Origin of the sequence: Mesorhizobium sp. M0019, from assembly GCF_040323975.1 — a bacterium.
In the GTDB taxonomy this organism is placed as follows: domain Bacteria; phylum Pseudomonadota; class Alphaproteobacteria; order Rhizobiales; family Rhizobiaceae; genus Mesorhizobium.
Genome location: NZ_JAMYVK010000026.1, coordinates 1 through 95,185 on the forward strand (window position 1 = coordinate 1; position 95,185 = coordinate 95,185).

The window sequence follows — 95,185 nt, forward strand, 5'->3', positions numbered from 1 at the left end:
CTGACGAGGTTCGCGGAAAAGCGCCCAACAGCGGCCACATCGCCGCTTCAGGCCGCCAAAACCTCATCGCCGTGCATCAAGGCGGCTAGGCACTTGCGGTACCCGGAGCGCAGCGTCCTTCTCGACATCTTCACAGCGGTAGCGGTTACTCCGCTATGGCACCCTCGGCGGTATTGCTGGCTGCGGATTCCACTAGATCTATGACATCGGCACCTGTGCAGACCCAAAAGATCTCTGCGTCCGCATCACCGTTAACAAGGCAGACGTGGCCCATGGTGCTGTCGAAATAGGCGCTATCTCCCGCTTCCAATATGATCGGTGCATAGAACTCGGTTTGGAGGACGATTGAACCGCTCAGCACAATCAGCACTTCCTCACCGTTGTGACGGATGAGCTGCCCAAAGTCACGGACTTCCCGGGCTTTGACACGAGTTCTGATCGGGATCATCTTCTTGCCGATTAGATCGGTGCAAAGCATTTCATAGTCATAATTCTTCGTTCGAAACTGGATACCCTGACCAGACTTGGTTATCGAACGACGCCCCGAAGGCAGCTCTTTCTTGCCATCGTAGAAAAGATCGGAAATATCTACGTCGAGCCCGCGCGCAAGACGGATGATACTTTCGTAGGTGGGCGAAAGTAGATTGTTTTCAATCTTCGAAATTGTCGAAGCGGAAAGACCCGAGCCGCCAGCTACATCCTTGATGGTCAGATTCGCTGCGGCGCGAAGCGCACGCACACGTTCTCCAAGGTTGGCATCCGATAGTTCTTTCGCGATATCTGCCGACCTCATGATGCTTGTCATTGGCTCTTTCCCATGAGTTTCGTTTCGTCAATTAACATAGCCTATAGGAACATGGTTGGGAATCGTTATAATCGTTGTAAAAGATGCAAGACGGTTTCAATCCCGAGGACATCAGCAGGCCGACGTGTGGCTCTGAACTATGATAAGGAACACCAATGCGAAGCTCGCAGTCCATTCATATCGTTGGATGCCACGCAGAGGGAGAGGTGGGCGATGTCATCGTCGGCGGCGTCGCGCCTCCGCCTGGAAAGACGATCTGGGAACAATCGCGTTTCATTGCCAAGGATCAGGTCTTGCGAAATTTTGTTCTCAACGAACCGCGTGGCGGCATTTTTCGTCACGTGAACCTGCTTGTTCCTCCCGTTGACCCCAAGGCCGCTATGGGCTGGATCATCATGGAACCGAACGACACGCCACCAATGTCGGGTTCGAACTCGATTTGCGTGGCGACGGTTCTGCTCGACACGGGCATCTTACCGATGCAGGAGCCGGAAACGCGCTTCATTCTCGAAGCGCCAGGCGGGCTTGTCGAAATCACGGCCTCGTGCAAGGGCGGCAAGGCTGAGAAGATCAAGGTTCGCAACCTTCCATCCTTTGCCGACAAACTGGATGTGAGACTGGAAGTGGCGGGGCTGGGGACGCTGACGGTGGATACAGCTTTCGGCGGCGACAGCTTTGTCGTTGTCGATGCGAAGTCGCTCGGCTTCGCCATCGAGCCGGACGAGGCCCGCGACATCGCCGAGGCGGCAATGAAGATTACAACTGCCGCCAATGAGCAGATCGGCTTCAAACATCCGACCAACGCCTGGGATCACATTTCCTTTTGCCAGTTCACCAATCCGGTGGAAATCGAGGCCGGCATCCTGACCGGAAAGAACACCGTCGTGTGCAGCCCGGGCAAGTTGGATCGATCGCCGACGGGCACCGGCTGCTCGGCGCGCATGGCTCTGCTTCACACCAGGGGTCAAATGAAAGCTGGTGACCGCTTCATCGGCCGGTCGATCATTGGAACGGAGTTTGAATGCAGCATCGAGGCGGAATGCATCGTCGGCGACCGAGCCGGGATCATTCCAACCATCGCCGGCCGAGCCTGGGTGACCGGAACCATGCAGCACATGCTTGATCCGGACGATCCATTTCCGGGCGGCTACAGGCTCTCCGACACCTGGCCAAAACTCATCTGAGCCGAGCCTCAAGACCCGCGAAGTGAGCCAGCACATCGACTAAGGCACTCTTGACCAGCCGCACGCGCGGCAGGACGGTTGCGTGTTCGTGGACCAGCATCCAGAGGTCTGGCATTAGCTTCGGTGCGTCTTGCAGCACCGCAAGCAGACCAATCGTCTCGGCGGCGAAACTGGGCAGCACGGCCATGCCCAGACCGTGCTTCACCGCCGCCATCTGCGCGTTCAACGAGGACAGGCGCAGGGCTGGTTGCAGGCCGGGGCATAGCACCTCCAGCCAGGTCGCCATGGTCAGGTAGCGCAGGTCCTCGGTCCAGCCGATCACCCGATGGCGGTGCAGGTCGGCCGGGCTGGCGGGGGTGCCGTGGCAAGCGATGTAACTCGATGAGGCGTAGATACCGAAAGCGACCCGTCCCAGCTTGCGCTGCCGGTAGCTGCCGCGTTCAGGCCGGATCAGGCGCAGGACGATGTCGGCCTCTTCTCCGGTCAGTCGCACCGGGCGAACACTGGAGTGCATCTCGATCCGGATATCCGGATGGCTTTGCAGGAATCCTGCGAGCCCGGGCAGCAGAATCTCTTGCCCAAGAAGCTCCGGCACGTCGAGGCGAACGGGGCCGGACAGATCGTTGTCTTTCTCACGCGCCGTACGCTCGAAGACGCGCATCTGCGCCTCGGCCCTTTCGCCTGGTGCCAGCAGATCTCGCCCGGCCGCTGTCAGGTCATAGCCGTCACGGTGAGGGCGGAACAGCTTGACCTGCAACGACGCCTCCAGCGCCTCGATCCGGCGGGAGACGGTGGAGGGGCTGACGCCAAGCTGGCTGGAAGCCGCACTGAGAGTGCGCGCGTTGGCCACAGCGAGGAAGAATTTCAGATCGTTCCAATCCATGCGGCTTTTCATTTTCGGAAGATCGGATTGCGGAAAGGTTTCTCGACTGCAGCGAAAAAGCAAGGCAATTCGTGCCGAAACCTTGCGAGGCAGGATCATGACAGCCGAAACCGAAGCCTTCCGATTTTCCGAATTTGGCGCACCCGATGTGTTAAGGTGGCAGCCCCACACGCTGCCCGATCCCGCTGCGGGAGAGATCCAGATCCGCCATTTGGCCATCGGCGTGAACTACATCGACGTCTATCACCGCCGGGGTGTTTTCGCCGCGCCGCTGGCGCTGCCAAGCGGCCTTGGAGTCGAAGGCGTCGGCACGATCACCGCCTTGGGCGAGGGCGTCACGGGCTTTGCCATCGGCCAGCGTGTTGCCTATGTCGGCGGCCCACCTGGCGCCTATGCCACCTTCCGCAACTTGCCCGCCGGCCGCGCCCTTGCGGTGCCCGCGTCACTGGACAGCACCGAGGTCGCGGCAATGGCCTTCAAGGGGCTGACGGTCGAATACCTGATCCACCGTTGCGTGCCAGTGGCCAGCAGCGACACCGTGCTGTTCCACGCGGCGGCGGGCGGGGTCGGCTCCATCGCCTGCCAATGGCTGCGCCAGATCGGCGCGACGGTCATCGGCACGGTCAGCTCGGCCAAGAAGGCGCAAGTGGCACTGGCTAACGGTTGCAAACATGTGATCATCTATACGGAGGAAGATTTTCAGGCCCGGGTGGCCGAGATTACCGGCGGCAAGGGAGTGGATGTCGCCTATGACTCGGTCGGGGCCGAGACCTTCACGAAGTCGCTCGACTGCCTGCGGCCGCGCGGCACATTGGTCAGCTTCGGTGAATCCTCAGGCCCGATTCCGCCGCTGAGTGTAGCCTCGTTGGGGGCAAAAGGATCGCTCTACGTCACCCGGCCTTCGATCGCGCATTACACTGCCAATCGCGCGGAATACGAGGCTGCGGCGCGGAACCTGTTCGCGGCGATGGAGGCCGGAGTGTTGCGGGCATCCGGTGTCACGACTTATGCCCTGTCCGATGCCCGCAAGGCGCACGAGGATCTCGAGGCGCGGCGCACGACGGGCTCGGTGGTTCTGGTTCCCTGACGGGAGTCAGAATCCCCAGGAAGGTCCGCGCTTCCCGGAGAACTCAAGCTACTGGTTTGCGCCGGCGAACGCCCTGATCGACACGCCACTTTCTTCCAGCATGGCTCGAACGCGCGCGGCGATGGTGACGGCCGCCGGCGTGTCGCTATGCACGCAGATCGAATCGATTGGTGTCTGCAGCATCTGCCCGGAAATCGTCTCGATGGCGCCTTGCTTGACCATCCGGACGACCCGCTCCGCCGCCTTCTCGGCATCGTGGATGACCGCTCCGTCCAGTTTGCGCGAGACAAGAAAGCCTTCCTCCGTGTAAGCGCGGTCAGCGAAGATCTCGGATCTGACCGTCAGGCCCGCGTCGCGCGCACCCCTGTCCTGAAACCCCAATGCAATGACCAGGCAGATCAGGCCGGGATCGACGGCCTTGACCGCGCGCGTCACGGCTTCGGCAACACCGCGGTCGGTCTGGGTAAGGTTGCCAAGCGCTCCATGCGCCTTCACGTACCGGATTGGGTGGCCGGCATAGGTGGAAAGCGCCTGCGCCGCGCCGATCTGGTAGGCGACCAGCCTTTCGATCTCGCTTGGGGAATGCGGGATGATACGGCGTCCGAATCCCCACAGGTCGGCGAAGCTCGGATGTGCGCCAACGGCGACGCCCTTGTCGCGCGCCATCGAGAACGTGGCCGCCATGATCTCGGGGTCGCCGGCATGAAAGCCGCAGGCCACATTGGCGGAACTGACAATATCGAGGATCGCCGCATCGTCGCCGAGCCTGTAGGCTCCAAAACCCTCGCCCATGTCGGAATTGATATCGACCTGCAATCCCTTGGCCGCCATGGCGCTTTCCTCAGTGGTTTGAACCATCGCCTTGCCTTCACATCAGCTCGTAGAGTGGCGTGCCGTAACCGACGACCGCTCCGTCCTCGGCCAGCGCCGCGCCCAGCACGCCGTCTGCCGGCGCGAGGACGGCCTTGAGGCATGGCCCGACCTGCAGGACACCGATCGTCTCGCCCTTGCAGACCGTCTGGCCAGGTTCGGCAACCGGGCGGCCGGTGGTTGGGTGATCGAGACGGAACACGCCGACGCCGGGCGCGCGCACACCCTTGAAAACCGTTCCGGCCTTCGGCACTTCGGCCGCAGCCACGGGTATCGAGGCAATAACGGACTGCATATGCAGGCGCAGCGAAAAGCCGGCCTCCGCCAGTTCGATCTCGGCGATACCGGCGCTTGCGCACCAGGCGGCCAGCCTTTCGATCTCCTCAATCGTCATCGCCGCCTCGTCGCTTGAGCAGACCGCCTTCAATGAGACGTTCGAGGTGATGGATATCGAAGCCTCCGGCGGCGAAGCCGGGCTCCTCCATCAGGATGCCGTGCAGCGGCGCGTTGGTGGCGATGCCGACAGCTTCCATCTCAGCCAATGCACCGCGCATGCGCCGGATCGCCTCTGCCCGCGTCGCGCCATGCGCCAGCAGCTTGGCCACCAGCGAATCGTAGTGCGGCGGCACGGTGTAGCCGGAGTAGAGATGCGATTCGACGCGGATACCGGGACCACCGGGCGGCGTCCAGCGCTCGACCCGGCCCGGATGCGGCCGAAAGCTGTAGGGATCTTCAGCGTTGATGCGGCATTCGACGGCGTGGCCTTGAATGCGGATGTCTTCCTGGCTGAACGACAGCGGTTCGCCGCGAGCGATGCGGATCTGCTCTCGCACGATATCGATGCCGGTGACGAGTTCGGTGACCGGATGCTCCACCTGCACGCGGGTGTTCATCTCGATGAAAGAGAAGCGCCCGTCCTCGTAGAGGAACTCGAACGTACCGGCACCGGTATAGCCGATGGTCAGGCATGCGCGGGCGCAGAGCTCGCCGATCTCGGCGATCGCCGCGCGGGCGATGCCCGGCGCGGGAGCTTCCTCGATGACCTTCTGGTGGCGGCGCTGCATGGAGCAATCGCGCTCACCGAGCCAGACCGCTGTACCGTGCTTGTCCGCCAGAATCTGGATCTCGATATGGCGCGGCTGCTCGAGGAATTTCTCCAGATAGACTTGCGGGTTGCTGAAGGCCCGGCCGGCTTCCTCTCGCGCCATCGACACGGCCTCTATCAACGAGCGCTCATCGCGCACGATACGCATGCCGCGCCCGCCGCCGCCACCCGCCGCCTTGACGATGACCGGATAGCCGATGGCCTCGGCGATGGCGCGCACCGCCTCCTCGTCCTGAGGCAGCGCCCCCTCCGAGCCCGAGACACAGGGAACGCCAGCAGCGATCATCGTCCGCTTGGCGGAGACCTTGTCGCCCATGGTGCGGATCGCCGCCGCGGACGGCCCTATGAAGATAAGGCCGGCGTTTTCGACCGCCTCGGCGAAGGCGGCGTTTTCCGAGAGGAAACCATAGCCCGGATGGATCGCGCCCGCGCCGGTGAGTTGCGCAGCCGCGATGATCTCGGCGATGTTGAGATAGCTCTCCGTCGCGGCAGCCGGTCCGATGCAGATTGCCTTGTCCGCCAGCGCGACATGGCGAAGGCTCGCATCCGCTTCCGAATGCGCCGCCACCGTCTTCAATCCGAGATCGCGGCAGGCTCGCAGGATGCGCAGCGCAATTTCACCGCGGTTGGCGATAAGGACGGTATCGAACATCGCCCTCAGCCCAAATCTTCGAGAACGAACAGCACGTCGCCGGACTGCACGGCGGCATGGTCGTCGAACGCGATCTGGACGATCCGCCCAGCGCGATCGGATTCCACGACGTTGAAGGTCTTCATGGCTTCGAGGACGCCGATCTTCTGCCCTTCCTCGATCACATCGCCAACCGAAACCAGCGGCGGTTCGCCTTCGGTGCCAGAACGGTAGAACACGCCCGAGAGCGGTGCGCGGATCGTATGCCGCGCGATAGACGGAGCTGTCGAAGCCGAATTTGAGGAGGCGGCGGTACCTGCGGCTGGCTGCGGCGAAGGCTGCGCCTGCGACGTGGATTGCGCGGGCGCCGCCTGCCTGGACATGCGGATGCGAACGCCGTCGCGCTCCATCTCCAGTTCGGCAATGGGCGAACGCGAGACAAATTCGATCAGCTTGTGGACGAAGTCGAGATCCATCGCCGGCCCTATCGCAGCGCTTCGACAGCCTCGGCGATGCGCCCGATCGCTTCTTCGATCAGGTCCATCGACGTGGCTATGGAAATGCGGAAATGCGGCGACAGGCCGTAGGCTGAGCCCTGCACCACCGCGACCCGCGCCTGATCGAGGAGGTAAAGCGAGAAGTCGTCGTCGCTGCCGATGGGAATGCCATCCGGGCGGCGACGGCCGATCAGGGCTGAGCAATTGGGATAGAGATAGAAGGCGCCCTCGGGCGTCTGGCAGGTGAGGCCGGGAACCTTGCGCAGCAGCTCCAGAGCGCGGTCGCGCCGCGCCTGGAATTCGAGCGCCCGCGGGCGAAGAAAGTCCTGAGGACCTTCAAGTGCGGCTATGGTCGCGGCCTGCGAGATGGATGACGGGTTCGACGTGCTTTGGCTCTGCACGGTCGCCATGGCGCGGATCAGCGGTTCCGGCCCGCCTGCATAGCCGATCCGCCAGCCGGTTATGGCATAGGCTTTCGACACGCCGTTGACCGTCAGTGTGCGATCCTTCAGCCGCGGCTCGACGCCGGCGATGGTATGGAAGGTGCGTCCGTCGAACAGGATGTGCTCGTAGATGTCGTCGGTCAGCACGTGGACATGTGGGTGGTCGAGGAGCACGACGGCCAGTCCGGCGAGTTCGTCACGGCTGTAGACGGCGCCTGTCGGATTGGAGGGCGTGTTGAGGAGCAGCCATTTCGTGCGCCCGGTGATGGCGGCTCGCAAGGCCTGCGGTGTCAGCTTGAAGCCTTCGGCCTCCGTGCACGGAACGACCACGGGCTTGCCTTGCCCGAGCAGAACGATGTCTGTGTAGGAGACCCAATAAGGCGCGGGAACAACCACCTCGTCACCCGGGGCGAGCGTTGCCAGCAAGGCATTGTAGATGATCTGCTTCGCGCCGCCCGCGACAGTGATCTGCGACGGCTTGAAGTCGAGGCCGTTTTCGCGCCTGAATTTCTCGGCCACCGCGTTCTTCAGCGCAGGCGTGCCGTCCACCGCCGTATAGCGCGTCTCGCCCCGGAGCATGGCCTGATAGGCAGCCTCGATGATGTGCGGCGGCGTCGGAAAGTCCGGCTCGCCGGCGCTCAGGCTGACAACGTCGATGCCGGGCGAACGCATTTCAATTGCCCGCGCGGTGACCGCCATGCTGGGGCTTGGCTTGACGACGTCGAGACGGGGAGCAATGAGGCCCACGGAACAATCCTCAGCATGTCAGATATTTGGCACAGATTGGATAATGTATTCTGATTTTCGCGTCAAACCCCTTTTTCTGCGTCGAAGTCCGGGTTATGTGTCGTTCTGGAGGTGGCCCGACAGAGGAAAGTATCCAATCATTCGTCGCCACGAATAACATCGAGATAAGGAACACGGTCAGAATGGGCACAAACTATGATGTGGTGATCGTCGGCGGAGGTGTTGTCGGCAGCTCGATCGCCTATTTCCTGTCAGCCAATCCGGATTTCGGTGGCAGGGTCGCGGTGATCGAGCGGGATCCCTACTACACGGCCTCCTCGTCCTCATTGTCGACCAGCGCCATACGCCAGCAATTCGGCACTGCGCCGAACATCGCCATGTCGCAATTCAGCATTGACTTCCTGCGCCAGGCAAAGACGCGACTTGCCATTGGCGACGAGTTGGCGGACATCGGACTACATGAGCCAGGTTACCTCATACTGGCGACGCCCGAGCGGGCAGACGCGCAACGGGCCAAGAACCGCGTTCAGCGCGGCATGGGCGTTGATGCGGAATTGATCGAGCAGGTCGATCTGGCGCGACGCTTCCCCTGGCTCAACACCGACGATCTCGCCCTCGGCTCACTCGGCCTCGGCAGCGAAGGCTGGTTCGATGGCCCTGGCCTGATGCAGGCATTCCGGCGAAAGGCGCGCGCACAGGGCGTGGACTATCTTGCCGCGACCGTAACGGGACTGACCATGGCTTCTCCCCGAAAGGTTGGTGAGGTGGTGCTGGACAATGGCGAACGGCTTGCCGCCGGCACGGTGATCAACGCGGCCGGACCCTGGAGCGCGGGCATCGCCAAGATGGCCGGCGCCGACCTGCCCGTCGTCCCGAGCAAGCGTTGCGTCTTCGTCTTCGAAACACCGGCAAGGATCGAGAACTGCCCCTTCGTTTTCGACACCAGCGGCTTCTGGCTGCGGCCGGAAGGCCAGCTGTTCCTGTGCGGCGTTCCGCCGGTGCGCGAGAACGAGCCAGACGATTTTGGACTGGATGTGGACTACGAACTGTTCGACGAGGTGATCTGGCCAGCGCTGGCCCATCGAGTGCCTGGGTTCGAACAACTGCGGATGCTGCGCGCCTGGGCAGGGCTCTACGAGTACAATACGTTCGATCACAGTGGCATCATCGGTCGCCATCCCGAGATCTCGAACTTTGTATTCGCCACCGGCTTTAGCGGCCACGGCATGATGCACGCGGCGGCGACCGGGTCGGGCGTCAGTGACCTGATCGCCTATGGCGAGTATCGCTCTATCGACCTGTCGGCGTTTCGCTATGATCGGATCGCCGCCAACCAGCCCATCGAAGAACATGTCTACTGACGCGAAACGGACGGCATGGCATCGGAAGGGCAAGGGTGCTATGCGTCCGCTTCTTCCATCAAACGGCGCCGCATTCAGTATACAAGGCGGCCGCTCCCCAGGCTCATTCATGCTCGTACAGAAAAAGACCATCTCGACCCAGGTAGCCGATGCCATCAGGCAGAAGATTCTGATCGGCGAATACGAAGCCAACTTCCAGTTGCGACAGGAGCATCTGGCCACAGAGTTCGGCGTCAGCCGAATTCCGGTACGAGAGGCGCTCCATCAGCTTCACTCGGAAGGTTTCGTCACCCTGGTTTCCCATAAGGGAGCTGTCGTCACCTCCATCTCCCTTGACGAGATCCTCGAGCTCTACGAATTGCGGGCCCGGATTGAAACATGGCTACTTGCGCTTGCCATTCCAAGGATGACGGACGCCGACCTCGCGCTGGCCCGCGAACGTGCGAAACAGCATCAGGAACAGGGCAAGACAGGTGAGTACTCGAACCAGCTGAACTGGAACTTCCACGCCGCGCTCTATGCGCCGTCCGGTCGCAAGGCGACGATCGAACTGGTCGGGCGCATCTACCAGCAACTGGAACGCTACACGCGCATGATGGTGACGCTCACCGAGATACAGGCCCAGTCCGACCGCGACCACTGGCAGCTCATAGACCTGTGCGAAGCCAAGGACACACTGCGCTCCGTTGGCCTTTTGGAAATGCATATCATCACCAGCGGCAAATTCCTGGTAGACCGGCTTCAGGAACTTCGGGGCAGTTGATCGCAAGCGGACGGGGAACGAGGCGATGGCAAATTGGTCTGGAGTGTTCCCCGCGGTGACGACCAAGCTCACTCGGGATGGCAGCGTAGACCTCGAGGCTACGGCGAACAGTATCGATAGGCTCGTGAGAAACGGCGTGTCTGGTGTGATCGTCCTTCCAATGCTGGGTGAAAACGCCTCGATGACCCTTGTCGAACGTGAAGCCGTCATTCGTCGTGCCGTGGAAGTGGTGGCAGGTCGCGTGCCCGTTCTCTCGGGCCTTGCCGAGATCACCCTCGGCAGTGCAACGGCAAATGCGAGGCTTTACAAATCTCTGGGCGCCCAAGGCCTGATGGTCTTTCCGAGCCTCGCCTACAAGACCGACCCGCGTGAGACAGTGGAGTGGTATAAGGAAATCGCAGGCGCATCGCAACTGCCGATTATGATCTACAACAACCCCATCGCGTACGGGGTCGACGTGACCGTCGAAGTTCTCAGGGAACTTGTCGACACACCGCAGATCGTCTGCATTAAGGAAGAGTCGGGTGACATTCGACGAGTCACTGATTTGCATGTCGCGTTCGATGACCGCTTCAGTATTTTTTGTGGCGTGGACGATCTGATCGTCGAAAGCTCGGCCCTCGGCGTGGCTGGCTGGGTTTCGGGTATGACCAATGTCTGGCCGGCAGAATGCGTCGAGCTCTTCAACTTTTGCGCACAGGACAGATTTCCGGAGGCGCGCTCGCTTTATCGCATTCTGACGCCGTCATTCCATCTCGATACTCACGTCAAGCTGGTCCAATACATCAAGCTTGCCGAAAACCTCGTCTATGGAGCGCCGGAATGGACCCGGGCCCCACGCTTGCCGCTCATCGGGAAGGAGCGCGACCACGTCGTCTCAATTATACAGCAAGCAATCAATGCCTTGGCGGATCGCGCCAGAAAAACAGCTTGATCGATCTCCTGATTTGATTCCGCGAAGGCGATCGTGGCGCGACCGAGTCACCTGCCAGTTGGTACGACTCGAGCGCCGCTATTTAGCTGGAGGTGTGGAGCGGGTAAGCAACACGACGCCCCCACTATCGGCTGTGTCGTAATAGGTGAAGCCGGTGCGGTTTTCCCGCCGCCCGCGCATCAGCACGGAAAGTCCGTCAGTTTGCGCCTTGGTTTCGGCTGCGTCCGCGTCACGGACTTCAAAGCCGATATGGAAGACGCCCTCGCCCTTGGTGTCGAGTTGAATGCGCTGTGGTGAAGGGTCATGGCTTGGCTGGCAGAGTTGCAGCTGAATGTTCGGCAGGTTGCAAATCCGGTATTGCATCGCCCTGAAACCGTCGGGGCTCGGCACCTGGAGTTCTTCGTATTCGGCCAGCGGTGGATAAGCCTCCCACGGCCCGATGCCGATGGAGTCATAGTAGGCTTGCGCCTTGTCGATATCGTGCACGACGATGCAGATGTGATGCAGCTTGTCGAAGTTGCCCATGTGCTCACTCCCCATTCTTCTCACTCCTTGACCGGGACCGTATAGTTCAGCACGCGGCGCCCTCCGTCGGGATAGATCGTCTCGCCGGTGATATAGGAAGCGTCGTCGCTGGCCAGGAACGCTACGACGGCGGCGATCTCTGCGGGGGTGCCTAGACGCCCAAGCGGTGTGCGCGAAAGGATCGCTCGTCGCATTTCCTCCGAGTCGATGAAGGCCCCGTCCATGACCATCTCCGTCGCGATTGTGCCCGGCCCGACGCCGACCACGCGGATGCCATGCGGAGCAAAGGCGACCGCCGCGGTGCTGGTGACCTGGTTCATGCCGCCCTTGGAGATCGCGTAGGTGGCGACGCGCGGGTTGGCGAGGCCTGAATTGATCGAGGACATGTTGATGATGACACCGCCTCCACCTTGCGCGATCATCTGGCGGGCTGCGGCCTGGGTGCCCATAAACGCGCCCTTCAGATTGACGGCGAGAACCCTGTCGTAGTCCGCCTCTGTGATGTCGAGAAAGTCCTGGACCGGAGCGATGCCGGCATTGTTGACCATGATGTCGACACGGCCGAATTTCGCCACCGCCGCCGCAACCAGCCCATCGACCTGATCCTTCTTGCTGACATCCGTAACGACCGCCAGGACGCTGTCGGGGGTGCCGATTTCGGCGGCACATTTTCTCAGTTCCGTCGCATCGATGTCGCCGAGCACGAGCTTCGCGCCTTCGGCCAGAAAGCGTTCCGCGCAAGCGCGTCCGATGCCGCGCGCCGCGCCTGTGACAACCGCCACCTTGCCTGCCTGTCTCATGTCCAGTCCTTCGATCATTGTAAGTCGGCCACCATCTCAGGGAGCGATGGGCCGAGCTTGGCCACGGATAGGGATAATTCTCCCACCGAAGCCTAGCCTAGCGGATAACGAAGGGATTGGCGGTCTTGCCAGCGGTGTCTATCCACACCGTCTTGGTCTGCAGATAGGAATTGATGGCCTCCTGCCCACTTTCACGCCCGATACCGCTCCTCTTGTAGCCGCCGAAGGGCGCCATGTAGGAGACGGCACGGTATGAATTGATCCAGACCATCCCCGCTTCCATCGCGGCCGCGCCGCGCAGCGCCCGGCCCATGTCGCTGGTCCATATCCCGGCCGCCAGCCCATAGGGGCTGTCATTGGCAATGGCGAAGGCCTCGTCCTCGTCGTCAAAGGGGATGACGGACAGGATCGGCCCGAACACCTCCTCACGCGCGATCCGCATGGTGTTGTTCACGCCGGTGAAGATGGTCGGCTCGACGAACCAGCCCTCGGCCAGTTCACTGGACGCAGGCTTGCCGCCACCGAGCACGCATAGCGCGCCCTCGCGGCGCGCTATGCCGAGATAGGACAGCACCTTCTCGCGCTGGGCTTGTGTGGTGATCGGCCCAACCTGCGTCTCGGCCAGCGCCGGATTGCCCAATCGAGCACTGGCCGCCAGCGTTATGACGCCCTCCACGAACCGGTCATGGATCTTGCGATGCACCAGCAGGCGCGAACCCGCGATGCAGGTCTGGCCGCTGGCCGCGAAAATGCCTGAGATCGCGCCGTTGACCGCGCTCTCGATATCGGCGTCGTCAAAGACGATGTTGGCCGATTTGCCGCCGAGCTCCAGCGTCACGGTCTTGAGCTGCTCGGCAGCGGCTCGATAGACGGCGACCCCACCAGGCTCGCCGCCGGTGAAGGCGATCTTGGCGACGTCGGGGTGGGAGACGAGCGGTACGCCGACATCCTGCGGCATGCCGGTAACGGTGTTGACCACGCCGGGCGGGAAGCCTGCCTGCGCAAACAGTTTCACGAACTCCAGCGTCGAGGCGGAGGCGTGTTCCGACGGTTTGATGACGACGGTGTTGCCGGCCGCCAGCAGCGGAGCGAGCTTCCAGGTCAGAAGCAAAAGCGGCGAATTCCAGGGCACGATGGCCGCAATGACACCCAGCGGCTCGTGGCGGGTAAAGGCGAACATGCCAGCCTTGTCGATCGGCAGAACCGACCCTTCGATCTTGTCGGCAAGACCGCCGAAATAGCGGAACCATTCCGGGATATAGCGCAGTTGCGCGGTCATTTCGGTGATCAGCTTGCCGTTGTCGCGCGTCTCGATGGCGGCAATGCGATCCGCGTTGTCGGCGATCAGCTCAGCCAGCCGCACAAGCAGCTTGCCGCGGGCGGTGGGCGTGATGCCAGCCCATTCCTTCGATCGGAAAGCCGCCTTGGCCGACGCCACAGCGGCGTCCACCTCGGCCTCGCCACCGCGCGGGATCAGCGCCCAGGGTCTGCCGGTAAAAGGATCATGGCTCTCGAATGTATCAGCGATCGATTGGAGCCGACCGCCGACCGTGTTCTGGAAACTGACCAACGCCATATCGGCCCTCAACAGGTTGCGAAGCCCAAATGGGCGCGAAAGCGGTTCTTGACCTCGACGGCGTCGCGCGGCGGCAGCGAGCGCGGCAGATTTTCGGCAGTGATTTTCAGCACGAAAAGGCGTGGACCGTCGGCCGGGCGACGAAGCTTTTCACAGAGTGCGTCGACCTCCTCCAGCGTGCGCAGCTCGGCGGTTTTCGAAAAACCGCAGGCGGCTGCGACCTTGTCGAAACCAATGCCCTTGCCGGTATGGCTGGACTGCATGCCGGTCTCGCCGAAATGCTGGTTGTCGAGCACGATCAGGTCGAGATTTTTCGGCCGCGCCACCGAGATCGTCGCCAACGAACCGAACGCCATGAGCTGTTCGCCATCTCCGGTAATCACCATGACCCGCTTGTCGGGCTGGGCCTGGGCAAGCCCGAGGCCGATCAGTGCCGCGCCGCCCATGGCACCCCACAGATAGTAGTTGTCGTTGCGGGCACCGGCGGCATGCACGTCGTAGCTCGGCGAGCCGAGACCGGTCACGACCAAGGCGCCGTCGCGGGCGTCAAGCAGCTTCTTCACCGCAACCCGGCGGTCCATCGTCGGTAAATTCATGTCACTCACCACTTCTTCTTGCCGAGCAGCCGCTGCCCGATCAGCACGGCGATCTGCTGGTCGGCATCGAAAGCCATCAGGGCTGCCTGCGCCACCGTCTCCACGAGGTCGGGGCCGGTCTCGGCGCGCAGCACCCTGAGGCCGATCGCCTTCAGCGAGGCCTCAGTCGCCTGCCCCATCGGCACCTGCCACGGGTTGAACTCGGCCCATTCGCCGCGCATCGTCACCAGGACGAGCAAGGGAAAGCGTGCCTGCACGGGAAGCGACAACATGTTTATGCAATTGCCGACGCCTGAGGATTGCATGAGCACCACGCTCCGCTTGCCGCCGAGCCAGGAGCCGGCGGCGATGGCGATGCCTTCCTCCTCCGTCGTCAGCACATTGGTGACGACCTCGGGATCCTCACTGAAGCGTTGGATCAATGTGGTATGGCCGGCATCGGGCACATAGGACATGTGGCTGATGCCGGCAGCCTTGAGCACGTCATAGACCTGATCCGGCCACTGCTTTTCAGGTGCCGTCGCAGCGGCCGCAAGTGCTGCTGCTTCCGGAGGTTTTGCTTGTACGCTCGCCGTCACCTTGGATCTCCGAGATATTGGACTGGCATCAGGTTACAGCGGTTGGCCGATCCAATCTTCGTCTCTTTCTCGTGATCAGATATAATGATATTCGATAGCTCATGGAGTTATCACAGCTACGGACCCTGATCCACGTCGCCGAACTCGGCAGCCTCAGCAAGGCTGCCGACCGGCTGCGCATTGCGCAGCCGGCGCTCAGCCGGCAGGTGCGCATGCTGGAGGAGGAGCTGGGTTTTGCCCTTTTCCTGCGCCACGGACGCGGCATGGTGCTGTCCGAGCAAGGCAAGGAGGTGCTGACGCACGCCATGCGCGTGATGGCCGAGATCGACGAGATCCGCGCCACAGCCACGCCCGCCGACGCGCCGCTGACCGGCGAGGTGGCCATCGGCCTGCCACCCACCGTTGCCGACATTATTTCGATGCCACTGGCTGCCGCCTTCGGCAAGGCTCACCCCAAGGCCAAGCTCAGACTTGTCAGCGCCTACACAGGCTATTTGCTGGACTGGCTGCACCGGGGCGAAGTGGACGTCGCGGTGCTCTACGACCCGCGCATGGCACGTTCGCTGCGCTCGCGCCCGCTGCTTTTGGAAAACCTCTTCCTGATCGGACCGCCGGACGCGGGGTTTTCAACCGTGCGCGCCGTATCGTTCGCCTCGCTCGCCGGCAAGCGCCTGCTGTTGCCCAGCATCAAGCATGGACTGCGCATCATCGTCGAACGCTGCGCCACGGATGCCGGCATCACGCTCGATGTCGGCATCGAAGCGGACTCGTATTCGGCGCTGAAGGACCTGGTGCGCAACGGCCATGGCTGGACGATCCTACCGCTCGCTCCCATCCATGCCGACGTGGCTGCGGGGCTGCTCACCGCCGCGCCGCTGATTGATCCCGTGCCCGTGCGCCGCTTGGTCCTTGCCTACCCGGCGGACCGGCCTGCCTCGCGGCTGGCGCGGTTTGCCGGACAGACGATAGAGGACATTGCCAAGGACCTTGTCGGGCGGGCCGTCTGGGTTGGCCAGCTTCTCGGTCCTCCGCCATAAGCATTTGAATTTCGTTATATCTGCTCACGCCTGCCTTGCATTGCGGATGGGACGTGGAGGCGCGATAGTTAGGCCGCAGCAAGACGAAAAGCCGGACCGACCTCATGGAACACTACCAGGACATTCGGGATGCCGTCGCCAAGCTGTGCGCCCGCTTCCCCGGAGACTACTGGCGCGTCCTCGACAGGGACATGGCCTATCCCCGTGAATTCGTGGAAGCGTTGACGGAGGCCGGCTGGCTCTCGATCCTGATCCCGGAGGCCTATGGTGGCTCTGGACTGCCGCTTTCGGCTGCCGCTGCCGTGCTGGAGGAAATCCAGCGCGCCGGCTGCAATGGCGGTGCCTGCCATGCCCAGATGTACACGATGGGCACGCTCCTTCGCCACGGCTCGGAAGCGCAGAAGCAGGGATACCTGCCGAAGATCGCCGAAGGAGAATTGCGCCTGCAAGCCTTTGGCGTCACCGAACCGACCAGCGGTACCGACACGGGGGCGCTGAAGACCACCGCGCGGCTCGATGGCGATCATTTCGTGGTCAAGGGCCAGAAAATCTGGACCAGCCGCGCCGAGCATTCTGATCTGATGCTGCTTCTGGCGCGGACCACGCCGCTCAAGGACGGCATGAAGAAGACCGACGGCCTCTCCGTCCTTATCGTCGACATGCGCGAAGCCGTTGGCAACGGCCTCACCATCCGGCCGATCCGCACCATGATGAACCATGCCACAACGGAAGTCTTCTTCGACGATCTGCGCGTGCCCGCCGAAAACCTGATCGGCGAAGAGGGAAAGGGCTTCCGCTACATCCTCTCGGGCATGAACGCCGAGCGGATCCTGATTGCCGCCGAATGCGTCGGCGATTCGAAATGGTTCATCGACAAGGCAAGCACCTATGCCAAGGAACGGCATGTATTTGGTCGGGCGATCGGCCAGAACCAGGGCATCCAGTTTCCGATCGCCAGGGCCTACGCCAACATGCGGGCAGCCGAATTGATGGTGCGCGAGGCGGTGAACCTCTACGAGGCCGGCAAGAACCCCGGCGCCGAAGCGAACATGGCCAAGATGCTGGCGGCAGATGCTTCGAACGAGGCCGCCAATGTCTGCATCCAGACGCATGGCGGGTTCGGTTTCGCGGAAGAGTACGACATCGAGCGCAAGTTCCGCGAGACGCGTCTCTATCAGGTGGCGCCGATCTCGACCAACCTCATCCTGTCATACCTTTCCGAGCACGTGCTTGGCCTACCGCGTTCCTACTAGGAGTGGTCGCCGTGAATATCCTCATCGTCTACGCCCACCCGGAACCCAGATCCTTCAACGGCGCCATGAAGGATCTCGCCGTGGAGACCTTGATCCGCGCAGGCCACGACGTCGTCGTCAGCGATCTCTATGCGATGGGCTTCAATCCTGTCGCCGGGCCGGGCGACATATCAGGCGAGCGCAGCGATCGGGATTTCTTCAGCCTGCCGCGCGAGCAGACCGCCGCCTACGAGGCCGGCGCACTCTCGGCCGACATCAACGCCGAGATCGAAAAACTGAAGCGGGCGGACTTCGTGCTGTTCCAGTTCCCGGTCTGGTGGTTTGGAATGCCCGCAATCCTCAAGGGTTGGGCCGAGCGTGTCCTCGCGCGCGGTTTCGCCTACCTGCCGGGCCGCAAATACGACACCGGCATGTTCAGGGGAAAGCTCGCCATGGTGGCCGCCACCACCGGCACATCGGCCGACACCTACGCCCCCGATGGCATTGATGGCGACATCCTCACCGTGCTGTGGCCAATCCATAATGGAGTGCTGCGCTATTCCGGCTTCGACGTGCTGCCGCCCTTCGTCGCCTATATGCCGGGCCGTGTCGGCGAGGATGGCCGCAAGGCCTATCTGGAAACCTACCGCAAGAGGCTCGAGGGCATCGACGGCACACCGCGCCTGTTCTTCCACCCAGCCGAGGATTACGGCAGGAACGAGCGACTGAAGCCCGGTGTGCTCGCCCGCTCCGGGGTGCAGCGCAATGTCTGACAGCGCCCGCCCGCTGGAGGGCCTGTTTGTCGTCGCCATCGAGCAGGCGGTCGCCGCACCGCTCTGCACGGTCCGTCTTGCCGACGCCGGCGCGCGCGTCGTGAAGATCGAGCGCCCGGAAGGTGAAACTGCACGTCACTACGATTCCACCGTGGAAGGTATGTCGGCTTATTTCGTCTGGCTCAACCGCGGCAAGGAGAGCGCGGTGCTCGATCTGAAAGCCGAGCAGGACTTGGCTCTACTGCACCGTATGGTGGCGCGCGCGGATGTTCTCGTACAGAATCTCGCGCCGGGCGCCATCGCCAGGCTCGGCCTCTCCGCCGATGCGATTGCGAAGAAATTCCCTCGGCTGATTGCCGTCAACATCGTCGGGTATGGGCAGGACACGCCTTACGCGGCAATGCGCGCTTACGACATGCTTGTGCAGGCCGAAAGCGGCATCTGCGCCGTCACCGGAACGCCGGACACGGCCTGCAAGATCGGGGTTTCCGCCGCCGACATCGCCACCGGAATGAACGCCCATGCGGCGATCCTCGAAGCACTGTTGGCTCGCGAGAGGACCGGACGTGGTCGCAGTGTCGAGATCGCAATGTTCGACGGGATGGCCGACTGGATGGCCGTGCCGCTGCTGCACTACGAACATGCGGGCCGAGAGACCCGACGATATGGCCTAGCGCACGCCTCTATCTACCCCTACCGACCCTATGCCTGCAGCGATGGCGCCGTGGTCGTGTCCATTCAGCAGAGCAGTGAATGGAAGCGCTTCTGCGGCATCGTGTTGCAAAGACAGGATCTGTTCGCTGACGAACGTTTTGCCACCAATGCCTGGCGGGTGGCCAATCGCACGGCACTCGACGCCGAGATCGAACCGATCTTCGCGGCAATCGGCTGCGAAGAAGCCATAGACCGTCTCAACGAAGCGCGGATCGCCTGGGGCCGGGTGAGCGAACTGCGCGACCTGCCGCACCACAACGCGCTGCGCCGGGCAGAGGTGGCGCTACCGGACGGCAGGCGCATCGCGGTGCCGGTACCGGCTGGCCGATCGGAGGGGTTCGCTTCAATCCCCAGCGTTCCCGCTCTCGGCGCCGACACGGATCGAATCCGGTCGGAATTCGCCGCCTGAGGAGGAAGCTCATGAGACCGGACACAAGCACCACGCTGCAGGAATGGATCGGGCGCACGCATCAGGTCGAGGATATTGTGACCCCGCGCCTGCTGGCGAGCTTCGACGCCATGCTCGGTCCTCACGCGGTGCGAGGCACCGTGGCCCCGCCCGGCCTGCACTGGTGCCTGGCGCCCGACATTGCCGACATGCGCGAACTTGGGCCCGACGGACACCCGACCAAGGGCAGCTTCCTGCCACCGGTGCCACTTCCGCGTCGCATGTGGGCGGGCAGCGACGTACGCTTCATAGCGCCGATCCGCGGCGGCGACACCATTCGCCGTCGCTCGACACTGGCCGCTATCGAGCAGAAGCGGGGTCGCACCGGCCAGCTCACCTTCGTCACCGTCCGGCACGAAATCGTCAACGACGCTGGTCCCGTGATCGAGGAGGACCAAACGCTTGTCTATCGAGCGGCCGACACCGCTGCGGCGCCCCCAGCCGCGCCGGCAAGCCCGGCAACGGCCGTATCGCACCAGCGGACGGTCGACGTGGATCCGGTGCTGCTTTTTCGCTATTCGGCGCTGACCTTTAATGGTCATCGCATCCACTACGACGCGCCATACGCCACAACAGTCGAGCGTTATCGCGGGCTCGTCATCCACGGCCCGCTCCAGGCGACATTGCTCATGAATTTCGCCGCCGCCATTGCCGGCCGGGCACCGCGTCGCTTTTCATTCCGGGGCATGCGTCCGGCAGCCGGTCCACAAAGCCTGCTTCTGGGCGCGACGACCCAAGGGCAGGACGGCATGGAGTTGGACGTGCGATCCGTGAACGGGCAGATCACGATGACGGCCATCGCACAATGGTGAGCTTCACCACACCTGTCGTGCCGCTCTTCGTGCCAGGATCGCGGCCGGAGAGGTTTGCCAAGGCCGACGACAGCGACGCGGATGCGGTCATTCTTGACCTCGAGGACGCCGTTGCCCCTGGCGACAAGGGGCTCGCCAGGGAAGCGGTTGTCGGTCATGCCGCGGCGCTGAGATCTCCGGTCATCGTCCGTATCAACGCCGCGGCCACGCCTTGGCACGATGCGGACGTCGGCGCTTTGCGACGTCTCGCAAGCGCCGCTGTCATGCTGCCCAAGACCGAGCATCCAGAAGACATCGGCAATTTGACAAGGCAAGTGGCGCGCGATGTTTCCGTCATCGCTCTGATCGAGAGTGCCCGCGGCCTGGCTAACCTGCCAGACATACTGGCTTCACCCGGTGTTGTTGCCGTTGCCTTCGGATCGATCGATTTTTCGCTCGATCTCGGTTGCGCGCACGATCGACTGATCCTGCTTGCGGCGCGCAACGAAATCGTATGGCGCTCGCGCGCGGCCAACCGTGCCGCGCCAATCGATGGGGTAACGACCGACCTCAGCCACCCTGAAATCACCGAGGACGATGCACGCCACGCAATGAAGATGGGCTTCGGCGGCAAAATGGCGATCCATCCGAAGCAAATACAGCCTATTGGACGTGCCTTTCGCCCGAGCGAGAACGAAATCATCTGGGCGCGCGAAATCGTCGGTGTTGCCTCGTCTGGCGAAGCTGTTCAGATAAACGGCGAGATGGTGGATCGGCCGGTCCTCGAGCGAGCGAGGCGGATCCTGCGCCGGACCGCCTCGCTCTAAAGTCCGCGTACAGAGGAAGAGCAACTGATGAGCCCGGACACCGCCGATTGGCCGACCGCCAAGCTTTGCGCTTTCGTCGCCGAACTCAACTTCGAGCAGATTCCGCCACGCGTCGTTCATTTCGCGCAGGGACTGGTGATCGACTGGCTGGGCTCGACCCTCGCCGGCAAGGGGGCGCATCAGGTCGAAATCATCGATGGCTTTGCTCGTACGATGGGGCCTCCAGCAGGCCCAAGCACAGTCATCGCGACCAGGCGGCGCACCAGCCCCTATTTCGCGGCGATGATCAATGCCGCGGCCTCCCATGTCGTGGAGCAGGACGACGTTCACAACGGCTCGGTCTTTCACCCGGCGGCGGTGATCTTTCCGGCCGTCCTGGCGGTTGCCGAGGCGGAGAACAAATCCGGCCGTGACATCCTGACTGCCTGCATAGCCGGTTACGAGGTGGGCATCCGGGTCGGAGAATTCCTGGGACGTTCACATTACGAGATCTTCCACACCACCGGCACGGCTGGCGCTGTCGCCGCGGCCGCGGCGGTCGGCAAGTTGATCGGGCTGGACGCAGCCGGCCTCAACCATGCGCTCGGCTCGGCCGGCACGCAGGCGGCAGGGCTGTGGGAATTCCTGCGTGATGCCGCTGATTCCAAGCAGCTTCATACGGCGCGCGCGGCCGCCAACGGGCTGTTTTCTGCCTATCTCGCGCGCGATGGCTTCAAGGGGGCCGTGCGGATTCTCGAAGGCAAGCAAGGAATGGCTGCCGGCATGTCCAGCGACGCCGATCCGACCCGCCTGACGGACCGCCTCGGCAGCCGTTGGGCAACCGAGGAAACGTCCTTCAAATGGCACGCCGCCTGCCGGCATACCCATCCGGCCGCCGATGCGCTGCAGCTTCTCATGCGCCGCGAAGGGCTCGGCCCGGACGACATCACGGAGGTAGTGACCCATGTCCATCAGGGAGCCATCGATGTCCTGGGCGCGGTGGACGTTCCGCAAACCGTCCACCAGGCGAAGTTCTCCATGGGTACGGTTTTGGGGCTGATCGCCGTCCATGGCGTCGCCGACCTCGACGCGTTTGAACACCACGCACTTGCCGACACACGCGTCGCCCGTTTCCGCGCGAAGGTGCGTATGGAACTCGACGCCGAGGTCGACACCCTTTACCCCCGGCAATGGGTCGGCAAGGTAAGCGTCACCACCGCTGACGGCCGCAAACTCGATGCCCGCGTCGACGAGCCCAAGGGCGACCCCGGCAACACGCTTGCGCAACAAGAATTGGAAGCCAAGGCCATACGCCTTGCCGAATTTCGAGGAGGCGCCACTGCTAACGAGATGCGCGCCTGCATTTCCCAAATCTGGAATCTCGAACGACCATGGAGCACGGCGAGTATTGTCTGCGAACACCTGATCTGCAATTAGCTCCGAGCACCGGCGCGATCGATGAACTGTCTCTCGCGCTGGTGGCGCAGGCGCTCATGGTCGGTCGACTATGGCCGGGTTCGGCGTCCGCGTGAACTGCATCTGCCCGGACCGACGGCCACCGAGATGATGTCCGGCGTCATGGAAGACTTCGACGAACCAGCAGCTGCAATTGCCACAGCCCCGCCGCCGACGGGGTCAGAGGCTTCGATGCCCAATCGCGCGTGCCAGCCCATCCGGCCAGTGCGGCGGCGGGCAGATAGCCAAGCAGGTAACCGCCTGTCGGCCCCAGTATGTAGGCCAGGCCGATGCCTATCTCAGATATGCGGCTAACACCGGCAGGCCGAAGCACCTTCGGCCAAGTAAAGCAACACGGCCGCTGCCGCCCGCCAGGGGCCGAGCACGAAGCCGAGACCTATGACGGCAAAGGTCTGCAGCGTCATCGGCACGGGATATGACGGCCCTGAGACCCTCGCTGACAGCGCGACAAGCAGCGTCGCCGCAGCAATCAGCGCGGCATCAACGAAATTGCTAGCGGCGCCCCGTTGGGCAAAGGCTGTGATGAACGGCATTGGTCTCCCCGACTTCAATTCGTCAAAGGTTTAGCCGGCGGCTACGGATGAGAAAACGGTCGAAGAGGCGCAAAAGCGTAATTTATGTTTGCATACTGCGATTGCAAACTTGCGAATTCAACAAAGCCCTTGGCTTCGAAGGATTTATGCACCTGCCGCAGGCCAACAGCTGCTCCAGGCCGCCTGTCAGTGCGCTCTAGGGTCGGTTATGAAGCGGTGGTTGGCGCCTGGGACGGAGCCTCAGCGTTGGCCTATGGCGTGCTGAGCCAACTAAATTCCCGCCATGCAGAGATACTTCATCTCGAGATAGTCTTCCAGGCCATGGCGAGAGCCTTCGCGGCCGAGGCCAGATTGCTTGATGCCGCCAAAGGGGCGGCCTCGGAAGACATGCGGCCGGTGTTGATGCCCACCATGCCATATTCCAGCGCCTCGGCCACGCGCCACAAGCGTTTTAGATCCGAAGCGTAGAAACCATAAATGGTATCGTTGGCATCGCGCACCACTTGCTCAGGGTCATCGAAACGAATGATCGGTGCCAGCGGTCCGAATGTCTCTTCTTGGGCGACGAGCATCAAGCCGGGAATGCCGCTCAGCACCGTAGGCTGGAAAAACGTGCCGGCGTTGCCGATGCGCTTGCCGCCGCAACTGATTGCTCTGCCCTTCTCGAGAGCGTCGGCGATGTGGTTTTCGATCTTGATGAGGGCGCGGGCGTCGATGAGTGGGCCGATGGCGACATCTGGTTCGAAGCCACCGCCGACCGCAAGCGCTCGAACCCGCGCGGTGAATTGCGCGACAAACTCGTCGTGGACGCCGGCCTGCACGTAAAGCCTGTTGGCCGAGACGTAAGTTTGGCCGGCATTGCGAAACTTCGCCTGGATGGCGCCGTCGACAGCGGCACTCACATCGGCTCGTCGAAGAGGATGAATGGCGCATTGCCGCCAAGCTCCAGACTGACCTTCTTGATCTGGTCCGAACACTGCCGGATCAGCAGTCTGCCGACTTCCGTCGAACCGGGGAAGCTGATTTTGCGAACCTTGGGGTTTGAGCAGAGTTCGCGACAGACCGCTTCACCCTGCGAGGCATAAATGAGATTGACCACGCCTTCTGGAAAACCGGCTTCATGGGCAAGCGCGAACATCGCGCCCGCAATCATGGGAGTCTGCTCGGCCGGTTTGAGGACTATTGTGCAGCCTGCGGCCAAGGCCGGAAAAATTTTGCGAGCGACCATGGAAGCTGGAAAATTCCAGGGGGTGATCATGCCGACGACGCCAATCGGCTGCTTTATCACGAGCATGCGCCGATCCGCGGATGGCGCTGCAATCGTCGAGATGCACGATCCGGTGAAGTCCGAAATGCATGTCGCTGCTCGGCCCATTTCTCCGTTCGCCCTCTGATCGATCAGACGAACCCAATGGGATTTGAGCCCCCGCCATTCAAAACGGACGCAACACGTTGCAAGCCAGCCTCAAGGCGGTCGCCAGAGACGTTACCCAGGCCGATGCGAACCGCCGCCAAAGTCACAGGATCGCTTTGCGCGAAACTATAGGCGGAAGAGACCAACACCTGTCGATCTGCGAGTTCGGTCACGAACCGGTCCATTGCGCGGCCGGGTGGCAGCGTTAGCCAGCCATGGTAGGATGGCTTCGGTCCCTTGGGACCGTCGTCGCCGATGACGATGGCAGATCCGAGGATCGACCGGGCTATCCGGGCCCGCGCCAGAGCCTCGCTTCTTTGCGCCGCTACTGCCCTTTGGGCCAACCCGTCGAAAATGAGTTTTTGCGAAAGCGCGCTGTAGAGGGCCGACGACGTCCACCCCAACTCTCCCAGGGCTCTCTCAGCAGCGGCAATCAGGTTGGCGGGAACAAGTATGTGGCCGACCCTGACACCGGCTGAGATGCATTTTGACATGCTCGTCACCAGTATCGAACGTTCTGGCGCGAGCGACGTCAGCGTCGGCTCACCGTCCGATGCCAGGTGCCCGAATATGTCGTCCTCAATCAGAAACATGCCCGTTTCGCGCGCGGTCGCGACGATTTCATGCCTGGCTGGGCCTGACAAGGTCGTGCTCGTGGGCATTTGCGTCTCGGGCGTCAGCACCGCAGCTCGCGGCGAAAACTCTCTGGCGAGCCGGTGGAAGGCCTCGACGTCGAGGCCTCGGTGATCGATGGGAACGGCCAATAGCTGAAGACCCAGCAAGTCGGCAATCTGACGTACGCCTGAGTAATGCAGGGCCTCGCAGAGCACCTTGTCTCCGGGTTGGGTCACCATTCGCAGCGCAGCGATAAGGCCTTGATGGGTGCCGTCCGTCAGAAATACCTGATCGGCAGCCGGGTTAAGGCCGCGCAGGCGCAGCCACTCCACCCCGGCCTGTCTCGCGCCGGCCGAGCCGCCCATTGGTTCTGCTTGGAAAACGTCTGCGTTGCCTTGAACTGCCGCAAGCAGCTCTCGGAGAATGTCTGCGACAGGTTCGAGCGGCGGCACGTTGAACCGAAAATCGAAACGCCCTTCGGCGACCGGTTCCTTGTGCGGCAGAATTCCTTGCGCGATCGTTGTTCCCGAACCCCGCCTCGTGATCAACAGGCCGCGCCGGGTAAGGTCGGACACGGCCCGCGTCAACGTCGAAATCGTGACGTTAAGTTCAGCCGCCATAGTTCTGTGAGGCGGAAGTTTGGCACCCGGCCCAAGTTTCGCGCAGAGCGCCTCGATCGCGTCGACCACAAGTCGATATTTGCCGCGGTCGCCTCCAGTTATGGGTTGCAAGGACGGGATTTGATCCAACTTCTTTTCGACTTTTGTTCTAGTATGATCGCGTTCAGTTGCTGGTAAAATCCAGTTCAAGTCAATATGACCGATCGGCGGCGGCGCCGAAGCGCGGACCGCTCCGGCAGTCAGCCTGACGAGCCTCCCAAAACGACGGATTGTTCGAGTTTCCACGCGACCGTCGCCGCGGCCCCGGGTCCGGAACTGAAATCCAAGGCCGAGGACGTGCTGTTCATTCTGATTTCCTGCCCGGACCGCGTCTTGAAGTGATGACGCGTCACCGCGCCGAGAAATGTCTGGCCCTCCCGGGAAACCTCGATGATGTTCGCGCCGGCCGCCGATTCCCCTTCGCTAAGCAGTTGCATCTGCTCTGGCCTGACGAGGATCGTGACGTCCTGGCCAACCGACAGGTTCGAAGTTGACGGCGCCCGGATAACTTCTCCGCTCTCCAGGCGAACGGACAGTTCGCCCTGGTTTCCAAGGACCGTGCCGCAGAAGAGGTTGGACTCGCCGAGAAACCTCGCCGCGAAGGCTGTTTGGGGACGATGGTAGAGCTCGGCGGGGGTCGCGGCCTGTTCGATCCTGCCTTGCTGCATGAGCACGACCCTGTCGGACATCGCCATGGCCTCCTGTTGGTCATGGGTCACATAGATGATGGTCACGCCGAGTTCACGGTGCAGTTTGGAAATCTCCTCTTGGAGTTGGTCGCGCAGATTCTTGTCCAAAGCCCCCAACGGCTCGTCCATCAGGACCAGCGATGGGTTGTAGACCAGGGCGCGTGCGATCGCCACGCGTTGTTGTTGCCCGCCGCTCAACTGCCGCGGCTTCCGGTCGGCGAACTGGTCGAGCCGCACGGATGAGAGTGCCTTTTTGACCTTGTCTTGAATTTCGGCCGCCGAATGCCTGCGGATTTTCAACGGAAACGCGATGTTGTCGAACACGCTCATGTGCGGGACAAGGGCGTAGTTTTGAAAAACCATTGCCAGCTGGCGATCACGCGAATGAAGCCGCGTGGCGTCCACGCCGCCGATTTCGATTGTGCCGTTGGTCGGCTCGATGATCCCGGCAATGATCTGCAACAGCGTGGTCTTGCCCGAACCACTCGGCCCCAGAAGCGTGATGAACTCTCCCTGGCTTACGGTCAGGTCGGTAGGAGACACAACTTCCAGCAGTCCGTAAGACTTGGAAATCCCAAGAAGTCTAAGGCTCGACACTCGTATTTCCTCTCTATTCGTTTATTTCGGCTCGGCGACATTCGGTTGGATAAAAGCCACCGCGATGCAAATTGCCGTCGTCAACACGACCAGGATCGACGAGATCGCCGCCAGGACCGGGGAGATTTCCCACTGGATGGAACTGTACATCTTCACCGGAAGCGTGGGATTGGATCCCTTGCCGATAAACCAGGCCACCACGACTTCGTCGAATGACAGCAGAAACGCGAAGAACGCGCTGGAAACAATTGCTGTCCGAAGTCCGGGCAGTACCACCTGCAGGAAGATGCGCAATGTCCCGGCGCCGAGCACGCTGGACGCCACTTCGACATTCTGGTCCAACTGGTTCAATGCAGCCCCCACGGTCAGAAGCACGAACGGGCCGACCAAGACCGCGTGAGCGAGGATCAATCCCATCTTCGTGCCGTTGATGCCAAGCCACAGGAAGTAGAGATAGAGCCCCAGGGCGAGCACGATGGTGGGAATGAAGATCGGACTCAAGGCCAGGAACCGCGTGAGCCCGATCAAAGGTTTGCGGCGCGCCAGCGCATAACTTGCCGGCACACCGAGCAGGATGGCCAGTGTCGTAGCGCCGAGCGCTATCTGCAGGCTGTTCCAGCTGGCCGCGAGCCATCCTTTTGTCGGATCCAGCATCTCGCGGTATAGGCTCAAACCCCATTGCCGCGGCGGGAACATAAGCTCGCTGCCCTGTCCGAACGACATCGGAATGACGATGAGTGTCGGGAGCACCAGGAAAGCGTAGATGACCCACGCCACCGCAGAAGAAATGGTAGAGCCGGGATTGCGTATGGACACTGAAAACCTCCCTATCCTCTTGCCATGCGGTAGAGGCCGCCAATCAGTTTCTGGAGGACGATCACAAGTCCGGCCAACACCAGCAGGGTGACGGCTATGGCACAGGCCATGGGCCAATCGAGCGCCTCGCGAATGTAGAAGTCGACCATGTTCGCCATCATCAGATCCCCACGCCCTCCAAGCAGCGACGGCGTGACGAAACTTCCCATCGCGATCACGCCGACCATGATCGCGCCGGCAATGACCGCAGGCATTGTCTGAGGGAACACAATCGACCAGAAGATGCGGAAACGGCTCGCCCCCATGACCTCGGCGGCGATCGGCAGATTGGGGTCTTGTGCCCTGAGCGCGCTCAGGATGGGAAAGACTGCAAATGGCAAAAGCCAATGGGAAAGACCGATATAGACACCAACGCGATTGAAGAGCATGGGGAGTTTGTAGCTGTCCCCCAGAACGGTTGCGATCGCGGTGTTGATGATACCGTTCGTTCCCAAAATGACCGTGAATGCAAAGCTTTTGACGAGAATGCTTGTCCAAAACGGCAACATGACCATCGTGATATAGACCGCTCGCCGTCGTGGCGAACAACGCGACAGGTGCAGCGCCACGAAGTAGCCCATCGTTACAGAGATCACAGCTGAGAAGAACCCGATCTCAATCGTGTTGCGCAGCACTCTTTGGAAAAGTGGCTGCGTCAGTATGTCTTTATAGTATGACAAGCTCCATCCGTGCTCGCCAAAGCTGGTGAGCACAACGAACAAAAATGGCGGCACGAGTATTAGGCCGAGCAAAACCGCGAAGGGAATGAGGAGCGAGGCTTCCCTCGCCCCCCTCAGTCTTGAGCCTAAACCGCGTCGCCACGCCAAAGGCGTTACTGCCTGGACCATGGCCACGACCTCTGCGACATCGACCTCACGTCGCGAGCCATTCCTTGAAACGTCGAACCAGTTCGATTTGTCTGTCGAGCCACCAGCTGTCGTTGAGGACAACGTTGGCGGGATTCTTCACGTCCGGAAGTCTTGCGATGACCTCGGGCTTGACCAGCGGGAACGCAGCCTTGACGACAGGAATTGCGTTGTAGGCCTCGCTGAATTGGGCCTGGCGCTCCGGGTTGAGGTAGTAGGCTATGAACTTCATAGCATTGTCGATCCGCGGCGATCCTTTGAGAACAGCGAGGTATTCCGTGAGGATGAGCGCTTGGTCGCGCGAGAAATCCACGTCAACGCCTGACTGGCGCGCTTTCTCCACCCGCCCATTGTAGGTGTAACTGAAGTCGATTTCGTTGTTTTGCAACAGACTTATCGTCTGTTGCGTCTGGTCGATCCACTTCGCAACGAATGGCTTCACCTTATCCAGGGACTTGAACCCGCGATCCACGTCTAGCGGATAAAGCGACGCGGGCGCAACACCGTCGGCCAGAAGCGCCATCTCCAACTGTTCGCCCACGAACGTGCGCATGCCACGCCGCCCGGGCAGCGCCTGGCCGTCGAAGAAATCCTTGAACGTTCTCGGGTACTTGTCACCGGCCCTGGACGGTGAATACGCCATCACACCGGCATACTGCATGTAAGGGACCCCGGACTTGCGGGTCGGAAGCGTGAGCTCATCTTGCGAGGGGAAAAGGCCCTTCGGCAGTTCGGCGAACAGATCAGCCTTCTCGCCACCTGCCATCACGTCGCCGGCCAGATCCATGACGTCCCATTCGATCTGGCCCGAGTCGACCTGACCTTTTGCCTTGGCAAGATCAGGACCATTGACGACCTGGACCTGGATGCCGGTCTCGGCCATGAACGGCTTGATGAAGATCTTTTCGGCGACCTCCTGGGCCGCACCGCCCCATCCGACATAGGTGATGGGTTCGGCGGCCACGGTGTAGGTCGCACGCAGAAGCGCCGGGGCGGCGATGCCGGCGCCCGCGAGTTTCAGGAAGGTTCTGCGGCTTGCGAATTTCGGGTTCCGTTTGGTCATAAGTCACCCTCTGCTGGTTCGGATCATCATGGATCTCGGTTGTTTATTCCCCGTGGCTTGATGAGGCCACGGGAATGATCATGCCAACATTGTCCCACATATTCAAGCGCATTTTGTACTGCCTAATTTCAATCAATCCTGACACCACCTATCGATTGTACCACAAAGGCGCCACACCTACGCCGTCGAACTAACGTGGCCGGTACCAGCGCCGCTCTTCTGGCACCCTTAGGGGCGCTGCGGCGCAGGAACGAACTGTTCTCCATGCGTCCGAGCATGAAATGCGATCCATCGCGGAACCGCGCCTCAAAAGAATTGATTTACGATCTCGATTCGGTATTGTACTAGGAGTAGCAGGATAACTTTCCGAAAAAGAGGAGGATTGTACTGTGTCCAATTTGGCATTCCGCGCGAACATCCAAAGACTCGGCGGGCCAGAGGTCATCGAGTGGCTGGAGGAGCCGATACCAGCTCCGGCCCAGGGCGAGGTCACCGTCCGGCATGACACAATCGGCGTCAACTACACCGACATCTACCATCGCACCGGCGAGTATCCGGTTCCGGTCCCAACCGGACTGGGCGTCGAGGCTGCGGGCGTGATCGAGGCGGTTGGCCCCGGCGTCTCCAGTTTCAAGGTGGGGGACCGCGTTGTTTATGGCGGCCGCCCGCTCGGGTCCTACTCGACCGCGCGTACGATGCCGATCGAACGCATGGTCGCCATACCCGACGATATCTCTTCGGAGAAGGCGGCATCGCTGTTGTTCAAGGGCCTGGCCGTCGAATATTTGATCCGTCAATGCTACCCGGTGAAACCCGACGAGACCGTGCTCTTCCACGCCGCAGCGGGTGGAATCGGGCAGATCGCGACCCAGTGGTTGAGCCACATCGGGGCCAAGGTAATCGGCACGGTCAGCTCGAAGGAGAAAGCCGATATCGCGCTTTCCAATGGGTGCGCCCACGCCATCAACTACAAGACCGAGTCGTTTCCCGAGCGGGTGAAGGAGATCACCGGCGGCCGAGGCGTCGACGTGGTCTATGACGCGATCGGAAGGGACACGGTGGAGCAGTCATTCGAGTGTCTGCGGCCGCGCGGAATGCTGGTGAACTACGGAAACACCTCGGGCGCCCCCGCGCCGCTTGACTTCAAGATCCTCCAGCGGAACTCGCTCTACGTCACCCGGCCCTCGATCGCGAATTACGCATCCACGCTCACGCAGATCGAAAAGGCTTCTGTCGTTGTGTTCGACATGATTCGGAAAGGCGTCATCCGATCGAACAACCCGATCCGGTATCCGCTGAAGGACGCGGCCAAGGCACATAGCGACCTCGAGGCCAGAAGGACCACAGGATCGGTGATCCTCGTGCCCTGACCAAGCCCGGCTGTCGACGGCTACGCGGGCCGTCCAGCAAACATGCATGCCCAAATCGGCGGCCTTCATTTCACTGCAACACCGATATCGAGAGGACTACCATGAGCTTAGGAACCGAAGAACAGCGACTTGTCGAGATCGCGCACCGGGTGCTTCCGGCTGGCAACATCGGCAACCTGGACAGCGACATGATCATCGTGGAGGGCCGAGGCGGCCGCGTCCGCGACATCAACGGAAAGGAATACGTGGACTTTTTGCTGGGCTCCGGTCCCATGATGATCGGCCATGGTAATCCTGAAATCACAGCCGCGGTGGCGGACCAGATCGGCCGAGGCACCACATTTTTCGCCAACAACCCCTGGGCCATCGAACTGGCCGACGAGATCGTAAAGGCCGTGCCTTGCGCGGACAAAGTGCGGTTTGCGAACTCGGGGACCGAAGTGGACTTCCTGGCCATGAGGGCGGCGCGCGCTTTCACGGGCCGCACCAAGATCCTGAAGTTCGAGGGTGGCTACCATGGCATGAGCGACTACACGCTCATCAGCCTTTGGAGCACCAGCGTGGGCAACACCGCCCAGGGACAACCGGATTCCGCCGGCATTCCTCAATCGGTTCAAGACGAAATCCTGGTGGCGCCTTACAACGACCTCGCGGCCGCCGAACAGATCATCCGGGAACACAAGGACGAGTTGGCTGGCGTGATCGTGGAGCCGATGCAGCGCCTGTACATGCCGTTGCCCGGTTTTCTGGAAGGACTGCGGGCCATAACAGCAGAACTCGGCATCGTGCTGATCTTCGACGAGGTCGTGACGGGCTTCCGCATGGCGTATGGCGGCGCCCAAGAATTTTTCGGCGTGATTCCCGACCTTTGCACTTTGGGCAAGATAGTCGGAGGCGGCTTCCCGCTCGCCGTCATTGCCGGAAAGGCGGGTATCATGGCGCACTTCGACAAGAAGAAAGTAGGCCCTAAGGGATACCTACCCTATGTTGGGACACTCAACGCCAATCCGATCGCATCGATCGCAGGTCTGACGTCGCTGAAGATTCTTCAGCGCCCCGGAACATATGAGAAGCTCAACGCGACCGGCAACACGATCCGCGCGGCGCTGGACGAGAACATGAAGGCGGCCGGCGTGCCCGCTGTCACGTCCGGCTTCCCGGGCATGTTCGACATCTATTTCACCAACCTCAAGCAGGTCCGGAACTTTCGCGAGAGCCGTGACGTGAACGCCGCGGTCACCGCGAAATTCAGTTCGCTGCTGCAGGAGCGAGGCATTCTGCGAGCCGGGAAGTTTTATATCTCACTTGCTCACGACGAGCGCGACGTCGAGCAGACTGTGACTGCGATCAGGGACGCCGCTCCGATACTCGCCGAGCAGTTGCAGGCCGCCTGACTGTCAAACGCGCAACGCCAACGGACGCAGCGACGCCGCGCCCACTGACCGTACCTCAATCGTCCAACCTAGGAATTAGATCGATGATTCATGAGCTCAGAATCTACCACTGCTTGCCCGGCCGCCTGCCGGCGCTGTTGAAGCGCTTCGAAACCGCTACTCTTGCGATCTGGGATCGTATCGGGATCCGTCAGAAAGGCTTCTGGACGGTTGCCATCGGAGAATCCAGCGCCGCTGTCTACTACCTCCTTGAATGGGAGTCCCTGGCAGAGCTCGAGACAAAACGGGCGATCTTCAACGCCGATCCGGAATGGATAGAAAAGCGTGCGGCGTCAGAAAAAGACGGGCCGATACTGAGCCACGTCCAAAACATCATCCTCAACCCGACGGCATTCTCCGCGATGAAGTGAGTTCGCCGGCCACTGTCCTCTGGTCGCCGCTGAGCGGCCGGAGGTCTTCCTGCGTCCACCTACGCTCTGCCATGGTCAAGACACAAAGTCAGAACCAATCCGGCGAGTGCAAGACATTCACAAACCAGCTTACAGGCCGTTCCCATGGATGGCGGCGGTCACATCGTCGAGGGCAAAGTAGACTGGCACGACGACAATATCGGCCGCGAAGAGCCCGGCCATGAGGTTGTCGTTTGTGGTGCCTTCCGTATCGATCAAGACGACGGAGCGCTCACCGTTGTGAATGGCTGCGGCGTCAAGGATTTCCTGCAGGGTCATCGCGCTCACCAGTTGCAGGCTGTCGGGACGATTGCCAGCGTCACCCAGCATCTGGAACCAGCGGTTCATGTTCTGCCGCCGGTCGCCGTCGACAAGAGTGACCGAATAGCCCCCGATGCAGCGCGACGGATGCGAGGGTGCGCAGCATCGTCGATTTGCCGGTGCCGCCCTTGGGGATCGCAGCGGCAACCCAGGGGCGCGCCGTAAGGGCCCACTCAGGGTGCAATCATTACGCGGCTGCTATCTTCATGCGAGGAATGATCTGCAGGGCTGACCGGAGTGAGGACCGCCCTGATGTTTCCATGTTAACATGGAAATAAGTCTTCAACGGGGCGCGTATAGCGGACTATGGCAGCGTGATCCTCGTGGCTTCAGTAGTTTACCTCGATCATCTCATGGCCGGAAAAGGGCCAACTGAACTCTGCTACCTTAGCACTATGTAAATACCACCGCGAGCGACAATGCCTTGGCCTGGCACCTAACCGACGGCGGGCCTCGCTTCGCAAAGTCGCGAGACCGCCTGTACAGCTCACCTCACCCCTGCCAAGCACCCTCTTTGCGTAGATTATCCATCGTCCGTGAAATGCCTTCGCGCAGGATCGCCACCATGTCGTCGATCTGCTCTCGGCTGATGATCAGTGGCGGCGACATCACGCACATGTTGATCAGCGGCCGCACCAGGAGGCCGAGCTCATGGCAATGGGCGTCGATACGTTTTCCGACATCCTTGTCGAGCTGCAGCGGGTCCTTGCTTTCGCGGTCGGCGACGCATTCGACACACCCCATCAGTCCCAAGCCCCTCACCTCGCCGACCAGCGGCAACTCTTCCAGCGTCTTCAGCTGCGCCTGGAAATAGGGGGCGACCGCCTGCGTATGCGCAAGCACGCTTTCTTCCAGCAAATCGAGGTTTTTCAGCGCCACCGCACAACCGACGGGGTGGCTGGTGTAGGTCAGCCCATGACCGAACATCGCATCGGGATGGTTCGAGCGGCGCAGTTGTTCCAGCAGCCGTTCCGAGATGATGACGCCGCCGAGCGGGAAATAGCCCGAGGTGACGCCCTTAGCGAAAGTGATCATATCGGGATCGATGCCGAAGACCTCGCCCGAGGCGAAGACATGGCCAAGCCGGCCGAAGCCCGTCACCACCTCGTCGGAGACATAGAGGATGTCGTTGTCGCGGCAGATCTCGCGGATGCGCTTGAGATAGCCGTCGGGCGGCACGATGACACCGCCCGAGGCCTGCACGGGCTCACCAACGAAAGCGCCGATTCTGTCGGCGCCGACCCGGGCTGACAAAGAAAACATGCGTTTAGCAGAGCTGTCGAAGTCCCGAATTCCCGCAGGCAGGCACCGGTTTGTGACCCGGCCAGTAGCTGGTTGAAGCTGTTAACCTTCTGTTAACCCAAAACTTTTTGCCGGGGTTGGCCGAATCGGAGCTTAATAGCGCTTATTGAGTAGCTTGACCCCAAAAAGCGCCAATTCAGGTTTGGACGAGAATGAACATCGCCATGCGGCTACCACGCTTCGAGTTCGATGACAAAATCCTCGAGCAAGGTGCCGAGATTTCTCGACGCCTCAATCAGCTCCGCCTGGAGAAGTTTCCTCCCAACGCAACAAAACGCTCCGCTCATTTTCTATGGCTGAGGTCGCCCACTATCTGGGCGTATCGCAGAACAATCTGAAGCGCCTTCATCTCGAAGGCAAAGGGCCTATGCCCGAGCAACAACCATCGGGGCGACGGTCTTACACCGCTGCGCAAATGCTCGACCTGCGACATTTTCTGGATCGGCACGGCAGAACCGAAGTGAAGAAGTACGTTCCGCACCGCAAACCCGGGGACAAGCTCCAGGTGGTTGCTGTCGTCAACTTCAAGGGAGGTAGCGGCAAGACAACGACCGCAGCCCACCTCGCTCAGCACCTAGCTCTGACAGGACATCGTGTTCTCGCAATCGACCTCGACCCACAGGCCTCGCTCTCTGCTCTACACGGCTTCCAGCCGGAACATCTGCCGTATCGCGGCCGATAGGCTCTCGTTGCCCGTGGTTCTCAAAAACAGCGGCCTCGGCGGGCATCATGGAGACGGATCACGTCAGGTCCAAATCGAAATCGACGGTAAGGTGGTTTCGGCAACAATCCAGACCGCGGGGAATGATCGAGGGCATTCCCTTGGTAATCGCCCCACCTACTACACCATTTCTCGACCGATGCGCGGAAAGCCCTGGTTCATTGAGTATGATGACGCGAACGGCGTGCGCCAGAAAAGCTGGTTCAATCTCAACATGCAATAAGCCAAGCCATCACGCAGGACGAGGACTGTGAGGACCACAATTCAGGGAGGTTTGTAGTGTTCAAGGCGCTTCTCTTGTCCACTATGATTATGAGCACAGGCGCAGTGTTGACGGCGGCTGGTCAGAGCGACAAGCCGCGATCAAGCGTGGACAATCCTATGTGGCCCGCTTCACTGAAATGGAACTGCAAGACCGCTGCCAAAATCGTGTGTGAGCGTGATGGCAGTTGCTCAGTGGCTGAGGATCACACCGGATTTGTTCTGAACTACGGCAACAACGAAGCTGAGTTCCCGGCCAGCAATGTCAGGATCAAACGCCACTATCAACAGACGGTGCAGGCAAGCCCTTTGCAGCAGGAAGTTAAAGTCGAACTGGTCGACAACCGCGTTCTATGGCTGACGGCCGTGGATGCCAGCCGCACGTATCTATCTTATGTTCTTATGGAACTTCGATTTCGTTAAACTGAAGCACTACACAAATCTGAACGACGTGCCGTGATGTGGTGCGTGATGGCCCGCGGCCGGGCGCAATCCCGAAGCTGTACGCGAAAATCTCGTGGCGCCAACGATGCTGTCTATGGAATCGCGTCAAATCACCAGTACATACATCGGCTATTTGGGGTTCGCCTCAAGCTTTTCATTCCCAGAAGAATTGCCTCCCAGGTGCGGCTCGATAACCGAAGCTTGGCGATCCTATTCCACATCCGAGATACCTCCTCAGAACATGATCGATAATAGTGTTGCAGGCGCGCCACCGCAATTGCTTACCGCGATCACCTCCGAGAGCGCTCCGAGGATTGCTCATCCCGACGACGTACGTGGCGAGGATCGACCCGCCTGCGCCAATTCGGACGAGCGTGTATCCGGCGCAATCCTGAACCGATCGTGAGCTGAAGCTGCTGGAGGGAGCCCTTCCAACTCGTCACTGACCCCAGACCGATCCTGGCAGCGCGTTGAGCGGGAGGCCATTTTCCTCGACCTGAGGCAGCTCTCCTCCGCGAATATTGACCTGGAGGGCATGCAACATGAGCCTTGGCATCGGCAATGCTCTGTCTCGGGCCTCTCGAGGCCTGATGAACGCACTCCGAGATTGACCGGCGACGTGCTGGTTTGTCTCTTTCTGCTCCGCCACCGAACTCTCCCACAGAGCCTGGCGCCCTCCCTGCCCGTAGTCGTGACCGGTAAAGAGACGGGTCTCGCCGGGTAAGCTCAAAATGTCCTGGATGGACTGCCACAGATCAGCTGCGCTGCCGCCTGGAAAATCGGCGCGGGCGGAGCCGTTATCGGGCATGAAAAGCCTGTCGTGAATGAACGCCGCATCGCCGATGACATACGTGATCGACGCCAAGGTGTGCCCTGGCGAGTGCATGACGCGGGCTTCTAGCTCGCCAATCTTGAACCTATCGTCGTCGCAAAACAGCCGATCCCACTGCGAGCCGTCACACGGGAGATCCGAGAAGTTATAGATCCGTTGCCAGATCCGCTGCACTTGCTTCACGCGCTCGCCGATCGCTGTCGGCACGCCGGTTTTCGCCTTGAGATAGCGCGCGGCCGAAAAGTGATCCGCATGCGGATGGGTGTCCAGGATCCACTCGAGCTTCAAATTGCGGCTGTTGATGTAGTCGAGGATCGCGTCCGCATTTGTCGTTGCTGTCGAGCCAGACTTTTCGTCGAAATCGAGTACGGGGTCGATGATGGCGCATCTTCGTGAACTCGGGCATGCAACGACATATTGGATGCTGCCCGTCCGTGCATCATAGAACCCGGCGACTTCAGGCTGCTGCATGGGCAATGCCCTCGACTGCGGCTCGCGGGAAGAAGATCGCCCGGCCAGGATCGAGGTCGTAGTCATGCTCAAAGTCCGTTGCGTCGGACGCAATCTGCGCCACGGCATCGAGTATGAACTGCACCTTCTCATCCGGCAGCAGAACGCTGAAATTCAGCCGGGTGAACCCCGGCTTTTTCATTTCGTCGCCGGAGAGAATGGCTTGCCTTATTTCCTCGGACTGCTCGTCGTCGATCGACAGCAGTCTGTGCACATACGGGCCGGCACAGGCGCAGCCACCGCGCGCCTGGATCCCGAACCGGTCGCTTAGCATGCGCGTGATCAGCTGCTGGTGGACGTAGCCGTCCTTTCCGTTTTTGACCCGGAAGGAAAAGATCGGAAGCCGCTCAGGATCCGATAGACCGAGGAGCTCCAGCCGCGGCAGGGCTTTCCATGCGCGAAAGGCACGACGCGCCAGCTCGCGATTGCGCGCTGTCATCGCGTCGAGTCCGATCGCATCTTTGACGATGAAGGCCAGCGCGGCTCGTATGTCGCCGATCACGTTCGGCGTGCCGGCTTCCTCGCGGGATTCCAGGCTGTCGCTGTAATCGTGTGTCTTCGGGGAGACAAACTTCACCGTCCCGCCACCTGGCCACGACGGCGTTTTCGTCGAAGGTCCGTCGCGTCGAACGATCAAAATGCCGGAGGCGCCGGGACCCCCGAGGAACTTGTGAGGCGAAACAACTATCGCGTCGATCTGGGCATCAGGGGCCGGCGACATGGAAATCGGCAGGTAAGGACCTGCGCCCGCATAGTCCCAGATCATCTTTGCGCCGGCGGCCTTCACGATCACGGTGATGGCCGCGACATCGCTGGTGATGCCCGTGACGTTCGAGGCCGCGGACATCGAGCATATCGTCAGATCTGACGCCCCCCCGCCAACCGCGTCCTTGAGCTGAGACAGGTCCGGCCCGCCAGACGGATGCTCAGCGATTTCCACGATTTCTGCCCCGCTCTCGCGCCAGGGCAGAATGTTGGAGTGATGCTCATAGGGACCGATAATGATCCGAGCGCGCTTGCCCGCTGCCACGGCTTCAGCGACGCCGAATAGCTTGACGAGGCGGTTGATCCCCGACGTAGCGCCGGAGCCGGTGAAGATCACAGCATGCCGTTCGGTGGCCCCGCAGAATTGACCGATCAGGGCGCGCGCTTCCCGACGCATGCGGGTCATGAAGCCTCCGCAATACGAGGCTTCCGTGTGGCTGTTGGCATAGTATGGGAGGAACTCCTCAAGGACAAAGCGCTCAATCTGGTGCAGTGCGCGGCCGGACGCGACATAGTCGGCGTACACCAGGTCTTTTTGCCCGTAGGGCCCCACGATTTTCGCCGTCGATCCCACAAGCCCGTCCCGGAGGTTGGCGATCACGTCGGCGTTTCTCAGACCCTGGCGGAACTTCGACAGAGGGGTCTCGGTCTGCCTCGTCGTTGGGCGAGCTGCTTGCACGGTCATTCTCCCCGGCTCGGATATTGACTTAGATTGTAACCTGCTCCACGCTCGAAAAATTCACCTATTTCCTGCAATTTTTTGCTGGTGACGTGTCAAATGATCGAAGATCAAAGGAAAATTGATGCATTTGATATGAAGATTTTGACGGCCATGCAGATCGATGCAAGCCTTTCGCAGCGGGATTTGGCGGAGAGGGTCGGCTTGTCCCAGAATGCGTGCTGGCGGCGGATCCAGCGCCTGCAGTCGCTAGGTCTTATCCGCGGCTCGCACAGCAATATCGATCTGCGAGCGCTGGGGCTCGACCTGACGGTTTTCGTAATGGTTCGCACCCGCCACCATTCCAAGGAGTGGAGTGAGGCGTTCCGCGCCCATGTCGAACGGTTGCCGGAGGTGATCGATTTCTATCGGATCGGAGGGGACTGGGACTACCTGATCAAGGTCGTGACACAAGGCATGTCCGGCTACGATGCATTCTACCAGAAGCTGATCACGAACTTCGACCTGGCTACGGTGACAGGCTTCTTTTCCATGGAAGCGATCATCAACAATCGTCCAGTGGATCTGACCAATCTGCGATAATGCGGCGCCTGCTGTTGGACACTTCGCCTTCATCGTCACCAAGCCGTCGACCGTGGCACCCACCAGGGTGAGGTGTCGATTACATGAGCCCGCAGGTTTGGCTGCGAGTTCGCCCAATCAGCTGTTTGCAGGCCTCAACTGAGCCTTGAGTTCCTCCGCCTTTGCTGCGCGGGTCCTGACGACGCTTCGCTCAGGTCCGTACCCTAAGGGCTTGCTCCAGCCTGTCGGCAATCTGGGTGACGATATAGGCAATCACCATGTAGATCACGACGGCAATCACGAAGGCTTCGAGGTAGTAGTAGTTCAGCGCGGCGGTCAGCTGGGACTGGGCGAAGATATCGACAACCTCGATGGCGAATCCGAGAGAAAGCGCCTTCATGATGACCATCATCGAGGTTGTCAGGTCGGGAATTGCCGTGAGAGCCACCTGGGGAAACAGAATCCGCCGGAACAATTGGCCGTTCGTATAGCCAAGGGAATGGGCGGCGTCTGACTGACCGGTGTCAAAGGCGTTCAGGGCTCCTTTGATAATTTCCGATTGGAACGCAGCGATACAGCCTGTCACCGCAATAATAAGGATAACCGAGTTGGGTGTTTCGTGGGCGTTGAAGTTGATCCCGAGCAACGAGAGCAGGAACTGGAATGCCGGGGGCAGACCGAAATAGGCGAGGAAAATCACGATGACCATCGGAACGCCCTTGAAGACGATCTTGTAAGCCATGATGAGCTCTCGCAGCACCGGGACTCGTCTATATTCGACGAGTGCGAAAATGCTGCCGACTATCGTCGACAAGACGAAAATAGTCAGCGCCATTCCAAGCGTTACAGGTACGGCGCCCAGAATTTCCTGGGTGTCCTGGAGCAAAATTTCGGTATCGAACATGGTTTAATGCCCTTTAGGTCAGACGCTGGCGATGGCCGCGTTCTTGATCTGAGCTGTTGTTGTGGCCTCAGGCGCCTGCATCGGCGAGCGAAGCTCGAACAAGTGCACGATGAACCAGGCAATCAGGCACATCAGCGCATAGATGACGGCCAGGACGAGGTATGTTTCGAACTGGTACTGGTTATAGTCGCGCTCCATGATCAAGTGCGCAGTCGCCATCACGTCGGCCGCCCCAATGTACATGACCAGCGCAACGTTATGGATCAGGTAGATGATGGAATTTCCATAGCCGGGCAATGCGAAGTGCACCGCTTGCGGGCCCACGATGCGGGTGATCTTCTGGCGAAAGGTATATCCTAGACTGTCGGCCGCATCATGCTGGCCGCGATCGACGGCCAGGTATGCGGGCCGAAGGACTTCCGACAGATAGCCGCCATGGTAAAAGCTCAGTCCGACCATCGCAGCGATCGTCGGCGAGAAGAAATCTGCGGAGCCGAACAGGGCCACCAATAGGGGGAGCCCGTAGAACGCGACGAACAACTGGAGGACGACGGGAACGCTGCGGGCATAGGACACGTAGAGGTCGGTGAGGTGGCTGACCACTGGTATCCTGCGAATCCGCAATGTTGTCGCAACGAGCGCTAAGCAAAAGCCGACCAACATGGCGGTAAACGTGACAGCGAGCGTCAGCGGCAATGCCGAGAGCAACTCGGGAATCATAGCAGAAACATCCACTTTGAAACGCTCCTTCTTGCAATTCAGCCTTGCCGCTGACGATACCTACTCAGATCACATCATTTCATATACTTGACGATGCCTTCGCCAAACCACTTCTGCGATAGCTTTTCGATCGTGCCGTCGTCTTTTAACTCCTTGAGAACTTTGTTCACGTCATCGACCAGAACCTTGTTTTCATCTGACCTGTGAATAAGCATATAGGTGTTGTTGCTGAAGACCGGTTCGGACGCCACGATGTCGAGCTTCTTTTCATCGATGACGGTCTGCTCACCAAGATTTGAAGGCAGGACCAGCGCGTCGAACTTGCCGTTCTGAACCTCATCCAAACGGTTTGGATACGGGATTCCGGCGCTCGACGCCGTCACGTCAAGCTTGTATTGCGGATTTTCTTTTTGCCAGTTCATGATGAACTTATAGGTTCCGCCGCCAGCCGTGGTCGGAACGATCCTCTTGCCGACCAGATCTTTCATTTCCTTGATGCCGCTGCCCTTTTTGCTGTAGATCTTCATCAGGCTGGCGCCCATGGGGTTTTCCGGAATGAAGAACTGCTTGGCGCGCTCGGGTGACTTGTAGTAACCACCGACCGCGATGTCGTATTTGCCTGTGGCCAGGCCGGTTTCCTGCGCGATGTCGGAGACACCTTCCATTTCGAACTTGTATTGCGGCAGCTTTGCGTTGATCGCCCTCAGTAGATCGGGTTCATAGCCTTGCGGCTCGACGCCGAGCGCGCCCCAAGCCAATGGCTTGGATTCGGCAGAGGTCGCGATCTTGATTGTCCGAACGGTCTGACCATAACTGATCCCTGCTGTCGCAAGGGCAATTGCGATGCCGCCGGCGACGGCCAGGGCATAACGACGCGAAAAACTGGATTTGATTGCAGACATTTCTTGGGTTCCCTTCTTGTTGGATTATTGAAAAGCGAGTTCAGACTGCAGGAATTGAGCAAGTCGTGGGCTGGAAGGCGCATCGAAGATCTCAGCCGGACTGCCATCGGCGGCAACTACGCCACGATCCATGAAGACGATCCGGTTTGAGATGTTCCTTGCGAATTGCATCTCGTGGGTCACAAGCAGCGAAGTAATCCCGGACGACGTGACGTCTTTGATCACTTTAAGAACCTCACCGACCAGTTCTGGATCAAGCGATGATGTCGGTTCGTCGAAGAGCATCACATCCGGCCGAACCGCCAGCGCACGTGCGATGCCTGTACGCTGGAGTTGGCCACCTGAGAGCTGGGACGGATAGCTGTCCCGCTTCGCTGAGAGGCCGACCCTTTCGAGCTCTCGCAGCGCGATTTCACGCGCCTCGTCCGTGGACTTGCGCTGCACGACGACCAGCGGATTCATGACGTTCTGGAGGACGGTCATGTTCTTGAAGACGTTGAATTGCTGAAAGACCATCGCTGTCCGGAGCCGGATCGCCTGGATGGCTGCCTTGTCGGCGCGCTGGTAATCCATCCGAATCTGATCGAATGCGATGGTTCCAGATGCCGGCTTAACCAGGTAGTTGATGCACTTCAGCAGGGTGGTCTTGCCGGTGCCGCTTGGGCCGATGATTGACACGACGTCACCTCGCTTTACCGAGAGATTGACGCCGTTCAGGACCTGCGTGCTTCCGTAGGACAGCTTTATATCTTTGAGTTCAAGCATTCTGGTTGGTGCCCTTCACAGTGTGGGACGGAGTGCCTTGACCGCATGCGACATCATCACCCGCTCTCCGCATGGCCGAGAACGTGCATCAGCCGGTTCGCCCAGCCGAAGATCGATATGGCGTGGATCAAGTCGATGATCTCGCGGTCATCCATGCCAACTGATCGCAGCGCGGCGATATCGTCTGCCGTCGCTTCCGACGGCGCCGCCGACAGGCGGCGGGCAAAGCTGTAGATTGCCGCATCGCGGGGCCCGAGCGCTTCAGGTTTGTCGACATAAAGTGCGGTGACCACTTGGTCGCTCTTGGTCAGCTCTGCATGCCTGCGGGCGTGGACAACGGCACAGAATTTGCAGCCATTGACGATCGAGGCGCCCAAGGCGCCAAGCTCGCGATCGGGACGGGCGAGCCCGCCTTCGACATACATGATCGCGTTGAACAGGACGGTGCGGGCAAGATAGCTCTCTGGGTCGTGGGCAAGGGTGCGCACATATTCCGAAACCTTCTTGGCCGATGGCGTGACCTTCATCGCTTCAAGCTGTTCCGGCGTGGCCTCGGACAGCTCGACCGGCGCGATGTACGGACGCCAATTCAATGGCTTCAGACGAACCGACGAAATCATGACGACCTCATCAATCGCAAGCCGGTCGCTACCCGCGTCTGGAAGTTGACGAAGGCAATCAGTTCGGAGAGCGCGACGATCTGAGGATTGTTCAATCCAGCCTTCTCCAGGAGAGCGATATGGCTCGCTTCCGCCTTTTTCGGCGTCAGGGTGATCAGGTCAACATGACGGACGATGGTCGCCAGGGGTTCAATCAAATCCGTTTCGCCCTGGGCCAAAGCCAGAAGCTGCTCGGTCGGACCTAGCTGAGCCAGCTGCACATCATATTCGGCCACCAGGACCGGATCGGCGTTCAGGGCGGCCATTCGACGGGCAAGAGCAACACGCAAATTCGGCGCCAGCCCCTGATCGGTTGCCGGCTGCAGCACCGAGAGGCGACATTCTTCTGCCCCTCGCACGAATTCGGGCCGAAACCGCCTTGCGGCGAAAAGGGTATCATCCGGTGAAAGGCCGGCAGCCTTGTCCATCGCGTCGATCACCACGCGGCCTCCTTCTGCAGCAAGGGAGTTGAATCGACCCATTCGTCGCCCAGAAGTTCGGGCGTGTCGTAAGCGATCAGATTGGCGAAGTGGGTTTCGACATCCTCGGCAAACAGCGATGCGGCAATGCCGCGGACGAGACGGTCGGCCCCGGCGCTGACGGCCGGGATGTCGCCGGAGACCTTGCCATGGGTCAGCATCGCGGCGTCGTTGAAGCAGTGGATATGCGCCAGCATCGGGCAGGAGCCGGAGACGCGTTCGCGAAACTCGAAGGCCGGACCAAGATCCGGCGCGTCCGACATGCCTGCACGAGCCGGCCCCATATCCGGCCTATATCGGCCATCCGACCAGGTGCGGATATGTGGGGCGATCGCCGCAAATTCCGGGCGGCCGCTGAAGTCATTTGAAAAGCCGGTTGCCGCGATCAGGAAGTCGTAGTGCATCGGCCCCTGCGTTGTTTCCACCAGCAGGGTCCCTGCCTCCTCCTTCACCGCAACTATGCCGCAGTCGAGAAGGAACCGAGCATTGGGGTGGCGAGACACGCGGAGTGTCGATGAACGCGGCGGCGGTGTCTGGGTCGAGGCGGTATAATCGAAGAATTTCCATTTCCAGGCGTCGGGCAAGTGATGCATACCGAGTACAACACCCGGACTGCCAATACCGGTCAGCTTGTTGATGCGCGGCATTTCCTTGCGCCGGATCAACATGTCCACCGAGCCGGCTCCCGCCTCGAGTGCCGTTGCGGCATTGTCCATGGAAGAGGCACCGGCGCCGATCACCGCCACACGCTTGCCTTTCAGCGTGTCGAAGTCGATGTCATCGGCAGAATGGGCCCAATAGGCGCGATCGATGCCACTGAGGAAATCGGGCACGGCAAAACCGCCCAAACCGGACCGACCAGTGGCCAGAACGAGACGACGGGTGAGAACCCGGCCGGTTTCCGCGCCTTCGATATCGATCGCAATCAGATCTCCAACAGGTGCCAGTCCGGTCATGCGCACGCTGTTGCGCACCGGCAGGCCAAGAACCTTGCGGTACCAGACCAGGTAGTCCATCCACTGGCCCTTGGGGATTTTGTCCAGCGACCGCCAGGCCTCAACGCCCCATTGCGCCGTGAACCAGGCGCGGAACGTCAATTGCGGCAGGCCAAGCGATGGACCGTGCAGGGTTTTCGGCGACCGGAGCGTTTGCATGCGGGCAAACGTTACCCATGGTCCTTCGAGCCCGGCCGGAGCCGCATCATAGGCCACGACATTGGTTATCCCAGTCAGCACCAACTTTGCCGTGGCAGCAAGTCCGCACATGCCGGCGCCAATGACGACGACGTCACGGACCGGGACGCCATTCTCCGTGCGCGTCGGAACCCAAGGTTTGGCCGGCAGCTCGAGAAACTCGAGATCCTGTGCAAGCTGTGCTTCGAGCGCAGCAAGACCTGTCGGCGTTGGCGCGGCGGGGGTATGCTTCATATTCCTGTTCCGTGATTTGTGCCGGATGCAGGATCGCTCACCAATTGGCCAGCGAGGGTCGGATCTAGTTTCTTGAAGCCGACGATCGACCGTTCAGCCACCGCCTCGACCGCATCCATCAACGCCTGCGCGACTGGACGAAGGGGGCGGTTCTCGGCAGCCACAACGCCCCAATAGAAAAGAACGGTCACGTCGATCGGGCGAATGACGACCCCAGGCAGGGCCACGCCATAGGCGGTGAGGGGATCGATGACGGCCGCCGCACCAGTCTGACGCACGATCTGTAACGCGCCATACGCGGTATTGGTCCGGATCACTGGCCCGGTATCGATGCCCCTGGCCGCCAATGCCTTGGAGACATGCAACTGGAAACGTAGGGGGTTGAGCAGTGTGGCGACGCGGCGACCGGCAAAGGCGGAAAGCGGTATCACGTCAAGTTCAGCCAGCGGATCGTCCTCCCGCACGGCCGCAACATCAGGCGCCGAATAGAGCCGCAGGACATCCAGACCGGGCGTATCGAGCGGCAGGCTCGAAAACCCGATCTCGGCACGTCCGCTGCGCACCTCCTGGGCGACGATCGAGGGGAGAAACTGCCCCAGATGCGTCTCGTCTGGAAGCTCGACACCTTTGAGTTCGGCCATGGCCGTCGGGATCAAGCCAGTACCGATCGCGGAGGTGGTAACAATCTGCAGGATTCGCCCTCGGCCGGCGGCAATCATCTTGGCCCGCGCGGCTAGCTCGGTGAAGGACATCAGCAAGCGCCGCGCCTCCTCCTCGAAGGCCACACCCTCCTCGGACAACTGCACCCGCCGACCAAGACGGTGCAGCAATTCGAAGCCGAGCTCTGCCTCGAGATCCTGAATGGTGCGTGTCACTGCAGGTTGGGAACGACCGAGCATGTCAGCCGCCTTGGTAATGCTGCCGCTGGCAGCAACCGCAAGGAAGCTCTGAAGGTCGCGGGTTTCCATGTTCTCTCTACATGCGCAATCCGTATGATTGACATCGTCTCATTCATTTTTGATATATGTCAAGCGGAAACGAATATTCGCTGAGACATGTTGCAATCGCGGGCTCAGGCCAGAACCCAAAGAAGCCGACGATGGCAGATGCGGCTCCGATTTGTGGAACCTCCTAGTGAGAAATGGAGGCTGCAATGCCCGCAACAGGAGGGAATTTATGCGCGTAAGCATTCTTGGCGCCGGAGCGATTGCTTACGGCCTTGCCGCCTATCTGGCCGAAGCGGGACATGACCCTATGCTTTGGTCGCCTTCCGGAGAACGCACCAAGGCGCTGGCCGCCGGTGGATTGCTGAAGGCTACCGGAGCTATCAAGGCAACGACTAAGGTGCGCATCGCCAAGGATTGCGAAGACGCCATTGCCGATGCCGACGTCGTCATAATCGCGTTGCCGGCTTACGGGCACAAGATGGTGATGGACGCTGCCACTCCTTATCTAAGGGACGGAACGCCGGTTATCATCAGCTCGCACAGTTCCTTTGGGGCACTGTATCTCTCCAAGCGGCTTGCGGACCGGAAGGTTAGCCTGCCGATCGTCGTCTGGGGTACCACGCTCGTGACCGGGCAACAGCGCGGGCCAGCCGAAATCGATGTTGCAACCGTTCGCCAGAAACTGGATGTCGCGACGCTGCCTTTCAGTGCTCAGGACCAAGGGTTCGAGCTTTGCACGAGCTTGTTCGGCGATCGTTTCGTCAAGCGCGACGGCATGCTTGCTATCGCGCTCAGCAACCTCAATCCGCAGAACCATCTCGGGATCGCTCTTCTTAATCTCACACGCATGGAGAAGGGAGAACAGTGGAGCCAGGCCGGAAACGTCACCCCGGCTGTCGGCCGCTTTATCGAGGCTCTGGACGCGGAACGATTGGCGATCGCCGCCCGTTTTGGAATTGCCGTGCGCACAGTTGAAGAGCATTTTTCATTGTCGTTTCACGTCCCCATGGCCACCGTTTCGGAAATGAACCAGGAGATGGATCGCCAAGGCCGCGGCGGCTTCGGCCCGTCAACCATCGAAAGCCGCTATATTCTCGAGGACGTTCCGTTCGGGCTGCTGCCGACCGTTTTGTTGGGGAAGATCAGCGGAAATTCAGCGATTCTCCATGAATCTGGAATTGCCATATTCTCGGCGGCTTACGGTCGCGATCTTAAGGGAGATAATGATATTCTTCCCGCGCTGGGCTTCGAGGGAATGGCAAAAGCGGACCTCGAAAACCTTTGCCGAAAGGGATTTTAACAAGTTTCCACAGTGGACTGGGACATAGGCCAAGTGCCCGAAAAACCACCGGGGCTGGTTGCCGGCGAGCACGACATGCAGGTTCCTCGGCGAGCGCCGGGAGATGTCTCCAGGAACTCAGCACGTGATCAAATGGTCCCGCCCGGCGGTGTGAGTGGGTCTGTAGCAGGGTCCGTCATCGAAACCCAGTGCGGCATGGTTCCATCAGTTGCCAGATGCCTGAACATTGCATCAACTGCGCAGGCGCTTCGCGCCTCCATCAAGATACCGGCCATGCAGGCGCCGACAGTCCGGAACAACGAGTGTCGTAGCCCGTTCAGGATAAGTGGTTCGTCCACAATCAGCTACGCGAGATAGACATGTTCCGATTTCTAACGTTGGCAGGGACCATCTTGGGTCTGACGATGTCGCCGGCGCAGGCCGCCAGTGATGCGGATCAGGCTGTCGAACAATTTCACCGTACCTGTCTGGCCGAGGGTCCCAATTTCGAGCGCATGATAGAGACCGCGCACGAACGCAGGTGGACACTTATTGCCGAAGCAGGCTTCGCCGAACTCGCGCCAATCGCTAATCCAACCTCAGTGGAGGCATGGCTGGTGGCCGAAGCGGAGGAAGGATTGCCAGCAGGAACCATCATCGGCACCACCAAGGCAACGATGAGCGGCAAACCGGTGCAGACGTGTACGCTGGCATTTCCCGATATCGATCAAGAGGCATTTCGGAAGAGTTTCTTCACCCGTACGGATGCCGAGAAGATTGCCGAAGATCGCGATACGGAGGAGTTCTCGCGTCTCTACATCCTCGTTGCCGGCGGACGTAAGCAATTTGTCCGGCTGGTGGTCCTGCCTTCAACGCCACCAGGAAACCCGCGCGTCGTTGCCAGTTCGATCATGGCCGACTGACATGTCATTCCTCCCGCCCCCGTGCTCCTCTGGAGGGCGAACACTGCGAAATGTCGCGAGCAGCAGAAGGTCGTAGATAATTTTCAGCCCACCGGCGATGATCAGGGGCCAGCCGAAGCTGGAGACGGCAAGGAGAGCCCCTGCGAGGACTGGACTGGCGGCCGCCGCGAGGCTGCGCGGGACGGCGGTGATGCTCGCCGCGGCAGCCCGCTCTTCGGGCGTCACCACGGCCATGACGTACGAGGTGCGGGTCGGCACGTCCATCTGCGACAGCGCGCTTCTAATCAGCAGAAGAGCGATAGCCGGAGCGACGCTCGGCATGAACGGGATGAGCACCAGACAGAGGCTCGACGGAAGGTGCGTAAACACCATCGTGTTTATGAGTCCGATCTGCTGGGAAATTCGCACAGCGAACAAATAGGACGCAGCCGAAAGGACACCCGTCCAGAAGAAGATTGCGCCGGTCGCGGCGAGCGACAGGCCGAACCGTTGAAAGAGCCAGAGGGCCAACAACGATTGGACGACGAAGCCGCCTGCGAAAGCGTCGAGGCTGAAGAGCGCTGCGAGTGACAGAACGATGGAGCGAGACCTGCGCAATGGCTGTGCCGACACTTTGCCTGCATCAGGCGCGTCACTCGGCAGCCGCCGATAGAGGAGCACCGCCGCCAACCCAAGTGAGGCATAAAATAGAAAAGCTGCCTGGAGGGCCTGCTTCATTTCCAGGCCGATGGCGTCGCGGAGAAAGTCGGGCGCTCCTGCGGCCAGCGCTCCGACGGCGCCGGCGAGAGAGCCGATGAGGCTGTAGCGCGCAAAGAGCGCCGTGCGGTCGCGGTCGGTGACGCTCTGCGCAAGCTGCGCATGTTCGAGCGGTAGAAACACGCTGACGTCCCCTGAAGATGGGTTCAGCGTGCCGACGAACGCGATGAGAAGCAGCGGCCAGAAGTCGTGAACGACAGCGAAGACGACCCCCGTTGCTATCATCAGGACAGCCGCTGCGGTCAGCAGCGCTCGACGGGAGAAGCGATGCGCGACGATCCCAACAGCCAGGGTGAGGACGGCTGAACCCGCGAGCGTCGCCGTCGACAGGGTTCCGATCTCGAAGGCGTCGAAGCCGAGCGTGGCCAAATAGGCGGGAAGCAGGATGCTGACCAGACCGTCACCGAACGCCCGCAGTCCCCTTGATATCAGCAGGTTCGCAGCAGTCGGCTCAGCACCGGCAGGAAGCAGCCTGAAGCGCCGCTTCGAAATAGCTTTGCGCAAACCGTGCGCGAGCCACTGTAACGTCAACGATGCCTCCTCACCACTGGTAAGCGGCGCTGGCTGCACGGGTTAGATCGCTCCCGTTGCCATCCCGTAGAGCAGCCCGAGGATCGAACAGCCGGCGAGCACCGGGAGCATACCGATCTTGAAACGGAACACCGCCAGCAGCGCACTCAATGTCAGGACGAGCGACGCGATGTTGACGGAGCTGGGCACGGGCACATCGACCGTCATGCCGAACCCTTTGACCTCGCGCAGTGCTCCAAACAGAACGTGAAGCGCGAACCACACCGCCAGGTTCAGGATCACGCCCACCACGGCCGCCGTTATGGTCGCCAGCGCGGCGGACAAGGCCTTGTTGCTGCGCAACGTTTCCACGAACGGCGCACCGACAAATATCCAGAGGAAGCAAGGTGTGAAGGTGACCCAGGTGGTGAGCAGGCCGCCCAACGTTCCAGCGAGCAGCGGATTAAGCGATCCCGGCGCTCGATACGCGCCCATGAACCCGACGAACTGGGTCACCATGATCAAGGGGCCAGGCGTCGTCTCCGCCATGCCGAGGCCGTCCAGCATCTCGCCTGGCTTCAGCCAGCCATAGGTATCGACAGCCTGCTGCGCCACGTAAGCGAGGACGGCGTAGGCGCCTCCGAAGGTCACGACCGCCATCTTCGAGAAAAAGACCGCGATATCGGCGAAGACATTGCCGGACCCGAACAGCACGAAAAGGCCGAGGACAGGTGCCAGCCATAGCACCAGAAACACGCCTCCGATCTTCAACGACCAGCTGACCGGCGGGCGAGCATGGGCAGGAATGCCTTCGCCGAGCGCCGATTCCGCGTCGGCGACCTGCTTGCCGCCGACCTTGCCATGGCCGTTGCCCGCCATGAACGCTGCCAGCCCGGCCCGCCCGCCGACGTACCCGATCACTCCGGCCGTCAGGACAATGAGCGGGAATGGGACATGGAACAGGAAGAGCCCGATGAAGGCGGCGGCGGCGAGGCCTATCATGACTTTGTTCTTGAGCGCCCGCTTGCCGACCCGGATAACCGCCTCGAGCACGATGGCGAGGACGGCGGCCTTCAGACCGAAGAAAAGCGCCTGCACCGCGCCGACATTGCCAAAGATTGCATAGATCCAGCTCAGCGCCATGATGGCGATCACGCCCGGCAATACGAACAGCGTGCCGGCCACGAGCCCGCCTCGGGTTTTATGCAGGAGCCACCCGATGTAGACGGCGAGCTGCTGGGCCTCCGGTCCTGGCAACAGCATGCAGTAGTTCAGCGCATGCAGGAACCGCGTCTCGCCGATCCAGCGCATCTCCTCAACGAGGATGCGATGCATTACCGCGATCTGGCCGGCCGGGCCACCAAAACTCAACGCCGCCACACGCGCCCAGACCCGCACTGCTTCGCCGAAGGGGATGCCATGCGAAGGGTCATCACCGAGCGCATTCGGATGGACGGCACGAACGCTGGTCATTGGTTCCCCTCACCCGCGCTTCTGGCGGAAATATCGATAGAGGTTGTCGAACACCGAAGCACCCTCGGCGATCCGTTGCTCGTCTTCCGCATTGGCCATGGCGATCCCAGCGATCAGGCTGGCGATGCCGGTGGTTTCCTCGCGACTGAACTTGCCGTCCTTGAGGTCGATGTCGTGAACAATCTCGGCGATGGCCTGCAGCGCCGGGTCGACTATGCCACTACGATTGAGCAGTACCTCGAAGCTGCAGCAGTCCCCTTCATGGGTGATTTCGCCTTCGAACATGTCGAAGCGCAATTCGCCCTCCTTTGGCACGTGTCCCTTGCCCGCCACGAAGCGGATCGTTGCATCGGCATCGATGAAGCGATGGATCAGCCAGCTGCAGGCGATGCGGTCGACATGCACGTCCCGCCGCGTGACCCAGGTCCGGCCCTTGACCTCACCCAGCTCGGCCGTCTTCTTCGGTTCCTTGGTCATGGCCTTGTCCTCTATAAGCTGAGCCTCGAGCTCGGCGATCAGTCCCTCGGCGGCGAGCCGCCCGCTGGCGCCGAAGAAGTCGATCGCCACGACTTCGGCAAGCCGCTTGCGCATTCGACCGAGTTGCGCGCGGGCATCCGCGCGCCGATCCTCGGTCTTGTCGGAGTCGATAGCCGCCGTTAGATCGCGCGCTGCCTTGGCGATCTCTGCATAGTCGATGTCCCGCGCGGCATCGAACAGCGCCCGAACCTGTGCGTCCGTCAGGCCGTCGATCAGACGCGCCTCACACACCATCGCCTCACCGCCACCGTCGATAATTTGCTTCAGGAGCCATTCGAAATCCTCCTGCGTTTCTGCATCGGCGGGCAGCGCATAGACTGTGCTTTTGACCGCAACTGCGCCGATACCCTGCAGCCGCCGCCAGATCTTTACCCGGAAATAGGCTGGTTTGGTCGGCAGCTGATGGATCAAGAGCAGCCAGCGCTGCTCGGTCCCAAGTTCCCCTTCGCTCATCAGCACACCGTATCACCGAGAAAGGCAAATGCAACACTTGTATCATATTATATTCAGGCGTAGCGTTGACGTCTCGCAGACTGTCTCGCTGATGCCTGACAGGAGGTGCCGAAATGACAGCCTCGGGTGGGGCTAGCCAGTCAGGATCATCCGCGACTCGGGCCGTCGGACGCACCGCAGCTACGCTCATGACTGCCGGCATGATCATCGGAACGGGTATTTTCGGTGCCCTTGGTGCGACCGCCGAGCGGGCCGGTCCCGCCCTTCTGCTGGCAATGATCCCAGGTGGGCTGGCTGCTTCGTACTGCTCTTTTTCATACCACCCCTGCACCTATAATTGGAATGGTGACGCTGGCGTTGGCGTTCGGCACTCGATTCATTGTGTGCGCCAACGGAAATCTGGTTCGGTTAGTGCTCGATGAAACGAGGAGGTCTAAGATGCTCGATACCCAAGCTATTGAATCCCTTACCGGACTGAAGGGACAGACCACGGGTGACGTGCTCAAGTTATCGGTCCCGCGCAGTGAAGTGAGAATGACCCTGGACGGCTTTGAGATCATTCCGTTTATGGGCCTCACCTCCTGGGTTAGTTTTAAACAGGGGGCGCATCATGCCACGCTGATGGGTGACATCGTCGTGCTCGAAGATGAAATCGAGGACGCGATGGCCGCAGCGATCCAGGCGAACCTTTACGTAACAGCCCTACACAATCATTTCGTCCGCGAGCAGCCGCGCGTGATGTTTATGCATGTCGAGGGTACGGCTGATGAAACTGCGTTGGCGACAGGAGCGCATAGGATTTTTGAAGCGATAAAGATCGTGCGCCAGAAGCATCCTGTCGAACCCGCCATCAAGAAAGTGAATAGTAGCTTGGACGCGCCGCCGCTTGAGGCGATTGTCGAGCACAAGGGCGAGAGCAAGGATGGCGTGCTCAAGTTTGTCCTGGCGCGCCCATCCGTGCCCGTCGTCTGCACACGCTGTGGTGAGCTCAATATTGATGCCGCAATGGGCTACAACACATGGGCAGCCTTTCAGGGCACGGACGAGCGCGCCGCGGTCTGCGGCGACTTTGCGATGCTGGAAAATGAAGTCCGTTCGGTCATCCGTGAACTGCAAGCTGGAGCGATTGGAGTAATGGCGGTGCACAATCACATGTTCTTTGAAGACCCGCGGATCATCTTCTTGCACTACTGGGGCATCGGCAATGCTCAGGCGTTGGCGCAGAGCTTGAGGCGGGCGCTCAACACGCAGCAATAGTCTGTCGCTGTCGCCACAGGAGTCATGCGACCGCCGCGCGCTCGCGATATAATGGCAGCGGAAATGTATCGAAAGCCAAGAACTTCGGCGCAGCGCGCTCGGGTTGGCGGCGCGACGGCGGTGGGAAGGTCGGCCTGGGTGGCGGTTCCGTCGAAGTTGCCATATTCGTCGATGCTGGCAGGGCCGAACGGCACATCTCTTCGGGACAGCCGTTGGCATCGATCCAGGTCGATGTCACGGCGGACCCCAAACATGGATGTGCGGCGGGGTGGGCCAAGATCGAAAACCTATCTCCGGATCAGCGGCCAAACGCCGAGCAGGATAACCGCCAGCGCTGCGCCGATGTCCAGAACGTGTCCCGTCTTGGCCCGCAAGATTTCGGTGCGCGCCATCAGATCTTCACCCGGAGAGGCCGGCTTGCTCGGCAGCTGATGGATAAGGAGCAGCCAGGGCTGTTCCATTCACTCATAAGTGAACCGTATCACGGGTAAGATAAATGTAACACTTGTATCATTCTTTAACCAGGCGTAGCGTTGGCGGTCTCGCAGCAGTAGGCCGCGCTGAGTGGCGCCAACCAAAAGGGAGACAAGGCCATGAAATGGGTTACCCGCGAACGTCCGGTGATCGACCGTATTGCTTGTCCCTGGCTGATCGCCCGCTTCATCGACACGGAGCCAGAATTCCTGTTCGTGCCGCCGGATCGGGTGATCCCAGTTGCCCAGGAGACGGGCGCTACACCCTATGACGTGCCCGGTGTCGAGTTCACGCATGTGGGTGACGGCTGCAGCTTCGATACCTTCGTCTCGAAATACGGCCTCGAGCGCGATCCGGCGATCGTGACGATCGCCTCGATCGTGCGCGGCGCCGACACCGATCGGCACGATCTCATGCCACAGTCGGCGGGACTGCTTGCGATCTCCATGGGGCTCCGGGACGTCACGCCGGACGACCATGAGGTGCTGAGGCACGGCTTCGTCATCTACGATGCCCTTTATGCCTGGGCCTCGCGCCGCAAAGCGGAGACGCACAGCTGGCCGCCGGCCATGAAGCCTACGGCGGCGGCCTGAAAGATGATTACCCTCGAAAGAAACAGCCCGGGAACTGCTACGGTTGGTCGGCGGCTGATGGCCGCCATCGCCTTTGGCTTCAGCCTGATTGCTGTGAATGCCGCGGACGCGGCGGACACGTTCCGGCACCTCAAGGGCAAGGAGATCAAGGCCAAGTTCGCCGGCATGGATTTCACGGACGACGTTCATTGGGCGGATGCGTTCGGCCGCGACGGACGGATCGTGCGCTACGACATGGGCAAGAAGAACGCCGGCAAGTGGCGCGTCGAGAAGGGGCAGCTCTGCATTTCCGTTGAAGGCGAAGAGACCTGCTATCAGGTATGGATCTCAGATACCGCAGTACAGCTTCGTGACCCGGATGGGACGTTCTTCCTGGAGGGCGTGCTGCAGAAGCCCTCTGCACGCGACTAGCGTCTCGGATTGAAAGTCATTGGGCATATTGGGGCAGACCACAAGGAGAAATCCATGCGTGCAAAACTCATCACCGGCGCAATGCTGATAGCGATGTCGGCGCTTCTCCAACCGGCGTCAGCGGCACCCGATTGGCAAACTGTCGCGCAGACACTTGGCAAATCCGGATCGGAAATGCCTGGCGGCGTTTATAGAGTTGGCTTGCCACGAACCGACCTGAAGGTATCGCTCGACGGCATATCCCTGAAGCCAGGCTTTGCGCTCGGAGGCTGGATCGCCTTCGATCCCATGGGAAATCAGGCAATGGTCATGGGCGACATCGTTCTGACGCAGGACGAGGTGAACCCGGTCATGAAGAAGCTTGAAGAAGGCGGCATCGAGATCACCGCGGTGCACAACCACCTGCTGCGCGCGCAGCCGATGACGCTCTACATGCACCTCTTCGGCCAAGGTGATCCGGTAGCACTCGCCACAGCGCTTCATGCCGGCTTGGCTCTGACGAAGACGCCGATGGCTGCATCCGCCGGTTCGCAGGCGGCGGCCGCTTCGAAGATCGAGTTCGACACGGCGGGTGTCGACCAAGCTATTGGCTACAAAGGCAAGGCCAACGGCGCGGTCTACCAGTTCACTATACCGCGCGCAGAACCGGTCGAAGAAAATGGCATGGATGTGCCGGCCGCCCTGGGCTCCGCCATAGCGATCAACTTCCAGTCGACTGGCGGCGGCAAAACGGCGATCACAGGTGACTTTGTGCTGACTGCCAAGGAGGTCAATCCGGTTATCAGGGCGTTGCAAGGCAACGGCATCGAGATCACGGCATTGCATAGCCACATGCTCGATGAGCAGCCGCGGCTCTTCTTCATGCATTTCTGGGCGAACGACGATGTGCAGAAGCTGGCGAAAGGCCTGCGCGCAGCCCTCGACAAGGTCGCCGTCAAAAAGAGCTAGATTGGGCGTCCGCGCGCGCGTCCAACGGCGGAGTTCGGCCGGGCAATGCCCAATCGCACGCCGGGAGGGAATCAGCCGATGTTGATGCGAAGCCGGATGCCTGACAAGGCGCAAATCGCGACACCGCCAGCGAGCGGAGTCGCCCTTCGGGTCGACGCCTTGACAAAGCGCTACGGCCCGCAAACAGCGTTGGCGGACGTTGCCTTCACGGTCGAAGCCGGCGAAGTTCTCGGTCTCATCGGACCGAACGGAGCCGGCAAAACCACGTTGCTCGAAGCAGTTGCCGGCGTTCTTCCCGCCGACTCGGGGACGATTTTCTGGCACGGCGCCCCTCTGCCACCCGCATTGCGCCGGAGATCGATCTTCTACCTCCCCGACGGCCTCCGGCCGTGGCGCGACCAGTATGTCGAACGGGTGCTCGCGTTCTTCGCCGGTGTTTACCGGACATCGGACCTCGACGTCGCGGACACAGTTAGGGCGGTCGGACTTGCACCGGTGCTGAACAAGCGGGTGCTTGCATTGTCCAAAGGGTATGCCCGTCGACTGATGTTGGCGCTTGCCCTGATTACGCCGCATCCACTGCTGCTGATGGACGAGCCCTTCGACGGCTTCGACTTGCGACAGACCCGCGAGATCATGGACGTGCTGCGCAAGGTTGCGGCGCAGGGGCGCAGCCTCGTCCTCGCCATACACCAGCTGCTCGATGCCGACCGCATATGCGACCGTTTCGTCTTGCTCGCAGAAGGCCACGTGCGCGGCGTCGGGACCTTGGGCGACTTGCGGGAGCGTGCGGGGATCCTCTCCGGTGGGTTGGAGGAGGTTTTCCTTGCGCTCACCTGAGGCAGCGGTACCGCTCGACGCTCCCTTCGGCCCCTTGCTGGCCAAGGAGCTGCGGGAAATGGCGAGCGGCCGGCCGCTCTGGACAATGCTGCTGATGCTCTGCCCTCTCGTCGGCTTCAGCTTCTTTCAGGCCGTGTCGCTCTACGGCGAAACGAGCGCTACTGCCCTCACCTCGCCTGGGCTCGCGAGCGCACTATCCCCGCTGGACGGCGTACTGGTTCCGACGTTCGGCGGCTTCTACGTCGCCGTTACGCTGCTGTTTCCCTTTGTTGCCATACGCGTGCTCGGCAACGAAAAGGAGTCCGGCGCCTTGCGGCTCCTGATCCAGCTGCCCTATCGACCGCCGACTTTGATTGGCGCCAAGCTGGTCGCCGTCTTCGCAGCTTGGCTCATTGCCAGTATCCCTGCGCTCTCTGCGCTCGCGATTTGGGAGTTCATGGGCGGACATCTGTTCGTCGCCGAGACCCTGAATCTTGTTCTCGGACATCTCCTCTACGGCCTGTTGGTCGGCGCCATCGCGTTATTCGCAGCTGCGCTTACCGAGAGCGCGGCAACCGCGGCGATTGTCACACTCGGCTTCACACTCGGATCGTGGGTCATCGACTTCGCGGCGGCCAGCCAACCCGACCTCCTTGGCTGGTCGTCGCGGCTGTCGCTCACGCAAACGCTGCACACCTTTGAGCTCGGATTGTTGTCGCTCAGTCTGGTCGTCGGGGTGCTTGCGGCGATTCTTGGATTTGCCGCACTCGCTGCCATCTGGCTCCCCATGGGTGCTACCGTGCGCATCAAGCTTGTCCGTTCGCTCATCTGCCTCGTGGCGACCTGTCTTGTGATGGTCGCGGCTACCCAGATCAGATGGTCGGCCGATGCGACCGAGGACCGACGGAACTCTTTCTCGCTTGCCGACCAACAGGCCCTGGCGCAACTCAGCGATCAGTTGACCGTCACCGTTCACCTGGCGCCCGAAGACCCCCGGTACGCCGATTTGCGAACAAGCGTCCTATCGAAGCTCGAGCGGGTCATTCCACGGATTGTCATCCGTTTTGCAGGCGACCAGCAGAGTGTTGTCGGCAGCGCAAGCGATGAGTCGTATGGCGAAGTCGAGTACAGCTATGGCGGCCGGTCGGCCGTCAGTCGATCGACCGGCACCGAGGAGGTACTGCCGCTCCTTTATGGGCTCGCAAATGTACCCCTGCCCGTGCCGGCGACCGGGGCCGGCGATTATCCCTGCTATCCGCTCGTCGCGGCTCCGTGGATCGCGCTTCCCTGGTTCGTCGGCGGCCTGCCGCTGCTCGTCTGGGTTGCTTGGTGGCGGAGCCGCCGCGCACCGGCCATCAAATACACTTCAAGCCAGAAGGAGATCAGCCGTGAACATCTTACATAGCCTCAAGACAATTGCCGCGGCAGGTGTCGGCTTGGTGGCCTTGCTGCTGCCCGCTTCGGCGGGCTCGCCGGACATCGTCAATTTTTCGGACGAGGAAGTTGGCACAGATTCGAAGGCGATGCCCGGCGTGGTAGGCATTTGGCGGATCGAAACGGAAGGCGACAACAAGGTGTTGGCCGTCGACGGGCGCCAATGGAAGGAGGGACAGACTTCCGCTGGTCTCGCAGACAAGGCGCGGGCCCTCTATGGGGAGCGGTACGCCGAGTTCCTCGACCGCGTCCAGGCCTATGCATACTTCCCCTATGCTGTTCTTGAGGGCGTGCCGGATTTCCGCGATGGAGAGATCGCCGTCCGTTTCGAGGGCATCAGCGGCCGCATCGACCAGGGTGCAGGGATATTGTTCAACCTTAAGCCCAATGGCGACTATCTCACGATTCGCGCCAACCCTCTGGAGAACAACCTTGTGTTGTGGAAGTTCGAAAAGGGGAAACGCTCGTCGGTGACCTGGGTCAAGAACACCCCAACCTCAACCCATGAATGGCACGACCTGAAGGTGCGCATCGCCGGCACCAAGGTCGAAGGCTATGTCGACGGCAAGCTCTACCTGCAGGACACGCTGCCTGAGCCGGTGACCGGGCGTGTTGGCTTGTGGTCGAAGGCCGACAGTCACGTGTATTTTGATGACTTCACCGTAACTCCGGCTGGTTAGGCGGTACGCTTTCAACCAGCTTTCAAAGGTATCGGCGGTACGGTGCGCCGGAGTCCGGTCTTCCGGGCGCCCGCGTTTGGCCCGGTAACGGATGATTATTTCCATTGCACACGAGACTCAAAAGGCGGGCCGGGTTTTTGCGAACCGATGCGTTCGGAACGATCGAAGGCCCGCTTCGTTCTGATCCGATGGACTGGATTAGACTAGGCCTCCTGGCGTTGGCGGGGTTCCTCACCTGGGCGCTGAACACCCTCTCGGCCGGAGGCGGAGGTCTATTGCTGATCCCCGCCGTGACTTTCATCACAGCGAGCGCGGCGGTTGCGCCGGTCATCACCTTGACCGAGCTCATCGGCAATCCCATCCGCGCCCTGGCGTTTCGGCGCAACATCGATTGGAGCCTGGTCCGTTGGTACCTGCCCGGCGCCATCGCCGGCGCCGCGGCGGGCTCCTGGCTCTTCGCCAACAGTCGGGCGGAATGGCTCCAGATACTCATAGGGATCTATCTGATCAGTGCTGTCTGGGAATTTCGCGGCGGCGCGCGCGAGCGGAGCTATCGAGCCCGCCGCTGGTGGTTCCTCCCGGCCGGCCTGATCGTCGCGCTGTTGTCGGCGCTGATGGGCACGGTGGGACCCGTCCTGAATTCGCTCTATCTGAACTACGGTTCGGAGAAGGAGACGTTGGTCGCCACGAAATCCGTGAACTCGTTTGTGACCGATGTCGTCAAGGTCGCGGTATTCACCGGACTCGGGACGCTCGGTGGTCAGGCGGCCATATACGGCGCAGCCGCGGGTTTGGGCGCCGCGCTTGCCAATCTGCTGGCCAAGCCCTGGCTCGAACGCCTGAGTGGAAGACAGTTCCGCGGCCTTGTGGTCGCGCTCATGGCTGTCAGTGGAGCGCTGATGATCTGGAACCAGCACAGCTTGGTTGTGCAGGCCTGGCGCGCGGCCACAGGAATGTCTTAACAATGTCCATGTTGGCTGGAGCCCTTCGCGCGCTGTACCGTAGCTTGGTTGGCCGGTCCCGCGACGCGCAGAGGCTGGCAAAAGGCCTGCGCGCAGCCCTCGACAAGGTCGCCGTCAAAAAGAGCTAGGCTTCCCGACCGCCTGTATCAGACGTGGCTCTTGGGCTGGCTCCTTCGAACCAGTCGGGCCTAACCCGCTCAGGTTGGAGAAGCTTCGCGAGGTCAGATGACGCTCAGCGTCACGGCGGCAAGAACAAGATAACGGCCGACCTTGGCGGCAGTGACCAGCAAAAAAAGCTCGCGCAGGACACCGGCAATGACAGTCAGCCTCGCGAAACGCGTTGGGGGCAGAAACGCCATCTTTCAGATAACCGGGCGGCGGCCGCTATCGGCCAGATGACAGGCTGCCACGCCGCCATGCGGCACCGATCGCAGCATCGGTTCCTCGACCCGGCAGACATCGATCGCCACCGGACAGCGCGTGTTGAACCGGCACCCCGGAGGCGGCGCGCTGGGACTTGGCGGATCGCCGGCGAGAATGATCCGGCGGCGCCCGGCTTCGATGCGAGGATCGGGAGAAGGAACAGCCGACAGCAGCGCTTGGCTGTAGGGATGGGCCGGCTCGCGAAACAGCGGGCGGGTCAGGCCGGCTTCCGAGATGCGGCCGAGATACATCACCGTCACGTTCGAGCAGACCTCGCGCACGATCGCCAGATCATGCGCGACAATGACAATGGTCAGGCCAAGCTGTTTCTGCAACGACGTGAACAGGTTGACGATCTGCGCCCGGATCGAAACGTCGAGCGCGCTAAGTGGCTCATCGCAGACCAGTATGGACGGCTTCAGCGCGAGCGCGCGCGCAATCGAAACGCGCTGGCGCTGGCCGCCGGAAAGCGAGCGTGGAAGCCGATCGAGCACCGTCTCAGGCAGCGCAACCAGGTCCAGAAGCTCGGCGATGCGGCGCCGGCGCTCGACTGATGAACCGAAGCGATGAATCTGCAGCGGCTCCTCCAGTGTCTGGTAGACGGACTGGCGGCGGCTCATCGACCCCAACGGATCCTGGAAGACGAACTGGACTTCGCGGCTGAACGACTTCCTGTCCGATTTCAGCCATTCGGTGCGATCCCTTCCCCCGATCAGGACGGTGCCTTCGCTCTCCTTCTGCAAACCGACGATGGTGCGCGCCAGCGTAGTCTTGCCGCAGCCGGACTCGCCGACGATGCCGTGGAACGCGCCGCGCGCGACCGTCAGGTTTATGCCATCGACCGCCCGCACCGCGCCGACACCCGAACGGTTGGCGAAATGGACCTTTAGTCCCCTGACCTCGATCGCCGCGACATCAGACATGGACGGCGATCCCCTCTCGTTTCAGCACGACCGGGCAAGCCACACGGTGCGGGCTCGTCGACGCGGATATCGTCTGCAGCGGCGGCCGGTGCTGCCGGCAACCGGCTTCGACCAGTTCGCAGCGCTCGGCAAACCGGCAACCCGGTTCCAGCCTGATCTGGTTTGGCGGCAGGCCAGGTATCTCGCGGGTCGCCGCGCGTTCGTCGGCGCGAAAATCCGGCACCGATGCGAGCAGCCCGCGCGTATAGGGATGGACTGGCCGGGTCAGCACATCCATCGCCGTCCCCTCCTCCGCCACCTGGCCGGCGTAAAGCACGATGACGCGATCGGCGACGGAAGCGACCACGCCGATATCGTGCGTGATCAGCACGACCGCGATGCCATCCTCGCGCTGGATCTGACGGATGAGCTCCAGGATTTGCGCCTGGACCGTGGCGTCCAGCGCCGTGGTCGGCTCGTCTGCGATCAGCACGCGCGGCCGGGCCGCCAGCGCCAGCGCGATCATCGCGCGTTGCAGCATGCCGCCCGACATTTCGTGCGGATAGCGGTTATAGCGATCCTCGGGGTCCGGGATGCCGGAGCGCGCCAGAAGCGAGACCGCTTCCTTGCGCGCTGCCTCATGCGACAGGCCAGCGAAACGGCGCGCCTGGCGTGCCAGCTGCGGGCCGATTTTCAGCATCGGGTTCAACGCGCTCATCGGGTCCTGGAAAATCACGCCGAAATAGCGCCCGCGCAGGTCCGACAATTGCCGGGAACCGATGCTGAGCAGTTCGCTTCCGTCGGCTCGCGCCGACCCTTTCATGTCCACGGTCACGCCCTCGGGCAGCAGGCCGAGCGGACCGAGCGTCATTACGGTCTTTCCCGAACCGCTTTCGCCGACGACCGCGACCGTTTCTCCGGGACGGACGTTGAACGACACCCCGTCCACCGCCCGCACCGAAACGGTGGTGGCGTAGAGGTCGATGACCAAATCTTCGATCGAATAGATTGGCTGAGCGTCGCTCATGCTGAAGTCGTTCCCGTTTCGACGGCGTTACGCTCGGCTTCTTCGCGAGCGCGCGCCCTTCGGCGTCTGCGCAACGTCGCGCCGCGAACCGGCCGCGGCACCTTTTGCAATGCGAAGGCTTCGCCCAGAAGGTTAAAGCTGACCACGACCAGCGTCAGCGCCAGACCGGGCAGCACGACGAGGCGCGGCACCTCCTCGATGTAGCTCATGCCGTCGACCAGCATCTGGCCCCATTCCGGTGTCGGCGGTGCGACGCCAAGTCCGAGAAAGCTGAGCGTGGCGATGGCCAGCACAAGAGCGCCGGCGTCGGCGCTTGCATAGACCACGACGAGGGCAAGCACATGCGGCAGGATATGGCGAACAAAAATCCACAGATGGCCGGCGCCCATCACGCGGGCCGCCTCGATATAGGGCTGCTGCAGCTCGGCGGTGACGACGGCGCGGCTCATGCGGGCATAGTTCGCCCACCACGCCAGGGTGAGCGCCGTTATCATCGACCAGTAGCCGGTGCCCAGAATGCCGATCAACGCCAGCGCGATCACCAGGCTCGGAAGTGCCAGCGCAATATCGATGATGCTGATAAGGACGAGCTCGACACGGCCGCCGACATAGCCGGCGAAGGAGCCGATCGTGACCCCGATCGCCAACGCGGCCACAAGCACGATCACCATCGCCACCAGGGAAATGCGGGCGCCACCGACGATGCGGCTGAAGACGTCTCGGCCGAGATAGTCGGTGCCGAGCCAGTGGTTCCAGCTCATGCCCTCCAGTGTCGCCGAATAGTCCTGCGCACTTGGATCGTAAGGCATGATAGCAGGAGCGAAGATGCCGATCAGCACAAAGCCGATTACGGGGAGCAGCACCAGCCACGGCCAGTCCTTGATGTCCCTGATAGCGGAAATGTTCATCGCCTCATGCTCCCCGCGCCCGGCGCATTCGCGGATCCGCGACGATGCAAATCATGTCGACGATGAAATTGACCATGACGAAGAAGACGACAAACAGCAGCAGCACCGACTGCATGCCGATGAAGTCGCGGAAGCGGATCGCCTCGATGAAAAAGGCACCGACGCCGCGCAATGCAAATACCGTCTCGACGACGATCGATCCGATGATCATCAGCGTGAATTGCGCGCCGAATGTCGTCAGGAACGGAATGGCGATGTTGGGCAGCGCCTCGCGCAGCAGCACCTGCGTTCTGGTATAGCCCTTGGCGAAGCCGGTTGTCGCAAACGGCCGCGACATCGCTTCCTGGAGGTTGACCCGAACGACGCGGCTGAGAACGGAGGCCGGGAACAGCGCGATCGTCACCCACGGCAGAAGCCATGAGGTGAAGCCGCTGGTCCCGAAGGTGGGTACCCAGCCCAGCATCACCGAAAACACGATGACCAGCAGCGCCGCCACGAAGAAGTTCGGGGTCGACGCGCCGATCAGCGAAAATGCATGGAGGAACCTGTCCATCACGCCACCATTGCTGACGGCGCCGGCAATGCCGAGCGCGATCGAGAAAATGAAGGCGAGAATGCCGCCGCCGGCAAGCAGAGCCGCCGTCATCGGGATGCGGGCGGCAAACTCCGACGAGATCGGCTTTCCCGTTCGCAGTGAGATGCCGAAATCCCCGGCCAGCGCGCCGGAAAGCCAGCGTCCGTAGCGGATCGGCAACGGGTCGTAGAGACCGAGCTCGTTGCCAATCTTGGCGATCATTTGCGCGTCAGCGCCAGGACCTGCCGCACGCTCGGCAATGAGCGCCGCAACATTGCCCGGAGCCGCCGCAACCAGGGCGAATGTCAGCGCGGATGCCGCCAGGATCAAAAGGCAGGCAAGCAGCATCCGTCGCAGGATCGTGCGTTTCATCGTCAGGCCTCACTCGGGCTCGAAGTCTTCAGGCCTTCAGCGTGATCGCCTTGAACGGCAAGTCGTAGTCAGTCGCCGGAAGCGAGAAGTTCTCTGCGCGCGGATTGTGAGCCCACAGCCGCTGGCTGACGACAAGCGGACAGATGGCGGTGTTGTCGTGCAGCCAATCGTAGAGAGCCTGCATCTTCAGGTCGCGTTCGGCGCCGCTCGCCTCGAGCGCAGCCTTGACTACGCCGTCGAGCGCGTCCGAGACATAGATCTTGCCGTCAGGCCCGCTGTCCGCCGTCGAGACGAAGGCATTGCCAAGGGTCCCGTGAGGGTCATAGGGAGCGCCATAGGTGGTGAAGAAAGCGAGATCATAGTCGAAGGCCGGACGCCGTTCATGCATGGTGGCATTGTCCACCGAGGAGACTTGGACCTGGAAACCGACCTCGGACAATTGACCCTGGATCATTTCGGCGATGCGCCGCGATCCCGGCAGGGACTCTTCGGAAACCAGAAAGTCGATGGTCAGAGGAGAGCCAGCCTTGGTCCAGGCGCCGCCGCTCTCTGCCCAGCCCCCGTCGGCAAGTATCTTCTTGGCCGCCGCCACGTCACGCACCGGCACGTCATGCCGCTTGCCCGACGACGGCACGTTCGCCGGGAACAGATCGGCGGCCGGGTCGGCAAAGCCCTCGAACAGGACCTTGGCGATCGCCGCCCGGTCGACCGATGCATAGACGGCATCGCGAACGGCCTTGTCGGCGATGATCTTCGACTTCGGCGAATAGCCGAGCAGCATCGTCGCGGTGCCCGGCTCGGCAACAACCTTCATGCCGTCGCTTTCCAGCGCACGGGCGCGGCGCGGCGATAGCGTCGCCACCCAGTCGCCACCGATGACATCGAGGTCGCCTGAGCGGAGGCCGTTGGCACGAGCGAGTTCATCGGGAACCACCTTCAATTCCATGCGGCTGAAAAGCGGCTTCTCGCCCCAGTATTTGTCGTTGCGAACGAGGCTGGTGCCGCTCGAATCGTATTTTTCGACGATCCATGGACCGGTTCCGATCGGCGCCGTCTGCTTGCCATCCTTGTCGACTGCCTTGGGCGACAGGAAACGAACTGGGCGGACGATGGTGAGTTCGAGGAGTGCGGCCGGCACCGGTCGCTTCAGCTTGACCGTCAGCTTGTTTGGTCCGTCCGTGACAATGCTGTCGAACGCATCGGAAATGCCGATCCAGGAGAAGTCGCTCACCCCCATCCATCGCTTGAGGTTCCATTCGGCTGCGGTGGAATCGAACGGCGTGCCGTCGCTGAAGGTCACGCCTTCACGCAGATCGAAAGCGATCGAAAGCTGATCGTCGGCAATGGTCCATTTGGTGGCAAGTCCCGGCTCAAGCGCACCGTTCTGGCCGTAGTGGATCAGCGCATCGAAGACGATGGTGTAGGTGCTCAGCGTTGAAACATTCTGCAGCAGGTCGAGATCGCCGGTCTCCGCGGCGATGGCAATCTTCAGCGTGTCGTTGGTTTCGGAAAAGGCGGTGCGTGGCAGCGCGGCGGCGAAGGCAAGGCCGGCGGTGGAAACAAGGAAATTGCGGCGGTCGAGAGTGATCATTTCAGTTCCCCATTTTTGATTGATTGGTAGCGATTGTACACATGCATTCCCATTTGTATAGACATATTCGGCGCCAATCCAAGTTGGCGCGCAGCGCTGCGCTTGGCAAAGGAAAGCGCCATCCTGCGTAATGTCGCCGTGCCGGCGCGGGTCTCGACAAGCGCTAAGTCCAGCTCAGCGTCATCGCCGCCAGCGCGAGGTAGCGGCCGACCTTCGCGATCGTGACGATCGCAAGGAAGCTCCAGAATGGCTCCCGCAGCGCCCCCGCCACGACCGTCAGCGGATCGCCGACGAGAGGCAGCCAGCTCAACAGCAGCGACCATCGTCCATAGCGCTGATACCATCGCGTCGCGCGCGTCAACGCGGAGGGCTTTACCGGGAACCATTTGCGGTTGCGAAAGCGATCGATCCCCCGGCCGAGCCACCAGTTGACGATCGAGCCGAGCACATTGCCTGCGCCTGCGAAAGCGATGAGCAGAGCCGGAGCATGGCTTCCTGTCAGGAGCAGTCCCGCAAGGGCTGCTTCCGATTGCATCGGCAGAATGGTCGCCGCGGCAAACGCGGTCAGGAAAAGACCGCCATAGATGGCGAGCTCGCCAGACATTTCGAGCTCTCAGCTTGCCGTGGGCCATTTCGGGTGCCGATCATCGACGACGTAGCCATGCGAATGCTCATAGCCCGCTTCCGACCATACTGCGTCGCCGATGTGCCGGTCGTCCTTAGGCAGATCGACATGCGTATGTACAAGCACGTCGGGATCGTGTTTCGGCCAGAGCCAGATCGCGGCAAGCAGGGCTGCGGCGCCAATGATGCCGAGCAGAATGAAGGTGAAGGGCAATCCCATTGCTGCACCGACGCGGCCGGCAATGGGATAGGTGATCAGCCAGCAGGCATGCGAAAGCGCGAATTGGGCAGCAAACAGAGCGGGCCGGTCGACGGCATCGGCAGAACGTCTGATCAATCGGCCCGAAGGCGTCTGCGCCAGCGAATAGCCGAGCCCCAGCACGAACCAGAGCGGCAGCAGCAGATAGTAGCTGCCGGCGAGCGGTCCCACCAGCACGCCCGCGACCAGGATCGCGGCGCCCGAGAGCATCGCAACCCGGTCCGGGACGTTCTCCAGCAGCCGCGGCAGGGCAAGGGCTGCAATCATCGATCCGCCGCCGAAGGCTGCGAGCGCCAGCGCCGTGTCGCTTTGCGAGAGGCCGAACTGCGCCTGCACCAGGACGACCGTGTTGACGATCACCATCGCGCTTGCCGCCGCGACGGCAACGTTAAGGGCCAGCAGCCCGCGCAATCGCGGCGTCGCCAGATAGATGCGGATTCCGCGCGTCGTGCGCTCATAGATGCCGCGCGGCTCCGAGGCTTGCGGGCTGGGGAGCACCACGGAGACGACCAGCGCCGCGGACGCCAGGAAGCCGACAACCGTACCGGCGAACAGGCCGTGGAAGCTGATGACGGAAAGCAGCGCCGCCGCCAGCATGGGACTGACGACGCTTTCCAGATCGTAGGCCAGTCGCGACAGCGACAGGGCCCGCGTGTAGTCCTTCTCCTCGGGCAGCACGTCAGGGATCGAGGCCTGGAAGGCCGGAGTGAAGCCTGCCGACGCCGACTGCAGGACGAAGATGAGAAGATATACCTGCCAGACTTCGGTAACGAAGGGCAGGAACACCGCGACCACAGCCCGGATGAGGTCGAGCGAAACCAGCATGGTGCGGCGTGGCAGGCGCTCGGCGAACGCGGCGGCGACAGGCGCCACGCCGACATAGGCGATCATCTTGATGGCGAGCGCCGTGCCGAGCACCGCGCCGGCGTCGGCGCCGGCAAGATCATAGGCCAGCAGCCCGAGCGCCACGGTGGCAAGGCCGGTGCCGATCAGGGCGATGACCTGGGCCAGGAAGAGATGACGGTAAGTGCGATTGGCCAGGACCTGAAGCATATTTGTCTTCTTGCAGCGGATGACGGTTCGTCGAGAACTGGCGCGAACGGCCTGCCTGTCTCAGTGATGGTGACCTTCCGGCTCGACCATCTTGAACGGCAGCACCTGCTCGCGACCCTTCGCGGCCAGGATCAACCTCGCCTGGAACTCATGCGGCTCGGCAGGGGCGATGGTGCTCTCAAGCCGATGATGGTTGTCAGCGACGGGCTCGAGGCGAAGCATCTCTGGCCCTTCGGGTCGGTCGATGATCACAGTCGCTGTCAGATCGTCGGCGTGGCGATCGATGGTCAGCCGCATCCGCTCGCCAGCCGGTGTATCGACGATTTCCAATGTTCCTGCAGCCAGCTCGCAGGCGACCTTGAAGGGCGCCGGCGCATGATGGTGAGCATGAGAGGCTTCCGCGCCAGTGACGGCCGGCCCGGCTGGGCTCACCAGGCGGACATTGGCTTCCGCCAACGCCGGCAAGTGGGCGAACAGTTCCTGCTTGAGGGCTTCGGTTACGCCCAGCACGTCCTTGGCCGTCGCCGTCTCCGGTACACTGATGGCGACGTCGGCATGCAGACGATGGCCGATCCAGCGCGCCTGCACGCTTTCAACGCGCCCGATGCCCGACACGTGTTCGGCGGCATGATGGATTTCGTCGATGATGCCGGGCTCCACACCATCGAGCATGCGCGTCAACACGGCTTTCGACGACTGCCAGACGATGGCGAAGATCGCCGCGGTGATCAGCAGTCCGATGATCGGATCGGCAAGCGGAAAGCCCAGCCAGACGCCGATAGCGCCCAGCACGACCGCCAGGCTGGTAAAGCCGTCGGTGCGGGCATGGTAGCCGTCCGCGATCAGCGCCGCGCTGTTGATCTCTCGTCCGACGCGGATGCGAAATACGGCGACCGCTTCATTGCCGATGAAGCCTATGAGGCCGGCGATGGCGACCCAGCCAAGAAATGCGATGGGACGCGGATTGATCAGCCTGTCGATCGCCTCATAGCCTGCGACGATGGCGCTGAAAAGAATGATGAGAACGATGACGATCCCGGCCAGATCCTCGACGCGGCCCAGGCCGTAGGTGAACGCCTTGCTCGGTTTGCGGCGGACCAGCATGAAGGCGATCCACAGCGGGACGGCGGTGACCGCGTCGCCGATATTGTGGATGGTGTCGGCCAGCAGCGCCACGCTGCCGGAGAGGAACACGACCACAAGCTGGAGCGCTGCCGTGACGGCCAGAACGACGAATGACCATTTGATTGCCCAGATGCCGCGCGTCGTCGTGGCGATCGTCGGATCGATGACGCCGTGGGTGTGGCCATGGCCGCCATCACCATCACCATGATCATGTCCATGGCCGCCGAAGCCCTGCGTCATCGGACCGAAGCCGAACCAGTCGCGTATCTTATCCATTATGGTGTTCTCTCACAGGTACTTGGTGATATCCTTGAACTCGTCGATCGAGCGGCGCTGCTCGCGCGCCAGCGGCCCGACGACGTCTTCAAGGCAATGGTTGAGATGATCCTGGATCAGGGTCTTCTTGGCTTGCGCGATGGCCCTCTCGACAGCATGGAGCTGCTGGGCAAGATCGAGGCAGGGCCGACCCGCTTCGATCATTTCGATGACGCCCTTGAGATGTCCGCCAGCCCGCTTCAGGCGCTTGACGATATCGGGATGGGTTTCGTGGGTATGAGGCTGCTCGCTCATCTCTTGATACTATCCTCTTGGAGGGGATACAACAAGCCTCAAAGAGGCCTCGATTCCGGTGCAGTCAACAACCATTCGTTAGGATTTTGGAGAATAATCGCCGTTCATGCCGAATCGGATCCACAGCACAGTTTTTTGTCTGGTCATCGCTTTAGCGATGATGTTCGGCGTGCTGCGTCCTTTCGGCTATTCGACCTCACACGATCCGATCGCGATTGCCACCGCGGTTGAACGTCACGGCGGAGCCGCCGCGCAGATCGAAGATCATGACCACGCACACGATGACGGCGTTGCCGACGAGCAGAGCGCTGGCCATTTTCACGGGCACAATGCGGCCGACCACTCGCACGAGACGGCGAGCACGCCAGCCGACTTCGCACCGACCGTTCCACAGGTCGAACGGGGCTGGCTGAATTACCCGCCGACTTCCGTCGATCCGGGCACGACATTCCGGCTCGAGCGACCGCCGAGACCATTCCTCGCCGCATGATCGCGGCCGCTCGCGCGGCCACCCTCAACGACGAAGATTGGAAATTTTATGCAAGAACCCTTCGACCGGGGCCACTGGCGACCCGCCCTGCCCCTGCTTATCGCTCTGCTGACCCTGCCGCTGCTCGCCGGGGCAGCCTTTGCCCATGCCGTCGCCGCCGGCGACAAGGGCTACATCCAGGAAATCTCGGGCATCAACGTGTTGCCCTTCATCTATCTCGGCGCCAAGCACATGGTGACCGGATACGACCACATCCTGTTCCTGTTCGGGGTAATCTTCTTCCTCTACCGGATGAAGCATATCGGCATCTATGTCAGCCTGTTTGCGCTCGGCCACTCCACGACCATGCTGCTTGGCGTCTACTTCAACGTCGGCATCAACAGCTACATCATCGACGCGATCATCGGCCTTTCCGTGGTCTACAAGGCGCTCGACAATATGGGCGCTTTCCAGCGATGGCTCGGCTTCCAGCCGAACACCAAGATCGCGACGCTGGTCTTCGGCTTCTTCCATGGTTTCGGCCTGTCGACGAAGATCATCGAATACAACATCTCGCCGGACGGCCTGGTGCCCAACCTTTTGGCCTTCAATGTCGGCGTCGAGATCGGGCAGCTCTTGGCTCTTGGCGCCATCCTGATCGTGATGGGCTACTGGCGCCGGACACGAAGCTTCTGGCGCCACGCCTATACCGCAAACGTCATCATGATGACGGCTGGTTTCCTGCTGATCGGATATCAGCTCACCGGCCTGTTCGTCGCCGCATAAGGAACCGAATCATGTACAACACCGACCTTCCCAGCCGCGCCGATTTGCCGACGTCAGCGCAGCTCAAGCGCTCCACCTTCATTGCCGCGCTGACGGCGTTCGCCTTGCTCATCACGGTCGTCATGCCGTCCGAGTATGCGATCGACCCGACTGGAGCAGGCAGATTGCTCGGCCTCACCAGAATGGGCGAAATCAAGACACAGCTGGCAGCCGAGGCGGCAGCCGACGAAATGGCCAGCGCGAAGGCACCAACCGAGCGGATGACGCAAATGGTCCCTCCGGCCGAATTGATGGCGCGCATGGACCGAATTGAAAACCTCCTCGTCGCTCTGACCGCCGAACGGCCTGCTTTGCAGCCGTCGCCAACTGGGGAGGCGGTATCCCAAGACAATGTGACAGTTGGAGAGATCGCTCCTGCCGAGGCTCCGGCCATTGCTACAACGCCTGCCACCGAAGCAACCTCGGAAGCCCCGATCCAGCCAGATGGAAGGCAAGACGAGCTATCCTTCACGTTGGCGCCAGGCCAGGGTGCCGAAGTCAAGCTCGTGATGCGGCAGGGCGCCAAGGCAAACTTTTCCTGGACAGCTGACGGTGGCGTGGTGAACTTCGAGACGCACGGCGATGGCGGCGGTCAGTCCGTCAGCTATGAAAAGGGTCGCAGCGTTCCAGCTGACGAAGGTGCCATTGAAGCCGCCTTCGATGGAAATCACGGTTGGTTCTGGCGCAACCGCGGTGGCAGCGACGTGACCCTGACGATCCAGACTGAAGGCGACTACATCGACATCAAGCGTATGATCTAGCGCATACAGGGTCGCCCGGCGCCACTTCGAGCGTCGGGCGTCACCTATCCGTCTGTTCCACCGACGAGCGCAGATGCACGTCGAAGCTTTGCGCCGCGAGGAAGACACGGCTGACCTTCAGGTAAACGGGTCTTGATCCACCGCTCGATCTGGTTCACGGCATTTCAGCCCGACGTGATCTGCCAAACGGCTACGCCGGCAAGCGCCAAGCCGGCAGCGCCCTCAATGGCTCGGGAAATGGCATCGAACAGGCGTGGCCGGCTATCGAAAAAATGCACCAGACGTCCACGAAACACGATCGACAGCACCGCAACGCAAGACAGCGTCAGCGCCACGCCGGCCATCATGGTGATTGCGAAAAGAATGCCGGCGACCGGAACGCCTCTGGATATCGCAAAGGTCATCACGAAAAGCGTCAGCGGGCATGGGATCAGGCCGGCCATGACGCCGACGGCCTCGCCCTCATGCTTGTGGTGATGGCCGTGGCTCAATGCGCGCCAGAGCATCCAAATGCCGATCAGGCCAAGCAGGCCCCGACTGACGTCTTCCAGCAGCGGGGCGCGGCCCACACTGCCCAGGGCAATCGATACCAACGGCAACGAGAGCGCCGCGATCAGCACGGCAATCGTTACATGCGTGAAGGAGAGTGTCAGCGACACCAGAAGCCCACGCCGGACGCTGGCATCCGATCCTGCCAGATAGGTGGCCAGGACAGCCTTGCTATGGCCCGGCGTCAGCGCATGCGCCGCACCGAACAGAATGCCCATCGGCAGAAAGGCCGTGAACGCCAGCCAACCGCCGCCGGCCGCAAGCAGTTTGATCTGCTCGGCCAGTGCCAGGTAGATTGTGCGTTGGAATTCAACAAGGGTCTGGAAAAACACGATCGAGCCGCCCCCGCTCAACCACACGTCAACTCAAGACGCGTCGCGAAAATCTTGCCGAGATCGGTCCCCGTCGGGTCACTGAAGAACGCGTCTGTCAGACTCTGCTGGTTCTGCGCGATGGCCGTGTCCGGATCTGGACGGACGACGGCGCGTGAGCAGCCTTGCGGCAGACCGGCCACCGCAAGCTTGTCGTCGTCGGTAAAATCGATCGCCGTGTAGAAGGTCGGGTCGTAGACGCCGATGCTGACTTTTCCAGCAAGGGCCAACGGGTCCATCGGCTGCGTTTCGAACTGGACGACGAGTTGATCGTTTTCATAGCTGACGCTGAACTTCGGCGGTGGCGCCATCGTCACGTCCTTGCCGTTCAAGGTCACCATCTGAAAGTAGTTGTACTCGGCCAACGACGCATGGACGGTGAGAGCGACTTCATCGAGTTCCTTGGCATCAAGGACAAGGTCGGAATTCTTGTCGAATTCCATCAGCACGGTGCTGGAAAAGAGGTCGTCGAAACGCCAGAGATGCCGAAGCGACTTGAGCGTTCTGTCTGGACCGACGGTCAGGTCCAGCGTCGCTTCGGCAAACACATGCGGATGGGCGTTCGCTGCCGCGGCGGAAGCGAGCAACAGCGCCGCGCCTGATACCATGCCTGTCAGTTGCATTTTTCGCTCACATTTCGCTCGTCGATTCCGCATCAGACAGGACACCTGCCATTGCAAGCAGGCCGAAATGGGACGGGCCAAAGCCCAACCTTGATCGATCAGGGCTGTGTTGCTTCATTTAAGGAGGCAGCTACCCAAGGTCGCCCTTCAGCCAATGTTTGAGCATGATCACCGCGATACCAGCAAGGATTGCCACCACTATCATCCAGATGATCTTTTGCCGATCGCTCAATTTGCTGCTCCAGATCGATTCAAAGCATTCCTATCGCGAGTTCCTTGCAAACGCAAAAAGCCCCGCGTCCCGTGCAGATAACACCAGCTGATCCGCCCTAGTCGTCGGCGATCGAGCTTGCAATGACCGTGTTCGATGTGATTCCGGACCTCGGGAACGTCAAATGGACAAGCTGCTTGCGATTGCCGGCTGTCAATATGTAGAGTTTGGAAACTTGCATTCCGTTTCTGTCCTCGCCGATTGTTTCGGCATCCGTCCGGGCGAAGAAACGCTCCTTGAATGGCGCGCGGTCGACATCGAATAGCTTTATGGAGCAAGTTTGCACGTCACCGCGATCATGGTTTTGGCCGGGAGGTCGTCACCGGTCGCCTCGCAGCCCTGGAAGGCGTCTACGTCATCGACGGGGGCAAGTGCTGCGTCGCCGGACAACGGAGTCCATCCGCGTCTCCTGGCCGCAGCGACGGTTCGTTCGAAGTCAGGTCCATGGGCAAGACAAATACCAAAAAGCTTCCAACGCCAGATCGACATTATCGGCACGCACCAGCGGCGATCTCAGGCATATAGCAGCGAGCGCCGGGATAAAGAGGGGCTTCGACATCAGCACACCGCAGGGTCAAAAAATGGACCCTCTGGCACGTTAGTCAAGAATGCCATTTAGCGGGCCCAGCGGCTGCGACGAGATCGACCTCCATCCGACTGTCGGCGGCTGCGCCGTCGCCCCGTAGTATCATTCGCCAGTTATTCTCCGACGCGGTCCGCATTGAAGACCCGCGGTAGCCGTCGAACTTGTGTGTCCATCCCTCGGCCCTCGGGAGGCTTCTCCACCAGGGTGGGGATCAAAGGAGCGATGAACGCTGGCCGGCTGGGGCTGGCAGTTACTCGTTTACGCATGGAATCGTGTCTAGGTGGCAGGCATATATCCGCGCTCCACACGTCCCGACGTTGGTTGAGATCGGCAGCCAGACCGGCCAGCCACTCTGTGCGCCAGGCGGATAGAGGTGAGTGTCGATCGCGAATTGCAGAAACGTTGCCAGCGGATAATTGCAAAGTCAGCGCGTCACGCGTACGGATCCATAAGCCCCAGCGCGCTTACATCCATAAGCACCCCAAACCCGATGATCTGCTCCAGCGCAACGTTGCGAGATAATGTGCCCAAGCTTTTGGCCGGTTCGGACTTCATGCGGCTGACCAGGGCGTATCGGTTGTAGACCGCCAAACTGACCATCGCGACGAATAGGCTGATCTTGAACAGGAGAATTCGACCGTAGCTGTTGCGCGGATCGGGGAACGAGCCAAGCACGAGCCAAGTGTTCATGGCGCCCGTCAAAAAAATGAGCGCAACCGCCACCATACCAAAGCGGGAGAAGCGCCACAGGACGGTTTCCACGCCTGCGACTTCGGATGGATGCCGCTGTGCTGCCGCGATAACCAGGCCGAGGGGCAGGAGGCCACCTATCCACGCCCCGGCACTTGCAACATGGAGAGCTTGAGTCAGTGAGCCTAGAAGGCCCAACGCCGCCGCGTGGCCCTGCCAACCCTCGCAGGTCAGTAGCAAGAAAGCCGGCCCGACGATCAATTCGGGCCGCCCCGAGAAACTGATCACCAGGAGCAGGAGAACGAGCGAAAGGCGAACAAACCAAACAGTTCCGAAGTCGCTTTCCATGAGGACGCCGCGCAAGGTGTCAACCATACCCTCGCGTCCGGAGAGCCCGGCCGTAAAGCACAGCAGCCAAATTGCCGCGAAGATTGCGGCCGCAAGTGCGAGGGCAGGATTGATGTTACGGGGTAGAGGCGCAAGCGCGGGAGCCGCGGTTCTGCCTAGCGCATAGAAAGGGAAGAGTGCCGACCCGAATAGAATCATCACTGAGAGGAAGTAGACCCACCGGGCGAAGGCCAGAGTGCCATCAACGTCCATTTCTACGGTCTGACTTCAAATTTGAAATTGCCCTTCACCTTGTGCCCGTCTGCTGACAGCGCGTGCCAATCAACTTGATAAACACCCGGCGCAAGGGACCTTGATACAGGTGCCACCATGTCCTTATCCTGCACCGCGATCTCCGTGGTGATCTTCGCACCATCCGGCCCCGAAAGATCGATGCCCGAGAATCGAGCCTCAATGGGTTCGCTAAAGCGCAGTCGAATCTCAGTGGGCGGAGCGGCAATGGTGCTATTGATCTCTGGAGTAGCCTCGACCAATCGAGCATGCGCAAGCGCCTGGCCGGATAATGGCACGCTCCACAGCGCAACTGTGGCGATCATTCGGATAGTCCGGTTCAACGCGAACTCCTCCCGCGACGACGGTCATCAAAGACTATGCACTTCCTGACGAATATACGAATATTTGGTATTGCAGGGCCGCCACTGTTCGAGCTGTCACGAAACTTTCCATTTGCCGGAAGTGATGGGAGATCAGGCCAACACGCTACCGACCGCCGAGACTCTCGATTGAAGGTCACGGACGCCGCAAGCGTTTGTAATTATCAGGACAAGCGCGGGCGAAACAAGCGTTGGCGCCCGCGTGACTCCATTTCAGCTACTTAACCGGGATCATGAGATGTGCGTATGGAGTGCCCGGCCACATCACATAGGGCTTGGATGTGTCAGGCTTGGGGTCCGTCGGATAGCCCTGCATCATGTCCATTGCGTTGACGATCATCACATGCGGGCCGGTCTCTATCCAATTGTTGCCTTCCTCGGGCTTCGTCGCATAGGGATCGGTGTTGCTGCCATCGGTACCGCCGGACAGCATGTACATGAAGCCGACCTTGCCCTTGGGCGGTTCCTTCTTTTCCATCCATGCCATCGCCCATTCCATCGCGTTGGCATCGCCGCACATTGGGTCCGGGCCGGGCGTGGACGGGCTGTCCGGCATGCACCAGAAGCCGTTCTTGCCCTCGCGCAGGGTGCGCATGGCGCCCTTTTCATCCGCGGCGTAGACCGCAGCGCCGCTTGCCACGGCAGGGGGTGCAGCAGATTCAGCGCTCTTGATCATCGCAGCGTCGTCGGCGGCTGCGCCTTGCATCGTAACCAAATTGCCTGCCGCCAAAAGGGCAGCGACCGTCAGAAGCCGTTTCATGGCCGTTCTCCGGTTTGAGTTGATCTTGTGCATGATGTCCGACGCACGGCTTTCCAGAGCCGTTTGTCGGTGATCAAACAGTAGCAGATTACATGCCTCCGGACAATTTATGTTTTAGCGCGCCTTCTAATGTCTTTGCAGTGGGCGTGCTATTAAACGGGGGCCTTCAAATCGGTCACGAAACTCTTGAGGGTTCACTAACCAGATGGTGCTGTTCAGCGAGTGGCCAAATTTGCGCGGTTTCCCAGCAACCTTGCTTGCGTCGTCAAATCGCCACCTGCCCTAACGCTAGATTAGCCCGCGCATCGTCAGTTCAGCCTTCAGATAGGCATAATAGATCGGCGCGGCGACAAGACCCGGCATACCGAACCAGGCTTCCATGAAAACCATCGCCAGAAGAAGCTCCCAGGCACGCGCATTGATCCGCGAACCGATGATCTTGGCGTTTACGAAGTATTCGAGCTTGTGAATGATGATGAGAAAAGCAAGCGAGCCGAGCGCTGCAAGGAAGGAGATGCTGAGGCTGACAACCACGATCACCGTGTTGGAGATCAGATTGCCGATGACCGGCAGAAGGCCAGCGACGAAAGTCAGCGCTATCATTGTCCTGATGAATGGCAGATCGATGCCGAAGGACGGCAGAACAGCGACGAGATAGATCGCCGTCAGAAACGTATTCAACGCCGAAATCCGGATTTGCGAGAACACGATGTTGCGAAAGGCCTTGCTCAGAATGTTGACACGATCCGCGAGCGCGACCGCCAGTGGGCCGGGCTCGCGCGATGGCGCCGCCGAGCTCACCGCGATCAAGCCGCCGATCACCATGCCGACGACAATGTGGACCACCAGGACGCCAACATCCCGCCCAACGAGTTGAAGCTGGCCGGCATGTTCGCGGAGCCACCGGGCCGCGAAGACTTCCAGTTCCTCGATGTTTGATGGAAAATAGGCCATCGCCCAGGTCGGGAGATGGACGCGCGCGGTATCGATGATCTCGGCCATCTTCTTGAGGAGCGTCACGACGTTCTCCGAACCACCAGTCAATTGCGACATGCCGCTAAAGATAGCGGCGGCTATCAGGAGCGTGAAGATCAATGCCACCACGGTCAGCGCAAGGCTTTTCGTCAGGCTGTTGGAAACGCCGATTCGATGGAGCATCGGTGCGGCGAAATGAACGATGTTGAACACGAGAAGGCCCGAAAGCAGTGCCGGAAGCAGTCCGAGTTCGAGAACGGCGACGAGCGCTATAAGCGCAAGCAGGCACGACGCGAGATAGAACCATGAGAAAGTCAGCACTTTTCACCTGCAGAAGCAGCCAAGTCCTCTCCGGGTTTCATTAGCTTTGATACCCGGTGATGCGCAAGCGAACACGCGTTCAACACGTGTGTAAGGCTAACCGCCTCGGAGGTCCCATGCTTGCGCGCCAAGTCGCCCGCTTTTGCCCCGCCTCATGCTCACGCAGGACCGCGATGATCAGCTCTTGCGTAAACCGCATTCTCTTCATCAGTCCGCCCTTCAATCGAGGCCGGACTTTGATCTCAGATGGAGGAAATTGCCCGTGGCAGGTCAGCCGCTCGAGAATGTTTATGCCGGTTGGCAAGGATGATCCTCTTCGTGGTGAACGCCGAAGTTCATTCCGCCGCGAAGACCATCAGATCCTCGAACGGGAACTCGACATGGTATTGGCCGGACGGAAGGGCGTCCCGGGAATAGGTCCGGATGGTCAGGTCATTGCTTTCGAAAATGACTTCATGCCGATCGCCAAGGAAAAGGCTCTCGACGCAGGTCATGGCGATACGTCCAGGGCCGTCCTCCCCGGACCACGTCACCCGCTCAAGCCGGACGAGTGCGGTGACTTTGGCGCCGACGGTCAGCTCCTGCTGAGCACTGCCCACAAGATGGATGCCGTTGGCGACAATTTCCGCACGGTTGCCGTTGATGGCGGTGACCACGGCGTCAAGGCGATTGCTGGCACCCATGAACTCTGCTGCAAACAGGCTCTTCGGCTTGTTGTAGATTTGCTTGGGCGTTCCGTCCTGTTCGATCTGGCCGCCGTTGAGCAGCAGGATGCGGTCGGCGAGCGCCATCGCTTCCACCTGATCATGGGTGACGCACAGCGCCGATAGCCCGAGATTGGTGATGAGGCGGCGCAGCCAGATCCGCGCTTCTTCGCGTAGCTTGGCGTCCAGATTTGACAGCGGCTCATCGAGCAGAATCACGTTCGGCTCATAGACCAGCGCACGGGCCAGCGCCACGCGCTGCTGCTGTCCGCCGGAGAGCTGATGCGGATAGCGCTCGCCCAGTTTGCCGAGGCCGATGCTGTCCAAAGCCTTCTGGACGCGGCTCGCAACATCTGCCTGGGACACTTTGCGCAGCTTCAGGGGATAACCCACATTCTCGGACACCGTCCGATGCGGCCACAGCGCATAGGACTGGAATACCAGTCCGAGACCGCGCGTTTCCGGCGCCAGATTGATGTTCTGCCCGGCATCGAAAAGCGGCTTGTCCCCGAGCAGTATCTTGCCGCTGTTGGGTGTCTCCAGACCGGCGACCGCTCGCAAGAGCGTCGTCTTGCCGGACCCGGACGCGCCGAGCAAGGCGACGATCTGACCCGGTTCGACCGAAAAGGACACACCTTTCAGGATCTCGAGGGTGCCGTAACTGAGGCGCAGGCCGTCTATGATGATATCAGTCATTGAGGCGGACTCCAAAGCGCATTGCGAGGGCAAGACCGGTCACGATGATGACGGTGTTGATGACGGCGAGAGCGGAAACCAGATCGATCGCGCCGGTGCCCCAAAGGGAAACCATGAGCGAGCCGATCACTTCGGTTCCCGGTCCGAGCAGATAGACGCCCGTCGAATATTCACGGGCGAAGATCAGGAAGATCAACAGCCAGGCTGAGAACATGCCGCCGCGGATGAGCGGCAGCGTGATGTCCCTGGCGACCCGGCCCTCGCTGGCGCCAACTGACCGGCCGGCTTCCTCGAGCTCCTTGCCGATCTGCAGGAGCGTTCCGGAAATCAGCCGCATGCCATAGGCGAACCACACAATGGTATAAGCGAGCCATACCGAGATCATCGTGGCACGCAGGGGTGCGATCGGTTTGAAGAACAGAAATATCCACAGCATGGCGAGGCCAGCCACAATGCCCGGCATCGCCCGCGGTATCATGGCCACGTAGTCGACGACTTTGGTCAGGGGTGCGCTCGAGCGATGACCGGCGAGTGCCACGGCAGTATAGGCCGCGATCGAAGCCGCGCCGCCGACCACCGCGACGCCGACCGTGTTGAGAATGGCGCTGATGACATTCGGATAGTCAGCGAGATCGCGATAGTGATCCAACGTCAGCACCTGGAAGATATTCACCCCGACGCCCCAGCTTGTCACCAGTGAACGAATTGCGACGCCGCCCACCGGTATGATCACGGTGGCCGCGAACCAGGCCACCACAAGCGCGAAGGCCGGCCAGCGAAGAGCGCCCAGCCGGATGGGGTTGTGCCGACTGCCCTTGCCTTTGACAGACACATAGCGGCTGGCGTTGCGCAGCATGTAGCGCTGCAGCACCACCAGCGGCAGCGCGATCATGATGATCGCCACCACCACTACGGCCATCAACTGGTAGGAAGGAACACCGAGCTTGTTGGTGAGCTTGTAGAGATAGGTGGCGAGAACCAGCACGCCTTCCGGATCGCCAAGCACCAGCGGCAGGCCGAAAAGTTCGAAACCGAGGAAGAACACCAGAACCGCCGCATAGAGCACCACCGGCATCACCATGGGCAGCGACACACTGGCGGCGACGCGCCAAGGGCCAGCGCCGGCGGTGCGTGCCGCCTCTTCGAGGTCGGCGCCAACGTTGCGGAGCGCCGCCGATGCATAGAGATAGACATGTGGGACATGGGTGAGCCCGGCAATGATCGCGATCGATGTCACCGAATAGACATTCCAGGGCACGTAGCCGATCATCGACTTGACCGCCAGCGAGACGAAGCCGACTGGTCCCAGTGTCATCACATAGCCGAAGGCCAGCACCACCGCCGACATGAAAACCGGGATCAGGATGATCGGCTCCAGCCAGCGCTTGCCCGGCACGTCGGTGCGCACGATGATGAACGCCAGCAGGATTCCCACCGGAACTGCGATCACCGTCATGCCCACCGCGAGCTTGAGCGAAGTCGTCAGCGCTAGCCAGAAATCCGCGTCCGCGAGGATGAAGCTGTAGGCGTTCAGCGACAGATGCGCGGTTTTCTGGAAGAAAGGCGCGGACAGAAAACTCTGATAAATGATCAGGGTGACCGGTGCCAGCACCACCAGGATGGCGAGGAGGTTGGTGCTGATACGAAAGACACGGAAGGGCATGATCGCCTCGAACAAAGCCGGGGGCCGTCCGCTAGCAAGAGCGCAAGCGCGCCGTTCCGATGATTCTTAATAGCAAGAAGGGTGAGAGAGCCGACTGTGGAGGCACTCCCGATCAAGCGATTACTCGCCCTTCATGGCCTTCTGCCACTCGTTGAGGAACGCCAGCCGTGTCGTCTCGTCGAGACCTTCGAGCAGCTTGTCGTCGAGCGCGATCGGGTGAACGTTTTCACCGGCGGCGGCCTTTATGGACGCCAGCGTGGTTGCCCCTTCAACGTCATCACGAACGGCATAGAGCTTGATGTCGTCGGCGATCAGCTTCTGCGCGCGCGCCGACAGCAGATAGTCCACGAATAGCTTCGCAGCATTGGGATCCTGGGCTTCCGCCGGAATGACGGTGGCGCGGGTGGTCACCAGGACATAGTCCTTCGGGATTATCACACCGAGGTTCTCGTCCTTGGCCTGCTTGGCGAGGCCATATGAGCCGAAGATGCCATAGGCGATGGAATGTTCGCCAGACGTGACCTTCTCGATCATCGAGCCGGCGGAGCTGTAGAGCTTGATATGGGCCTTGCCAAAAGCCTTGTTAAGCGCCCAGGAATCGGTCCAGTTCTTGGCGTCCTGGTTGTAGAAATAGAAGCCGACACCGGATTTTTCCGGATCGTAGGACGCGATCTTGCCATCATATTCTGCGGTCTTCCCGGTCATCAGCTTGAGAAGATCGGCGTGGGTTGCGGGAACATCGCCTTCAGGCACGAGACGCTTGTTGTAGACGAAAGTCACCGGGTCGGCGGTGGTACCATAGACCATGTCCTTGTAGGACGCCCAGGCCGGAAGGTGGGCCGCCTCCACGGATTTGTATTCCTGCGCATAGCCGTCTGAGGCAAGTTTGATCTGCAGATCCGGAGCCGAAGACCATGCGACATCTGCCGTGCCTTGGCCCGAAGCGGTTTCGGCAATGACGCGATTGTAGAGTTCGGTGGAATTGAGGTCGGAATATTCGACGGCGATGCCGGGGAATGCTGCTTCGAAGTCCCTGAGCAAGGGCTGGACCAGCGCCGCATCGGTCGTCGAATAGATGCTGAGGTGTCCTTCCGCGGTGGCGGCGGCCACCAGATCCTTGTAGTTGTCCGGATACCCGGCGGGGATCTCGGCAGCGGCGGCAAGCGTCACAAAAGCGGCTGACAGCGAAAACGCGGCCATCATCGTCGCAAGACGATTTTTCATTACGGTCTCCTCCAAGTTCGCCTAAATCGTACCTCCTCCAGGCACAAAAGGCGAGTATCATCCTGACCTGTCACCAACCTGTCACGGCGATGTCGAGGTTTGCTCAGCCGACTAGGCCCGATGGGTCGTGATCAGATTGTCGACGACAGCGGGATCGGCCACATCGACGTATTGCCGAATTGTTGAAATCTTGGAGCGGCATCCTACGCGTCACGGTCGCTGGCCCTGCGCATCGATCATGGACTTGCTCCAATCCTCGATGAAGCGGCGGCGCAACGCCTCGTCCTGTACGGCAAGTAACGCAGGGCCGATGCGTATGGCGCGCGCGATACCAGACTCCCCAAGTTTTTCCGGGCCGTCCGCTCCCTCAGGCAATTGCCCGTTCTCGGCAAAGAAGAAGGCGCTATCCCTGGCAACCTTCTGTCCCCGGGCTGACAGAAGGTAGTCGAGAAATCGTTTGGCAACGCCCATATTCGGCGCCGTCTTCGGAATGAGCGCGCCACGACTGAGTATCAGCGCATAGTCCCGCGGGACAACGACCCTCAAATCGGAATTGCCCCTGGCCGCTGCGTAGGCATATGACCCGATCATATTGTAGCCTATATATAGGCTCCCGTTTGCAACGTCCTGAAGGGTCTCCGCGGTGCAACAACGCACCACAGTTTCCGCTCGGCTCATGCTTTCCAGAAGCCGACCGTAGACCGCCGTCGTCTGCCGCGCATCACTGAACGCCAATAGGTAGCCGATGCCCGAAAGTCGGATGTCGAACGTTCCGACCCGTCCGCGATAAAAATCGATCCGCCGCCTGAGAAGATCGGCGAGTTCGATGTGGGTGCGCGGTACGTCGCCGGACGGCACGAGGCGGGCGTTATAGACGAAGACGGCCGGTTCGTAGGTAAAGCCGAATACCTCGTCGCGCCAGTTTGCCCAATTGGCGACATGCGCGGTTTCGGCCGACACGTGCGGCGCCGCGCAGCCGTCATTGGCGAGCTTCACGAGTTGGTCGACCGACGGAGACAACAAGATGTCGCCCAGCACCGCGTCCGTCCGACAGGCTTCACTGGCACTCCTTTGCAAGTCGTTGGTGACATATTCAACATACTCGACTGCCACGTTGGGGAAAACGGACTGAAAATCCCGGATCAGTGGTTCCATAGCCGCCAGATCGGTCGCGGCGTGGATCGACAGTCGGTCCTTCTCCGGCTGAGACGAAGGCAAAAATGCGCTGCTTCCTTCAGCAGCTCTTGCCGCGTGACCGATGCATAGGAGGACGGCAGCCATCAAACCGAATGTCGGCAATGTTCCCGTTATCATCCGGTCTTCTCCGTGGCGATGGGCAACGTCAAGGTGACGGTGAACCCTTGCGTGCCCTTCCCGCCATCCTTGCTTGTCTCGCGAAAGGTCAGCGCGCCACCGTGAGCCGCCGCAACCTCCGACGCGATGGCGAAACCAAGACCTGCGCTGCCGTCATGAGATTTGGACGTTTCGAAGCGCTGCGTGACCCGCTCCCACTCGCCCGGCGGAATGCCCGGTCCGTCATCTTCGACCTCGAGATGGGCACGCGTACCGTCGCTGCGTACTCTGACCTCAAGGCGCGACACCACTCCATGGCGCAAGGCATTGTCGATGATATTGACGATCGCTTCGCGAAGGCTGACGGCGTCCGCAAGCACGACCGGCTCGTCGTCAGGCGCCTCGAAGGAGACGATAATGTCCGGATCGATAGTTATCGGAACCGCCGCACGGAAAGCGCGCCGTGCGACATCTGCCAGACCGTGCGGCTGAAGCTGCACGGAATCGGCACGATGGATGACCATGGCGTGGCTGAGCAACTGGTTGGTCAGGCGCGCAAGTTCGCTGGCGCGCTGCTGTACGCGATCGAGATGCTGGCGGCTCGACTTGTCCAGCTTGGCTTGACTCAACAGATCGAGCTGCGCCGTTAGCGCTGTCAGCGGCGTTCTGATCTGGTGCGCCGCGTCGGCGATGAAGCGCTGCAGGAGTTTTACGCGCTCGTCGAGCCGACTCATGAAATAATTGATGGAAGTAACGAAGGGCCGCAATTCTCTCGGTACGACGACCGTTACCGGCGTCAGGTCTTGTGGATCGCGACGGCGGAGCGTCGCTCCGAGATGCTTGACCGGTTGCAGAGAATAGCGAATAGCAATCATCGCTCCAGCTAAAGCCAATATGCTCATGATCGCCAGGAGGACGGTCGCCCTGAGAGTCAATTCACCCGCGAGCGCGCGGCGGGCTTCCGTGGTCTGCCCAACGATGACATGCGCCCAACCGGATACGGCTGGATCGGACAGTGCGCGCGCCACCACCGCAATCCGAACCGGTTCGCCGCGATAATGCGCCGATTCCAATACCGGGACATCGTGTATTGCGGCCAGATCAACTTCTGTTTGCAGATCGGCATAACCTGTCAGCGTCGCGCCGGAAGGGCCGATCACGCGATAGAAGATGCGATCGCGGCTGGCGAGGCCCAGGAGTTCAAAAGCTGATACCGGCAGGTTGATGATGAGCGAACCGGATTCAACCGTAAGGCTGTCTGCCATCTGGATGGCCGCACCAAGCAGAAGCCGGTCATAGGCGTCATCGGCGGCGGTACGTGCGTAGTACGACGCCGCACTCACCAGAAGAGCCGCGCCCAGGCCCAGCACCAGCGAGATGCGGACCGCCAGGCGCGTGAAAAGGGAAGGCTCAGCCGGTATCATCGGAAGCCAGCTGATATCCCACGCCCCGCACGGTAACGATCTGCGCCTTGGCGCCTTCCAGCTTCTTGCGCAGCCGCCCGACATAAAGTTCGATCGCGTTCTGATTGGCCGGCTCGTCAAACCCGAAAAGCTGATCGATAAGTTCATCTTTGCTGAAGACGCGGCCTGGCCGCGACGCCAGTATCTCAAGCAACGTCATCTCGCGTCGTTTCAATTGCACCTCGCGCCTGCCTACTCGCACTGAGCGGCTGCCGCGGTCGAGCACGACATCGCCACACTGTACGATGTTGGTCGCCTCGCCGCTTTTCCGCCGGAGCAGAACACGGGCGCGCGCTTCCAATTCCCGGAAATCGAACGGTTTGACCAGATAGTCGTCGGCGCCGAGATCAAGCGCGCCAACGCGGTCCTCTATCTCGGAACGGGCCGTCAACATCAGAACCGGGGTCGTATTCCTTGCCTGCCGGAGCCGTCGAACGATTTCGAACCCGTCGAGGCTGGGCAGCATGACGTCGAGGATGACGAGATCGTAGCAGGTGAAATCGAGGATTTCTGCGGCAGCACGGCCGTCCGTCTCCCAATCGACTGCGTGGCCGATCGTTTCGAAGCGGCGGCTGATAGCCTCGCCAACGTCGCGCGTGTCTTCGACGAGGAGAATTCGCATGCCGGAGCATTTGCACGGAAGCAGCCCCCTATCAAGCGTCACCTCTTTGCGGAGAGGCGCTTGACATCATCTGCAGATCACGCGTTGGCTTCAGCCCTGTTACCGTCAGCAGTTCAAGCTGTCCAATCATTTGAGCTTTGTCGACGGGCTGCGTGATGCCGTCTGCCTTCATGTTGATCTGCGCATCCACGCCAAGAACGGGGCGCGTCGGTACATGACCCGCGCTGCAAGCCACGGCTGGACCACGCATTTTGCCGCATTCAACGTATTCGACCGCACCGTGATCAGTCGCTAGTAGATGCACCACCATCGCCATCAGGGGATTATGCTTCGGGCGATCGTGATGCTGATAGCGATTGCGCAATGCCATCATTTGCGCTTCAGAGACGTATCCAATTGTGTCATTAAGAGGATATCATGCCGACAGGCGATGGCAGTTTGAGCGACATTCTTGGAATCCTGTCGGTTCTCCTACTCGTGGCCGCAAACGGCTTCTTTGTCGCCGCCGAGTTTTCCCTGGTCGCCGTGCGCCGAAGCCGAGTTGCCGAACTCGCTGCGGCTGGGCGGCTGAACGCGGCAGCGCTCCAGCGGGCCGTCGACAATCTCGATGCCAATCTGGCGGCGACCCAGCTCGGCATCACCATTTCATCGCTGGCGCTCGGCTGGATCGGCGAACCTGCTCTCGCGCATCTCGTCGAGCCTCTCTTGATCGGGCTGCTGGGGTCGTTGGCGACTGCGGGCTCACACACTGTCGCCGTCGCGATCGCTTTCATCATCATCACCGCGCTTCACATCGTGCTTGGCGAGCTCGCACCAAAGAGTCTGGCGCTCCAGCGCAGCGAAGACACTGCGCTCTGGGTCGTGCGTCCGCTCGGTCTGTTCCTCTTTCTGCTCAGGCCGGCGATTCTAATGCTGAATGGTCTCGGCAACCTCGTTCTGCGACTCTGCGACTCTGCGGCCTGCGCCCGGGAACCGGTGAGGATTCATTGCACTCGCCAGACGAGCTGAAGCTTCTGATCTCGGCCAGTCAGGAAGGCGGGCTGTTGCAGCAGGCGCAGCGGGAGATGGTCGAGCGGGTCTTCAATATCGGCGAGCGCCGCATCAGTGACATCATGACGCCTCGGCCGGATATCGACTGGATCGACGTGAATGATGACCGAACCGAGATTCTTCGTACGATCCGCGATTGCCGCCACGAGCAGCTCCTTGTCGGCAAGGGCGGTATCGATGAACTGCTCGGCATGGTTCTGAAGAAGGACATGCTCGACCAGGTTCTTGACGGGCAGGTTCTCGATCCGATGGCGATCATCCGTGAGCCGCTCGTCGTTCATGAATCAACGCCGATTTTCAAAGTGCTGGAGCAGTTCAGGAAGGCGCCCGTCCGCATAGCAATGGTCCTCGACGAGTACGGAAGTCTGGAAGGAATTGTTACCCAGACCGATTTGCTCGAAGCCATCGCCGGCGACCTGCCCAACATCGAAGGCGAAGAGCCGGATGTCGTCGAGCGTGAAGACGGCTCCCTTCTCGTGGATGGTATGATGTCGGCCCAGGACGCGTTCGATCGCCTTGGTTTTCGAGCACGGCCAACTGAAGGCGACTTCCATACGATCGCAGGATTTGCCCTGTTTCGACTAGGGCATCTGCCTGAGGTCGGGGAACATTTTGAGTATGGCGGCTGGCACTTCAAGATCGTGGACATGGATGGCCGGCGGATCGACAAACTGCTCGCACGAAGGAACTCTCCCACGGGGCGGCAAGAAACATCGGAGGTAGATGGGCTCAGAACATAGGCCAATGAATAGGCCGCCATGGCCTCGTCGAGGTCGCCGGTGCCCGCGAACCAACTGTATCCTGCGTGATCCAACCTGACTGACACTGATGCACCATCACCCGGTCGACGAAAGGCGAAAGCACTCGCACCACCCCCATGGTGTTGCCGGTCGCCTCGACAACGACCTCGTCCGTCCTGTTGAAGCTGCGGCCAAATCCCTCCAGTCCGGAGCGGGTCATGTCGACCCGTCCGTGATGGCGCAGCCGGCCATCTTCGCAGAAAACCACTTCCGCAAAGGTGCGGTGGATAGCCATTCCAATTACACGTCATTGGCCCCCTCTCTCCTTGAACAATCGGGAGCCGGCGGGCGACGCGACACCTACGGATCCGCGCTCTCGGCGCAACCGGGCAGGTCGCAGGGGCGGCCAGCTACTAACGCGAGCTCGCAGCTTATCGAATACATCGGCCTGCCCGCACTTGGCGTGCTCCCGGTGCCGCTGTCCCGGATGGTCACACATGCGCTGAAAATCTCGCATCTCCAGCGGGGGATCAGATGGCACCGTCATGATCATACCGGTTACCAACCCGATCGAGCGCCTCAACGGCGAGGTCAAGCGGCGCACCGAGGTCATCGGCACCTTCCCAAATGATGACGCCATCGTCCGTCTGGTTGGCGCGATCCTGCTCGAGCAGAACGATGAATGGGCCGTGCAGCGGGCGAGATACATTACGCTGGAAACCATCAGCCAAATGAGCGATGATCCGCTCATCAGCCTGCTGTGGCGCGCTGATCATTCCCGGCCCATGCCGGAAGCTGCGGCGACCAAGCCGTCAACTACACCACTCCCTGGGACACGATCCTGATGCGCTCACGCTTCAAGCCAAGACCGCAATCCAGATAGCGAGCCAATCATGAAATCCGAGACAGCAGCCACCGAAAGCGTTGAGCCGGCGCCTAAGGCTGTTCCATCGGGTTGGCGAGTGTTGATGACACGCGAACGTTGGACCGAAGTCGCTCGCATTATATTTACCGGCCTGATGGCCTTTCTGTACTGGCAACAGCTGATTCCCATTCAAGCTTTGTGGGGGGCGGTTGCCATCGGCTTGTATCCGCTTGTCAAAACCGGCGCCGTTGACCTCGTAAAAGAGCGCAAGATCGGTACCGAGATATTCGTCACCATCGCTACGGTGGTAGCGCTGATCGGAGGCGAGACCGTCGCCGGCGCGGTCCTCATGGTGATCATTCTGATCGCAGAGTTCATTGCCGATTTGAATATGGATCGTGCGCGAGCCTCGATCAAAGACCTGATCGGCTCGGTGCCCCAGGTGGCACTTGTGCGGGACCCAGGTGGCGAACGCATGGTCCCGATCGAAAATTTGCGCGCGGGCGACGTTGTCTTGGTGCGGGCCGGCGAGAAGATCCCTGTCGACGGCATCGTCGTCGGTGGAGCGGCTTCGGTCAACGAAGCATCGATCACAGGAGAGAGCATTCCGAAGGACAAAAGCGACGGCGCCGATGTCTTTGCCGGAACCTTCGTCGAATCCGGCGCCCTGGACATCGAGACCGAGAAGGTTGGTGCCGACACCACCTTTGCCCGCATCATCAGTCTGGTCGAGAATGCCGAAGCGGAACAGGCACCCGTCCAGAAACTGGCGGATAAGGTCGCGTCATGGCTGATCCCGGTCGTGCTGATCTTCCTGGTTGCGGTTTATCTTTATACCCGCGACGTTCGGATGATCGTCACTCTGCTGATTTTCACATCGCCTGCCGAACTCGGATTGGCGACTCCTCTGGTGATTATCGCAGCCATTGCGCGAGCCGCACGCAGTGGAATTCTGGTCAAGGGGGGCGTCTATCTGGAGTCTTTGGCCAAGGTCGACGTCCTGGTGTTCGACAAGACAGGCACCCTGACGGCGAACAAGCCCGAGGTTGTCGGCGTGGAGATGCAGGACGGCACGCTTTCGGAAGCTGATCTGCTCAGCCTTGCCGCCGCCGCCGATCGGCGCTCCGCTCACCCCTTGGCGAAAGCGGTCGTCAACTATGCCGCCCGGATGAAAATCGATGTCCCGGAACCGGAGCAGTACGAGCAGTTGCAGGCGCGCGGTGTGAAGGCGACGGTCTCCGGACGCACCGTGCTGGTCGGGAATGCATCGTTGCTGCGCGAGGCCGGCGTGCCGCTTTCCGATGCGATCGAAAAGGGCGGACAGACGCCGGTTCACGTCGCGGTCGATGGGAAATTCGCGGGCGTGATTCTGATTGCCGACACATTGCGACCAGGTGCGCGCGAAGCGCTGGCAAAGCTCCGTGCGACCGGGGTCAAGCGCATGGTGATGGTGACGGGTGACAATGAGGCCACAGCGCGGACCATCGCCAAGGAACTCGGCGTGGATGAAGTGCGTGCCAATCTGATGCCGCAGGACAAGGTCGCCGCCATCGCCGAACTGCAAAAGCAGGGCCATCGCGTGGCGATGGTCGGCGACGGGATCAACGACGCGCCGGCGCTGGCACGCGCCGATGTCGGCATTGCGATGGGCGGCGGCGGCACGCAGGCGGCACTGGAAGCCGCCGACATTGCATTGATGAAGGATGATCTGGCAAAAATTGTCAGCGCGCGCGCAATTGCTCGACGTGCTTACCGGACAATTCAGGAAAATATTTTTGTCGGTGTCGGTGTTGTGCACGTTTTGGGCATTACCGCAGCGCTGATGGGCTGGATCGGTCCTATCCAGGCAGCGATTTTGCACTTGGGGCCAGATGTCCTGGTGTTCCTGAATTCGGCAAAACTGCTGCGCGTTCGAATCCAAGATGTTTAGCGCATCTCTTTGGAGCCTAAGGCGCTTGCAGTTCTTTGGACGACAAACGCGTCCAATTCGCATCGTCCACGAAACCGGGCAACCGCAACCAGAGTACGCTTACTGCTGTGGCGCTGGTGGCGGTGTGCCCCCAAACCACCCAGCCGCATACCCGATCACAAACAGCACCACGATCACGGCTGCCACACCGTACCAGAGGCGCCTGTCCGTGAAATTCATCGTTACCTCCAAATATCGCGCTGCGCCTGACGACCCAGCGATTTCTTCGATCCTTTGGTCGTCGTTTTCGTGACGAGCGACTCATCTGATCCCCTGACAGAGTAGGCCAAGTATGGCTTCCAGAGAAGCGCGTAGGCCTGTCTGCGGTGCCAAAGCCGCCGGCTGCAAGCGGCTCGCGGAGGAGCGAGCATCTGGAGGACGCTGGGATCGACCCGAGCTCCATCGGCTTCTTGGCGAGCTCGAAGAAGGCGATATCGTGGTTGTCCGGAAACTAGACCGACTGATGCGGTCACTCAAAGACCTGCTCCTTATCCTTGAGAAGATCGAGGCCGCCGGCGCCGGGTTCTGCTCACTGACCGAGGCAATCGGCACGACCACGACGGCAGGCCGCATGATGATGCGGATGCTCGGTTCCTTCGCCGAATTCGAGCGAGCCATCGTACGGGAACGCACCATGGCGGGGCTTCAAGCGGCCAGGAGCGCGGGCGAAAAGGTGGTCGTCGCCCAAAACTCACGTCCGATCAGCGCTCCGAAATCATCGGCATGCTGAATGATGGTCCACCCGCCGCCGAGATTGCTCGCATCTTCCGAGTTCATAGGGCCACCGTGAGACGTATCGGCGCTCAGACGAAAATGAATGTTCGCTGATTGTGGGTCCAATTGGCCGCTTTCGCAGCGACGTACGCACCGGCCCTCCTCGGACGCGTACCCCCGGCCTGCAGTTCTTGGTATTGTACCAGCTGCCTACGTGGTTGGTTCGGCGGAACACATCCTGGAGCAAAAGAATTCGAACCGAACTAGCCAAAGCGGTCATTCGATTCGTCCGATCGGATGACTGCTACTGGCGCACGTGGTCGGTTGGTGCGTTCAGACATCAGATTGCCTGATGAGGCTCGGGAAGGTCCGGCCGGGGTGGAAAACCGCCGTTCAGCGCCCTATGCGAGCACGAAATTCGGCAGTCGAATTGGTGCGTGGAAACGGTGCGGAAGGCAACTGTACACCGAGAAAGGCACAAAGCGGCTCCCACCCTTCGGAGGCCTGATAAGTAAGAAGGCGTTCAGGTGGCAGCGTTGACTTCACGGAAGCGTTATGTGCTTCATAGACAGCGATTGCGTGATCACGGTTATCAAATCGACCGCCAAAGACAGTGTTTCCAACCACCGCCACACCAAAGGACTGTGGATCATTGGTAGCAGCATCCATCGTGAGTCCTATTGTTTGCGCCATGCTGTCATACCAGGCTTCCGGGTCACGAACTGTCAGGATAACCTTTGCATCAGAGTAGTGGTCACTCACTTCGCGCCAAAAATGCGCCGTTGGCCAATCGACCGCGGAAAGATAGCCGGCATATGCCGCATCCCAGGTCGGGAGTTGTCCCTGGCCGGCGGCGCGCCACAGCGCCTTCTGCTCGGGATTGGCGTGGACATCTGCCATGTGATGACACGGCCCGAACCCAAGATGCTCCAACGCGAGCTTCAGCGAATATGTGCCAGTGCGACCCATGCCTGCGCCAATGACATATAGAGCCATGAGCACCCCCAAGGAGATTTCAATCGGTCAAAATACCGCTGTTTTCTTTAATTCGCTATTATCTTTGAAGGTTCAGCTCCGAATCGCCTCAAGCCGTAGCGCGCGAAGGTCAGTATTGGAGAAGCGCCGGGAATGGTGGCTCCTGGCGCCGCTGTGGCGAAAGACGCGTGCATCGACACCACTATCCGCTGACGCAGCGCTTGCTCCGGTCGATGACGTGGACGCCTTTCAGGGATGGGAGACAACCGACGGCGAGTTTCCGCCGGGAACGTGATCGCGGTGACCAAAGCCATCTTGAACGGCAAGGCCGTGCAGACCTGCTCCATCAGGCTGCTCGACGTCGACCGCGCGACATTCGAGCAGCGTGGACACAAGCTGGCAAGGCAAGGGGTTAGGCGCCGCGCTGTTGCAAGACGCCGTTCTGCGCACCGCGTTACGCCGCGACGATCCTCGGGATTCGCGGCCTTCTTGTTCATGCCATATCGGACGAAGCGAAAGCCTTCTACGAGCACTACGGCTTTGCGGCTTTCCCGAAAAATCCGATGACCCTTGTGCTCTCGCTAAGGCGCGTTGAAAGAGCGGGCCGAAACGTCTTGTTGTGCACAAGTTGGTAATCGCCTCGTAATCAAGCAGCCGGAAACAGCTTCCAGCGCCGCGGCCTGAATGCCACCCGGCTTTTCTGCGCCGCCGGATGGTCGACGGGCAGCTCGATCTCGACCCGCTGGCGTTCGCCGCCGATTTCGAGTTCCACCCGCCTGGTATCGGCAACGCGGCGGCTGGCGGCGACCGTGCCGGCGATGCAGCCATTGCATTCTTCCACCAGTTCGACATCGTGCGGGCGAAAGAACAGCGTCGCTTCGCCTTGCGGTGCGTGCGGCGCGGAGAGCCCGATCGGGCGGTCGGCGATCCAGACCTGGCCGTCCTCGACCTTGACCGGGATCGAGCTCGATTCGCCGATGAAGCCGTAGACGAAGGGCGAGTTCGGAGTGTCGTAGATTTCGTCGGCGGTGCCGACCTGCTCGATGCGGCCCTGGCTCATCACCACGACGCGGTCGGCAAGCTCCAGCGCCTCTTCCTGATCATGGGTGACGAAGACCGTGGTGTGGCCGGTGGCGTCGTGGATGTCGCGCAGCCAGCGGCGCAGTTCGCGGCGCACCTGCGCATCGAGCGCGCCGAACGGCTCGTCGAGCAAAAGCACGGCCGGTTCGATCGCCATGGCGCGGGCCAGCGCCACGCGCTGGCGCTGGCCGCCCGAAAGCTGTGCCGGATAGCGTTTTTCCAGACCGGAAAGCTGAACGAGGTTGAGGAGTTCCGAGGCGCGGCGGCGGATTTCCTTCGCCGACGGGCGTGACGGCCCGTGCCGGACCTTGAGTCCGAAGCCGATATTGTCGGCGACCGTCATATGGCGAAACAGCGCGTAGTGCTGGAAGACGAAGCCGACATTGCGCTCCTGAATCGACTTTTGGGAGGCATCCTCTTCGCCGAAGAAGATCTTTCCGCGTGTCGGCCGCTCGAGCCCGGCGATCAGCCTGAGCAGCGTCGTCTTGCCGGAACCGGAAGGTCCCAGCAGGGCGATCAGTTCTCCCGACTTGATGTCGAGCGAAACGTCGCGGAGGGCCGGAAACCGCTCAAACTCCTTGCGCACGTTGACAACGCGAACTTCCATCAACCGTCTCTTTTTGTCGATGCATGTCGTTGTCCCAAAACCGCTACGCACTTTTGGGCGACATGCATTCAATGTCCGCGCATCGCGGCGATCTCGGCGCCGTAGCGCATCTCGAGAAGTGTTTTCAAGACCAGCGTGACGAGCGCCAGGCCGGCAAGCAGCGAAGCGACGGCAAAAAGGCGGCGGCGGCATTGTACTCGTTATAAAGGATTTCAACATGCAGCGGCATGGTGTTGGTTAGCCCGCGTATGTGGCCCGACAGGACCGAGACCGCGCCGAACTCGCCCATGGCACGGGCATTGCACAGCAACACGCCGTAGAGCAATCCCCATTTGACGTTGGGCAACGTCACGTACCAGAACGCCTGCCAGCCATTGGCCCCGAGCGACAGGGCTGCCTCCTCGTCGCCATTGCCTTGTTCCTGCATCAGCGGGATCAATTCGCGGGCGACGAAGGGGAAGGTGACGAAGATCGTGGCCAGCACGATGCCCGGCACGGCAAACAGGATGACGATGCCATGCGCCTTGAGCCAGGCGCCGAGCAGGCCTTGCGCGCCGAACAGAAGTACATAGACCAGGCCGGAAATGACCGGGGAGACCGAAAACGGCAGGTCGATCAGTGTGGTCAGGAACGCCTTGCCCTTGAACTCGAACTTGGCGATGGCCCATGCGGCGGAGATGCCGAAAATCACATTGAGCGGCACCGAGATCGCCGCGACCAGAAGCGTCAGGCGGATCGCCGAGCGGCTGTCGGCTTCGCCCAGCGCCTGCGTGTAGGCCTCGATACCTTTGGCGAAAGCTTCGTTGAAGACGATGATCAGCGGCAGGAGCAGGAAAATGGCGAGGAACGCAAACGTCACCACCATCAGCACGGCTTGCGCCGGCCGGCTCTCGGTCACCGCCGCCGACCGGCTTTCGTGGTGCGGCGCGTAGGATTTGATCTCCGGGTCAGCCATAGCGTTTACGGCTCCAGGTCTGCACCAGGTTGATGACCAGCAGCATGACGAAGGACAGCGCCAGCATGATCGCCGCTATCGCGGTCGCCGCGGCGTAATTATATTCCTCCAGCCGGATGACGATCAGAAGCGGCGCGATCTCGGATTTGAACGGCAGGTTGCCGGCGATGAAGATGACGGAACCGTACTCGCCGACGCCGCGCGCGAAGGCCAGCGCGAAGCCGGTGACAATGGCTGGCGCGAGGCCCGGAAGCAGAACCCGGGCGATGATCTGGAAGCGGTTGGCGCCAAGGGTGGCGGCCACTTCCTCGACCTCCTTGTCGATCTCCTCCATGATTGGCTGGACGGTGCGCACGACGAAAGGCAGGCCGATGAAGATCAGCGCGATGACGATGCCGAGCGGCGTGTAGGCGACCTTGATGCCGAGCGGCGCCAATAGGCTGCCGACCCAGCCATTCGGCGCGTAGAGCGCGGTCAGCGCGATGTCGGCGACCGCCGTCGGCAGCGCGAAGGGCAGGTCGACCATGGCATCGACGATGCGGCGGCCGGGAAAGCTGTAGCGCACCAGCACCCAGGCGACGATCGTGCCGAAGACGACGTTGACGGCGGCGGCAATGAAGGCAGTACCGAAGCTGATTTCAAGCGCGTTGATGGTACGGCGATCGGTGACGATCGCCCAGAAATCGGTCCAGCCGAGCGCCGCCGATCGCCAGACCAACCCTGAGAGGAGGATGAGGATGATGGCGTGAGGTAGGCAAGCGAGAAGCCGAGCGTCAATCCGAAACCCGGAATGACGCTCGGCTGTCTGAACCGCCACCCCGCCTTGGCGGGTGTCGTCCTGATCTAGATTTTATCTTACTGCGCTGGCTTGTAGATCTGGTCGAATATACCACCGTCGCCGAAATGGTAAGGCTGCGCCTTCGTCCATCCGCCGAAAATTGGATCGTCGATGCTGATCCGCTTGATTTCCGGCAGTTTGGCGAGATCCTCCGCAGGCACCAGGTCGGGCTTCGCCGGACGGTAGTGGTTCTTGGCGATGATCGTCTGGCCTTCCTTGGAAT

At 61.0% G+C, this 95,185-nt stretch carries 94 protein-coding genes and 10 pseudogenes; 39 read left to right on the top strand and 65 right to left on the bottom strand.

Translation table 11 applies throughout. The features are described 5' to 3' along the window. Nucleotides 1-145: 145 nt before the first annotated feature. Entirely contained in the window at nucleotides 146-805 is a 660-nt protein-coding gene (locus NKK47_RS19055) for a helix-turn-helix domain-containing protein (RefSeq protein ID WP_352577872.1), read from the bottom strand. A 155-nt stretch (nucleotides 806-960) separates the two neighbouring features. Here NKK47_RS19055 and NKK47_RS19060 point away from each other — a divergent pair, with 155 nt between their 5' ends. Beyond that, nucleotides 961-1,989, top strand: a complete 1,029-nt coding sequence (locus tag NKK47_RS19060; RefSeq protein WP_352577873.1) for a trans-3-hydroxy-L-proline dehydratase — start codon at nucleotides 961-963, stop codon at nucleotides 1,987-1,989. Here NKK47_RS19060 and NKK47_RS19065 read toward each other — a convergent pair. Continuing rightward, nucleotides 1,982-2,971, bottom strand: a complete 990-nt coding sequence (locus NKK47_RS19065; protein ID WP_352577874.1) for a LysR family transcriptional regulator — start codon at nucleotides 2,969-2,971, stop codon at nucleotides 1,982-1,984. The two genes, NKK47_RS19060 and NKK47_RS19065, sit on opposite strands and share 8 nt — an antisense overlap. Here NKK47_RS19065 and NKK47_RS19070 point away from each other — a divergent pair. Further along, the gene (locus NKK47_RS19070; protein ID WP_352577875.1) at nucleotides 2,970-3,959 is read left to right on the top strand and encodes a quinone oxidoreductase family protein; all 990 of its coding nucleotides are present in this window, start codon (nucleotides 2,970-2,972) and stop codon (nucleotides 3,957-3,959) included. The genes NKK47_RS19065 and NKK47_RS19070 overlap by 2 nt on opposite strands. A 48-nt stretch (nucleotides 3,960-4,007) precedes the next feature. On the opposite strand, the gene NKK47_RS19075 is transcribed toward NKK47_RS19070, so the two are convergent. The 5 genes from NKK47_RS19075 to NKK47_RS19095 all read right to left on the bottom strand — a co-directional run bounded on the left by NKK47_RS19075 (nucleotide 4,008) and on the right by NKK47_RS19095 (nucleotide 8,252). After that, nucleotides 4,008-4,790 carry a LamB/YcsF family protein gene (locus NKK47_RS19075; RefSeq protein ID WP_352577948.1) on the bottom strand — a complete coding sequence of 261 codons (783 nt, stop codon included), beginning with the start codon at nucleotides 4,788-4,790 and terminating at the stop codon, nucleotides 4,008-4,010. 37 nt (nucleotides 4,791-4,827) lie between these two features. Continuing rightward, nucleotides 4,828-5,223, bottom strand: coding sequence for an acetyl-CoA carboxylase biotin carboxyl carrier protein (locus NKK47_RS19080; protein WP_352577876.1), 396 nt, complete (start codon nucleotides 5,221-5,223; stop codon nucleotides 4,828-4,830). Then, complete coding sequence (accC, locus tag NKK47_RS19085) at nucleotides 5,213-6,586, bottom strand: acetyl-CoA carboxylase biotin carboxylase subunit (RefSeq protein WP_352577877.1); 1,374 nt, start codon at nucleotides 6,584-6,586, stop codon at nucleotides 5,213-5,215. Before accC ends, NKK47_RS19080 begins: the two co-directional genes overlap by 11 nt. 5 nt (nucleotides 6,587-6,591) lie before the next feature. After that, nucleotides 6,592-6,975 carry an acetyl-CoA carboxylase biotin carboxyl carrier protein gene (locus NKK47_RS19090; RefSeq protein ID WP_352577878.1) on the bottom strand — a complete coding sequence of 128 codons (384 nt, stop codon included), beginning with the start codon at nucleotides 6,973-6,975 and terminating at the stop codon, nucleotides 6,592-6,594. 74 nt (nucleotides 6,976-7,049) lie between these two features. Then, on the bottom strand, nucleotides 7,050-8,252 hold the full coding sequence (locus tag NKK47_RS19095) for a pyridoxal phosphate-dependent aminotransferase (protein ID WP_352577879.1): 1,203 nt from the start codon (nucleotides 8,250-8,252) through the stop codon (nucleotides 7,050-7,052). Nucleotides 8,253-8,434: 182 nt separating this feature from the next. On the opposite strand from NKK47_RS19095, the gene NKK47_RS19100 reads away from it, so the two are divergent. The 3 genes from NKK47_RS19100 (at nucleotide 8,435) to NKK47_RS19110 (ending at nucleotide 11,310) form a co-directional block, all read left to right on the top strand. Next, nucleotides 8,435-9,613: an NAD(P)/FAD-dependent oxidoreductase gene (locus NKK47_RS19100; RefSeq protein ID WP_352577880.1), complete on the top strand. Its 1,179-nt coding sequence runs from the start codon at nucleotides 8,435-8,437 to the stop codon at nucleotides 9,611-9,613. Nucleotides 9,614-9,722: 109 nt separating this feature from the next. Continuing rightward, nucleotides 9,723-10,376 carry a GntR family transcriptional regulator gene (locus tag NKK47_RS19105; protein WP_352577881.1) on the top strand — a complete coding sequence of 218 codons (654 nt, stop codon included), beginning with the start codon at nucleotides 9,723-9,725 and terminating at the stop codon, nucleotides 10,374-10,376. Between the two features lie 25 nt (nucleotides 10,377-10,401). Continuing rightward, nucleotides 10,402-11,310, top strand: a complete 909-nt coding sequence (locus NKK47_RS19110) for a dihydrodipicolinate synthase family protein (RefSeq protein ID WP_352577882.1) — start codon at nucleotides 10,402-10,404, stop codon at nucleotides 11,308-11,310. A 78-nt stretch (nucleotides 11,311-11,388) separates the two neighbouring features. Here the strand turns inward: NKK47_RS19110 and NKK47_RS19115 are convergent, their stop codons facing one another. The 5 genes from NKK47_RS19115 to NKK47_RS19135 form a co-directional block, all read right to left on the bottom strand. Further along, nucleotides 11,389-11,835 (bottom strand): VOC family protein, encoded by a 447-nt coding sequence (locus tag NKK47_RS19115; RefSeq protein ID WP_352577883.1) that lies wholly within the window; start codon nucleotides 11,833-11,835, stop codon nucleotides 11,389-11,391. Nucleotides 11,836-11,855: 20 nt separating this feature from the next. Then, nucleotides 11,856-12,635, bottom strand: a complete 780-nt coding sequence (locus NKK47_RS19120; protein WP_352577884.1) for an SDR family NAD(P)-dependent oxidoreductase — start codon at nucleotides 12,633-12,635, stop codon at nucleotides 11,856-11,858. A gap of 97 nt (nucleotides 12,636-12,732) precedes the next feature. Continuing rightward, nucleotides 12,733-14,211 carry an aldehyde dehydrogenase gene (locus tag NKK47_RS19125; RefSeq protein WP_352577885.1) on the bottom strand — a complete coding sequence of 493 codons (1,479 nt, stop codon included), beginning with the start codon at nucleotides 14,209-14,211 and terminating at the stop codon, nucleotides 12,733-12,735. Between the two features lie 8 nt (nucleotides 14,212-14,219). Then, nucleotides 14,220-14,807, bottom strand: a complete 588-nt coding sequence (locus NKK47_RS19130; RefSeq protein ID WP_352577886.1) for a thiamine pyrophosphate-dependent enzyme — start codon at nucleotides 14,805-14,807, stop codon at nucleotides 14,220-14,222. 5 nt (nucleotides 14,808-14,812) lie between these two features. Beyond that, nucleotides 14,813-15,385 carry a thiamine pyrophosphate-binding protein gene (locus tag NKK47_RS19135; RefSeq protein WP_352577887.1) on the bottom strand — a complete coding sequence of 191 codons (573 nt, stop codon included), beginning with the start codon at nucleotides 15,383-15,385 and terminating at the stop codon, nucleotides 14,813-14,815. A gap of 101 nt (nucleotides 15,386-15,486) precedes the next feature. Here NKK47_RS19135 and NKK47_RS19140 point away from each other — a divergent pair, with 101 nt between their 5' ends. The 7 genes from NKK47_RS19140 (at nucleotide 15,487) to NKK47_RS19170 (ending at nucleotide 22,623) form a co-directional block, all read left to right on the top strand. Beyond that, nucleotides 15,487-16,422: a LysR family transcriptional regulator gene (locus NKK47_RS19140; RefSeq protein WP_352577888.1), complete on the top strand. Its 936-nt coding sequence runs from the start codon at nucleotides 15,487-15,489 to the stop codon at nucleotides 16,420-16,422. Between the two features lie 104 nt (nucleotides 16,423-16,526). Continuing rightward, entirely contained in the window at nucleotides 16,527-17,675 is a 1,149-nt protein-coding gene (locus tag NKK47_RS19145) for an acyl-CoA dehydrogenase family protein (RefSeq protein WP_352577889.1), read from the top strand. Between the two features lie 11 nt (nucleotides 17,676-17,686). Next, nucleotides 17,687-18,427, top strand: a complete 741-nt coding sequence (locus NKK47_RS19150) for an NAD(P)H-dependent oxidoreductase (RefSeq protein ID WP_352577890.1) — start codon at nucleotides 17,687-17,689, stop codon at nucleotides 18,425-18,427. Further along, nucleotides 18,420-19,550 (top strand): CaiB/BaiF CoA transferase family protein, encoded by a 1,131-nt coding sequence (locus NKK47_RS19155; RefSeq protein ID WP_352577891.1) that lies wholly within the window; start codon nucleotides 18,420-18,422, stop codon nucleotides 19,548-19,550. The genes NKK47_RS19150 and NKK47_RS19155 overlap by 8 nt, the downstream gene beginning before the upstream one ends. An 11-nt stretch (nucleotides 19,551-19,561) precedes the next feature. After that, a complete protein-coding gene (locus NKK47_RS19160; protein WP_352577892.1) occupies nucleotides 19,562-20,401 on the top strand; it encodes an HTD2 family dehydratase in 840 nt (279 codons plus the stop codon). Further along, nucleotides 20,395-21,207: an HpcH/HpaI aldolase/citrate lyase family protein gene (locus NKK47_RS19165; protein WP_352577893.1), complete on the top strand. Its 813-nt coding sequence runs from the start codon at nucleotides 20,395-20,397 to the stop codon at nucleotides 21,205-21,207. The genes NKK47_RS19160 and NKK47_RS19165 overlap by 7 nt, the downstream gene beginning before the upstream one ends. A gap of 27 nt (nucleotides 21,208-21,234) precedes the next feature. Continuing rightward, nucleotides 21,235-22,623 (top strand): MmgE/PrpD family protein, encoded by a 1,389-nt coding sequence (locus tag NKK47_RS19170; protein ID WP_352577894.1) that lies wholly within the window; start codon nucleotides 21,235-21,237, stop codon nucleotides 22,621-22,623. Nucleotides 22,624-22,762: 139 nt separating this feature from the next. On the opposite strand, the gene NKK47_RS19175 is transcribed toward NKK47_RS19170, so the two are convergent. The 8 genes and pseudogenes from NKK47_RS19175 to NKK47_RS19210 form a co-directional block, all read right to left on the bottom strand. Continuing rightward, entirely contained in the window at nucleotides 22,763-22,975 is a 213-nt protein-coding gene (locus tag NKK47_RS19175; RefSeq protein WP_352577895.1) for a biotin transporter BioY, read from the bottom strand. Next, nucleotides 22,953-23,195, bottom strand: a complete 243-nt coding sequence (locus NKK47_RS19180) for a biotin transporter BioY (RefSeq protein WP_352577896.1) — start codon at nucleotides 23,193-23,195, stop codon at nucleotides 22,953-22,955. The genes NKK47_RS19175 and NKK47_RS19180 overlap by 23 nt, the downstream gene beginning before the upstream one ends. Nucleotides 23,196-23,465: 270 nt before the next feature. Further along, nucleotides 23,466-24,582, bottom strand: a pseudogene (locus NKK47_RS19185) (NAD-dependent succinate-semialdehyde dehydrogenase); the annotation flags it as partial. Between the two features lie 11 nt (nucleotides 24,583-24,593). After that, nucleotides 24,594-26,129 carry an aminotransferase-like domain-containing protein gene (locus NKK47_RS19190; RefSeq protein ID WP_352577897.1) on the bottom strand — a complete coding sequence of 512 codons (1,536 nt, stop codon included), beginning with the start codon at nucleotides 26,127-26,129 and terminating at the stop codon, nucleotides 24,594-24,596. Further along, nucleotides 26,084-27,169 (bottom strand): ABC transporter ATP-binding protein, encoded by a 1,086-nt coding sequence (locus NKK47_RS19195; RefSeq protein WP_352577898.1) that lies wholly within the window; start codon nucleotides 27,167-27,169, stop codon nucleotides 26,084-26,086. Before NKK47_RS19195 ends, NKK47_RS19190 begins: the two co-directional genes overlap by 46 nt. A 21-nt stretch (nucleotides 27,170-27,190) precedes the next feature. Next, nucleotides 27,191-27,985, bottom strand: coding sequence for an ABC transporter permease (locus tag NKK47_RS19200; protein WP_352577899.1), 795 nt, complete (start codon nucleotides 27,983-27,985; stop codon nucleotides 27,191-27,193). An 11-nt stretch (nucleotides 27,986-27,996) separates the two neighbouring features. Beyond that, nucleotides 27,997-28,872, bottom strand: a complete 876-nt coding sequence (locus NKK47_RS19205; protein ID WP_352577900.1) for an ABC transporter permease — start codon at nucleotides 28,870-28,872, stop codon at nucleotides 27,997-27,999. 25 nt (nucleotides 28,873-28,897) lie between these two features. Next, on the bottom strand, nucleotides 28,898-29,953 hold the full coding sequence (locus NKK47_RS19210; protein WP_352577901.1) for an ABC transporter substrate-binding protein: 1,056 nt from the start codon (nucleotides 29,951-29,953) through the stop codon (nucleotides 28,898-28,900). A gap of 389 nt (nucleotides 29,954-30,342) precedes the next feature. Here NKK47_RS19210 and NKK47_RS19215 point away from each other — a divergent pair, with 389 nt between their 5' ends. From NKK47_RS19215 to NKK47_RS19225, 3 genes are all read left to right on the top strand, one after another. Continuing rightward, the gene (locus tag NKK47_RS19215; protein WP_352577902.1) at nucleotides 30,343-31,323 is read left to right on the top strand and encodes a quinone oxidoreductase family protein; all 981 of its coding nucleotides are present in this window, start codon (nucleotides 30,343-30,345) and stop codon (nucleotides 31,321-31,323) included. A 101-nt stretch (nucleotides 31,324-31,424) separates the two neighbouring features. After that, the gene (locus NKK47_RS19220; RefSeq protein ID WP_352577903.1) at nucleotides 31,425-32,717 is read left to right on the top strand and encodes an aspartate aminotransferase family protein; all 1,293 of its coding nucleotides are present in this window, start codon (nucleotides 31,425-31,427) and stop codon (nucleotides 32,715-32,717) included. Nucleotides 32,718-32,800: 83 nt separating this feature from the next. Continuing rightward, on the top strand, nucleotides 32,801-33,127 hold the full coding sequence (locus tag NKK47_RS19225) for an NIPSNAP family protein (protein WP_352577904.1): 327 nt from the start codon (nucleotides 32,801-32,803) through the stop codon (nucleotides 33,125-33,127). Nucleotides 33,128-33,256: 129 nt separating this feature from the next. Here NKK47_RS19225 and NKK47_RS19230 read toward each other — a convergent pair whose 3' ends face one another. Then, entirely contained in the window at nucleotides 33,257-33,514 is a 258-nt protein-coding gene (locus tag NKK47_RS19230; RefSeq protein ID WP_352577905.1) for a hypothetical protein, read from the bottom strand. Nucleotides 33,515-33,979: 465 nt separating this feature from the next. Beyond that, a pseudogene (locus NKK47_RS19235) lies at nucleotides 33,980-34,735 on the bottom strand (aminotransferase class III-fold pyridoxal phosphate-dependent enzyme); the annotation flags it as partial. A 206-nt stretch (nucleotides 34,736-34,941) separates the two neighbouring features. Between NKK47_RS19235 and NKK47_RS19240 the strand changes: the two are divergent. From NKK47_RS19240 to NKK47_RS19250, 3 genes and pseudogenes are all read left to right on the top strand, one after another. After that, nucleotides 34,942-35,447 (top strand): annotated as a pseudogene (locus NKK47_RS19240) (nucleotide-binding protein); the annotation flags it as partial. 31 nt (nucleotides 35,448-35,478) lie between these two features. Further along, nucleotides 35,479-35,733 (top strand): hypothetical protein, encoded by a 255-nt coding sequence (locus NKK47_RS19245; RefSeq protein ID WP_352577906.1) that lies wholly within the window; start codon nucleotides 35,479-35,481, stop codon nucleotides 35,731-35,733. 56 nt (nucleotides 35,734-35,789) lie between these two features. Continuing rightward, the gene (locus NKK47_RS19250; protein WP_352577907.1) at nucleotides 35,790-36,194 is read left to right on the top strand and encodes a hypothetical protein; all 405 of its coding nucleotides are present in this window, start codon (nucleotides 35,790-35,792) and stop codon (nucleotides 36,192-36,194) included. Nucleotides 36,195-36,654: 460 nt separating this feature from the next. Here the strand turns inward: NKK47_RS19250 and NKK47_RS19255 are convergent, their stop codons facing one another. Together NKK47_RS19255 and NKK47_RS19260 are read right to left on the bottom strand one after the other, a co-directional pair. Further along, a complete protein-coding gene (locus tag NKK47_RS19255) occupies nucleotides 36,655-37,518 on the bottom strand; it encodes an MBL fold metallo-hydrolase (RefSeq protein WP_352577908.1) in 864 nt (287 codons plus the stop codon). Further along, complete coding sequence (locus tag NKK47_RS19260) at nucleotides 37,505-39,007, bottom strand: aminotransferase class V-fold PLP-dependent enzyme (protein ID WP_352577909.1); 1,503 nt, start codon at nucleotides 39,005-39,007, stop codon at nucleotides 37,505-37,507. Before NKK47_RS19260 ends, NKK47_RS19255 begins: the two co-directional genes overlap by 14 nt. 93 nt (nucleotides 39,008-39,100) lie before the next feature. Here NKK47_RS19260 and NKK47_RS19265 point away from each other — a divergent pair, with 93 nt between their 5' ends. Then, complete coding sequence (locus NKK47_RS19265) at nucleotides 39,101-39,583, top strand: Lrp/AsnC family transcriptional regulator (protein ID WP_352577910.1); 483 nt, start codon at nucleotides 39,101-39,103, stop codon at nucleotides 39,581-39,583. 190 nt (nucleotides 39,584-39,773) lie between these two features. Here NKK47_RS19265 and NKK47_RS19270 read toward each other — a convergent pair whose 3' ends face one another. From NKK47_RS19270 to NKK47_RS19305, 8 genes are read right to left on the bottom strand one after another with little or no spacing between them, the layout of a single operon-like run. Further along, on the bottom strand, nucleotides 39,774-40,466 hold the full coding sequence (locus NKK47_RS19270; RefSeq protein WP_352577911.1) for an amino acid ABC transporter permease: 693 nt from the start codon (nucleotides 40,464-40,466) through the stop codon (nucleotides 39,774-39,776). Between the two features lie 18 nt (nucleotides 40,467-40,484). Next, nucleotides 40,485-41,201 carry an amino acid ABC transporter permease gene (locus tag NKK47_RS19275; protein ID WP_352577912.1) on the bottom strand — a complete coding sequence of 239 codons (717 nt, stop codon included), beginning with the start codon at nucleotides 41,199-41,201 and terminating at the stop codon, nucleotides 40,485-40,487. Nucleotides 41,202-41,260: 59 nt separating this feature from the next. Then, a complete protein-coding gene (locus tag NKK47_RS19280; protein ID WP_352577913.1) occupies nucleotides 41,261-42,088 on the bottom strand; it encodes a transporter substrate-binding domain-containing protein in 828 nt (275 codons plus the stop codon). Nucleotides 42,089-42,112: 24 nt separating this feature from the next. Continuing rightward, nucleotides 42,113-42,853, bottom strand: coding sequence for an amino acid ABC transporter ATP-binding protein (locus tag NKK47_RS19285; protein ID WP_352577914.1), 741 nt, complete (start codon nucleotides 42,851-42,853; stop codon nucleotides 42,113-42,115). 56 nt (nucleotides 42,854-42,909) lie between these two features. Continuing rightward, nucleotides 42,910-43,473, bottom strand: a complete 564-nt coding sequence (locus tag NKK47_RS19290) for a peroxidase-related enzyme (RefSeq protein ID WP_352577915.1) — start codon at nucleotides 43,471-43,473, stop codon at nucleotides 42,910-42,912. Further along, nucleotides 43,470-43,952: a CMD domain-containing protein gene (locus tag NKK47_RS19295; RefSeq protein ID WP_352577916.1), complete on the bottom strand. Its 483-nt coding sequence runs from the start codon at nucleotides 43,950-43,952 to the stop codon at nucleotides 43,470-43,472. The genes NKK47_RS19290 and NKK47_RS19295 overlap by 4 nt, the downstream gene beginning before the upstream one ends. Continuing rightward, complete coding sequence (locus tag NKK47_RS19300) at nucleotides 43,949-45,418, bottom strand: NAD(P)-binding domain-containing protein (RefSeq protein ID WP_352577917.1); 1,470 nt, start codon at nucleotides 45,416-45,418, stop codon at nucleotides 43,949-43,951. The genes NKK47_RS19295 and NKK47_RS19300 overlap by 4 nt, the downstream gene beginning before the upstream one ends. Then, complete coding sequence (locus NKK47_RS19305; RefSeq protein ID WP_352577918.1) at nucleotides 45,415-46,386, bottom strand: LysR family transcriptional regulator; 972 nt, start codon at nucleotides 46,384-46,386, stop codon at nucleotides 45,415-45,417. The genes NKK47_RS19300 and NKK47_RS19305 overlap by 4 nt, the downstream gene beginning before the upstream one ends. Before the next feature lie 208 nt (nucleotides 46,387-46,594). Here NKK47_RS19305 and NKK47_RS19310 point away from each other — a divergent pair, with 208 nt between their 5' ends. Together NKK47_RS19310 and NKK47_RS19315 are read left to right on the top strand one after the other, a co-directional pair. Further along, nucleotides 46,595-47,665, top strand: coding sequence for an NAD/NADP octopine/nopaline dehydrogenase family protein (locus tag NKK47_RS19310; protein ID WP_352508384.1), 1,071 nt, complete (start codon nucleotides 46,595-46,597; stop codon nucleotides 47,663-47,665). A gap of 359 nt (nucleotides 47,666-48,024) precedes the next feature. Beyond that, a complete protein-coding gene (locus NKK47_RS19315) occupies nucleotides 48,025-48,567 on the top strand; it encodes a hypothetical protein (RefSeq protein ID WP_352495713.1) in 543 nt (180 codons plus the stop codon). On the opposite strand, the gene NKK47_RS19320 is transcribed toward NKK47_RS19315, so the two are convergent. The 3 genes from NKK47_RS19320 to NKK47_RS19330 form a co-directional block, all read right to left on the bottom strand. Further along, a complete protein-coding gene (locus NKK47_RS19320; protein ID WP_352577949.1) occupies nucleotides 48,514-49,794 on the bottom strand; it encodes an MFS transporter in 1,281 nt (426 codons plus the stop codon). The genes NKK47_RS19315 and NKK47_RS19320 overlap by 54 nt on opposite strands. 102 nt (nucleotides 49,795-49,896) lie before the next feature. Then, the gene (gene chrA, locus NKK47_RS19325) at nucleotides 49,897-51,306 is read right to left on the bottom strand and encodes a chromate efflux transporter (RefSeq protein WP_352577919.1); all 1,410 of its coding nucleotides are present in this window, start codon (nucleotides 51,304-51,306) and stop codon (nucleotides 49,897-49,899) included. A 9-nt stretch (nucleotides 51,307-51,315) separates the two neighbouring features. Beyond that, a complete protein-coding gene (locus tag NKK47_RS19330) occupies nucleotides 51,316-52,296 on the bottom strand; it encodes a chromate resistance protein ChrB domain-containing protein (protein WP_352577920.1) in 981 nt (326 codons plus the stop codon). Nucleotides 52,297-52,734: 438 nt separating this feature from the next. On the opposite strand from NKK47_RS19330, the gene NKK47_RS19335 reads away from it, so the two are divergent. Beyond that, nucleotides 52,735-53,553 (top strand): DUF1259 domain-containing protein, encoded by an 819-nt coding sequence (locus NKK47_RS19335; protein WP_352577921.1) that lies wholly within the window; start codon nucleotides 52,735-52,737, stop codon nucleotides 53,551-53,553. A 287-nt stretch (nucleotides 53,554-53,840) separates the two neighbouring features. Here NKK47_RS19335 and NKK47_RS19340 read toward each other — a convergent pair whose 3' ends face one another. Continuing rightward, a complete protein-coding gene (locus tag NKK47_RS19340; protein WP_352517435.1) occupies nucleotides 53,841-54,014 on the bottom strand; it encodes a hypothetical protein in 174 nt (57 codons plus the stop codon). 132 nt (nucleotides 54,015-54,146) lie between these two features. Here NKK47_RS19340 and NKK47_RS19345 point away from each other — a divergent pair, with 132 nt between their 5' ends. The 7 genes from NKK47_RS19345 to NKK47_RS19375 all read left to right on the top strand — a co-directional run bounded on the left by NKK47_RS19345 (nucleotide 54,147) and on the right by NKK47_RS19375 (nucleotide 59,874). Continuing rightward, nucleotides 54,147-54,620: a chromate resistance protein ChrB domain-containing protein gene (locus NKK47_RS19345; protein WP_352517436.1), complete on the top strand. Its 474-nt coding sequence runs from the start codon at nucleotides 54,147-54,149 to the stop codon at nucleotides 54,618-54,620. A gap of 57 nt (nucleotides 54,621-54,677) precedes the next feature. Further along, entirely contained in the window at nucleotides 54,678-55,031 is a 354-nt protein-coding gene (locus NKK47_RS19350; RefSeq protein WP_023802351.1) for a hypothetical protein, read from the top strand. 54 nt (nucleotides 55,032-55,085) lie between these two features. Then, the gene (locus tag NKK47_RS19355; protein WP_352577922.1) at nucleotides 55,086-55,979 is read left to right on the top strand and encodes a DUF1259 domain-containing protein; all 894 of its coding nucleotides are present in this window, start codon (nucleotides 55,086-55,088) and stop codon (nucleotides 55,977-55,979) included. A gap of 45 nt (nucleotides 55,980-56,024) precedes the next feature. After that, entirely contained in the window at nucleotides 56,025-56,819 is a 795-nt protein-coding gene (locus NKK47_RS19360; RefSeq protein ID WP_352517438.1) for an ABC transporter ATP-binding protein, read from the top strand. Then, nucleotides 56,806-58,203: an ABC transporter permease subunit gene (locus tag NKK47_RS19365; RefSeq protein WP_352577923.1), complete on the top strand. Its 1,398-nt coding sequence runs from the start codon at nucleotides 56,806-56,808 to the stop codon at nucleotides 58,201-58,203. The genes NKK47_RS19360 and NKK47_RS19365 overlap by 14 nt, the downstream gene beginning before the upstream one ends. Nucleotides 58,204-58,237: 34 nt before the next feature. Next, nucleotides 58,238-58,912 (top strand): LamG domain-containing protein, encoded by a 675-nt coding sequence (locus NKK47_RS19370; RefSeq protein WP_352577924.1) that lies wholly within the window; start codon nucleotides 58,238-58,240, stop codon nucleotides 58,910-58,912. A gap of 188 nt (nucleotides 58,913-59,100) precedes the next feature. Next, nucleotides 59,101-59,874, top strand: a complete 774-nt coding sequence (locus NKK47_RS19375) for a sulfite exporter TauE/SafE family protein (protein ID WP_352577950.1) — start codon at nucleotides 59,101-59,103, stop codon at nucleotides 59,872-59,874. Between the two features lie 221 nt (nucleotides 59,875-60,095). On the opposite strand, the pseudogene NKK47_RS19380 reads toward NKK47_RS19375, so the two are convergent. From NKK47_RS19380 to NKK47_RS19425, 10 genes and pseudogenes are all read right to left on the bottom strand, one after another. Next, nucleotides 60,096-60,200: pseudogene (locus tag NKK47_RS19380) on the bottom strand (YqaA family protein); the annotation flags it as partial. A 36-nt stretch (nucleotides 60,201-60,236) separates the two neighbouring features. Beyond that, entirely contained in the window at nucleotides 60,237-61,220 is a 984-nt protein-coding gene (locus tag NKK47_RS19385) for an oligopeptide/dipeptide ABC transporter ATP-binding protein (RefSeq protein WP_352577925.1), read from the bottom strand. Beyond that, on the bottom strand, nucleotides 61,213-62,226 hold the full coding sequence (locus NKK47_RS19390; protein WP_023722128.1) for an ABC transporter ATP-binding protein: 1,014 nt from the start codon (nucleotides 62,224-62,226) through the stop codon (nucleotides 61,213-61,215). The genes NKK47_RS19385 and NKK47_RS19390 overlap by 8 nt, the downstream gene beginning before the upstream one ends. Beyond that, nucleotides 62,223-63,134, bottom strand: a complete 912-nt coding sequence (locus tag NKK47_RS19395; protein WP_023722127.1) for an ABC transporter permease — start codon at nucleotides 63,132-63,134, stop codon at nucleotides 62,223-62,225. The genes NKK47_RS19390 and NKK47_RS19395 overlap by 4 nt, the downstream gene beginning before the upstream one ends. A gap of 4 nt (nucleotides 63,135-63,138) precedes the next feature. Beyond that, nucleotides 63,139-64,080, bottom strand: coding sequence for an ABC transporter permease (locus NKK47_RS19400; RefSeq protein WP_352577926.1), 942 nt, complete (start codon nucleotides 64,078-64,080; stop codon nucleotides 63,139-63,141). A gap of 28 nt (nucleotides 64,081-64,108) precedes the next feature. Further along, nucleotides 64,109-65,671, bottom strand: coding sequence for an ABC transporter substrate-binding protein (locus NKK47_RS19405; protein WP_352577927.1), 1,563 nt, complete (start codon nucleotides 65,669-65,671; stop codon nucleotides 64,109-64,111). Between the two features lie 163 nt (nucleotides 65,672-65,834). Further along, on the bottom strand, nucleotides 65,835-66,275 hold the full coding sequence (locus tag NKK47_RS19410) for a YqaA family protein (protein ID WP_352527314.1): 441 nt from the start codon (nucleotides 66,273-66,275) through the stop codon (nucleotides 65,835-65,837). A gap of 9 nt (nucleotides 66,276-66,284) precedes the next feature. Beyond that, nucleotides 66,285-67,607, bottom strand: coding sequence for an MFS transporter (locus NKK47_RS19415; protein ID WP_352577928.1), 1,323 nt, complete (start codon nucleotides 67,605-67,607; stop codon nucleotides 66,285-66,287). A gap of 60 nt (nucleotides 67,608-67,667) precedes the next feature. After that, nucleotides 67,668-69,011 carry a cation diffusion facilitator family transporter gene (locus NKK47_RS19420; RefSeq protein ID WP_352577951.1) on the bottom strand — a complete coding sequence of 448 codons (1,344 nt, stop codon included), beginning with the start codon at nucleotides 69,009-69,011 and terminating at the stop codon, nucleotides 67,668-67,670. Between the two features lie 9 nt (nucleotides 69,012-69,020). Then, nucleotides 69,021-69,302: a metal-sensing transcriptional repressor gene (locus NKK47_RS19425; RefSeq protein ID WP_352495699.1), complete on the bottom strand. Its 282-nt coding sequence runs from the start codon at nucleotides 69,300-69,302 to the stop codon at nucleotides 69,021-69,023. Nucleotides 69,303-69,459: 157 nt separating this feature from the next. Between NKK47_RS19425 and NKK47_RS19430 the strand changes: the two genes are divergently transcribed. From NKK47_RS19430 to NKK47_RS19440, 3 genes are read left to right on the top strand one after another with little or no spacing between them, the layout of a single operon-like run. After that, on the top strand, nucleotides 69,460-69,792 hold the full coding sequence (locus tag NKK47_RS19430) for a hypothetical protein (protein WP_352577929.1): 333 nt from the start codon (nucleotides 69,460-69,462) through the stop codon (nucleotides 69,790-69,792). A 48-nt stretch (nucleotides 69,793-69,840) separates the two neighbouring features. Then, nucleotides 69,841-70,557 carry a HupE/UreJ family protein gene (locus NKK47_RS19435; protein ID WP_352577930.1) on the top strand — a complete coding sequence of 239 codons (717 nt, stop codon included), beginning with the start codon at nucleotides 69,841-69,843 and terminating at the stop codon, nucleotides 70,555-70,557. A gap of 11 nt (nucleotides 70,558-70,568) precedes the next feature. Then, entirely contained in the window at nucleotides 70,569-71,357 is a 789-nt protein-coding gene (locus tag NKK47_RS19440; RefSeq protein WP_352577931.1) for a hypothetical protein, read from the top strand. Between the two features lie 164 nt (nucleotides 71,358-71,521). Here the strand turns inward: NKK47_RS19440 and NKK47_RS19445 are convergent, their stop codons facing one another. Beyond that, nucleotides 71,522-72,241 (bottom strand): HoxN/HupN/NixA family nickel/cobalt transporter, encoded by a 720-nt coding sequence (locus tag NKK47_RS19445; RefSeq protein WP_502905014.1) that lies wholly within the window; start codon nucleotides 72,239-72,241, stop codon nucleotides 71,522-71,524. A gap of 14 nt (nucleotides 72,242-72,255) precedes the next feature. Next, on the bottom strand, nucleotides 72,256-72,900 hold the full coding sequence (locus NKK47_RS19450; RefSeq protein ID WP_502905012.1) for a DUF1007 family protein: 645 nt from the start codon (nucleotides 72,898-72,900) through the stop codon (nucleotides 72,256-72,258). Nucleotides 72,901-73,295: 395 nt separating this feature from the next. Here NKK47_RS19450 and NKK47_RS19455 point away from each other — a divergent pair, with 395 nt between their 5' ends. Then, the gene (locus tag NKK47_RS19455) at nucleotides 73,296-73,436 is read left to right on the top strand and encodes a hypothetical protein (protein ID WP_352577933.1); all 141 of its coding nucleotides are present in this window, start codon (nucleotides 73,296-73,298) and stop codon (nucleotides 73,434-73,436) included. Between the two features lie 753 nt (nucleotides 73,437-74,189). Here the strand turns inward: NKK47_RS19455 and copD are convergent. From copD to NKK47_RS19510, 11 genes are all read right to left on the bottom strand, one after another. After that, nucleotides 74,190-75,047 carry a copper homeostasis membrane protein CopD gene (copD, locus tag NKK47_RS19460; RefSeq protein ID WP_352577934.1) on the bottom strand — a complete coding sequence of 286 codons (858 nt, stop codon included), beginning with the start codon at nucleotides 75,045-75,047 and terminating at the stop codon, nucleotides 74,190-74,192. A gap of 2 nt (nucleotides 75,048-75,049) precedes the next feature. Next, the gene (gene copC, locus NKK47_RS19465; protein ID WP_352577935.1) at nucleotides 75,050-75,391 is read right to left on the bottom strand and encodes a copper homeostasis periplasmic binding protein CopC; all 342 of its coding nucleotides are present in this window, start codon (nucleotides 75,389-75,391) and stop codon (nucleotides 75,050-75,052) included. A gap of 274 nt (nucleotides 75,392-75,665) precedes the next feature. Next, the gene (locus NKK47_RS19470) at nucleotides 75,666-76,208 is read right to left on the bottom strand and encodes a hypothetical protein (RefSeq protein WP_352577936.1); all 543 of its coding nucleotides are present in this window, start codon (nucleotides 76,206-76,208) and stop codon (nucleotides 75,666-75,668) included. 288 nt (nucleotides 76,209-76,496) lie between these two features. Then, on the bottom strand, nucleotides 76,497-77,504 hold the full coding sequence (locus NKK47_RS19475) for an AI-2E family transporter (RefSeq protein WP_352577937.1): 1,008 nt from the start codon (nucleotides 77,502-77,504) through the stop codon (nucleotides 76,497-76,499). A gap of 335 nt (nucleotides 77,505-77,839) precedes the next feature. After that, complete coding sequence (locus NKK47_RS19480; protein ID WP_352577938.1) at nucleotides 77,840-78,904, bottom strand: ABC transporter ATP-binding protein; 1,065 nt, start codon at nucleotides 78,902-78,904, stop codon at nucleotides 77,840-77,842. Beyond that, a complete protein-coding gene (locus NKK47_RS19485) occupies nucleotides 78,897-80,567 on the bottom strand; it encodes an ABC transporter permease (protein ID WP_352577939.1) in 1,671 nt (556 codons plus the stop codon). The genes NKK47_RS19480 and NKK47_RS19485 overlap by 8 nt, the downstream gene beginning before the upstream one ends. 120 nt (nucleotides 80,568-80,687) lie before the next feature. Continuing rightward, nucleotides 80,688-81,791, bottom strand: coding sequence for an ABC transporter substrate-binding protein (locus NKK47_RS19490; protein ID WP_352577940.1), 1,104 nt, complete (start codon nucleotides 81,789-81,791; stop codon nucleotides 80,688-80,690). 210 nt (nucleotides 81,792-82,001) lie between these two features. Beyond that, on the bottom strand, nucleotides 82,002-83,105 hold the full coding sequence (locus tag NKK47_RS19495) for an ABC transporter substrate-binding protein (RefSeq protein WP_352577941.1): 1,104 nt from the start codon (nucleotides 83,103-83,105) through the stop codon (nucleotides 82,002-82,004). Next, on the bottom strand, nucleotides 83,102-84,508 hold the full coding sequence (locus NKK47_RS19500) for a sensor histidine kinase (RefSeq protein WP_352577942.1): 1,407 nt from the start codon (nucleotides 84,506-84,508) through the stop codon (nucleotides 83,102-83,104). The genes NKK47_RS19495 and NKK47_RS19500 overlap by 4 nt, the downstream gene beginning before the upstream one ends. Continuing rightward, nucleotides 84,495-85,169 (bottom strand): response regulator transcription factor, encoded by a 675-nt coding sequence (locus tag NKK47_RS19505; protein WP_023722098.1) that lies wholly within the window; start codon nucleotides 85,167-85,169, stop codon nucleotides 84,495-84,497. Before NKK47_RS19505 ends, NKK47_RS19500 begins: the two co-directional genes overlap by 14 nt. A 31-nt stretch (nucleotides 85,170-85,200) precedes the next feature. Continuing rightward, nucleotides 85,201-85,542: a hypothetical protein gene (locus NKK47_RS19510; RefSeq protein ID WP_352577943.1), complete on the bottom strand. Its 342-nt coding sequence runs from the start codon at nucleotides 85,540-85,542 to the stop codon at nucleotides 85,201-85,203. Nucleotides 85,543-85,586: 44 nt separating this feature from the next. Between NKK47_RS19510 and NKK47_RS19515 the strand changes: the two are divergent. Then, nucleotides 85,587-86,959, top strand: a pseudogene (locus NKK47_RS19515) (hemolysin family protein). Here NKK47_RS19515 and NKK47_RS19520 read toward each other — a convergent pair. Continuing rightward, entirely contained in the window at nucleotides 86,949-87,254 is a 306-nt protein-coding gene (locus NKK47_RS19520; protein ID WP_352577944.1) for a hypothetical protein, read from the bottom strand. The pseudogene NKK47_RS19515 and the gene NKK47_RS19520 sit on opposite strands and share 11 nt — an antisense overlap. 265 nt (nucleotides 87,255-87,519) lie before the next feature. On the opposite strand from NKK47_RS19520, the pseudogene NKK47_RS19525 reads away from it, so the two are divergent. The 4 genes and pseudogenes from NKK47_RS19525 to NKK47_RS35210 form a co-directional block, all read left to right on the top strand. Further along, nucleotides 87,520-87,717, top strand: a pseudogene (locus NKK47_RS19525) (transposase); the annotation flags it as partial. Nucleotides 87,718-87,852: 135 nt separating this feature from the next. Continuing rightward, nucleotides 87,853-89,754 carry a heavy metal translocating P-type ATPase gene (locus tag NKK47_RS19530; RefSeq protein WP_352577945.1) on the top strand — a complete coding sequence of 634 codons (1,902 nt, stop codon included), beginning with the start codon at nucleotides 87,853-87,855 and terminating at the stop codon, nucleotides 89,752-89,754. A gap of 331 nt (nucleotides 89,755-90,085) precedes the next feature. Further along, the gene (locus NKK47_RS19535; RefSeq protein WP_502894646.1) at nucleotides 90,086-90,523 is read left to right on the top strand and encodes a recombinase family protein; all 438 of its coding nucleotides are present in this window, start codon (nucleotides 90,086-90,088) and stop codon (nucleotides 90,521-90,523) included. Further along, the gene (locus NKK47_RS35210) at nucleotides 90,517-90,621 is read left to right on the top strand and encodes a hypothetical protein (protein WP_352693738.1); all 105 of its coding nucleotides are present in this window, start codon (nucleotides 90,517-90,519) and stop codon (nucleotides 90,619-90,621) included. Before NKK47_RS19535 ends, NKK47_RS35210 begins: the two co-directional genes overlap by 7 nt. Nucleotides 90,622-90,900: 279 nt before the next feature. Here the strand turns inward: NKK47_RS35210 and NKK47_RS19540 are convergent, their stop codons facing one another. Beyond that, nucleotides 90,901-91,503 carry a sulfotransferase family protein gene (locus NKK47_RS19540; protein ID WP_352577946.1) on the bottom strand — a complete coding sequence of 201 codons (603 nt, stop codon included), beginning with the start codon at nucleotides 91,501-91,503 and terminating at the stop codon, nucleotides 90,901-90,903. 361 nt (nucleotides 91,504-91,864) lie between these two features. Between NKK47_RS19540 and NKK47_RS19545 the strand changes: the two are divergent. Continuing rightward, a pseudogene (locus NKK47_RS19545) lies at nucleotides 91,865-92,117 on the top strand (GNAT family N-acetyltransferase); the annotation flags it as partial. 11 nt (nucleotides 92,118-92,128) lie between these two features. Here NKK47_RS19545 and NKK47_RS19550 read toward each other — a convergent pair. The 4 genes and pseudogenes from NKK47_RS19550 to NKK47_RS19565 all read right to left on the bottom strand — a co-directional run. Further along, on the bottom strand, nucleotides 92,129-93,169 hold the full coding sequence (locus tag NKK47_RS19550; RefSeq protein WP_352577947.1) for a sulfate/molybdate ABC transporter ATP-binding protein: 1,041 nt from the start codon (nucleotides 93,167-93,169) through the stop codon (nucleotides 92,129-92,131). Nucleotides 93,170-93,237: 68 nt separating this feature from the next. Beyond that, nucleotides 93,238-94,124: pseudogene (gene cysW / locus NKK47_RS19555) on the bottom strand (sulfate ABC transporter permease subunit CysW). Further along, nucleotides 94,117-94,967, bottom strand: a pseudogene (cysT, locus tag NKK47_RS19560) (sulfate ABC transporter permease subunit CysT). Before cysT ends, cysW begins: the two co-directional pseudogenes overlap by 8 nt. A gap of 12 nt (nucleotides 94,968-94,979) precedes the next feature. Beyond that, a pseudogene (locus tag NKK47_RS19565) lies at nucleotides 94,980-95,185 on the bottom strand (sulfate transporter subunit); the annotation flags it as partial.

Excerpts from the sequence above, each read along its gene's own strand:
- NKK47_RS19055 (WP_352577872.1), bottom strand. The coding sequence starts at position 805 with ATGACAAGCATCATGAGGTCGGCAGATATCGCGAAAGAACTATCGGAT.
- NKK47_RS19060 (WP_352577873.1), top strand. The coding sequence starts at position 961 with ATGCGAAGCTCGCAGTCCATTCATATCGTTGGATGCCACGCAGAGGGA.
- NKK47_RS19070 (WP_352577875.1), top strand. The coding sequence starts at position 2,970 with ATGACAGCCGAAACCGAAGCCTTCCGATTTTCCGAATTTGGCGCACCC.
- NKK47_RS19065 (WP_352577874.1), bottom strand. The coding sequence starts at position 2,971 with ATGATCCTGCCTCGCAAGGTTTCGGCACGAATTGCCTTGCTTTTTCGC.
- NKK47_RS19075 (WP_352577948.1), bottom strand. The coding sequence starts at position 4,790 with ATGGCGGCCAAGGGATTGCAGGTCGATATCAATTCCGACATGGGCGAG.
- NKK47_RS19080 (WP_352577876.1), bottom strand. The coding sequence starts at position 5,223 with ATGACGATTGAGGAGATCGAAAGGCTGGCCGCCTGGTGCGCAAGCGCC.
- accC (WP_352577877.1), bottom strand. The coding sequence starts at position 6,586 with ATGTTCGATACCGTCCTTATCGCCAACCGCGGTGAAATTGCGCTGCGC.
- NKK47_RS19090 (WP_352577878.1), bottom strand. The coding sequence starts at position 6,975 with ATGGAGCGCGACGGCGTTCGCATCCGCATGTCCAGGCAGGCGGCGCCC.
- NKK47_RS19100 (WP_352577880.1), top strand. The coding sequence starts at position 8,435 with ATGGGCACAAACTATGATGTGGTGATCGTCGGCGGAGGTGTTGTCGGC.
- NKK47_RS19105 (WP_352577881.1), top strand. The coding sequence starts at position 9,723 with ATGCTCGTACAGAAAAAGACCATCTCGACCCAGGTAGCCGATGCCATC.
- NKK47_RS19110 (WP_352577882.1), top strand. The coding sequence starts at position 10,402 with ATGGCAAATTGGTCTGGAGTGTTCCCCGCGGTGACGACCAAGCTCACT.
- NKK47_RS19115 (WP_352577883.1), bottom strand. The coding sequence starts at position 11,835 with ATGGGCAACTTCGACAAGCTGCATCACATCTGCATCGTCGTGCACGAT.
- NKK47_RS19120 (WP_352577884.1), bottom strand. The coding sequence starts at position 12,635 with ATGAGACAGGCAGGCAAGGTGGCGGTTGTCACAGGCGCGGCGCGCGGC.
- NKK47_RS19125 (WP_352577885.1), bottom strand. The coding sequence starts at position 14,211 with ATGGCGTTGGTCAGTTTCCAGAACACGGTCGGCGGTCGGCTCCAATCG.
- NKK47_RS19130 (WP_352577886.1), bottom strand. The coding sequence starts at position 14,807 with ATGAATTTACCGACGATGGACCGCCGGGTTGCGGTGAAGAAGCTGCTT.
- NKK47_RS19140 (WP_352577888.1), top strand. The coding sequence starts at position 15,487 with ATGGAGTTATCACAGCTACGGACCCTGATCCACGTCGCCGAACTCGGC.
- NKK47_RS19145 (WP_352577889.1), top strand. The coding sequence starts at position 16,527 with ATGGAACACTACCAGGACATTCGGGATGCCGTCGCCAAGCTGTGCGCC.
- NKK47_RS19155 (WP_352577891.1), top strand. The coding sequence starts at position 18,420 with ATGTCTGACAGCGCCCGCCCGCTGGAGGGCCTGTTTGTCGTCGCCATC.
- NKK47_RS19160 (WP_352577892.1), top strand. The coding sequence starts at position 19,562 with ATGAGACCGGACACAAGCACCACGCTGCAGGAATGGATCGGGCGCACG.
- NKK47_RS19165 (WP_352577893.1), top strand. The coding sequence starts at position 20,395 with ATGGTGAGCTTCACCACACCTGTCGTGCCGCTCTTCGTGCCAGGATCG.
- NKK47_RS19170 (WP_352577894.1), top strand. The coding sequence starts at position 21,235 with ATGAGCCCGGACACCGCCGATTGGCCGACCGCCAAGCTTTGCGCTTTC.
- NKK47_RS19180 (WP_352577896.1), bottom strand. The coding sequence starts at position 23,195 with ATGCCGTTCATCACAGCCTTTGCCCAACGGGGCGCCGCTAGCAATTTC.
- NKK47_RS19205 (WP_352577900.1), bottom strand. The coding sequence starts at position 28,872 with ATGGTCCAGGCAGTAACGCCTTTGGCGTGGCGACGCGGTTTAGGCTCA.
- NKK47_RS19210 (WP_352577901.1), bottom strand. The coding sequence starts at position 29,953 with ATGACCAAACGGAACCCGAAATTCGCAAGCCGCAGAACCTTCCTGAAA.
- NKK47_RS19220 (WP_352577903.1), top strand. The coding sequence starts at position 31,425 with ATGAGCTTAGGAACCGAAGAACAGCGACTTGTCGAGATCGCGCACCGG.
- NKK47_RS19225 (WP_352577904.1), top strand. The coding sequence starts at position 32,801 with ATGATTCATGAGCTCAGAATCTACCACTGCTTGCCCGGCCGCCTGCCG.
- NKK47_RS19230 (WP_352577905.1), bottom strand. The coding sequence starts at position 33,514 with ATGAACCGCTGGTTCCAGATGCTGGGTGACGCTGGCAATCGTCCCGAC.
- NKK47_RS19255 (WP_352577908.1), bottom strand. The coding sequence starts at position 37,518 with ATGCAGCAGCCTGAAGTCGCCGGGTTCTATGATGCACGGACGGGCAGC.
- NKK47_RS19260 (WP_352577909.1), bottom strand. The coding sequence starts at position 39,007 with ATGACCGTGCAAGCAGCTCGCCCAACGACGAGGCAGACCGAGACCCCT.
- NKK47_RS19265 (WP_352577910.1), top strand. The coding sequence starts at position 39,101 with ATGATCGAAGATCAAAGGAAAATTGATGCATTTGATATGAAGATTTTG.
- NKK47_RS19270 (WP_352577911.1), bottom strand. The coding sequence starts at position 40,466 with ATGTTCGATACCGAAATTTTGCTCCAGGACACCCAGGAAATTCTGGGC.
- NKK47_RS19280 (WP_352577913.1), bottom strand. The coding sequence starts at position 42,088 with ATGTCTGCAATCAAATCCAGTTTTTCGCGTCGTTATGCCCTGGCCGTC.
- NKK47_RS19285 (WP_352577914.1), bottom strand. The coding sequence starts at position 42,853 with ATGCTTGAACTCAAAGATATAAAGCTGTCCTACGGAAGCACGCAGGTC.
- NKK47_RS19290 (WP_352577915.1), bottom strand. The coding sequence starts at position 43,473 with ATGATTTCGTCGGTTCGTCTGAAGCCATTGAATTGGCGTCCGTACATC.
- NKK47_RS19300 (WP_352577917.1), bottom strand. The coding sequence starts at position 45,418 with ATGAAGCATACCCCCGCCGCGCCAACGCCGACAGGTCTTGCTGCGCTC.
- NKK47_RS19305 (WP_352577918.1), bottom strand. The coding sequence starts at position 46,386 with ATGGAAACCCGCGACCTTCAGAGCTTCCTTGCGGTTGCTGCCAGCGGC.
- NKK47_RS19310 (WP_352508384.1), top strand. The coding sequence starts at position 46,595 with ATGCGCGTAAGCATTCTTGGCGCCGGAGCGATTGCTTACGGCCTTGCC.
- NKK47_RS19315 (WP_352495713.1), top strand. The coding sequence starts at position 48,025 with ATGTTCCGATTTCTAACGTTGGCAGGGACCATCTTGGGTCTGACGATG.
- chrA (WP_352577919.1), bottom strand. The coding sequence starts at position 51,306 with ATGACCAGCGTTCGTGCCGTCCATCCGAATGCGCTCGGTGATGACCCT.
- NKK47_RS19330 (WP_352577920.1), bottom strand. The coding sequence starts at position 52,296 with ATGAGCGAAGGGGAACTTGGGACCGAGCAGCGCTGGCTGCTCTTGATC.
- NKK47_RS19335 (WP_352577921.1), top strand. The coding sequence starts at position 52,735 with ATGCTCGATACCCAAGCTATTGAATCCCTTACCGGACTGAAGGGACAG.
- NKK47_RS19340 (WP_352517435.1), bottom strand. The coding sequence starts at position 54,014 with ATGGAACAGCCCTGGCTGCTCCTTATCCATCAGCTGCCGAGCAAGCCG.
- NKK47_RS19345 (WP_352517436.1), top strand. The coding sequence starts at position 54,147 with ATGAAATGGGTTACCCGCGAACGTCCGGTGATCGACCGTATTGCTTGT.
- NKK47_RS19350 (WP_023802351.1), top strand. The coding sequence starts at position 54,678 with ATGGCCGCCATCGCCTTTGGCTTCAGCCTGATTGCTGTGAATGCCGCG.
- NKK47_RS19355 (WP_352577922.1), top strand. The coding sequence starts at position 55,086 with ATGCGTGCAAAACTCATCACCGGCGCAATGCTGATAGCGATGTCGGCG.
- NKK47_RS19360 (WP_352517438.1), top strand. The coding sequence starts at position 56,025 with ATGCCCAATCGCACGCCGGGAGGGAATCAGCCGATGTTGATGCGAAGC.
- NKK47_RS19375 (WP_352577950.1), top strand. The coding sequence starts at position 59,101 with ATGGACTGGATTAGACTAGGCCTCCTGGCGTTGGCGGGGTTCCTCACC.
- NKK47_RS19385 (WP_352577925.1), bottom strand. The coding sequence starts at position 61,220 with ATGTCTGATGTCGCGGCGATCGAGGTCAGGGGACTAAAGGTCCATTTC.
- NKK47_RS19390 (WP_023722128.1), bottom strand. The coding sequence starts at position 62,226 with ATGAGCGACGCTCAGCCAATCTATTCGATCGAAGATTTGGTCATCGAC.
- NKK47_RS19395 (WP_023722127.1), bottom strand. The coding sequence starts at position 63,134 with ATGAACATTTCCGCTATCAGGGACATCAAGGACTGGCCGTGGCTGGTG.
- NKK47_RS19400 (WP_352577926.1), bottom strand. The coding sequence starts at position 64,080 with ATGAAACGCACGATCCTGCGACGGATGCTGCTTGCCTGCCTTTTGATC.
- NKK47_RS19405 (WP_352577927.1), bottom strand. The coding sequence starts at position 65,671 with ATGATCACTCTCGACCGCCGCAATTTCCTTGTTTCCACCGCCGGCCTT.
- NKK47_RS19410 (WP_352527314.1), bottom strand. The coding sequence starts at position 66,275 with ATGTCTGGCGAGCTCGCCATCTATGGCGGTCTTTTCCTGACCGCGTTT.
- NKK47_RS19415 (WP_352577928.1), bottom strand. The coding sequence starts at position 67,607 with ATGCTTCAGGTCCTGGCCAATCGCACTTACCGTCATCTCTTCCTGGCC.
- NKK47_RS19425 (WP_352495699.1), bottom strand. The coding sequence starts at position 69,302 with ATGAGCGAGCAGCCTCATACCCACGAAACCCATCCCGATATCGTCAAG.
- NKK47_RS19430 (WP_352577929.1), top strand. The coding sequence starts at position 69,460 with ATGATGTTCGGCGTGCTGCGTCCTTTCGGCTATTCGACCTCACACGAT.
- NKK47_RS19435 (WP_352577930.1), top strand. The coding sequence starts at position 69,841 with ATGCAAGAACCCTTCGACCGGGGCCACTGGCGACCCGCCCTGCCCCTG.
- NKK47_RS19440 (WP_352577931.1), top strand. The coding sequence starts at position 70,569 with ATGTACAACACCGACCTTCCCAGCCGCGCCGATTTGCCGACGTCAGCG.
- NKK47_RS19450 (WP_502905012.1), bottom strand. The coding sequence starts at position 72,900 with ATGCAACTGACAGGCATGGTATCAGGCGCGGCGCTGTTGCTCGCTTCC.
- NKK47_RS19455 (WP_352577933.1), top strand. The coding sequence starts at position 73,296 with ATGGACAAGCTGCTTGCGATTGCCGGCTGTCAATATGTAGAGTTTGGA.
- copD (WP_352577934.1), bottom strand. The coding sequence starts at position 75,047 with ATGGACGTTGATGGCACTCTGGCCTTCGCCCGGTGGGTCTACTTCCTC.
- copC (WP_352577935.1), bottom strand. The coding sequence starts at position 75,391 with ATGATCGCCACAGTTGCGCTGTGGAGCGTGCCATTATCCGGCCAGGCG.
- NKK47_RS19470 (WP_352577936.1), bottom strand. The coding sequence starts at position 76,208 with ATGAAACGGCTTCTGACGGTCGCTGCCCTTTTGGCGGCAGGCAATTTG.
- NKK47_RS19480 (WP_352577938.1), bottom strand. The coding sequence starts at position 78,904 with ATGACTGATATCATCATAGACGGCCTGCGCCTCAGTTACGGCACCCTC.
- NKK47_RS19485 (WP_352577939.1), bottom strand. The coding sequence starts at position 80,567 with ATGCCCTTCCGTGTCTTTCGTATCAGCACCAACCTCCTCGCCATCCTG.
- NKK47_RS19490 (WP_352577940.1), bottom strand. The coding sequence starts at position 81,791 with ATGAAAAATCGTCTTGCGACGATGATGGCCGCGTTTTCGCTGTCAGCC.
- NKK47_RS19495 (WP_352577941.1), bottom strand. The coding sequence starts at position 83,105 with ATGATAACGGGAACATTGCCGACATTCGGTTTGATGGCTGCCGTCCTC.
- NKK47_RS19500 (WP_352577942.1), bottom strand. The coding sequence starts at position 84,508 with ATGATACCGGCTGAGCCTTCCCTTTTCACGCGCCTGGCGGTCCGCATC.
- NKK47_RS19505 (WP_023722098.1), bottom strand. The coding sequence starts at position 85,169 with ATGCGAATTCTCCTCGTCGAAGACACGCGCGACGTTGGCGAGGCTATC.
- NKK47_RS19510 (WP_352577943.1), bottom strand. The coding sequence starts at position 85,542 with ATGATGGCATTGCGCAATCGCTATCAGCATCACGATCGCCCGAAGCAT.
- NKK47_RS19520 (WP_352577944.1), bottom strand. The coding sequence starts at position 87,254 with ATGGCTATCCACCGCACCTTTGCGGAAGTGGTTTTCTGCGAAGATGGC.
- NKK47_RS19530 (WP_352577945.1), top strand. The coding sequence starts at position 87,853 with ATGAAATCCGAGACAGCAGCCACCGAAAGCGTTGAGCCGGCGCCTAAG.
- NKK47_RS19535 (WP_502894646.1), top strand. The coding sequence starts at position 90,086 with ATGGCTTCCAGAGAAGCGCGTAGGCCTGTCTGCGGTGCCAAAGCCGCC.
- NKK47_RS35210 (WP_352693738.1), top strand. The coding sequence starts at position 90,517 with ATGCTGAATGATGGTCCACCCGCCGCCGAGATTGCTCGCATCTTCCGA.
- NKK47_RS19540 (WP_352577946.1), bottom strand. The coding sequence starts at position 91,503 with ATGGCTCTATATGTCATTGGCGCAGGCATGGGTCGCACTGGCACATAT.
- NKK47_RS19550 (WP_352577947.1), bottom strand. The coding sequence starts at position 93,169 with ATGGAAGTTCGCGTTGTCAACGTGCGCAAGGAGTTTGAGCGGTTTCCG.